Here is a 115,343-nt window from a genome sequence, read left to right as displayed (position 1 = left end):
GGTGCCAAGAGATTGCTTGCCCAACCGCGCGACCTGCCGCTCGGTAACGTCGCCGAAATTCCGCTCGACACTGCACCGCAGTCTTACCGCCAACTCTTCCTGTCTTATATCGAGGAACTCGATCGGGCGTGCGCAATAGCCATAGCATGGTGGAACAATCTGGTCCGACGATCGATGGAGCGGGACGGGCTCGATGAAATGCAGGCCATGCGCTTCAACTACGAACAGAGGCCCGCAGGGCCGGCGTCGCGGCCGGAAGTCGTCTTTGTCGTCAGGGACTATTGGCTAAGGGTTGTCGCCCTCAACGAAACCAATCGGGGGCAAACTGGCGTCGCACCGCAGATCCTGCTCTTGAGCTGGCTACCCGGCAACGGCCATCTCTACGGTATACTTACCGCAATGCCCTACTGGCCGATCGGCCTCGACGAGAACGGCAACTGGTGCTGAGTGATGGCCTTCGCTGTCTGGCTTGAAAACCGTACGCCTTTTGCAGCCACGACGCACGTCCAGGTCAATGCCGAAGGCCAGGAGATATTGGTCGCCATATTCTCGGCGAGTTTCGACATGCCCGACCATGCACCTGAACTGCAAGTCTCGGAAAACCAGATGCCGGTCGCGCTATGGGACATTCCGTTTGGCGATCCAGCAAATTCCTCCAATCGCTACGAGGCCGACATCGCGCCATTTAAACCGCGAGCTGAAGTGTTGGTTAACGGCTCCGCGCGCGCGCCAAGCGATCGATCCGTGGCGGAGATGCAAGTCGGCGTCCGCGTCGGCAGCCTGCAGAAGGTACTTAACGTCGTCGGCGACCGCATCTACCACGCTGGCGGCTATAGCGCACCGGCCCCGTTCCGCGTCATGCCGATCGTCTATGAGCGTGCCTATGGCGGCACGCTGCCGGACGGACGGCTCAACCGGAGCAACCCGGTAGGTGTTGGTTACCATCACGCCCGCTCGGCCGATCCGACTGTGCGCACACAGGCGCCGAACATCACCTATCCGGGCGAGCCGTATTCCGGCCCATCGGACCGGCCGAAGCCGGCTGGGTTTGGCCCACTCGGGCGAGGCTGGCTGCCTCGTCTGCCGCTGGCCGGCACCTATGATCAAGCCTGGATCGAGACGCAATGGCCACTGCCGCCGAAGGATTTCGACCCGCGCTACAATCTCAGCGCTCCAGCCGACCAGCATCTGCCCCAGATCCGTGGCGGCGAGCCGGTCTCGATTGTCGGCATGACTCCGAATGGCCGCTGGGATTTCCGTCTACCGCGGGTCGTCGCACCGATTCGCCTTATCTATGATGATCGGACCGAGCAATGCAGTTTCAACGCCGACACCGCGATCATCGAACCTGACCTGCGACGCATCACGCTCAAGGCACGGCTGGCGTTGATCACAAGGCGCAATGCGCCCGCCCTCCGTGAGATCGTGTTCGGCCATCTGTCGCCCGGCTGGCTCAACGCACGGCGCAAGCGCAAGATCTATCTCAATCCACGCGGCGGCGATGGCACGTTGCGCGATCAGCCGGTGTGGCAACCATGAAGCGGCCGCTCTACGTAGCTAGTGCCGGCGCGGTCACGCCCGCGGGGTTGAACGCGAGACAAACGACCGCCGCCATTCGAGCAAGCCTTTCGGCCTTCGAGGAAATTACACTCGCTGGACCTTTCGGAGCGCCCCAAGTGGTCGCGCGCATACCCACGCATCGAAGCCTTCGCCGCAGCGAAGGGGAATGGCTGGTCAACATGGCTGCGCGCGCTATCAACGAGGCGCTTGGTACGGACGATCCGGCGATGATCGCGGCAACCGCGCTGCTGGTCACAACACCGGAGAGTTTCCGCAACCATCCCGGTTTTGAAAAAATTCCGGTCAACGATTTCCTTGCTGCGGCCATCGAGAGGACCGGGCGTAAGTTCCATCCCGCCTCGCGTGCCATAGACGGCGGGGCTGCCGCGAGCCTTGGCCTGATTGAACAGGCGGCGAACCTGATGGAGGACCATGGCGTCGCGCAAGTACTACTTGGTGGAGTCGACAGCCTCGTCAACGACGCCGACCTTGCCCGGCTCGGTCGGGCGGGCCGGCTCAGAGGCGCCAACGCGCAGGGCTTGGTGCCAGGCGAAGCAGCGGTTTTCGTACGCCTGACGCTTGAGCCCGGACGTGAACCTATAGTGGCCGCCATCCATGGTGTCGGCCTGTCCCGGGAAACGGACAGCGTCCTTTCGGAGCGCTACAGTCAGGGATGCGCCATGCTCGGCGCGCTGCGCGACGCGGTAAACGGCTCCGGGCCTTCCGAACCGGACATCGACTTCGTCATCAGCAACGGCAATGGCGAACGCTACCAGGGGTTGGAGATGCTGATCACCCGGCCACGCTTCTACCGCACCCGTCGCGAGTTGATGGCGACCGCCTATCCGGCAATGACAGTGGGCGATATTGGCGCCGCCAGCGGCGCGCTAACGCTCATGCTGGCCGCTGACAGTTTCCGCAACGACTACGCGCCCGGCGCTGTAGCCATGTGCGAGGTTGCCTCGGAAAGCGGCCTGCGTGCTGCCGCTGTTATGGTGCGGACGGGTGGAGGTAGGTAGATTTACATCCAGGCGGGATAGCAGCGCGTCCTGCGCCAGTCGGCCAGCGTCGCGTCCGGCTCTGCAAGCGTCGCGCGCAAGGCGTCGAGCCGCAGACGCCGCATCGAGCGGAAGGTTCCGTAGCCGCGCCCGCCGCGGCCTTCGTCCCACCAGGCGGCGACCTTGTCGGCGATCGGCAGCGGCTCGTCTCCAGTGAAGTCCGGCCCGAGCAGCGCCGGATCGAGGGTAAACAGCGCCAGATCGTTGAAATCGACCTCGAACAAGTCGCGCAATGCCAGTCCAGCGGCTTCGGCGAGTTCCGGCTCTCGCATCCGCTCGATCAGCCAGGGCATCGCCGCGTGATCGCCTAACAGGCCAATGGCCCTGGTGGCCACAATGCGCAGCGCAGGCTGGTCAAGCCGCGATTGCAGCCATTGCTTGCCAGCCCTGCCGGGGGTGGTGAGCAGGCGCAGTTCAATTGCGTGTGCAGCTAGATCCTGTTGGTTCGCCACGATCTGGTCGAGAGCCGGATGAGCCGAACGCGCCTCACCCAACAGGCAGGCGGCGAACGCGGCTGTTAGGCGCTCACGCGCAAGATCGGCGTCGAGTGCCGCGATCACCGGCGTCAACTGGTCGCGACGCTTGAAAGTTCCGGCCAGGCGAAGGGCACGCCGCCTGACCTCTGGATCGGCATCGACAAGCAGGTTGGCGAGCCTTGCGCCGGGATCGATACCATGATGCTGAAGCGCAGCAAGGCCCAGGCTACGCCGGAGCGGATCGCGCCCGGCCAGCCACTCCGCGACGAAGGGCTTTAGCAAATCACGCGGCGTCCGCGCCACGGCACCGGACAGGCTGCCGACAGCGAATGCACCGGTTTCCTTACTCGCCGAAAGCGCGATCTCGATGGCCTCGCTTTCGCCCGAGCGCAGCGCGGTGACGCCCAGGACAAAAATCTCGCCCAGTTCGGCGAAGTCGGTAAACTGCGCCCGCGCCGCTTGCCAGCCGCTTTCGCCCGCCGCCGCCAGACCTTCGATGTTGGCCTCCAGGCGCTGGTCGATGCGACCGATGTCGGTCTCGTCGAGGAATGGCCTGTCTATCTCGCGTCGGCGGCGCGACCAGAGGAATGCTGCGTCGCCCGCATGTTGCGCGACGAGCGGTGCAATGGAGGCGATCCGCTGCATTGGTACCTCAGTTGAGATGCACGGCTCCGCCGCGAATACGGTTGGTGCCGCTCGCCTGGCTGGTCAACTGAGTGCCGCGAACGGTGACTCGACCATCCTTTTCCAAAATGATCGACGCAGACCCGCAACGTAGCTCTATGCGCTCTTCGCCAGTGATGACAACACGGCTGCCGTCCCGAACAATATTCAGTTCCTGCTTCTTATTGGCAGGATCGACGATCCGCCCGACCACCAACGGGCGCATCGGATCGCCCCCCTCGAAAAGCAATGCCAGTTCCGAGCCAATCGACGATGTGTCCAGTTCGGTCAGACTGCGGGCTGCAATCGCCGTCTCGCTTGGGTTGCCGACGAAGACCACCAGTGGCGCTCCGCCTTCGAAACCGATAAGCAGGCCGATCACGACGCCCTCGATACGCTCCAGCACTTCCATGATGATGCCCTCAATTGTTGTTGATCGTGCTGCCCTTGACGATCACGTCGCCGTCGGCCTTGACGGTGATCTTGCCGCTGCCCTTGATTGTAATATCCTTCCCGTCAGCGACAATGGTGCCGTCTTTTTTCATCGTGATCGACGCAGAGCCGCATTTGAGCGTGATCGAGTCGCCCGCTTCGATCATCAGGTTCTTGCCAACCTTGATTGAACTGTCTTGGGCAATGTCAATGCCGCTACTCTTCCCGACCTTGAGAGCATGTGCCCCGCCGACATCGGTCCCGTCATCCGCCCCGATCTTGGCTGTTCGTGCCTTGCCTATCTGGGACAACTGTGCCCCTCCGACGGTGAAACTCTGATCGGCGCCAACATTTATGGTTTGCGCCGCACCGATGTCCCAGCTGTCCGCGGCGCCAATGCTGTGGCTTTGATTGATGCCTACACTTACCGACCGCGTCGCCCCAATCGTATTGGTCTGAGACGCACCTACAGTCCTCGCTTCGGCCGCCCCCACCGTATCCACGCGCGCGACACCCACCGTGACTGTCTGGTTGAGCCCCACCGTCTGCGAATGGTTCGCGTCGATGTTTTCCGTGGAATTGGCGACGACATGGATCGTCTCGTTGGCCATCACCGTCAGCTTGCGGTTCGCGCCCACCGTCTCGGTGTCGTTCGACCCGATATTCGTCGTCTGGTCCACACCGATCTTGACCGTCTTGTTGTTGCCGACGTCCTCGTCGAGGTTGTGGCCGACGGAGTGCTTGGCGTCATGGTCGATGCGGTCGGACTGGTCGTGCTGGACCGTCTTGTTGCGGTCGTGCTTGATCAGCAGATGGTGGTCTTTCTGCGCCTGGAAATTGACCAGCTCGGAGCCGGCCTTGTCCTCGAACATCAGCTCGTTGTAACCGCCGCCGCCCTTCGAGGAATTCGACTTCCAGCCCGACTGCGTGGCGTTGCCCGGCAGCCCGTAGGGCGGCATCTGCGAGGCGTTGTAGACGCGGCCGGTGATGATCGGCAGGTCCGGATCGCCCTCGATGAAGTCGACGATGACCTCCTGGCCGATGCGCGGGATCTGGATGAAACCCCAGTTGCTGCCGGCCCAGGTCTGCGAGACTCGCACGAAGCAGGATGAGTTCTGGTCCTTCTTGCCGAGCCGGTCCCAGTGGAACTGCACCTTCACCCGCGCATATTTGTCGGTGAATATCTCCTCGCCCGAGGGGCCGACGACGGTCGCGGTCTGCGGGCCGCGCATGATCGGCCGCGGCGTGATGCGCGGCGGACGATAGGGCAATTTGGTGGGTGCCACGCCGAGCACCACCTTGAAATTCTCGTTGTGGGCCTCGTTCTGGGTCCGGTAGCCAGGATCGAACAGCCGGTATTCGGCGCTGACCACAAGATAGTCCTGGTTCTGATCGTCGCGCGGAAAGCTCTCCAGCGTGAACTTGCAGCCGGAAAACAGGCCGCGAACCGTGCCAACCGCCGTGCTGTGCTGGTGCACGGCCTGAAGCTCCTCGCGGCGGATACCGGCGATCTTGTCGCCGCGCCCGACATCGAGATGAGCGCCTGGCTGGCGATAGTTCTCGCCAGAGGCTTCCTTATGGGCGAAAGGCTGGGCGGATTTCGCCATCAGATCGGCGCCGGGCTTCTCGAAATCATAGTCGGTGTGGGCATAGGCGCCTGGCCGAACGGCGCTGCCAGGTATCCATTCGGTGATGTATTCGACATCGCGCCGCGAGGCCTGGCCCTCGAAGTTATAGAGCACCTTCTCGTAACCAGGCGCCGGCTTCAGCTTGCTCATCGCGTCGCAGAGGATGAGCGTGTGCTTGCCCTCGTCATGCTCGAAGAAATAGAAAATGCCTTCGTGCTCGAGCAGCCGCTGCACGAAATCGAGATCGCTCTCGTCATACTGCACGCAATATTCGCGCTGGGGATAGGAGCCTTGCAGCCGCTTCTCGAATTTGGCGATGCCATATTTCGAAAAGATCTTCTCGACGATCTCCACCGCCGTCATGTTCTGGAAGATGCGACAATCCGTGGTGTTGCCGAGGAACCAGAGCCACGGCCTGACGGTCGCCTCGTAGAAGGCCAGCCGGTCCTCGATGCGCGTCAGCTTGAAATCCGACACGAGGCCACTGAACCAGCGCTTCGGGTCGGATTCGCCCTCGACCGAAACGACCCCGCCCAGGATCTTCAACGGATCGATGTCGCGGTTCTTTGAAACGAAGCCGACCGTATAGGCGAAACAGCGGCTGATCTCATCGCGGCCGATGAGATGGGTGAAGGTCAGGTCGGCGCCAGCCGGCGTCTGTACAACCGTGGCACGTTCGTTCGGCATGGGTCGTGCCCCTCCTCGACGCGGCCGCCAGTGTGATGGTTTGAAACCCCCGCTCTATTAACTGCATCACGTTCGGGAGCGTTCGAGTTCACCGCACCGTACCGGTATCAGCCTAGCACATGTTTGGGGGAGGCCAAATAACAGCCATTGCAAAAGCGCGCCCATGCGCCGGTGTGAAACGCTCCTCTCCCGCTCGGCTTGCAAGCTGCTAGAATAGCAGAGCAATTTCGGAAGGACACTCAACGGTTTTCCGCCCGGAATTGCGCCCAATATAAGCATTTGTTGACCAAGTTCGGCGACGCTTCCGGATGTTCATCTCTCTCCAGATCAGCAATCTCGACAAGATGCCGGCCGGCACCGCCGCCAGCTTTGCCGCCCGCGACCGCAGCTTCGAGATCGGCCGCGAGAATTGCGACTGGACGCTGTCCGATCCGGACAAGTTCATCTCGGGCCGGCATTGCGAGGTCCGCTACCAGGCAGGCTCCTTCTGGCTTTACGACCTCTCGCGCAACGGCACTTTCATCAACGGTTCGAGCCAGCGCATGGCCGGGCCGCATCGGCTGGCCCAGGGCGACCGGCTGCTGATCGGCCGCTACGTCGTCGGCGTTTCGATCAAAGACGAGAGAGCCGCGACCGGACATCCGCAGACCAGGACCGGGTCGACCCAGCGCGAGCTGCCGCCCTCCACTGGTCGCCCGCTGGATCCCGGCCATGAACCGTTCTTCAATCCGGCGGAACAGCGGCCGGCCGGGCCGGCGCCCGTCTCGACATCCTCGGCGCTGCAGCCAGGCCCAGCAGTGCCAGCCAACCGGCCCGCGGAGGCGGATGCGATATTGCGGGAGATCGCCAGGGCGGCCGGCATGCCGCCGGACTTGCTGCTATCGCGCGACCCGCACGACGTCGCTGCCGAGATCGGCGCGGTGCTGAGGACAACGGTCGAGCAACTGTCGCTGCTGCTCAAGGCGCGCGCGGCGGCAAAGGTGCTCGCCAAGAGCGCGAACCGCACGATGATCGGCGCCGAGGGCAACAACCCGCTGAAATTCGTGCCGGGCACCGATGACATATTGGAGATCATGTTCGCCAGGCGCAGGGCCGGCTATCTCGATGCCAGGCACAGCATCGAGGACGCGTTCCGCGACCTGAAGGCCCACGAAATCGCCACCTACGCCGCCATGCAGACCGCGCTGTCGCGGCTGCTCGACGACCTTTCGCCGGAGGCGATCGCCAAGAAAATTCCGCCGGCTTCCTTCTCGTCCAGGAAGAGCCAGGCCTGGGATGCGCTCGTCGCGACATGGCGGACGATGGAAGACAAGCATGAGAACGGCATGCTGGATGTCTTCCTCGCCTATTTCGCCGAAGCCTACGCCAGGGCCGACAAGCAGAAATAGGCGCACAGGCACGGACTGCGCCTGCCGTATGTGACGGGTCTCATAGAAGAAGCCGCCTCTTCCAGCATCTTGCTTCCGGATTTCAATGGGCGGCCCCGTTTCAATTGGGTATCCGGGCGACTAGAATGCACAGGGACGCCAGCCCGGCGGGCAAGGCGGCGAGGCTTGGGGCGTGTGCAGCAATGTCATGTTTCGGCGAGATGAGCCTTTCCATGCGGCCCGCCGCCGAGGCTCAGCCTGAAACGCGTTTCCCGGGCCGAAAACACGCCCGTTGCAGCGAGAAGGCGGCGCGCCGCCGATGAGCTCGAAGGACGATCCCTCCAGACCGGCGGACAAGACCGTCATCCGCGCACCGCGACCGAAGCAGAAGCCGCTCGCCGCGCCCGAGAGGTCCGGTCCGGAAGGCGTTCGGCCAGCCCCGCCTTCCCGCGAAGCGACGGTGTTCGACCCCGGCGGGGGGCGGCAGATGCCCACCGGCTGGTCATCCGGAACCGTGCTCTTCCAAGGGCCAACTCCGGGAGCCGCCGCGAATGCGGCGCCGGGTGTGCAGCAGGATGCCCTGCTCGATGCCGCCTCCGGCGTGAAATACGCTGCAGCCAATCCGATCCTTGCCGCCTCCGCGCCGCTGCTGATGCTTCTCGGCCAATTGCGGCTGATCCCGGTCGACCGGCAAGCCGCACCCTTGGCAGAGCATATCGCCGACGCGATCGAGACCTTCGACCTTGCAATGGCGAAGTCGGGCGTAGCCGGGGAAGACGCGCGGATCGCCAAATTCGCCCTTTGCGAAACCGCCGACGACCTTGTCGGCAATCTGCCATGGCCGAGCAAGGACAGTTGGCTTCAGCACAGCCTGGTGGCGCGATTCTTTCACACCCGACCTACCGGCGCCGGTTTCTACGAAGCCCTGAACAACATCCTCGCCGCGCCGGAAGCGCATTACGACCTGCTCGAACTGATGCATGCCTGCCTGTCGCTGGGCTTCGAGGGCCAGTATCGCGGGCTGGCCAGGGAACGAAACACGCTCGAACGCGTACGGCGCGACGTCTACGACACGCTGCGCTATTTCAAGCCGCGCGCCGCCGACGACATATCGCCGCGCTGGCAGGGCATGGCGGCGGCGTTGCCGAAGCCGAGGGCGCGGCTGCCGCTCTGGGCGGTCGCGGCCGCCGCGGCGACGTTGGTGACGGCAGCCTTCTTCGGGCTGCGGGTGCTGATCACCGATGAAGGCGACGCAACCGCAGGCGAGCTGCTGGCGCTCAATCCATCGACGCCCGTCACCATCGAACGCGCCAGCGTGGCGACGCCCACTGAGCCGGTGCAAGCCACCCCGATGCCTCCGCCAGCGGTTCCGGACACTCCCCAGATCGACCGTATCCGCGCCGCACTTGCCAAGGAGATCGCCGGCGGCGGACTGAGCGTCGGCGAGAAGGGCGCGTTCATCGTCGTCGAGATCAACAACCAGCTCTTGTTCGCGCCTGGCCAGGCGGAGCCGAAGCCGCAGTTCCAGCCGATAGCGACCGACCTCGCCGCGGCGCTCGATACCGAATCCGGGCCGATCCGGATCGTCGGCCACACCGACAATGCGAAGCCGAAGAAATCGAGCCAGTTCAAGTCGAATTTCGACCTCTCGGTCGCTCGCGCCAAGGCCGTCCAAGCAATGATGGCCAAGCAATTGAAGGACCCGTCGCGGCTCAGCGCCGACGGCAAGGGCGAGGACGAGCCGATCGCCGACAATGGTACTGCGGACGGCCGCGCCAAGAACCGCCGCGTCGACGTGATGGTCCCGAAACAGGAGAGCTTGCAGATCGGCGCGGCGGAGAACGGCGGCTGATGCGCTGGATGCTGCGGATCTTCAGCCTGGCCGCGCTTGCCGGTTTCTCGGCGGCGGTCTGGTACGCCGGGCCGCTGATCCGCTTCGCCGATACACGCCCGCTCGGGCCTGTGTGGCTCAGGGCCACGATCATCGGCGTCAGCGTCGTTGTGCTTGCGTTGTTCTACGGAATCCGCTTCTGGCGGCAGCGCAAGGCGCAAAAGGCGCTCGAAGCGGCCATCGCGCGCGGCGATGAGCGCAACGACGATTCACAGGTGCTCGAGGCGCGGATGAGCGAGGCGATCGCGACGCTGAAGCGGACGAGCGGCAAGCGCAATTTCCTCTACGACATTCCCTGGTACATCATCATCGGCCCGCCCGGCGCCGGCAAGACGACGGCGCTGGTCAATTCCGGGCTGAAATTCCCGCTTGCCGGCTCCGGCGATGCGCAGCCGGTGGCCGGCGTCGGCGGCACACGGTCTTGCGACTGGTGGTTCACCGACGAGGCGGTGCTGATCGATACAGCCGGGCGCTATACGACGCAGGAATCGGACCGCGAGCGCGACAAGGCAAGCTGGCTGGCGTTCCTGGGACTGCTGAAGAAACACCGCACGAGGCAGCCGATCAACGGGGTGGTCCTCGCCATCAGCCTGTCCGATCTCATCGGCTTCGACGACCGGCAGCTCGACGCGCATGTCACCGAGATCAGGAGCCGCCTGCGCGAGCTGCACGAGACGCTGAAGGTCCAGTTCCCGGTCTATCTGCTGTTCACCAAGGCGGACCTCGTCGCGGGTTTCATGGATTATTTCGGCGATTTCGACGAGGCGCGCCGGCGCAAGGTTTGGGGCGCGACGTTCCAAACCGCCGACCGCACCAGGAACATGGCTGGCGAAGCGCCGGCGGAATTCGACGGGCTGGCGAGGCGGCTCGCCGAGGAGGTCGCCGACCGCCTGCAGGAAGAGACCGACCCGGTGGCGCGGATCGCGCTGTTCAGTTTTCCGGCGCAGTTCGGCGCGCTGAAGAACCGGATAATGCAGTTTGTCGGCAGCCTGTTCGACACTTCGCGCAGCCAGGTCAATGTCAGCCTGCGCGGGTTCTATTTCTCGTCGGGCACGCAGGAAGGAACGCCCTTCGACCAGGTGCTGGGCGCGATCGGCCGCAGCTTCGGCAGCGCTTCCCAGGCCCACCTTTCCGGCGCCGGCAAGAGCTTCTTCCTGCATGATCTGCTGACCAATGTGATCTTCCCGGAATCGGGCTGGGTGTCCTTCGACAGGGCCGCCGAACGCCGCATCCGGCTCGCCAGGTTCGGCGGCCTGGCCGCGATCGCGCTGGCGGCATTGGCGGCGCTCGGCGTGCTGGGGCTCAGCTTCTTCGCCAACAGAGAGCTGATCGCCTCCACGAGGCAAGCCATGGCGCATTATCGCGATAGCGCCGATAGCCTGCTGAAGACCACGACGGTGACCGACGTCGACCTAGAAAACGTCATCGGTCCGCTCGACCAATTGCGCAACCTGCCGGCCGGCTTCGAAAACGGCGACCAGGGCAAGCCGATCGAGGAGACGTTCGGGCTCAGCCAGCGCGAGAGGCTGCTGTCGGCCTCCAAGACCGCCTACCGGCAGGCGCTGGAGCGAAGCTTCCGCTCGCGGCTGCTGGTGCAGGCCGAGCGGACGATCCAGGCCAGGATGGCCGATCCGATCGCGCTCTACGAGCCGCTCAAGATCTACCTGATGCTGGGCGGCAAGGCGCCCAAGGTCGACGACGAGCTGATCGTCTCTTGGATGAAGCAGGATTGGGAGGAGAACCGCTATCCCGGCGAGAACAACCGCGAAGGCCGCGAGCAGCTCGAAAAGCATCTGCGCGCCATGCTTGCGCTCGACGACGCCTACGATCCAACCTTCGCGCTCAACCAGCCGCTGGTCGAGGCCGCGCAGCGCTCGCTCGGCCGCATGAGCCTCGCCGACCGCGCCTCGGCGCAGATCAAGTCGGCTGTCTACGCGGCAAGGCTGCAGGATTTCTCCGTCGCCGCGAAAGCCGGTCCGGAAGCGCAGCTGTTGTTCGAGCGCATGGACGGCAGCGAGCTCGCCGACCTCCACGTTCCCGGCCTCTACACGCGCGCCGGGTTCAATCGCTTCTTCCTGCCGCAGCTGTCGCGCATCGCGCAGATGCTCGTCGACGACCAATGGGTGCTCGGCGGCGGCGGCGAACAGGGCGGCATCGACCAGGACCTGCCCAAGCTCGGCCCCGAGCTCATAGACCGCTACGGCAAGGAATTCGCCGCCGCCTGGAACCTCGTGCTCGACCAGCTGAAGCTCAAGGCGATGCTGAAAGACAAGCCGCAATACCTGGCACTTTCCGCCCTCGCCGCGCCGGACTCGCCCCTCGATCAGCTGTTCACGGCGATCGCCGATGAGACCGCGTTGACCAAGGACGCCGCCGCCGGAGGCGATACCGGGACGGCCGAGCAGGACCCCGCGAGCATGGCCAAGGGCCTCGCCCGCATCGGCCTGCAGATCGCGGGCGGCAAGTCGCAGAGCCGCGCCGGCGCAAGCTCGGCCGTCGCGCAGAATGCCGGCGCAAGCGTCGAGGCGCAGTTCCGCTCGTTCCAGTCGCTGGTCAGCGGCGCCGCCGGCCGCAGACCGCTCGATGCGCTGACGCAGAATTTCCACGACATCTTCCAGAGCCTGAAGCTCGCTGCCGATGTCCCCTCGCAGACCGAGCGCGTCAACGCCAACCTGCAGCTGCAGATCTCGACCTTGCGCGCCAATGTCTCGCGCCTGCCGAAGCCGTTGGCGCGCATGGTCAATGCGGCAGCGGACGAATTCGCGGGCAATGTCGCGGAGACCTCGATCGCCAATCTCAACCAGACCCTCGACCAGACGGTGACACGCCCCTGCGAGGAGGCGGTCAACGGCCGCTATCCCTTCGCCGGCGACAGCAGCGAGGACATCTCGATGGCGGATTTCGCCAAGCTGTTCGCGCCGGGCGGCCTGATGGACCGCTTCTTCGCGCAGAACCTTGCGCCGCTGATCGACATGACCGGCCAGGAGTGGACCTGGAAACAGGACACGCGTTCCAGCAAAGACCTTGCGAAATCGACCTTGAAGGCATTCCAGGCGGCCGCGGAAATCCGCGCCGCCTTCTTCCCGTCGGGCGGATCGACACCCTTGGTGTCGATCACCTTCACACCCACCTCGCTGAACAGCGAAGCCGACAGCGCGGTGCTCAATGTGGACGGGCAGACGGTGCAGAGCGCCCAGGCCGGCAACGCGCCGAGCATCGTGACATGGCCGAGCGGCGCCGCGTCCGGATCGGCGAGCCTCAGTCTCATCCCGGAAATGCCGGGCCGCGAGTCCGCGCTCAAATTCGAAGGACCGTGGGCGTTGAAGCGGCTTTTCGACAAGGCGACCATCACCGGCGACGGCGCCAACACCGAAGCGCGCTTCGTGATCGGCGGACGCGATGTCGCCTACACGATCCAGGCCGGCTCAGGAGCCAACCCCCTCATCCTGCCAGCCCTGTCAGGCTTCAGCTGTCCGAAGGCGTTTTGAGATGGCCGCATCGAGGCTTCATTTCGATACTCTAATGTACACGCTTGTGGCAGAGTGGCCCGGACATGCGGCCCTTGGCTGGTCACAGAGGACGCTTGCTGAGCGCTTGGTGGCAAATTGAGCACTGTCGCCCTTCCCATCGACAGCTTCGGCATGAGCCACAAGGGCTGCGTGCGCGATCATAATGAGGACAATTACCTCATCGAACCGCAGACCGGGCTATGGGTGGTGGCCGACGGGATGGGCGGGCACGAGGCCGGCGAAGTCGCCTCCGCCAGCATCGTCGATCACCTGGCGACGATCGGCATTGCGAGCTCGGCGCCGGATCTTCGCGCTCGCTTCGAGGATCGGCTCAGCCGCGCCAATGCGGAGATTCGCGACATATCGCGCTCGCGCGGCATCACCATCGGCTCCACTTTCGCGGCCCTGCTCGCCATGGACGGACGCTTCGCCTGCCTGTGGGCCGGCGACAGCCGCATCTACCTCGTGCGCAACGGCTCGATCTTCCAGGTCTCGAAGGATCACACCGAGGTACAGGAACTGCTCGACCGCGGCATGATCAGCGCCGAGGAGGCGCGCACCTGGCCGCGCCGCAATGTGATCACGCATGCGGTCGGCGTCAGCGACGAGCTCGAGATCGATTTCCAGCAGGGCGAACTGATGCCGGGCGACGTTTTCGTCCTCGGCACCGACGGGCTGACAGCACATGTCAGCGACGCCGAGATCGAGGCCGCGGCCAGGTCCGCCACACCGCGCGCGGCATGCCAGACCCTCCTGGATACGGTGCTGGCGCGCGGCGGTACCGACAATGTGACCATCGTACTCGTGAAGATCGGCGGCGGGCGCAACGGCGCGCCCCATCCGGATCGGTCCGCAGTGGAGGGCCCGACCAGATGAGCGACGACGACAAGACACGGATCTCGGCGAACGTCACTTATGCCGGCGTCGGCACGCAGCTCAGCGGCATCTACGAGCTCGACGAGCGGATTGCGTCCGGCGGCATGGGCGAAGTCTATCGCGGCCACAACATCCAGACCGGCGACCATGTGGCGATCAAGATCGTGCTTCCCGAATTCGCCCGCGACCAGACGATCCTGTCGCTCTTCCGCAAGGAAGCATCGATCCTCAACCATCTCTCGCATGACGCGGTGGTGCGCTACCACGTGTTTACGATCGATACGGGGATCGGCCGCCCCTACCTTGCGATGGAGTTCGTGGACGGCCAATCGCTGTTCGATATCATGCGGCGCGGACCCATGCCGGGGGAAGACGTGCGCCGGCTTTGCCATCGCCTCGCCTCGGGCTTGAGCGCCGTGCACCAGGCGGGCGCCGTGCACCGCGACCTCTCGCCGGACAACATCATCCTGCCCGGCGGCCGGGTCGAGCGCGCCAAGATCATCGATTTCGGCATCGCGCGGTCTGCTACCGTTGGTGGCGAGACGCTGATCGGCGGCAAATTCGCCGGCAAGTATAATTACGTCTCGCCGGAGCAGCTCGGCCTCTATGGTGGCGAGGTCAGCGAGCAATCGGATATCTACAGCCTCGGCCTGGTGCTCGCCGCGGCGTTGCGCGGCAAGCCGCTCGACATGAGCGGCTCGCAATACGAGGTCATTGAAAAGCGCCGGACGGTGCCTGACCTGTCGGATATCGATCCCGATTTCCGCGAGCTGATCGCAGCGATGCTGCAGCCGGATCCGCGCGACCGGCCGGCCAGCATGGCCGAGATCGCCAGGGCGACGCGCGGCGAGGATCTCGAGGCGACGTTGCCGCCGCCGGTGGCGTTCGGCGCACGCGAACGCTCGGGCCTGCCGCGCGCCGGCTGGACGGCGCCACCGGACCCCACGCCCCAGGCGCCGGCGCCTTCCGGCGCACCGCGTTTCGTCGAGCATGTGCGCCCTGCCTATCTGTCGGAGCAACGGCCCGCGCCGGCTGCCGCCCCGCCAAGCGCGACGGCACCGGCCGCGCCCAAAAAGTCTTCACGTATGCCCGCCATCGCCGGCGGCGCCGCGGCGATCGCCGTCCTGGCGGCAGCCGGCGTCTATTTCAGCGGCGTGCTGGCGCCCTCGCCGGTTGCTGAAACATCCAAGCCGCTGACACCGAAGCCGGTCGTCGAAGCAGCCAAACCAGTGGCCGAAGCGCAGCAACCGGAGGCGCCGAAACCTCAGCCTCAGGCGCCGGCCGCGACGCAGCCGGAAGCACCCAAACCTGACCGCGCGGCCACCATCGAGACAGTGAAGCCACCTGCTCAACCCCAGGCCAACGCACCTGCCGACAAGCCGGCTCCGACTGCAACTCTGCCGCAGAGTGAGACTAGCAACCAGGCGCATGTCTCCCCGGTCGAAACCAAAGCGGCGCAACCATCGACCGAGCCATCACCGACGCCTGCACCGGCTCGCGCGCCAACGGCCGCTGAAAGCCAGAAGCCGGCGCAGCCGGCAAGCGAGCCGGCGGTCAAGACGCCGGAACCGACCCAGACGGCCAAAAACCAGCCGGCGCCGGAGACAAATAAGCCGGCGGCCAAGCTCAGCGTGAAAGACCTCGTGGACAAGCTTGCCAAGCTGCCCAAGCCGGCGCCTTCCCCGCCCCCGGCTCCGCAAAGCCAGGCATCGACGCAGCCGACCCTTTCGCCGTCGGCGCCGAAGGCACAGACCCCGGCAGCCAGCCAGCCGGCAACGCCGACCGCGCCAACCCAGCCGACGCAACAGCCGGCGACAAAGCAGCCCGAGACCGACGTTGCCATCAATGTGCCTAAGCCGGCGCTCCCGTCAGCGGAAGATGACATGGCCAAGTGGAACGACCAGCGCGCTTGGGTGCGCGATTTTAGCGGCGGCAGCTGTTTCTACGCGAATGTGACGTCGGGACCCGGCGCCACCCCGACGATCGAAGGATATGCAACGGCAGTCCAGCCCTTCGAACGATTGCTCAACGATTTCCAGACGAGATTCCATATCGAGCCGGACATCAGCGTGCGCCTCATCACGCTCTCCCAGTGCGGGGTGCCCACTTTCCTTCGTTTTCTCGACCGGAGTTCGGCCGCGAAGCCGCAGCTTGTGCTCGACAAGACCTCGATACCGGATGGCGCGCCGGTCAGCGGCGCGCTCTATACGGGCGGCGGGCTGATCTCGAATGTCATGCTGATCGACCACAAGGGCGTCGCCTTCAACCTCGACGACCGCATGGTGGCGCAAACCGACAAGGTGACCTTCAATATCCCGATCGGCCTTGCCGCCGCCGACAAGGCGGCCGGCAAGGCGGTGCCGCAAATCATGCTGGTGATCACCGGACCCAAGGACATCCAGGCCGCGATGTTCTCGAGGCCGACGCCGGCCTCGGAGCTGTTGCCCAAGATCCTCGAGGAGATCGAGGCCGACGGGTCGCAGTTCTCCGCTACGGCCACCTATTTCCGGCTTGGCGGATAGCATGAACGCCGATGGACCTTCGCACCCTGCGTTCTTTGCACCAGCCCCCGCCACGCAAGCTGCGTAGCCGGCTCCAATTCCTTTTTCCGGGCCGCATGACGCTTGCCGCTTTGCTCGGCGCAGCGCTGCTCTCGATGCTTTTGCCCGGCAAGGCGCATGCCGAATTCACCGTCTGCAACCAGACGCTCGACGTCGTCAATCTCGCGGTTGGACAGAAGGTCGACAATGCCGACCAGACGGACGGCTGGTGGACGATCGGCGCCAACCAATGCGTCAACGTCATCCGAGAGGAGCTGACCAACCGCTACATCTATCTCTACGCGACGGACGTCTTCGGCCACGCGATCCTCAACGGGTCGACCGAGATGTGCATCGACCGGCGGCGCTTCTCGATCCGCGGCATCGAGGAGTGCTGGCAGCGCGGCCATATCGCGGCGCGCTTCGTCGAGGTCGACACCCTCGAGCAGGTGCGCTGGACCTATTTCCTGACCGGAAACAGCCCGTGACGCACTCGATCGACACGAGCTTCAGGCAGAAGAAACAAGCCCGCCTTGCCGAGCGCCGGCGCAAGCTCTGGCGCCGGGCTCTTGCCGGGTTTGCCACGCTTGCCATTGTTGCCGTCGCCACCGGCTTCTATCTGACCAAGGACTATTGGTCGTTCGGCGACGAGGACGAGGAGCTGCATCCCGTCGAGGGCATGGAAGACGTGCCGCCCGACGCTTCGGTCTATGTGCCGGCGATCATCGATCTCGCCGGCGATCCGATGTGGATCACGCTCGCGCCCGATGCCGACACGGCAACGAAGGGCAAGACCGTCGCGCGTCCGGCCGAGCTCGACAGTTCGGGGGCTTCGCCGCAGATTGAGATCCTCTCCGACGTGATGCTGAGCGCCAGCGAGAAGTTCATGACGACTATCCCGTCGACGCAGGAGGATTTCGCCTTTTTCCAGGCGCAGCGGCAGGCCGCTCCCAAACCTTCGGCAACGGTGCCCGACGACCAGCAACCGGCATCGCCCGCTCCGGCCGCGGCACCCGACGATCAACAGGGCAATCCGCAAGGCGATCTGGAGAACGACCTGCAGGCGGCGCCGGACGAGAGCGACGCCGGTTCGGCGCCCAAGGCGGACGCCGACGACCCCGAGGCCGGCTGGGGCGAGACCATCGACCAAGGGGAAGCGGCGCTTCCCGCTTTCAAGAAAACCGAGATCGAGAACAACACGACGGTTGCGACCGTCACCAGCGAATATCAGCGCTTCGAGGCGACCGAGGACACTTTCGTGAAGATCCTCAACGACCGCAGCCTGGACAGCGTGGCGCTGGACGCGCATTTCTCCGCCGACGACGCGAAGCTTGCGGGCGAAGCGCTGAAGACGGTGTTCAATCGCGACGGGCTGGAGGCCGGCTTCGTCGTCGCCATGCGCGGGTTCCGGCCGAACCGCGAGGCGACGACCATGTCGCTGATGCAGGTCTCCATCTACGCCAAGAACGTCTATGTCGGCACGCTGACGCGCAATGCGGCCGGCGCCTTCGTGTCGGGCGTCGACCCATGGGTCCGCGAGGACCTGTTCAACTATTCCGGCGCGTCCGACCAGGGCGGGCCTAAGCGCCAGTACCGCCTGCTCGACGCGATCTATTCGACCGCGGCGCGCAACAAGGTGCCGACCAGCGTGATCGGCGAGGCGATCATGTATCTGTCGCGCGGGCAAGACCTCGACGCCTTCGCCAGCGAGGACCAGCGCCTGGTGCTGATCTATTCGCAGACGCCGCGCGGCCAAGGCGAGATTTCCGGGCGGGTGCTCTATGTCGGCGTCCAGGGCGCGGACAAGAGCCTCGACTGTTTCGTCTTCCAGCAGAGCGACGGCCAGTATGCCTGCGTGACCGGCGACGATCAGGTCCGCTCGCTGACCGTCACCAACGGCATGGTCACGCCGGTTGCCGGTGTGATGACCTCGACCTTCGGCCCGCGCAAGCATCCGATCCTCGGCACGGTCCGGATCCACAAGGGCGTCGACTGGGCGGCTCCGGTCGGCACGCCGGTGATGGCCGCCTTCGATGGCGAGATCTCTTTCCAGGGCGACGGCGGCAGCTATGGCAATCTGGTGAAGATCACGCATGCCAATGGCCGCGAGACGCGTTACGCGCATATGCAGAAATTCGCCATCGCCAGCGGCGTCGGCACCAAGGTGAAGGCCGGCGACGTCATCGGCTATATCGGCACAACCGGGCTTTCGACCGGCCCGCATCTGCATTTCGAGCTCTACCAGAACGGCGAGGCGATCGACCCGCTGGGGACTGTCACCACGGTGGCCACCGCCGTTGCCGTCAGTTCCGGCGGTTCCGGCGACGCCGCCGTCGAAACGCTGACGGACCGGATCGTGCATGTCGAAAGCGGCGGCAGCGCCCGCGCCAAGAACCCGCTTTCCTCGGCGACCGGCGCCGGCCAGTTCATCTCCAAGACCTGGATCCGGATGATGAACACCTATCGGCCCGACCTTGCCCGGTCGCTGTCGACGGCCGACTTGCTCGCGCTTCGCTACGACGCGACATTGTCGCGCGAAATGGTGCGCAACCTGGCGCGCGAGGGCGAGGCCTATCTGCGCGCGCGCGGACACCAGATCACCGCCGGCCGTCTCTATCTTTGCCATTTCCTTGGCATGGAGGGCGCGGCCCAGGTTCTGGCGGCGCCGGGCTCGACGCAACTGAGCGCCGTGCTCGGATCGGCCGTCATCCAGGCCAACCCGTTCCTCACCGGCAAGACCGCGAGCTACGTCGTGGACTGGGCCGAGCGGAAGATGGGGCAGAAAGTGACGCGCGTGGCGACCGACCAGGGCCAGCCGACCACGACCACGACCGAAGTGCGGCAGACGTCGCCGGAATTCGAGAAATACAAGCAGGCGATCACCGCCTTGATCGGTTCTATTCAGGATACGCTCGAGCCGGGCTAGAGCAATTCCAGGAAAAGTGTGAGCGGTTTTCCGTCCGAAATTGCGTAAAAACAAAGAGATAGAGCGGTTCGCCGTTTCCGTGAAACGGTGAACCGCTCTAGGCCCGCAGGAAGCGCTTCACCTGCCACTTCGCGATGATCTGGCCGGCGACAGCGCCGGCGGCCTATTCCGTCCTGATGCGCATCTCCACGCGGCGGTTGACCGGATCGTACGGATTGGCGACGCGCGGATGCGACTTGCCGAGGCCGATCGCCTCGAGCCGCGCCGATTCAACGCCGTTCGCTTCGAGGAAGGCCGCTACCGATTGCGCCCTTCGCTGCGACAGGTCCTGGTTGTAGCGATCCGTGCCGGTCGCATCGGTGTGGCCTTCGACGACGAAGCTGAACGTGCTCAGCCGGTTGTCCTTAAGCGCCTTGGCGAACTCGTCCAGCTCCGCGCGGGCGGTCTGGTCGAGCTGGGCCGAATCCAGGGCGAAGTTGATCATCATGTCGAGGCCGGCCTTCTGGGGCGGCGCCTCGTTCTTCTCGGCCTTGCTCTTGCATTCTTCCTCGGTGCCGACACAGATGCCGCGGGACGCGCCAAGATTGCCCTGGCCTGCGAAGAATTTTACGATGTCTTCCGATTTCTGAAGCGGATCGGCGTAAATGTGCGTTGAAAAAAGCACGGCCGCCAATACCAAGGCTGAGCTGCCCCACCGCATGACCGTCACTCCTGTTTGACCTGTTTCGAGCGGATTTTCGCTGGGGCGGACTATATCAAATCCTGAAACGATTGTCTGTGAACAAGCGCACGTTGCCGATGGCCGGCGCCTGATAAGGTTGAGGCTTGACCGGCGCTTGGCCGCGGGTTTCAGTGCTATTTGTGCCGATGCTCGGGGTGTGGCAGCGATGGCCAATGAACTCGGATACAGAACGGCAAGGGATCTGTTTCTTGCCTGTCCCGCGATCGCCCGGGACATGAAGTCGCCGGCCGTCGCCCAACCCCCGCTGGAATTCTGCCGCACGCTGCTCGCCGGCCGCGTGCCGGAGGAGGCCGTCACCTTCTGCGCCTACCTGCTGCCCGAGCGCGCCGCGGTCTGGTGGGGGCATGAATGCCTGAGCCATCTCGCCGAGCTCCTTGCCGAAAGGGATCTCGAATTGCTGGCCCTTGTCAGCGACTGGGTGGGTGAGCCCGGCAATCCTCGCCATCGGGCGGCGCTGGGCAGCGCTGTCGATCCGTCGCCGGCAACGCCGGCTGCCTGGATCGCGTTGTCGGCGGCGTGGCGCGACCCGGCCTTCGATATGCTGTCGACCGGCTTTCCCGCAGCCCACGCCGTCAACGCCGGGATCCTGGCGGGGCTGGCGCGCGTCTCGACCGCCGACCGCTTCGCCGTGCTTTCGGCCTTCGTCGAAATGGGCATCCAGATGGTGGAGATGGAGGCGCAGCGGCAATCGGTCGACGCGTATTAGAGGACCTTTCCCGAAAACCGGTTCGGGGCTTACGCCTGACAATCATTGGCAGCCGCCTTGCGCCCACCTTGCGAGCGCCACCTTGAAGCGGGTGCCGAGCGGATGCTGCAGGCGAAGGACGGAGACGTCGTTGGCGGCGAAATTCTTGGCCTGCTCGCAAAGGCGGGTCTCGTTCCACTGGTGACAGCCATCGCAGTGCTTGCCTTGCCAGACCGACTTGTCGAGGCCTTCAACCGGGCTGAAAAGCGGCTCCCCCTTGATCAACTGGGCTATGCTCTTGCCGTCGATCGCAGCGTCGCCGAACTTGACCGGGCGATCGAAAAAGATCGGCCCGTCCGTCGCCAGTTTCGGGATCTTCTCGCGCAGCGCATTGAGGGCAAGCTGATCGTCGGTTTGGCCCGATGCCGCGCCGGTGTTGCGCGTTTCGGAACCGGCTTCGGCCTGCGGCGCGCTCGCCTCGCCGACGATCAGCGGCGCGTTGAGATCGACCTTGTGCAGCACGACCTCGGTGGTCAGCGAGACGTTGATCCAGGGGCGCTGCTTGCCGGCGGTCGCCTTGAAGACGTCGCTGGTCACCCTGTTCATGGCTTCGGTGACGGACACGTTGGCTTCGCCGATATGCTGGAGCAGCGCGGTGGTGAAGGGCGAGTGGTCGCCAGATCCGTCATAGGCAAGCTGGTTCGGGCTGGCGGCGAAAGCCACCAGCGTGCCGGCGCCGCCATTCTCGATCGGGATCTCCGCAAGACCGCTGCTTGCGCCTTTTATGCCCGCGCTCTTCGCCAGCACGTCGGCAAGCGGGTTGTCCCGGCATGCGTCCAGGAAAACGAGCCTTATGCTGGTCTCGCGCGACATCTGGCGCAGGACGAAGTCGACCGAGACGGCCTCGAAGTCGAGCGAGGTCTCGTCCTCGAGCGCGGCGTCGACCGGAAGCAGATAATTCTTGCCCGCGACCTGCAGGCCATGGCCGGCATAGAAGAAAAGCGCGATGTCGGCGCCGCGCACCTCTCTTGCAAACTGCGCGACCGTGGCCTGCGTCTGCTGCTTGGTGAGGTCGAAGCCGGAAACCACCTCGAAGCCGAGGTCCTTGAGCCGATCGGCCATGGCCTGGCCATCCCGCGCCGGATTGGCGAGGGGTGCGGCGTGCTGATATTGCGAGTTGCCGAGCACCAGCGCGACACGCCGCTCGGCGCTGGCGGCTCCCATCGACAAGAGCAAGGCAAACGCCACGAGCGCGGCAGCGCGAAACATGCCACCGCAAAAGGCGATCGGAGCGGAACTCACCGCCACCTCAGTTGGCGAGCTTGCTGGCGGAGAATTCGATCCGCCGGTTGAGCGCCTTGTTCTTGGGCGTGTCGTTGGCGGCGACCGGCTTGTCCTCGCCATAACCGGCGGAGCTGATCTGGCTGCGCGGAACACCGTCGGCGACCAGCGCGTCGGCGACCGCTTGGGCGCGCCGTTCGGAAAGCGCCTTGTTCGCCTCGGGCGATCCGTCGGAATCGGTGTAGCCCGAGACCTCGACCTTGAGGGTCGGGCATTTGCCCACGACGCCCTCGACCTCCGCCAGCAGCGGACGACTCTTCGCGTCGAGCCTTGCGCTTGCCTGGCGGAAATAGATGGCGCCAGTGCGCGAGAGCACGGCAAAGCGGTTAAGGCACTCCTCGTCGCTGAAATTGGCCTTCGCCGCGTCGGTTGCGACGGGACCGACCTCGGCGGTCGAGGCCGAAACGGTCTGCACGGCGGCCGGCTTGGCGCCGTCGGCGGTGAAGACGAAATCGAAGGACACCGACGCGGTCGGCACGATGTTGGTCACATTGGCGGCCTGCTGCAATTTGTCGATGTTGGGCAACAGGCCGAAATCCTCGACATGGACCGCGACGGGCGCCTCCGAGGCGACGGAAACCTGGGTGTCGCTGATCATGGTGACGACCACATTCGCCTCGAGATCCTTGTCGACGCCATGCAGGCTGAGGCGGAACGGCAAGGTCGTCTTCACCCGGCGCTTGGTCGGCAGATCAGCGAACGCCGCCGGGTCCACCTTCGCCGTCACCTCGGCCGTCGGATAGGTGAATGTCTCGAAGAACAGGAAGCGCATGCGCACGTTGCGCAAGTCGACGCCCGTGTCGACGGAATTGAGGTCGAAGCTGATTTTGGCGTCGCCAGCTGAGCTCAGCGTGCCGGTGATGTTCCTGATCTTGTTGGTCTCGACGATCGTGTTCTTTTTGACCGACTGGTAGGTGAGCACGGAGGCGGACGGATCGAGCGTCCAGTTCGGTGCGGCGCTTGCCGTTTGCGATCCGAAGACCAACAAGCCCAGCAGCGCGGCAGGGATAACGCCAAAAGCCACGGCTTTGGCGCGCAGCTTCTGCCAGAATGCAACGACTTCGAACATGGAACGCCCCCGCCAGGACAACCCGATCTCGATACCGGCACGAAAAAGGGAGAATAGAGCACTTGCCCGCAGTTGGCGAGCGGTTACGACGGAGCTGCGGAAAAGAGGCTCCAGTCACAACACGTCGAAAACGCGTCGCGTATCGATGGGGATATCACCACCCACCGCCGCCACCGCCGCCGCTGCCGCCCAGAGGCGCAATCACGGGTGCTGTTTCGGTCTTGACCGGTACGACCAGTTTCTTGGCAGTCACTTTCTTGCGCTTGACCACCTTCGGCGCCGTCGTCGTGCGAACGTGCTTGATGCGATGTTTCGTTGTCGGCGCGGGCTCGAGCCTGGGCGCCACCGTCGTGCACCCAGCGACCGCAAAGGATAGGAATGTTGCGATGACCACTTGCTTCAATGCCCTGCCCACCACTGCCTCCTTGTTGATCAGAACAGGTCCCGGCGCGGGTTGGCTTGCTCCCACACCGCCCTGGCCGTCTTGACCAGTTGGTCGTCGACCGAGCCGCCCGCCGGGATTTTAGATTTTAGCTCCGAACGCAGCTGCTTGAGGGCAGCGGCCTTCGGCTTCGCGCCGAACTGCGCCAAGGTCGTCCGCGCGCTCGGCAACTCGTTGCGCAGATCAAGTCCCGCCGCGAACGCCAGATAGCGGACGGCGACCGTCTGATCGGATTTGTCGCCCTTCTGCATTTCGATGGCGGCGCGATCATAGGCCGCCGAATAGTCGCCGCGGTCTGTCGCCAGCTCGAACAGCCTCTGCGCCTCGGCGAGGTTCTTGTCGACGCCGTCACCATCCCGGTACATGCGCGCGAGACTGCCGGGCGCATAGGGCTGGCCGAGGTCCATCGCCTTCTGGAAAAGCGCCTGGGCCTGCTTGGTGTCCTTCTCGACGCCTCGCCCGCTGAGATAATTGCGGCCGAGAATGTTCATCGAATACATGTCCTGGCGCTCGACGCCCGCCTTCAGGAAGGCAACGGCGCGAGCCGAGTCAGCGGGCACGCCATTGCGGCCTTCGGTGAAGATCGCGGCGAGATCGTTCATGGCATAGGTGTGGCCCAGGGCTGCCGCCTTGAGCAGCAAGTCCAGGCCCTTGCCGGTGTCGCGCTGGACGCCAAGACCATTGAACAGCGCGCGTCCCCAAGCAGTCATTCCATAGGGATCGCCCTTGTCGGACGCCTTGGCATAGAAGCTATTCGCCTTCGCCGGGTCGACGGCCGTTCCTATGCCGGACGAGGCGATATAGCCCAGCTCGAACACAGCGCGGACATGCCCCTTGTCGGCGGCATCCTGGATGGCTTTCTTCGCCTCATCGACCTTGCCGGCGGCGAGCAGCGCGCGCCCGAGTTCGTAGTGGAAGCGCGCGACATCGGGATAGGCCTTCACGGCCGCCCGACAGGCCTCCACCGCGCCGGCGCCGATCTCATTCGGCAACAGGCCGGGCACGACGCCCTGCAAATCCAAAGGCTCGCCTGCCTTCTGGTCGCACGGATCGACACTGGGCGACAGCTTCATCGTCGCCGGCTTTGACGGTGTGTTGTCGGCCGTGATTTCGACGCCGACTATCAATGGCTGGACCGTGCCTATCTGCGGCTCGTAGCGCAGTTTATCGACTTCATCGGCCATCAGGCTCGACTGCGGCGACAGAGTCCGATCCGGCAGGGACAGCGTCCCGGTTGCCGGATAACTCGCGAGCTTCACGCTGACCGCCGGATCCTTGGTCGGCAAATCCAGCTTCAGCGGAACCGGACCGACACCGACCGGAACGTTCACGTCGCGGTTCTCGATCGCTTCGGCGGCGCCGGCGATGTGGATGCCGCGCTCCACCACCTGCTGCTTCTGCTCGGACTCCAGCGAGGCCACGAGCTGCTTGCCGGCGGCGCCGTCGCCATTCTTGATCCGGAACACCAGTATGCCTTGCGATCCGCCGCCCCATTCGTCATGCGTGGCATAGGCCAGCATGTCGACCTGGTCCTCGGCGGCGGCGCCCTTCGGCACGTCCATCTGGAGCCGCGGCAGGTCCTTGCCCTCGATCGGCTCGCCTGTCGCGACCGGCTTGCCGTCCAGGATCAGGCGCCCCATCGCCGGCGGCCTTTCGATGCTGATGGTGACGGCGCCGCCGTCGACATCCACCGGCACCGGCAGGTCGAGCGCGACCGGTCCGACGCCCGACGGCACGGTCTTTTCCAGCACCGGCGGCAAAGCCGGCCGGCTGGCGCGGCGCATCAGCACCACCTCGTCGATCAGCGAGGAGTTCTCCCACGGAACCTGCGCCCCCTTTGTGGCCTCGACCACATCGCGGCGCACGGCCGCCATCACCGAACGTATCTCCTGGTTCGGCGCCAGCGCGCGGCGGGAGAAGGCGGATGAGAAGGGGCTGAGATCGCCGGAGCCGTCATAGGCGACGGCACCCGGCTCGGTGGCGAAGGCGATCAGCGTGTTCAGCGAACTCTTCACCTGCGCAAGGCCGGTGCCGCCGGCCGCGATCAACTGGTCGCGCAGCCAATAGTCCTTGCGCGGGAACGGATTGTTGCGGCAGGCGTCGAGGATGATCACCTGGATCTTCGATTTGGCGCGCAATTGCTGCAGGACGTCGTCGAGCTTGACCGCCTGGACCTCGATGTCGGCCGCACCTTTGAGCGACGCATCGACCGGGATCAGAAAATTCTCGCCACCGATCTGAAAGCCGTGGCCGGAATAGTAGACGACCGCCAGATCGGCGCCGTCCGCCGCCGCCAGATAATTGCGGAATTCCTTCTCGAACTGGAGCTTGGTGAGGTCCTTGGCGACGAACACGTCGAATCCTGCAAGCCGAAACGTATTCGACACATCCTCGGCATCCTTGTCGGGATTCTTGAGGGCCGGAATTTCGCGATATTCGGAATTGCCGATGACAAGCGCAACTCTTCGATCGGCTTGCGCCTGCATCGTCGTGAGGCCCACAACGACCAAGGCTGCAATCAGCGCGCAGCGTCGCAGCATGGCAAAATCCCTAACCGCTATGACCTGTCGGCCACAAGAATTCAGCTTGCGACGCGGAGGTCTGTTAAAGAGTTCACAATCCGACCGGGCGGGATGGAACCCTTGCACTAACGACAGGATGCATGCGTATCGTCCAATCCGCGTAAGTTTACCGCAGTGGCTTCGGCACCGCAACGACGGAACGGATTCGAACAACGAACCGGATCGCGATCATTGGCGCGCTCCCAGCCCGGCCATTGCCTCCGCGCCGCACTGCGCGTTTATTAAAAGCGCCGAAAGCAGCCGTCGAGAACCAGATGCTGATAGAGACGAAGCTCCAGCCGCCTCATTTGCGCGACGCCCTTGTTCAAAGACCGCGGCTGCTGCGCACCCTGGATGCCGCGACCGCGGGGAAGCTGACGGTGGTGACCTCGCCCGCCGGCTTCGGCAAATCGACCCTGCTCTCGCAATGGGCGGCCGGCATATCCGGCGGCATCGCCCAGGTCGCCTGGCTGTCGATCGACCGGCTGGACAACGATCTCGCCCGCTTCCTCAAATACCTCGCCGCCGCCTTCCATCGCGTCGACCCCGACATTGCCGGCAACGCGGAATCGCTGATCGACTCCAGCCCGGTGACTCCGGTCGATTCCATCCTTACCGCCATCATCAACCAATTGTCGCGCCGCGCCGCGCCGATCTACCTCGTCCTCGACGACGCGCATCTGATCGTCTCCGGCGAGATCGCCGCCTGCATCAACATGCTGGTCGCCTATGCCCCGCCCGCCTTGCGCATCGTGCTCGCAACCCGTGGCGAGCTGCCGCTCGAGCTCGCCCATATGAAGATGAAGGGGCACGTCGTCAGCCTCGGCGACAGCGACCTGCGCTTTTCGCTCGAGGAGACCGAGGACTATCTTGCCAATGTCTGCGGCCTCGACCTCGCGGTCTCGGCCATGGTGGCGCTTCACCACAAGACCGAAGGCTGGCCGGCCGGCCTGCAGCTTGCCGCGCTGGCGTTGGCGCATGAGGGATCGAGAGAAGCTTTCATCGCCGAATTTTCCGGCAGCCAGCGCGACGTGGCGATGTTCCTGACCCACGACGTGCTCGCCCGGCAGGCGCCAGAGATCCAGGATTTCCTGCTCAGGACCTCGATCCTCGACCGCTTCTGCCTGGGCCTCGTCGAGGCGGTCTGTCCGGGACGGGACTGCGCCGCGGCGCTGGCGACCATCGAGCACTCGAACCTTTTCCTCATCGCGCTCGATTCCACGGGACAATGGTTCCGCTATCACCACCTGTTCTCGGAGTTCCTGCGCAACAGGCTGGATGGCTGGGCGCCGGAGACATTCAGGGACCTGCATCGCTCAGCCGCCGCCTGGCTGGCGGCCCGAGGCTATATCTCCGACGCGGTCGACCACGCGCTCGCCAGCGGCGACGCCGACCATGCGGCGCGCCTGGTCGAGGAATGCGCCATGCCGCTGACCATGCAGGGCCACATCCCCAAGCTGACGGAGTGGCTGAACCAGCTTCCGGCGGACCTCATCGCCGCCCGCCCCCGCCTGCTCCTTGCCCGCGTCTGGGCGCAGTTCCACATGAGCCGGCCACGCCAGGCGGTCCGCATCCTCAAGCAGGCCAAGACCCTGATCGGGCAGCTTGCCGAGCGCGGCGAGATCGACCGCGCGACCACCCGCTCGCTCAAGGCCGAGCTGCAGACGCTGACGGCTGGCGTCATCAGCGCCACCGACCGTTCCCGCACCGCGACCCGCGTCGCCTCGCGCTGGCTGGCGGATTTTCCCGAAGACGAGCCCTTCGCGCGCGGCACGCTCGCCAATATCTGCGCCTTCAGCCACTATTCGCTTGGCGAGTTGGACGCCGCGCGCCTGCGCAGCCTCGCGGCGCGCGACCATCACGCCGCCGCCAATTCCGTCTTCGGGATCGTCTACTGCGACCTCTTGCTGGGGCTGGTCGAGATTTCCGCCGGCAACCTCGCCGAGGCGCACCAATTGCTCGACCGCGCCTGCCGACTCGCCCGCGAGCGCCTGGGATCCGGCTCCTACACGGAAGCGATGACGGCGATCTTCCATGTCGAGCTCGCCTATGAGTGGAACGACCTGCAGGGCGCCGAGCGCATCCTGCACCAGCATCGGCAGATCATCGAGGAATGCGGACTGGTCGTGCACGAGATGGCCTGCAAGCTGCACCTGGCGCGGCTCTCGGCCGCGCATGGGCGGCACGACGAGGCCATCGTCTTCCTCGAACGCGCCGAACGGCTGGGCATCGAGAAGCGCTACCGCCGGCTGACGGCCGCGGCGCTGAACGAGCGGGTGCGGCTGCTGTTGTCGCGCGGCGACGTCCGCGCCGCCCGGCTGGCGCTGCGCTCGCGCGGCATCGAGCCTTCGGCCGAAAGCCGGCCGGCCCCGATCCATCCGCTCGACGAATATGCCCATATCGGCGCCGCGCGCGTGCTGATCGCCGAAGGCCACCCGGCGAAGGCCATCGCCGTGCTCGACCGTATCGCCGAACGCATGCGCCGCGACGGCCGCCTGCGCGGCTTCATGCAGGTGCGGGCGCTTGTCGCCATCGCCGCGCACAGCGCGGGCGAAACGCTGCTGGCCCTGGCGGCAGCGGTCGACGTCGTCACTTTGGCGCTGCCGCAGAACGCATTGCGCTCCCTCATCGATGAGGGCCTTCCGATGCGCGAGGTGCTCGAATTCGCCCGCTCACGAATTCCGGCCTGGTCGCGCAATTCGAGCACCGCCACCTTTGTCGACACGCTTTTGCGCGAGCTGGGCAAGACCGCGCCCGAACGGACGCGCCCGATAGCAATCGTCGGAAAGAAGCAGATGCTGAGCAGCAAGGAAACCGATGTCGCCGCCCTGCTTCTGCGCGCCTATACCAACCGCCAGTTGGCCGAGACGCTGTCCATGGCGCCCGACACGGTGAAGTGGCACCTGAAGAACATCTTCGGCAAGCTCGGCGTCTCCAGCCGCACGGAGGCGGTCCTCAAGCTGAAGGAAATCGGGCTCGACGCCGCCACCGAACGGCAATTGGCGGGCTAGAGCAATCTTCAGCCTGGAATTGCGCCGCGACAAGAACCACCCGAATGGGTGGACTCAAAAAACCACCCGTTACCCGAAGGTGTCGGGACAGCGCTAATGTAGCGGGTCATCATCCGGCCGAGATATGCTGGGTGGAGCCGCATGGCGACTGGTTTCGTTTTCCACGAACTTTATCTTTGGCACAACACCTGGAACTGGAACCAGGTCTTCCCGCCGAGCCTAACGGTCCAGCCCGGCACACATGCCGAAAATCCCGAGACCAAGCGTCGCCTGCGCAACCTCCTGGAAGTGAGCGGCATCCTCGACCATCTGGTCACCATCAAGCCGAGGCGCGCCACCGTCGAGGAGCTGTCGCGGGTCCATACGCCGGCGCATATCGCCAAGATCAGGGAGATAAGCGACCGCGGCTATGGCGACGCCAGCGCGCTGACGCCGCTCGGCGCCGGCAGCTATGAGATCGCGCTCCTGGCCGCCGGCGGCGCCATCAAGGCGATGGAGGCCGTCATCACCGGCGAGGTCGACAACGCCTATGCGCTGATCCGCCCGCCAGGTCATCACGCCACCGCCGATGTCGGCATGGGCTTCTGCCTGTTCTCGAACGCCGCCATCGCCATCCGCCATGCGCAGCAGTTGCACGGGCTGACGCGGATCGCGACCGTCGACTGGGACGTGCATCACGGCAATGGCACGCAGTCGATCTTCTACGACGATCCGAGCGTGCTTTCGATCTCGCTGCATCAGGACAATCTGTTCCCGGCCAATTCCGGCGCGATCGCCGAGAACGGCGAGGGCAAGGGCAAGGGTTTCAACATCAACGTCCCGCTGCCGCCTGGGTCCGGTCCGGGCGCTTACGCCGCTGCGTTCGAGCGCGTGGTGATCCCGGCGCTGACGCGTTTCAAGCCGGAGCTGATCGTCGTGCCCTCGGGCTTCGACGCTTCCGGCGTCGATCCGATGGGGCGCATGCTGATGAATTCCAGCGGCTATCGCAGGCTGGCGCGCATGCTGCTCGACGCGGCGCGCGCGCTGTGCGGCGGGCGCCTGGTGATGACGCATGAGGGCGGCTACTCCGAAATGTACGTGCCTTATTGCGGCCTCGCCGTGATCGAGGAGCTTTGCGGACACCGCACGGGCGTCGAGGACCCGTGGGACCAGCTGATGGGACAATGGGGTGGAATGTCGGCTCAGCCGCATCAGACGGCCATCATCGACCAGGCAGCCGAACTGGTCAAAAACATAAACTGACAAGAACTTACAAGGGGAATCGAGATGAAGCGCAGTTCGAAACTAACCACGCCGAATGTGATTGCCGGCTCCCGCCGCAACTTCCTGATCAAGGGCGGGCTTGCAACCGCCGCGACGCTGACAGGCATGCCGGCCATGCTCCTTGCGATGAACAACGAGGCGCGCGCCGAAGGCGATCCGATCCCGGTCGGCCAGTGCGGGCCGACCACCGACTTCGCCGCGCCCGACGGCATCGAGTTCAAGAACGGCCTGACGCTTGCCTGCGAGGAGATCAACGCGCTGGGCGGCATCCTCGGCCGGCCGCTGGAGCCGTCCTTCGAGGACACCGCGCAGATGGGCGACGCCACCAATGTGCAGGCGGCGCAGCGCCTCGTCGACCGGCATGGCGTGCATGCGATCCTCAACGGCTACAACATCGGATCCGGCGCCGCGATCCAGGAAGTCGCCGCCGACAACGGCATCATCTATGTCCACTACGACACCACGATCGGCCACAACAATCTGGTGAAGTCCAACCCGGACCGCTACTGGGGTTCCTTCCAGGGCGACCCGGCCGAATACTGGTATGGCCCCGGTTTCCTGAAGTTCCTGCAGGGGCTGGAGGAGAACGGCGAGTGGAAGCGCAAGAACAACAAGATGGCGGTGATCCTGTCGGCCGGCGTCTATGCCTCCAACATCGCCAACGCCGTCAAGGAACAGGCCAAGAGCTACGGCTGGGACATCAGCCTGTTCGAGACCGTCAGCGTGCCGGCCTCCGAATGGGGCCCGACGCTGGCCAAGATCCGCCAGGATCCCCCGGCGGTGATCTGCATCACCCACTTCCTGCCCGCCGATCTCGGGCAGTTCGCGCTGCAATTCGCCTCGAACCCGACGCCGAGCCTGGTTTATATGCAATACGGCCCGTCGATTCCGGCCTTCCGCGACATCGCCAAGCAGGCGGCCAACGGCATCATCTATGCGACCGTCGTCGGCGCGCTGCAGGACGAGATCGGCACCGCCTTCGAGAAGCGCTACAAGGAAAAGTTCGGCCCCAACGCCGGTCACAATTCCGGCGCGCAGCCCTATGACGGCGCTTATGTCTGGGCGACCGCGGCGGCCCTTGCCGGCGGCACGGGCGAACCCGGCAACAACGACCAGAACCGCAAGGTTGCAGCCCGAATGAGCTCGATGATATGGCGCGGCGTGACCGGCACGACCCGCTTCATGCCGCTCGAGAATGCCGCCTACACCTATCCGACCCAGGTCAACGATTCATCACTCGGCATGCCGCATCAGTTCCTGCAGATCCAGGACTACACCAAGGGCCCCGGCCTGATCGCACCGGCGCCATACGGCACGACCAAGTTCATGATGCCGCCATGGATCAAGGCCTAGCCGGATGACGGGAGACGCCGCCGCGACGCCCTTGCTGTCGTGCAGGCATGTCGGCAAGTCCTTCGGCGCGCTCGCGGCGGTCCGCGATCTGTCCTTCGATGTCGGGGCTGGAGAGATCCTCGGCATCGGCGGACCGAACGGCGCCGGCAAGACGACGCTGTTCGAGGTGATCTCGGGCCTGAACCCGGCCACCAAAGGCGCGATCGTGCTCGACGGCCAGGACATCACCAAGCATGCGCCCGAGCAGATCTGTCATGCCGGCGTTGCCCGCACGTTCCAGCTCAACGCGGGCTTCGACAGCATGACCGCGCGCGAGAACGTGCTGGTCGGCGCCTATTTCGGCCGCAACAATCGGGCCGTGCCGACGCTGCGCGCCGGCCGCGCGGCGCATGAGGCCGCCGATGCCGCGCTTGAAATGCTCGGCATCGCCGACCGCGCCGACAAGGTCACCGGCAAGCTGCCGGTGCTCGACCGCAAGCTCCTGATGATGGCGAGCGCCATGGCGACGAAGCCGAAACTGCTGCTCATGGACGAGCCGGTCGGCGGCCTCACGGCGCGCGAGGTCGACCGTGTGATGGATGCCGTGCGCGCCATCAAGGCGGCGGGCGTCACCATCATCCTCATCGAGCATGTGATGCGCTTCCTGGTGCGCCTCTCCGACCGCATCATGATCATGCATCACGGCGAAAAGATCTTCGAAGGCCTGCCGACGAAGCTTCTCGACGACCGCACCGTAGTCGATGTCTATCTCGGCCAGGGCGCCTCCGAGCGGCTACGCTCCTTCATGGAGAGCACGCATGGCTGAAGCGGCGCTCGAGATCGTCGACGCCAGCGCCGGCTATTCCGGCCGCATCGTGCTCGACGCCATCAAACTGTCGGCAAGGAAGGGCGAGCTCACCGCCATTGTCGGCCCCAACGGCCATGGCAAGAGCACCCTGCTCAAGGCGATTTCCGGACTTGTCCCGGTGACGTCGGGCGAGATCCGCCTCGACGGCTCGCGTATCGACCGCCTGCGCCCCGACCAGATCGTCGAACGCGGCGTCATCCAGGTTCCGCAGGGCGACCTGCTCTTTCCGGCAATGACCGTGCACGAGAACCTTCTGATGGGCGCCTATGCCAACAGCGACGGACTGGCCGAACGGATCGACTTCGTCTTTGCGCTGCTGCCCAAGCTGAAGGAGCGCCGCAACCAGACCGCCGGCACGCTTTCCGGCGGGGAGCGCCGCATGTGCGGCATCGGCCGTGGCCTGATGGCGGGCGGCGAGGTGCTGATGCTGGACGAGCCGTCGCTCGGACTGGCCCCGATCGTCATCGAGCAGATCTACGAGGTCATCTTCAACCTGAGACGCGAGGGCCGCACCATTCTTCTGGTCGAGGAGAATGCCGAGCGGATCGCAGAGCATGCCGACATGATCCACCTGCTCGACAATGGCCGCATCGCCTGGTCGGGCCTGGGCGCCGAACTGATGGCGCGCCCGGAAATCGTCGAAACCTATCTCGGAGTGTGAGCGATGGACGTCCTGATCCAGATCGTCGCTTCCGGCCTGACGCTCGGCGCCATGTACGCGGTCGCGACCATCGGCCTGTCGCTCGTCTACGGCTCGCTCAACATGCTCAACATGGCGCATGGCGCCATCCTGACTCTTGGCGGCTATATCTGTTACGCGGCAATCGTCCATGCCGGCCTCAATCCGGCGCTCGCGCTTCTCGCCGCCGCCTTCGTCTGCGCGCTGGTCGGACTGCTGATCTATTTCAGCGCGGCCCTGCCGTTGCTCAGGGCCGAGAATTTCGAGACCAACATCTTCATCGCCACGATCGGCATCGGCAGCGTCATCGAGAATTTGATGCTGAAGGGTTTTGGACCCTATCCGATCCCGCAGCCGCTGGCGGTCGAAGGCCAGGTCGTCATCGGCAATGTGCACATACCGCTGCAGAACGTCTTCATCCTTGGCGTCGCCATCGTTTTGATGGTGGCGGTCGCCATCCTCCTGCAGCGCACCAGCGCCGGCCGCGCCATCCGCGCCACGTCGATGAACCGCGAGGCGGCTCAGTTGATGGGCGTCAGGGTCGGCCGGGTCTACGCGCAGGTGCTGGCGCTCTCCGGCGCGCTCGCCGCCGTTTCCGGCATCATGATCAGCTCGATCGCCACGCTGACGCCGGTGATGGGCGGCGACCCGATGCTGAAGGCCTTCATCGTCTGCGTGGTCGCGGGGCTCGGCAATGTCTACGGCGCCGTGATCGCGGCAATCGCGCTTGGGCTGCTCGAGGCTGCCACGCAATATGTGCTCGGCGTGCGCTGGAGCTTCGCCACCTTGCTGCTTCTCGTCATCCTCGTGCTCATCTGGCGGCCTTACGGCCTGTTCGGCAAACAACAGGTGGTGCGCCTATGACATCCATCCGCCGCGATATCCTGATCGGTCTCGTCTGCCTGGCTCTCGCCATCGCGCTGCCGATCGTCATGCCCGGGCGCTACGTCATCACCCAGTCGACGCTGTTCTTCATCTGGGCGATCGTTGTGGTGCAGTGGAACCTCGTGCTCGGCATAGGCGGCATCTTCTCGCTGGCGCAGATGGCGCTGTTCGCCAGCGGCGCCTACGCAACCGCGATGCTGGGCTTCTACTGGAAGGTGCCCATGCTTGCCGCGATCCCGATGGCCGGCGTGATCACCGTCGCGGTCGGCATGCTGATCGGCCTCGCCTGCCTGCGGCTGCGCGGCCCCTATGTGGCGCTGCTGACGCTGGCGATCGCGCAGGTCATGTATGTGCTCATCGTCAACGACACAGACTGCTTCACCACCGTCGGCGGCTGCATGCCGCTGTTCGGCGGCGTGCGCGGCATCGGCCAGTTCGGCGATATCGGCCTGCGCGCGCTGTTCCCGTCGAAATGGTACATCGCCCACTACTATGTCGGGCTGGCGCTGCTGGCTGTCGCGGTGACGATCTCGATCGTCGTCATCCGGGGGCCGCTCGGCCTTGCCTTCCGGGCGCTGCGCGACAATCCCGGCTACGCCATGTCGCGCGGCATCAGCCGTTTCAAATACCAGCTCTGGATCTTCGCGGTCTCCGCTTTCTTCACCGGCATAGCAGGCGGCTTCTACGCCATCCATTTCCGCGTCGTCGGCCCGACGGTGTTTTCCTTCTCGACCCTGCTGTTCCTGATCGCGATGATCGTCATCGGCGGCCTCGGCTCGATATGGGGGCCGCTGCTCGGCGCCGCCGTGCTGATGCTGGCCGACGAAGGCATGCGGGAATTGTCCGACTACCGCAACATAGGTCTTGGGCTGCTGCTGGCGGTCTTCGTCATAGCGTGGCCGAACGGGCTGAACGGCTGGCTGCAGAGGAGCCGGACCAGCCGCGGTTGAGCAGCCGTCTCAACCAGCGCTGCTTTCTGCCTAAAAGCGCCTTCAGCCGTCCCCGAGAGCGTCCCAATCGCAAACGATCCCGGCAACGCTTCCTGATCCGGGGCGCCGGTCAGCTGGCGGAGTTGACGGCCATCGCTTGTCAAGGCGGCCCCCGCGCATCTGACAGGATCGGCGGCCTGCCCAGCTCGCCTTTTTTAGCAGTTCCGTGAGGAAACCCGCTGGACACCCTCCCTGAGGTTGGCCTCGGCCGTTGCAAAAGTGGCCCTCGCTTGTACACTCGCCGGCAGGAAGCGCCGTGTGGATAGGTGGATATCTCACCGGTGGGTACCGGAATGTTTGAAGGGCACAACCCTTATCTGGTCGCGCTCTCGGTGGTGATCGCGATCCTGGGAGGATATACAGGTTTCGGGTTGGCAGCCCGTGTGCGCGGCGCGCCCGGCGCGAGCCGCCGGTTTCTGTTGGCCGGCGCCGCCTTCTTCCTGGCAGTCGGCATCTGGACCATGCACTTCATCGGGGTGTTGGCGGCGCCGCTGCCCGCGGGCACCACCTATCTCGTTCTGCCGACCATCGTTTCGTTCCTGATCTGCGCTCTCGTGGTCGGCGTTTCACTGTTCTTCGTGTCCATCGGCGAGCCCTCCGGCAGCCGCGTCATCGCCTCGGCGCTGCTGCTCGGTACCGGCATCGTCTCGATGCACTATGTCGGCATTCACGGACTTGCCGGTCCGTTCCACATCCATCACGACCAAATGATGATGCTGGTTTCGGTGCTGATCGCCGTCGGCACCGCCTATGGCGGACTGCGGATACTTCTTGCCCGGCAAGGCGGCATGCGGCTCGCGCTCAGCGCGGTCGCCTTCGGCTTTGCCGTGTCGGGCATGCACTACACCGCCATGTATGGCATGCACATGATGCCTTCGGCTGGCGAGGGCATGGATGGTCTCACCGCCTCGCCGCAGATCCTGGCGTTGATCGTCTCGCTCCTTTCATTCCTTGTCGTCGCCGGGTTCCTGCTCTTCCTGGTGCCGGAATCGCAGCAGCGCTCCACCGCGACCTCACCCGGATGGCTGGGGGAGTCTGGCGCCGTGGATGCCACGCGGGAACTGCCTGGCGGCGACGATCCGCTGGGCTCGCGGGCAAAGCGGCCGCTGCCGCTGCATGGCCTGGGGCAACCGCCGCTGCCACTGGCAACGCGCCTGCCCGTCGAAGGTGTCGACGGTACGCATTTCGTCGAGGATGACGAGATACGCAGCATTCGCGCCGACGCCCATTACACGCTCCTCCATGACGGGACCCGCGAGCGCATGAGCCCGTGGTCGATCTCGGAAGCGGAATCCCAACTCGACCCGTCGCGCTTCATGCGCGTCCACCGAAGCCACATCATCTCGGTCGCTCATGTCGTGCTGATGCGCAAGGAAGGTGACGGCGCCGTCGTCGAGCTCGACGGCGCGGCGCCGCACCTGGTGCCGGTAAGCCGCGCCCGCGTCGCCGAGTTGAGGGCGAGGCTCGGCCTTCTCAAGCGGCACGCGCGGGGAGCGGCTCTGCCGAAGGAAGGTCAGTCGGCCTGACGCATTTCGTGCGGCAAAAGCCGCCTTTCGTGTGAAATCCGACCTTTCGTGACCCATTCGTCCGGCCTGCCTTGAAGCCGGCAACGCCTCGCATCAGCCTCCCCTCAAAACAGTCCGGGTCCGATCACAGAGAGCGGAGCAACGCGGACCAAGAGGAGGAAACATGATCCCGGGACCATTCGACTATCATCGGCCCGACTCCGTCGCGGATGCCATCAAGCTGCTCGCCGAACTGGGCGACGAAGCGCGGCCGCTGGCCGGTGGCCACAGCCTCATTCCGATGATGAAGCTGAGGCTCGCCACGCCCGACCACCTCGTTGATCTCGCCGGCATCGGCGCCCTGAAAGGGATCGTTCGCGACGGCGACCGCATCGTCATCGGCGCCATGATCACCCAGCATGAACTGCTGGCGTCCGAGACGATCGCCTCCGCTGTGCCGATCCTGCGCGAGACAGCCCTGCTGATCGCCGACCCCCAGGTGCGCTACCGCGGCACCATCGGCGGCAACGTCGCCAACGGCGATCCCGGCAACGATATGCCGGCCCTGATGCTGACGCTCGGCGCCGAGTACACGCTGGAGGGGCCAAGTGGCAGCCGCACGGTCGCCGCGAGCGAGTTCTACCAGGGCGCATATTTCACCGCCATCGAGCCGGGCGAGATCCTCACCTCTGTCTCGATCCCGGTGCTGCCGGCCGGCCACGGCTACGCTTACGAGAAGCTGAAACGCAAGATTGGCGACTATGCGACAGCAGCCGCCGCCGTGGTGCTGACCATGGCGGGCGGCAAGGTGGCGACCTGCTCGATCGGCCTCACCAATCTTGCCGAGACGGCGCTGCTGGCCGACGACGCGGCGGCAGCCGTGATCGGCACGACGCTCGACGATGCGTCGCTGAAGAAGGCGGCCGAAGCGGCCAGGGCGATCATGAGCCCGGCCGGCGACGGGCGCGGGCCGCCGGAATACCGCAAACATGTCGGCGGCATCATGGTCGAGCGGGCGCTGAAGCGCGCCGCCGCCGTCGCTCGCTAGGGAGGAACATCGATGGCCCAGGCCAAGAAGACCCAGGTCAGCATGACGGTGAACGGCCAGCCGGTGGAAGGGCTGGTCGAGCCGCGCACGCTGCTCATCCATTTCATCCGCGAGAACCTGCAGCTCACCGGTCCGCATATCGGCTGCGAGACGACGCATTGCGGCGCTTGCACGATCGACATGAACGGCATGTCGGTGAAGAGCTGCACCGTCTTTGCGGTGCAGGCGGAAGGCGCCGAGATCACCACGATCGAAGGCATCGCCAACCCGGACGGCACGCTGTCGGCGCTGCAGGAAGGTTTCCGCATGATGCACGGGCTGCAATGCGGCTTCTGCACGCCGGGCATGATCACCCGCGCGCATCGCCTGCTGCAGGAGAACCCGAACCCGACCGAGGACGAGATCCGCTTCGGAATCGCCGGCAATCTCTGCCGCTGCACCGGCTACCAGAACATCGTCAGGGCGATCCAATACGCCGCCGCCAAGTTGAACGGCACCGAATTCAAGGAGGCCGCAGAATGAACGACATGTCTCTCACGCGCGAGGAGCGCGAGGCGAAACTGGAAGGCATGGGCTGCAAGAGGAAGCGCGTCGAGGATATCCGCTTCACCCAGGGCAAGGGCAATTATGTCGACGACGTCAAATTGCCCGGCATGCTGCATGGCGACTTCGTGCGTTCGCCGCACGCGCATGCAAGGGTGAAGTCGATCAATTCGGAAAAGGCGCTGAAGGTGCCGGGCGTGCTCGCCGTCATCACCGCCGAGACGCTGAAGACAGTGAACCTTGCCTGGATGCCGACGCTCGCCGGCGACGTCCAGATGGTGCTGGCCGACGGCAAGGTGCTGTTCCAGAACCAGGAGGTGGCTTTCGTGGTCGCCACCGACCGCTATGCCGCCGATGACGGCGTCGCCGCCGTCGAGGTCGAATACGAGCCGCTGCCGGTGCTCGTCGATCCCTTCAAGGCGCTCGATCCGGATGCGCCTTTGCTGCGCGAGGACATCAAGGACAAGAAGGACGGCGCGCATGGGCCGCGCAAGCATCACAACCACATCTTCGAATGGACGGTCGGCGACCGGGAACTGACCGATGCCGCCTTCAACAAGGCGGATGTGACGATCAAGGAGATGATCTCCTACCACCGCACGCATCCGTCGCCGCTGGAGACCTGCCAGTGCGTCTGCTCCTTCGACAAGGTGAAGAGCGAGCTGACGATCTGGGGCACGTTCCAAGCGCCGCACGTCATCCGCACGGTCGTGTCGCTCATCGCCAAGCTGCCCGAGCAGAAGATCCACGTGATCGCCCCCGATATCGGCGGCGGTTTCGGCAACAAGGTCGGCGCCTATCCCGGCTATATCTGCGCCGCAGTCGCCTCGATCGTCACCGGCAAGCCGGTGAAGTGGGTCGAAGACCGCATCGAGAACCTGACCGCGACCTCGTTCGCGCGCGACTACCATATGACGACCGAGATCGCGGCGACCAAAGAGGGCAAGGTCACCGGCTTGCGCGTCCATGTGCTTGCCGACCACGGCGCCTTCGATGCCTGCGCCGATCCTTCGAAATGGCCGGCCGGCTTCTTCAACATCGTCACCGGATCCTATGACTTTCCCGTCGCTTATCTCGCGGTCGACGGCATCTACACCAACAAGGCGCCGGGCGGCGTCGCCTATCGCTGCTCGTTCCGGGTGACGGAGGCCGCCTACTGCATCGAGCGGGCGATGGACATACTGGCGCAGAAGCTCGACATGGATCCGGCGGAACTCAGGCTGAAGAACTTCGTCAAGCCGGAGCAGTTCCCCTACCACTCGGCGCTCGGCTGGGAGTACGATTCCGGCGACTATCACACCGCCATGCGCAAAGCGATGGAGAGCGTGAAATATGCCGAGCTGCGCCAGGAGCAGGCGGCAAAGCGCGAAGCCTTCAAGCGCGGCGAGACGCGCGAGATCATGGGCATCGGCGTGTCCTTCTTCACCGAGATCGTCGGCGCCGGTCCGTCGAAGAATTGCGACATCCTCGGCATCGCCATGTTCGATTCCTGCGAGATCCGCCTGCACCCGACCGGGGCCGGCATCGCCCGCATGGGCACGAAATCGCAGGGCCAGGGCCACGAGACGACATGGGCGCAGATCATCGCCACCGAGATCGGCATTCCCGCCGACAACATCATGGTCGAGGAAGGCAATACCGACACCGCCCCTTACGGGCTAGGCACATACGGCTCGCGCTCGACGCCTGTGGCGGGTGCCGCCATCGCCATGGCCGCGCGCAAGATCAAGGCGAAGGCGCAGATGATTGCCGCCTACAAGCTCGAGGTCCATGAGGACGATCTCGAATGGGACATAGACGGCTTCCGCGTGAAGGGGCTGCCGGAGAAGTTCCTCGGCATGAAGGACATCAGCTGGATCGCCTACAATTCGCCGCCGCCCGGCATGGAGCCGGGGCTGGAAGCGGTGAGCTATTACGATCCGCCCAACATGACCTATCCGTTCGGCGCCTATATCTGCGTCATGGACATCGACGTCGACACCGGCGTCTACAAGGTCCGCCGCTTCTACGCGCTTGACGATTGCGGCACGCGCATCAACCCTATGATCATCGAGGGCCAGGTGCATGGCGGGCTGACCGAGGCCTTCGCCATAGCGATGGGCCAGGAGATCCATTACGACGAGACCGGCAACGTCACCACCGGCTCGTTCATGGATTTCTTCGTCCCAACCGCGGTCGAGACACCGAAATGGGAGACCGACTACACGGTGACGCCGTCGCCGCATCATCCGATCGGCGCCAAGGGCGTCGGCGAAAGCCCGAATGTCGGCGGCGTGCCCTGCTTCTCCAATGCCGTCAACGACGCCTTCTCCTTCCTCGGCTCCACGCACATCCAGATGCCGCACGACTACTGGCGCAACTGGAAGGCCGCGAGGGAGCTTGGGGCGGTGGGCTAGGCGAAAAGGATGGTGGAGGAACGTCCGCCGATGGCCACCCTCTCCCGCGATGCCGTCGCCGGTCGCCTGGCGGAAGCCGGCTACATCGCCGACGCCGAGCTGGCGACGGCGATCGCCATCATGCAATTGCTGCAGCGGCCGCTGCTGCTCGAAGGCGAGGCCGGCGTCGGCAAGACGGAAGTGGCGAAGGCGCTGGCCGCGGTGCACGGAACCGAGCTCATCCGCCTGCAGTGCTATGAGGGCCTGGACCAGTCGACGGCGCTCTATGAGTGGAACTACCAGCGGCAGCTGCTGGCCATCGAGGCGCACAAGGGCTCGAGCGATCCGGACCGCATCGAGGATGCGGTGTTCTCCGGGCGCTATCTCCTGGAACGTCCCCTGCTGGCGGCGATCCGTCGCCGGACGCCGCCGGTGCTGCTGATCGACGAAATCGATCGCGCCGACGAGGAATTCGAAGCCTTCCTGCTCGAGCTGCTCTCCGACTGGCAGGTGTCGATCCCCGAGCTCGGCACCATCAAGGCCGAGGCCATCCCGCATGTGGTGCTGACATCGAACGGCACGCGCGAGCTTTCCGACGCGCTGCGCCGCCGCTGCCTTTACCACTATCTCGACTATCCGGACGCCGAACGCGAAGCGCGCATCGTCATGGCGCGCATCCCGCGCGCCGGGGCGACGCTGTCGCTGCAGATCGCGCGCATGGTCGAGGCGATCCGCAAGGAGGATCTGCGCAAGGTGCCGGGCGTCGCCGAGACGCTCGATTGGGCGGCGGCGCTCGTCGGCCTCGAGGTCGACAATCTGCACGACCGGCCGGAGACCGTGCATGAGACGCTGATGTGCCTGCTCAAGACCCGAGAAGATTCCGCGCGCATGGCACGCGCGGTGACCGACCGGCTGCTGGGGAAGGTGGCATGAGCTGCTGCGGCACGCCTCCCACACTGGAAGAGCTGGACGATGTCTCGCGCCTGGTTTCGGCAAAGCTTGCCGCCTTCCTGAAGACCTTGCGGGAAGCCTCCTTCCCTGTCAGCCTGCAGGAAGGCCAGGACGCCGCAAGATTGCTGGCAGCCGGCTACGGTAAAAGGGCCAGCCTGCTTCGTTCCGCTTTCAAGAACCTGTTTTCGGCGCGCAAGGCGGACTGGGAGAAGTTCGACGGTATCTTCGATGCATTCTGGCTGCGCAGGGGCGTGCGTGCGCGCGCGGCCGCGGCGGGCACGCCCGCCAACGCCAACAGGTCCCCGATCAAATCGCTTCAGGAGGCGTCCGAGCGCAAGGGAGGGGACGGAACGTTCGATCAAGTCCCTTCGAGCGACCAGCCGGAAGAAAGGGAACGCTTGGGCGAGGGTCGCGCCGAAGGCGCCACACGGGCCGAGACGCTGGCGAGCACCGATTTCCGCAAGCTGTCCGACCCTGCCGACATCGCCGAGGCCCACGCGGTCGCCGCGCGGCTGGCACGGGCGATGCGTGCCCGGCTCACCCGGCGCGATCGCGCCCGACGGCGAGGCTACAGGCTCGACCTCAGGCGCACCATCCATCGCAACATCAGCCATGGCGGCGCGCCGGTCAGCCTGGTGAGGCGCCAGCGTAAGGAGAAGCCGCTCAGGCTGGTCGTCCTGCTCGACGCGTCCGGCTCCATGAGCATGTATACGGGCACGTTCCTGCGCTTCATCCACGGCGTGCTGGATGAGTTCCGCGAGGCCGAGGCGTTCCTCTTCCATACCCGTCTCGCCCATGTCTCCGACGCGATGAAGGAGAAGGACGTGGCGCGGGCGCTCGACCGGCTTTCGCTGCTGGCGCAGGGCGCCGGGGGCGGCACGCGGATCGGCGAAAGCCTGGCCACCTTCAACCGCTCGCACGCAGCGCGCGTCATCCATTCGCGCACCTGCGTCATGATCGTCTCGGACGGCTACGAGACCGGCGACGCCAGAACGCTGGGGCGCGAGATGGCCGGGCTTGCCCGCCGCTGCCGCCGCATCGTCTGGCTCAATCCGATGATGGGCTGGGAAGGCTATGCGCCGGAGGCCGCGGGCATCAGAGCGGCGCTGCCGCATGTCGATCTCATGGCGCCCGCGCATACGCTGAAAAGCCTTGCGGCGCTCGAACCCTATTTAGCCAAACTGTGACGGAGGCGAAGATGACCGCCCATGTCGATGTGCTGGATCTGATGTCGCGGCTCAAGGCGGCGGAAGAGCCGTTTGTCCTCGCAACCGTCGTGCGCACCGTGTCGGTCACGGCGGCCAAGGCCGGCGCCAAGGCAATCATCCGGCCGGACGGTCGTATCGAGGCGGGATGGATCGGCGGCGGCTGCGCGCGCGGCGCGACGCTGAAGGCCGCGCGCGAGGCACTCGCCGACGGCCAGTCGCGCCTGGTCTCGATCCAGCCGGAAAACCTCCTGGAAGAACTCGGCGTCAAGCCGGGCGAGGACCGCGACGGCATCAACTTCGCCCGGAACATGTGCCCGTCACGCGGCACGATGGATATCTTCGTCGAGCCCGTCCTGCCGAAGCCGGGGCTTGTGGTGTTGGGCTCCAGCCCGGTGGCGCAGGCGCTGGTCGAACAGGCGCGGCCGCTCGGCTACCACGTCACTTTGGCGGCGCCGCTGGCGCATTTCGACGCCATGCCGGAGGCGGATGAGCTGGTGGACGGCTTTGCGCCCGACACCTCTCATCAGGCGCGGCGCTTCGTGATCGTCTCGACCCAGGGCAAGGGCGACGAGGCGGCGCTGAAGGCGGCCCTGGCGATCGACGCGGAGTATCACCGATTTGTCGGCAGCCGCCGCAAGATGGCGTCGCTCCGCGAGAAGCTTACGGCGCAAGGCATCGCGGCCGAGGCGATCGACCGCGTCAAGGCGCCGGCCGGGCTCGATATCGGCGCCATCACGCCCGAAGAGATCGCGCTGTCGATCCTCGCCGAAATCACCGTCGAGCGCCGCCGCGGCCAGCGCATTCCGGATATCAGCTTGGCAAAGTAGGAGGATACGACGCAATGGACATGAACGGACAGGAACGGATCGCAGCGCCGATCGGCGCCGTGTGGGCGGCGCTGAACGATCCGCAGGTGCTGAAGAACTGCATTCCCGGCTGCGAAGCGCTGGAGAAGCAATCCGACACCGAGATGACGGCGAAGGTCGTGCTGAGGATCGGCCCGATCAAGGCGAGCTTCGAGGGCCAGGTCACGCTGGCAAATCTCAATCCGCCGCATTCCTACAGCATCCAGGGCGAGGGAAAAGGCGGTATCGCCGGCTTCGCCAAAGGCGGCGCGGACGTATCGCTTGTGGAAGACGGACCGGCCGCGACCGTTCTTTCCTACACGGTGAAGGCCGATGTCGGCGGCAAGATCGCGCAGCTGGGCGGGCGTCTGATCGATTCGACCGCGCGCAAGCTCGCCGGCCAGTTCTTTGCCAATCTCGGCACCTGCCTCAACGATCAATCCGTTGGCGCTTGAGATCGTGCGACCAAGACTGGAGCAGCGATTTTGCCGGCTGTGATGCGGCATGGGGCTACCACCCGCACCGGTGTCGGATGTCGTATGTTAGTTTACTGGCACGAAAGGTGGTTCTGCGATACGGTTTGAAAAGGGGGCGATTGCAGACGGCTTTTTGACCAAGTGACTCTGGGAGGAGCAATGGTCGAAATCATATCGAAGCGCGACGGCTCGCGACGCGAGGACGCCGCCATGAGGCGTTTGATCGAGCAGAACCGCGCAACCATCACGCGGCTCGCCGACCATATTAGCGGCGGAAGCTATTCGGCGGGCAAGGCGGCAAAGCCCAAGCCGGAAGCAAAGGGCCTCATCATCCATTCCGTCGGCAGCGCAAGGTCCGCCATCGAAGCGAGCACCAGGATCCGCATCAGCCTCAACGGGCGGGTGATCATGGTGGACGAGAATTCGGGCCGGCAGCTGCATCATATCGGCGATCTCAAGCGCAGGGACGGTAACGATGTCTTTGTGCTTGCGACCAAAGCCAACCATTATTTCTCGCCGGTCGACGAGGACATCGCGGCCGCGCTGGCCGACCTCGACGGCGGCCGGCTCGAAGCGGATTATGGCGAAGAACAGCTCGCCGCGGACATCGGCAACAGGCTTGGCATGAACTGAGGTGGGCGAGAGCGTGCGATGGTTAAATGAAGCGTAGCACCGGCCAGACGAAAGCCTGCCCATGACGCATTCCGCCCGTGATCCGATGCGTCCCAACGCCCTTGTCGCGCCAGGCTATGACGAGCGCGCGACCATGCGAGCCTGGGAGACCCTGCTTGCTGGCGGCAGCGAGCCAGCCGGCAGCCGCTTTCCGGTTCGCTCCCTGATCCACGATTCCTGGAGCCGCTGCGCCACAAGCGGAATCAATGCGCAGCAGAGCGAAGCGCCGCTGGAGAACGGCAAGGACCACATCGAGCTGCTCTCGCGCTCCAACGGCGAGTTGCTTGCCGCGGCGCGGCGGTCCTTCTTCACCATCGGCCGCCTTCTCGAGGGGACCGGCGCCATGCTGGTGCTGGCGGACGGCGACGGCGTGCTGATCGATGCCATCGGCGACAAGCGCACGATCCATGACGGCATGGACATCCATCTCGCCGTCGGCGGGAAGTGGACCGAGGACGTCGTCGGCACCAACGGGATCGGCACGGCACTTTGGGCGGGCGAGCCGGTCTTCGTGCATGCGGCGGAACATTTCTGCGCCGGCATCAAGTCGTGGACATGCGCCGGCGCGCCCATTCGCGATCCGATCGATGGAAACATCATCGGCGTCGTCGATCTTTCGGGCCATCCCGACATCTTCCGGCCGCATAATACCGTGCTCGTCGCGGCCGCCGCGCGCGAGATCGAGAAGGCGCTCGCCGAGCAGCAGATCGAGGACCGCGCGCGCCTGCTCGAGGCCTTCATCAGCTCGGCGCCCAACTACCGCCGGCGCGACGGCTTGATGATCGTCGACCGCCGTGGCAGGCCGATCTACTGCAACAACCTTCCCGAGGAAGCCGCGCGCGAATTGCTGGCGGAGCCGGCCGCGCAGAATCCGAACGCCAGGTTCCTGGTCAAGCTGCCTGATCTCGGCTCGGGCGCCGAACTGGGCGAGGCGCTGCCGGCATCGCTGCGGTCCTGCCACATCAGCGCGCTCGAGTTCGATGACGGCCTGCGCGGCGCGGCCCTGGTCTTCCCGGCGCAGGGATCGACCACAATCGTTTCGGACGGTCGCAGAACGCAGCTCAAGCAACTCGAAGCGGCGTCGGCGCTGATCATCGGCGAGAGCGAGCCCCTGCTTGCCGCCGTTGACATCGCCTGCAGGGTCGCCGAATCGAAGGAGGTCACCTCGGTCCTGCTCGAGGGCGAGACAGGCGTCGGCAAGGAATTGTTCGCAAGGCTCATCCATATCGGCAGCCGCGCCTCGCAGAACAGCCCGTTCATCGCCGTGAACTGCGGCGCGATAACCAAGGAGCTGTTCGGCTCCGAATTGTTCGGCCACGTGTCGGGCGCCTTCACTGGCGCGAGCCGCGACGGAAAGCCCGGCGTCTTCGAGCTCGCCAATGGCGGTGTGCTCAGCCTCGACGAGATCGGCGAAATGCCGCTCGAGATCCAGCCGTTCCTGCTCAGGGTGCTGGAAGAGCGCGTGGTCCATCGCATCGGCGACAGCCGCGCCCGGCCCGTCGACGTGCGCCTGGTCGCCTCGACCAATCGCGATCTGAAGCGCGAGGTGGACGCCGGGCGGTTCCGCCGCGATCTCTACTATCGCATCTCGACCGTTTCCATCCGCGTGCCGCCCCTGCGGGACCGCGGCAGCGACGTGCTTTTGCTTGCCGAGCACTTCAACCACAAGATCTCGGCTCGGATGGGATCGGCCCCGCTTGAATTCTCCACGGCGGTCATGGATGCGTTCCTGGCCTACCAGTGGCCGGGAAACGTGCGCGAGTTGAAGAACCTGGTGGAGAGGCTGCACGTGCTGTCTCGCGGCGCCATCGTCGGCCTCGGCGATCTGCCGGAGGAAATGCTGGGAGCAGGAACGGCAAAGGCGGGGGCCGAAATTCAATTGGCAGCGGCGGCAACGACCGGCGCGACCGGCACATTGCCTTGCGCCATCGGCGACGCGCCAATACGCAGCATCGAGGATGCCGAGCGCCAGGTCATCAGGGACGCGCTAGCGGCGGAGGGCGGCAATTTGAGCCGGGCTGCGCTGCGTCTCGGCGTGTCGCGCCCGACGCTCTATCGCAAGCTCGACCAGTTCGGCATCCGGCGCGGTTTCATCTGAATTCCCCCCAACCTGAAAGGTCAAAGGCCCCATGGCGCGAAACCATGGGGCCTTTTGTCCTTGCTGCCCGAAGCCCGGGGTCAGGCCGGCTGTGCGGCGCCTTCCAAGCCGATCGCCCGGTTGCGCTGCAGCAGACCGGCCGCGGCGGCTCCGAGGCAAGGCGCCAGGATATAGAGCCACAATTGGGAGAGAGCGGCGCTGCCCGCGAACAGCGCCGGACCGAGCGCGCGGGCCGGATTGACGGACGACCCCGAAACCGCGATCCCCGCAAGATGGATCGCCACCAGCGTCAGCCCGATCGCCAGGCCGGCGAGCGCGCCGGCGCCGCCAGGCGCGGTGCTGTTGAGGATGACGGTCACGAACAGGAAGGTCGCCACCAGCTCGAACACGAAGGCCGACGTCGCCGAATAGGTCGACCAGCCGTTCTGCGCAAAGCCGCTCGCCGCGACGTCATAGCCGCCGGCCTTGCCCGCCGCGATCAGGTAGAGCACGCCTGCCGAGACGATCGCGCCGGCGCATTGGGCGATGACGTAACCGACAAAGTCGCCCGAGCCGAGCCGGCCCGAGACGAGGAAGCCGAGGCTGACAGCCGGGTTGAGATGGGCGCCGGAGACCGGACCGACGGCATAGGCCATCGCCACGACCGAGAGGCCGAAGGCAAAGGCGACGCCGACGAGGCCCACCTCCTGGCGCATGAAGAGAACGGTCGCGCAGCCGAAAAAGACCAGCGCGAAGGTGCCGATGAATTCGCAGATGTATTTGTTCATGCCTGTCTCCGACGATTTGATCGCAAGAAACCGGGCCATCAGGCTCCGGGCGATCGCTTTGAAGGGGTGGACGGCCGTGGCGCGACGCACCGCGGCCGGTTGGTTCCGGATCACTGACGCCCGAGCTTCTCCGCGCCGCCGCCGAGCGCGGGCCCTTCGGTGGGGTCCTCGTCCTCGGCAAGATCGCCGACCAGCGTTTCGGTGGTGAGGATGAGCTTGGCGACCGACGCGGCATTGCTGAGAGCCGCGCAGGTGACGCGAACGGGGTCGATGATCCCGGCCTCGTACATGTTCTGGAATTCGCCCCTGTCGGCGTTATAGCCGTAGCCGCCATTGACGCTCGATATCTTGGCGACCACCGCATCGGCGTCGGCGCCGGCATTGGTGACGATGCGCCATAGCGGACGCGAGAGCACCGACCTGACCAGCCGCACGCCTTCGGCGACGTCGCCGTCGACCTTGGCCAGCACCTCGTCGAGCACCGGGGCTATCTGCGCGAGCGCCACGCCGCCGCCCGCGACGACGCCCTCCTCCCAGGCTGCGCGGACCGCCGAGAGCGAATCCTCGATGAGCTGGATGGTGCGCTTCTGTTCGACCGGCGTGACGCCGCCGGCATAGAGGACCGCCGTGCCGCCGGACAGTTTGGCCAGCCTTTCGCGCAGCTTGTCCTGCTCGACATTCGGCGGCGCGACCTCGTACTGGCGCTGCACCTGGGCGCGGCGGGCGGCGATTGCCTGCGGGTGGCCACCGCCACGGATGACACTCGTGTGAGTGGCGCTGGTGCGGACGCGCTCGGCAGAGCCGAGTTCTTCTTCCTGGATGTCCTCGAGCCGCCCGCCAAGATCGCGCGCGATCACGCGACCGCCGGTGAGGATGGCAAGGTCCTCCATCATGGCCTTGCGCCAATGGCCATATTCTGGCGGATGCACCACGAGATACTTGCCGGGTCCATTCTTGCCGAGCAGCGTGACCACGACATCCGGCGACATCTCCTCGGCGACGATCAGCAGCGGCCTGTTCTGCTTTTCGGCGATTGCCCTGGCCGCGTCGAGCGACTTCGGCTCCTTGATCTTGAGATCGGTCATCAGGATCAGCGGCCGCTCGAGCACCACCTCCATCTTGTCCTGGTCGGTGACCATGTGGTGCGAAAGGTAGCCTCGGTCGAAGGACATGCCCTCGACCACGTCCAGCGTGGTATCCCTCGTCACGCTGAAGTCGGTGGTGATGACACCGTCGGCGCCAACGCGCTCATAGGCTTCCGCGACCAGGCTGCCGAGCCTCGGATCCGTCGCGGCGATGTTGGCGACGGCGGCCAGATTGCCGTTTGATCGGGCCGGTTTCGCCGACGCCTTCAGCGCCTGGACGACCTTCGCCACCGCAAGGTCGATGCCCCTGACCAGATCGACGGATTTGGCGCCGCGCTCATTGGCTTCGACGCCGTTCTGGACGAGAGCGTTGGCGAGCACGATCGCGGTCGTGGTGCCGTCGCCGGCGACCTCGTTGGTCTGCATCGAGACTTCGCGCACGACCTGCGCCCCCATGTTCTCGAACCGGTCATGCAGCTCAATGGAAGCTGCGATCGAGACGCCGTCGCGGGTGACGATGGGCGTGCCGATCGGGCGATCGATCATGGCGTTCATGCCGCGGGGCCCGAGCGTCGGCTCGACGGCGGCGGCAAGCTGGTGGACCCCCCTGGCGAGCGCGCGGCGGGCATGTGAATTGTGGATCAATAATTTGGGCATGGCTCCTCCTTCGCCGTGGAACGGCGCTTGTTGCGGCCTCGTTTCGGAGGCTGTTCTTCAGCTATGTGCCGGACGGCTCGCGCAGTCCCGGGGCGCCACGCGGTCCAGGATGAAGTCGACCAGCGTCGGTTCGCCGTCCACCACCTCCAGTTCCTTGTAGCGCGTGGTCTTCAGTCCACGGCACAGCGCGCCGTTGAACTCCATGTTGATGCGCACGCTTCTGAGCTCGGCGAGATAGGCGCCAAGCGCCTCCGGCGGGATTGGCGATCCCTCCCAGGTGATGAAGACGGGCTCCGTCGGACGCCGGCCGGGCCACCGCAGCAGCAGAGCCTCGCGGTATCGCGGCTTCTGCTTGATGGCTTCCTCGCCTTCGAGCCTAGCGGTGTCATAGGCAAGCAGGTCCATGCCGAGGATCTCGCGATCGGTCAGGCCCTGCTTGCGCAGTCCGAGAAGCATAGCCTCCTGGCGCCTCAGATAGGCCTTTCGGGCAAAGGTCTCGCGCAGGCCGGCGATGTCTTCGTCGCCGGCCAGCTCGCCGAAGATCTGGCCGAATGTCTTGCCGGCCTCGACACCGCGGTTGACCTCCTCGGCGAACATGTGGTCGTGCAGCCGGATCCGGTAGGCGGGCGACCAGGACAGCGCGTCGAGCGCCTGTCGCATCCCGTCCAGCATCAGGAAGGCGAAGTTCGGCGAGCACCAATAGGTCGGCAGGCGGAAATCGATCGCCACGGACCCGTCGGCCAGCACCTCGGCCCGCTCGACGAAGCCCATCTCGGTCACCGGCTCGTCGAGTTCGGGATCGTTGACGCCTTCCAGGCTCCGCCAGAGCTCGCTCTGGCGGTCGCCTCGCAGGTCGGCCTGCGCGCTCATCGCCGTCACTCCGCCGCGATCCGCAGCGGCGATTTCGCGAGCGCCGCCTTCTTGGCCGCCACGTCGATGTTGTAGAGCCGTGCCGCGTTGAGGCCGAGGATCTTCTCCTTGATCTCGTCGGTCAGCTGGACGCCCCGCTCGGCCGCGATGTCGTCGGGGATCTGGTAAGCCCAGAGCTTCTCGACGAGCCAGCGTGGGGTCCAGATGCCATAATCCGATCCGAACAGGAGCTTGTCCGGGCCAAGCCAGTAGAGCAGTTCGGCGATCACCTCGCCGAAATAGCGCGGCCGGTTGTTGATGAACGGCAAAGCCACCGCCAATCCGCCGTAAACATTGGTTTCCTGCACGGCGACCCAGCAGAAATCATCGAGCCTGGGCAGGCCGCAATGCTCGATGATCCAGTTGAGGCCCTGGAAATCGGTGGCGGCATGGTCGACGTCATGGACGTCGAAGGAATCCTTGGCCAGCGGAATGATCGTCGGTCCCTTATGGACGTGGATGTTCCGGATGCCGAGCTTCTCGCAGAGCTCGAAACACCGGTAGGCGTCCGGATCGTTCAGCCGCCAGCCCTTGGAGGCTCCGTTCCATTCGGCCGTGTACATCTTCACGCCCTGAATGTCGTAGGTCTCCTTCATGTAGTGGATGTATTCGATCGCCTTCTCGCCGTCGCGGGGATCGAACGAGCCGTTGACGATGAAGCGCTCGGGATAGCGTTTCGCGACTTCCGCGTTGCGCTCTATCGTGTTGAAGCCGTTCTTGTAGAAATCCTTCAGATAGGTCGACTGGATGATCGCCACGTCATCCGGGCCGTTGATGAAAAGGTCGCTGTAAAGATCGTCGGCGCTGTATTTCTCGAACTTCTCCTTCGGCCAGTATTCCTCTTTCGGGCTGAGGAACGTGTGGTAGCCGTAGAAGCAGTCGATGAACTGCTTGCCGTGGATGTTGCGCTGGTTCTCGGGGCTGCCGTCCCAGAAATGGGTATGGCCGTCGACCACGAAGATTTCCTTGCCTTCCGGTGTGATGAACATGTTTCTTGCTCCGCAAGTCGGATTGGTTGGTTGGCGCGCCGCGGAAGCGCGGCGCGCCCGTCTCGTGACGTGCTCAGATGAACTCGAAGACCTCGTCCATATTGCCGAAGAGGATCACCGTGTTGTCGTCGACGCGGACCATGCGGCCGTAATGGGTCGACGTGTTCACCTCGAAGATCTCGGCGGTCATCTCGCGGCCGAGATATTCGCTGATCTCGTCCATCTTGAAGATCAGCTTGCCGTGGCCGTCGATGCGGATCAGCGCCGGCTGATAGGTGATGGTGACGCCGGGCTTCTTGCTCATGAACTCGGCGATGGCGCGCGCCTCGACGGAGTCGTTCATGGTGACGCCGCACTGGTCCGAGATCGTCTGCTCGAAGGTGATGTCCTTCATCGACTTGAAGATGTTGTCGTGCGAGGCATCGCGGGCTGCTGTTGACATGTTCCTTGTCTCCTGTTTGCGGTTAGCCGTTGAGGCCGAGTTCGCCGAGGATCCCGGCGATGCGCTCCTGGGACTGAGCCCGCACATCATCGAAGGAGATCGGCTTGGAGTGCGGCGCCGACCAGATCGGCTGCAGGCCCTGCGCGGCCTTGTCGGCAAGCGCGCGGTGCTTTTTCAGCCAGCCCTTGAAGAGCTTCTGGTTCGCGGCCGCGTGCTTCTCGTCATGCGCGAGCAGGTAGATGAGGTCGATCGTGTTGGCGAGGTTGCGCTCGTAGTCGGCCTCGGCGGCCGAGATCACCGCCGGCGTGATGAAGTCGTGGTTGGCGGCGGCGACCTGCATCAGGAAGCCCGACCGGAACAGTTCGCCCACCAGCGGCTCGAAGACGATGTTGATGGCGAAGTACTGCTCGAGATAGTCGGCGGTCCCCATGATCGTCTCGATCGCCTCACGGGTGCCCTGCCAGATGCCGTCCTCGAGCCAGGCCTGCTTGCCGAGCTCGTCGTTCCAGCCGGGAATGTCCATGCCGATCTCGGCGAGGTAGAGGGTGATGTCCTGCGCCAGCCGGAGCTTGTAGGAAGAATTGGTCAGCGTGGCGTTGTTGATCATCTGGGTGTAGCCGTAGCGCTGCGCCTGCATCAGCGAGGTGCCGAGGCCGAACTCGGCGTGCTTCCAGGCGCCGAGATGCGTCTGCAGGATCTTCGCCCACACCTTGTCGAAGGATTTCGGAGCGCCGGACTTGCGGCCGTTGGCGATGACGCTCTGCACCATCGTCTCGATCCTCGACTGGCGCTGGTAGTGGGTGCGCTCCCACTCCTGATCCGGAGCTCGGAAGGCATGCCAGTTCGAGCTCTGGGCTGCGGTGTTGTCCTTGACATAGGCGCCCTTGCCGTTGGCGAAGGAAATGATCCAGTTCTGGATCAGGTAGCGCTCCGGATCAGGCTGGACGTCGACGGTGACGTCCTCGTAATGCGTCGCCCTTTGACCTCTCGGGTCGAAGTAGCGGTACTTGCGGCTATCGGAGTCGGCGAAGATCGCGGCGCCCGCGGCTCCCGACCCTACTGAACTCGATATGGCTGGCATTTCTCTCTCCCTTGTTGCAGTTGCTGATGAAGCCGCCGCGGCGGTCTCAATGTCCCGGCGTGCCGGCGCCGGAAGACGTGGTGGTGAAGCGATCGAAGAAGATGCGCTCCACCTCGAAGCCGTTCATGAACAGGACGGGCTGCAGCGCATCGATCATGGGCGGCGGGCCGCAGGCATAGACGTCGCCCTGCCCGTCGATGGCGAGCTCCTTGAGCTTGGCGTCGACGCGCTCGTGCACGAAACCGCGCTCGCCCTGCCATGAGGCGTCGCCGTTGACGTGCGACAGCACCGGAATGAATCTGAGCTCGGGGTGCCGTTTTACGAGCTCGGCGATGCGATCGAGGTGGAACAGGTCGTCCTGCGTGCGCGCGCCGTAGAAGAAATAGACCGGCCGCTTCTCGCCGCTGGCCAGATGGTCGTTGAGGATCGACCACACCGGCGACATGCCGGAGCCGGCGCCTACGAGGATGATGGGACCTTGGCGATCCTCGCGCCGGAAGCAGGTTCCGTAAGGTCCGACGACGGTGACCTCGGCTCCGGCCTGGATCCCTCCGGAATCGAGCTCTCCGGAGAACTTTCCTTCGGGGTATTTCTTGATGATGAAGGAGAGCTTTTGGGCTTCGTCCGGCGTATTTGCCATGGAGAACGAGCGCGTAATCGTCTCCCCTTTTTGCGTGGTGACCGTGATGTCGACATATTGTCCGGCCCAGAACTTGATCGGGGAGTTGAGCTCGATTTGGATGCCGCGGATGTCGTGCGTCAGCTTCTCGACATTGGCGATGCGGCCCTTGAAGGTCTTGACCGCGATCGACTTCGAAAGCACCTCCTCGTCGTAGTTGAGGAGCTCAACCTCCATGTCGGAATAGGCGATCGACCGGCATAGAAGGATGTGGCCGGTTTCCTTTTCCGTGTCGTTGAGCGCGAAGGTCGAATATTTCAGCATGTCGACCTCGCCTTCGCGCAGCACGCATTTGCAGGCCGAGCACTGGCCTTCCTTGCAGCCATGCGGCAGCGCGATTCCCTGACGGAATGCCGCGTTCAGCACCGTCTCGCCGTTCTCGACCTCGAACTCGACCCCGACCGGCTCAAGACGCACTGTGTGAGCGCCGCTCATCGTTTCTCCTCCCAAAGCTCCGCCGTTGCCCGTCGGGTGGGACGGGATCGGCCATGTCTGTCGGGGAGGGAGGCCCGGAAGGCCTCCCTCCTCGTAATTGCGGGTTTAGTTGCAGGCGTTGATGGTGAAGCCGGCGCGGTATTCGGCGAGATGCTTCTCGCGGTCCGCGGGGCTCATCTCGCGCAGCAGCGTCAGCGGCGACTGCAGCGTGTGGCCGCGCACGTCGTCGAGCGTCCACATCTCCTTGTCGTCGAAGCGCAGATGCGGCTGCGGCACCAGCGTCTTGCCGTCGGACCGGACGAAGTTAAGGTCCTTGATGGCATCGGCCAGATCCCAGCCATGATAGAGCGTCTCCCACTCGCGCTTGCCGCTGAAGCGGCCCATCGCGGGCGTCGGACGGCCCTGGTACTCGTCGGCGAACGCCTCGACGGCGGTCCAGCGATCGAGCTCGTGGGCGAAGGTGTAGAGCTTGCCGTCGATCTCGTCGGTGACGATGTCCTCGCGGATGAGGCAGGGTACCAGGCACGACCAGCAGCGATGCGGGTAGACATAGCCGACGGCCTCATTGAACAGCAGCACCTTCTCGCCCTTGTGGCTGAGCTTGTCGTACCACTTCCAGAACTCGCCGAACTGGGCATACCAGCCAGGGTACTTCTGTTCGAACCATTCGAAGTCTGCGTCGCGCTGCGCCTCGATGCGCCAGAAATTGACCGGCCAGCCGACGGCGAAGAACTGCGCCACCTTGTGCACGTAGAACTTCTCGGTAAGGCGCTTCCAGGCGGTCTGGACGTCGTCGTGATGGATCTTGATGCCGTACTTCTCGAGCGGCAGCATGTAGGTGCGGTAGTAGTCCTCGAAGATCCACCGGTGCCACATCTCCGCGTAGGACTCCTTGTTCTTGTCGCGGTTGGTGGTGCCGTATTCGATGAAGGTGCCGATGGCGGCATCGACGATCGCGTGGTTCTGCCAGAAGGCGTAGCGCAGGTCGCGCTCGAGCAGCAGATGATTTTCCGGCTCCTTCAGCGCGGCCATCAGCAGCGAGTGGCCGTTGCCGATGTGGCGGCTTTCATCCGACTGCACCGACAGGAACACGGTCGGCAGCGCGTAATCGCCGTTGCGGGCGGCTTCCGACGGCATGGCGACGAAAAGCGTGTTGGTGAAGGCGGTCTCGGCGACCACCGTCAGGTACATGCAGGCGGCGGTCATCGTGTCGCCGGTGATGAAGCCCTCACCGAACTGGCGGCCGATCGTCGTGGCGTAGCACTTGCCGAAGGCTTCCTCGGTGATGTCGAACCCGGCCGGGTCGATGTAGTTCTCCATGTACCATTTCTTGAGGTTCATCTGGATGGTCGAGTGGCGGAACTCGTCGACCATCTGCATGGTGAAGCCGGTGCGCAGATCCTCGCCGGGGGCGAGCCGGGCCACCATCGCCATCGAGCGTGCCGCCGAGATTTCCGGGAACGGGATGATCGCCAGGAACAGCTTCATCCACTCCACCCAGCGCGGCTCGACATTGCGGAACATGTCGCCGCGCAGCGCGGCATCGAGAGCGCCGTAGACGCGATTGTCCTTCTCTTCCTGCATCGGGAAATAGGAGCGTAGCACCTGCTTCATCGGGTCGCGCGGCGCCTTGGTGATCTTGTAGTCCGTCGGGAAGGTCATCGCCTCCTGGACGTAGGTCGGGTTCCAACCGAGGTCGGAAATCTTCTTGGTCGCCTCGCCCACGGAGATGCCGCGTTGCGAGGTTATCTTGTTGAGCGTCAAAGACGTCATAGCCATAAGCCTCCACCAGATTTGAGTCCCGGACCTCATGACCCGGGCAGTCGCGGCACACACCGCCGCCAGTTGCAGACCGAACGGCAGGCGTCAGGGCGCAGTCGGGCGCCCGGCCAACCGTTCAAGTGGATCACGGCAAAGGTGTGCGACGAGAACTCCGGGATGCCCTGGCGCCAGGCGCCGTTGCTGCCGCGTGCGCGGTTTCCGGTCTCCTCCTCCGCTCCTTCGTTCTTGTGGCACCGCGCCTCAGACGCGATGGGCTTCTTATGCAAACCTATGAAGCAAGGGGCGTGCCAGTTTGAGTTAACGCCCAAATCATGGACCAGTCGTTGGCAAATCAACTTGTGTACCAGCCTCAGATGTCGCCGCGGGCAGCCTGCTGCCATACAACTGTAAAGAATCGTTACATTCGAAATTTACATTTGTAATATTTCAGAATTATTCGTATATGCAAAATATTATTTCGCAAATGCAGCATAATCATTTGTCGACAACTTACAAAGCCGACCCTATCCTTAAATACACATGCAGGCGAAGCGCAGCCAACGGAATGACAATGCCTGGGAAAGACGACCGCCCCCTGCCGGGGCGCCAAGAGCAAGACGACGTCACGTCCGACCTGGTCCGCCTGATGCCGCGCGACCTGGTGTTCACCATGCGCTTCCTCGGCGAGAGCCAGAATCTTTTGCAGCGGCATTTCCAGGGCTTCATGGAAGCGGAGATGGCGGCGGCCGGCATCACTGAGGAAACGCATCCCATGATCCATGCCTTCATCGAACGGCATGCGCTGCTGATGCGCGATTTCGTCTTCTCGGGCGTCGCGCTCACCCGCCAGTTCCGGATCGAAGAGGTCGAGCGCCTGATCGGCGACAGCACCTCGCTGCTGCGCGTCGACATATGGGATCAGCTCAGGGGCCACATCGCCATGGCCGAGCGGCAGTTCCGGAGCCAGGTTCCCGGCCTGCCGCAGGTCTTGTCTGGGTGGGCGGCGCCGGCGGAGCGGCCGCCGGACGATCATTGAGGATGCCGTCAATGCCGCGAAGCAGAGCCGCCCCACGCTCCCAGGATCGCCGACGGGTCTTCCCGCAACGCCTTGTGTGCATCGGCCATGAGCGCCACCAGCACCTCTTTCGGCAAGCCGTTCAGGGCGGCTTGCGCGGCGCGAACCGCCGTCGCATCCGGATTCCGCGCGGCTTCGGCGATCGCCAGGCAGCAAGGATGCTGTTGGCCCAACCGCTTCTCCGCCGCCGCGTGCAGCGCCTGGAAGAAGGTCCTGCCGGTGGTCTCGAACATCTCAGGTTTTCTCCGATGCCCGGCCCGCAGCAAGGAGGATCGCGATGACAGACGCCTCGCCTGTGCGCGTGGAATTGCTGGAGAGGCGCCTGTCGCTCGTGGTGGCCCTGTCGGGGCTGAACGCCGAGTCTCTGAAATGGACCCAACTCCTCGGCGCGATCGAAATGGACATCCAGCGGATCGAACTCGAGCTCGACCGAAATGGCGCCTCCGAGCAACTGGTGCGGGACTTGCATGGCGCGGAAACGAGCGCCGCCTCGATACGCACCGCGCTGTCGGACTGCGAGGAGCGCATCGCCGCCGCCGAGCGGCAGGTGGACGAGGTCGACCGCCTGCTGGCCGCGGTCTGATAGGAATGAAGGGAACCTGAAGCGTGAACCAGCAAAATATACGCAATCTGACATTGTTCGACCTGCTCGCCAGAAGCTGGGCGCTGCCGTCGGCCGTCGAGACCCTGCAGTTCAGTGCCGACAGTTCCGTTGCGGCCTTCGCCTGCGCGGACGGGACGATCGCCCTTGCTTCGCTCTCCGACCCGGAACCGCCGGAGTCGCGCATCAGGGTAAGCGGCGATCTCGGCCAGACGACCATCCGGCCCCGTGAGAAGCCACCGGCGCCGCTCATCGTCACGGATCATCTTCGCGACGGCGCGCCCTTGATTGCAGCGTCCGCCCAATCGGGTTTCCTCGCAGGAGCGTCGGACGGCAGGGTCGTGCGCGTGACCGCGACCGGGGAGATCGACGATACGGACATCCGGCTGGACGGCGCGATCGTGGCCCTCGACCACGCCCGCGGGCAAGGCGTGACGGCGGTCAGCGACGGCGCGGACGTCCTTCTTGCAATGGCTTCGGGCGGCATCATCCGCTCGCTGGCGCGACATGGCGGCGAAGTCGCGGCGCTCGGCTTTTCTCCTTCCGGGCGGCAGCTTGCCGTGTGCCGTGGCAATGAGATTTCGATCTGGACGCTGATGGGGGAACCCACTTTGATCCGAACGATCGGTTTCCCGCAGGCGCCGGCAGCGGTGCGGTGGAGCGCCGACAGCGAATGGATCGCCTGCCCGCTGGCCTCCGGCGGATTCGGTGTCGCCCGCCTGGTGGACGGGAAGGCAGGCACCGTCAGCGATTTCCCCGCCATGGTGCGCGCCGTGTCTTGGAGCGAACGCGCCGACGCGCTGATTGCCTCCGGCGCTTTCCGCATCGCGGCCTGGTCGATGAAGCTTCCGCCGCTTGAGGGCGAGACCGGGGGCGCGCTCGTCACCGGACGTCCCGGCCTGGTGGTGGTCGAGGCGGTGGCCGGCCATCCGACCCGGCCGCTCGCGGCCGCCGGCTTCGCCAATGGCCAGATCGTCGTCGCCCGGATCGGCGAGCGCGACGAGCTTTTGGTCAAGCCGTCCGGCGGAGCTGTCACCACGCTGGCCTGGTCCGCCGATGGTCGCCATCTGGCGGCGGGCACGACGGACGGAGGCGCCAGCCTCATCACTTTCCCCGCTCAGATGTTCAAGTGACGGGGGGCAACGAACAGGAGGAAACGATGCAGACACAACAGACACAGTTGACCCCGGAAGAACTGAGCAAGGACGATTTCTTCCAGCAGCTTGCCAAGCTGTCGGAAGAGATGGTGGCCAGGCACGGCAAGGACTTTTCGATGGGCGCGCTGGTGCTCGCGGCCCGCTGGATCGCGGAAAACCGCATCGGCGGCGAAGCGCGCGCTGGGAAGCCATCGTGACGGCGCCATGCCGCGGCGGCGCCGCGGCTGGCAGACCAGCAAAGGCGTCACGCCGGCGGATGCCGGCGGATTGCCATCTCGGCGCGCTCGCCCTGGTAGATGAGGCAGACCGTGCGCAGGAGCGACGCGAAGTTCGCGACCTCGCCATGCAGATCCACGGCCTCGTCGTAAAGCGAGGCGACGAGGCGCGATACCGACATGCCTTCGCCGGCAGCAATGGCATCCAGTATTTCCCAGAACGCGGTCTCCAGCCTGATGCTGGTCGACTGTCCCGAGATGCGCAGGGACCGGCTGGTCTGCGTGAAGCGACGCGGATCCTGCCTGGCCAGGAGCTTGCACATGTCTCCTCCCGGTTTCCTTCGGGGAGCGGCGCCGATCCGGGCGCAGGTCGCCCAGGCCTTGCTTGCGCGGCTCCAGCTTTCATTGATGCCAATGGACGGCATGACGGACTCCTGATGCGCGGAAGCGACGCGAGGCGGCCATGCGCTGCCCCGCGACAGGGTTCGGCGTTCTGGACCCGGCCGCGAGGCCATCGCGCGGCCGGTCCCGGGTTTGTTTTCCCCTCGTCAGGGAATCAGCACCGCGCGGCCGTGGATCTTGCCGTGGTGGAGATCATGCAGCGCCCTGTTGGCGTCGGTGAGCCGGTATTCGACCGTCGTCAGGTCGACCAGGCCGCGATCGGCCAGCGCCATGAGCTCGACGAGCTCGGCCCAGGTACCGACCAGATTGCCGATGATGTTCTTCTCGGTGATGACCATGTCGACGGTCGGAACCTTGATGTCCTCGCCATAGCCAACGACATAGTAGCTGCCCATCGGCCGGGTCATCGCCAGGCCCTTGGCCGTGGTGCCCTTCTCGCCGACGAAGTCGATAACCGCCTCGGCGCCCTGGCCATCCGTCAGTGCCAGCACGGCCTCCACTTCGTTGCCGTCCGCCTTGACCAGCTTGTCGGCGCCGATGCGTCCGGCGAGCGTCAGCGAGTCGTCCGATTTGTCGACGACGATCACGTCCGCCGCGCACATCGCCTTGAGGCACTGGATGCCGATATGTCCCAGGCCGCCCGCGCCGATCACCACGCAGCTTTCGCCGGGCAGCAAATGCCGGCTCGCCTTCTTGGCGGCGCGGTAAGCCGTCAGGCCCGCATCCGCGTAGGGCGCGACATCCTTCGGCGCCAGCGTCTTCGGCAGCGCCACGATGTTGCGCTCGGAGGTGCAAAGATATTCGGCGTAGCCGCCATTGCAGTCGAGTCCCGGAAATTTGCCAGGGCCATGCATGTCGAAGCCGCGGCGGCACGCCAGGCAGGTGCCGCCGGAGATCTTCGGATGGACGATGACCGGATCCCCGACCTTGATGCCTTCCACTTCCTTGCCGATTGCCTCGACCCAGCCGGCGTTCTCGTGGCCCATGATCAGCGGCAGCAGGGCGTCTCCGGTCGGATCCATATGCGGGCGCCATACACCCTCGATGATGTGCAGGTCCGTCCGGCAAACGCCGGCGCCGCCGATGCGCACGATCACATCCGTGGACCTGGTGATCTTCGGGTCAGGGACCTCCTGCTGGGAGACCCATTCGCTCCCGGTCAGGCTGTCGTCATATCTGGTGAGAACCTGGGCTTTCATTGTTGTCTCCTCCGCGGGACCGAGCATTGCGCCGGCCTTCGACCAGGAGATCAGCAACCCGCATGCCAGATAACAAATGCCAATAAAATCAATGGCTTGGGAACCATGCCCGGACGCAAGGCCGTTCATCGGCTGAACAGTTCCGGGCGCAAGCTGTTCAGTTTCCAGCCAAGCTCAAGTCGATGTCGCGGCGCTTCATGCGCACGCGGCGCAGTGGAGGGACGATGATGTTGCACCCGTCTGGAATTGATCGCGCGCGTCAGGCCCTGGAACGCGGAGACAGGCTGCCGGGCGGAACGCTGCCGGCGGCGATCGCCGAGAGCTGGCAGCGCTGCCGTGATCTGGGGCTCGATCCCCGCTCGATCCCGAACGGCGAGGTGACGGCCTTTGCCGAGGTGACGCGGAAGCGCGAAAAGGTCGCGGCCCTGCGCCGGCTGGCTCTGGCGGAGATGAAGCTGCTGCATTCTCAGATCGCCGGGTCGAATTTCATCATCGCGCTCGGCGATGCCGAAGGCATGGTGCTGGACACGATCAGCGACCAGCACTTTGCCGACAGCACCGCCGGCCGGTCCGTCATCCCCGGCAGCATATGGAGCGAGGCTCGCTACGGCACCAACGCGCTTGGACTGGCGGCGGCCGGCAAGGAGGCCGTCGCCGTCTACGGGCGCGAGCATTATTTCGCCTGCCACGGCCATCTGAGCTGCATGGCCGCGCCCATCCTCGATTCGAACGGCCGTATCCTCGGCCTTCTCGACGCATCGTGCTCCAACGAGGCCCGCCAGCAGCACACGCACGCTTTGGTGCGCATGGCCGCCGCCCAGATCGAAAACGGCCTGATCTTCCAGGAACGCGCGGAATGCTTCATCCTGGCCTTTCACCCGCGCGCCGAATATCTGGACACGCTTTCGGCCGGCCTTATCGCCGTCTCGCGCGACGGCGAGGTGATCTCGCTCAACAGGCCCGGCACCTCGCTGCTTGCGGGTCTTCCCGCGGCCGCGGGCAGCCATTTCGACCACTTGTTCGAGGCAAGCTTCGGAGCCACGATCAGCGGCCTGCTCAATGGCGGCGTCACCACCATCCGCGACCGGGCGGGCAGCGGCGTGTTCATGGTATGCCGCCAGATAGCGCCGGGAGGACGCGTATCACCGGCGCGGCGGTCCGGCGTCGCGCCGGCGGCCCACGTTGACCATGCGCCCGATTTCGTTTGCGAGGATCGCAGCTTGAAACGGGCCGTGGCCGAGATCGGCCGGGCCGCCGCGCTGCGTATGCCGATCCACATCACCGGCGAGACGGGAACGGGCAAGGAGTTGATGGCGCGCCATGTCCACACCGTCAGCGGCAGGAAAGGCGAATTCGTTGCCGTGAATTGCGGCGCGGTGCCGGAGCAGCTCTTCATAGCCGAGATCTTCGGACATGAGCGCGGCGCATACACCAACGCCCGCAGCGAGGGATCGCCCGGCCTCGCGCGCATCGCCGACCGGGGCACGCTGTTCCTCGACGAGGTCGCCGACATCCCCCTGCCCGCCCAGACCGCGCTGCTGCGCTTCCTTGATTCCATGGAAATCCGCGCGGTCGGCGGACAGCACACACACAGGGTGGATGTGCAGATCGTCTCCGCCACCAACCGAGATCTTTCCGAAATGGTCGCCGAGCGCAGCTTCCGCGCCGACCTTCTGTATCGGCTCAACGCCTTCACGTTGCATCTGCCGCCCCTGGGAGCACGTTCCGATTTCGCGCTGATCGTGCGGCACCTGATGCGCAAGCTGGCGCCGGACGCGGCCATCACCGACGCCGCGATCACGGCGCTTTCGCTGCGGAAATGGCCAGGCAACATCCGCGAGCTCCAGGCCGCGCTACAGCGTGCGCTGGTCCGGGGGGTGGATTTCGTCGACGAGGGATCTTTCGACGATTGCTCGCCGCCGGACGAAACGGACAGTTGCGTAGCCTGCCGCGGAAACTCGCTCGATGAGAACAGGTGCCGCGAAATTCGCCGGACCTATCGCAATGCATCCGAAAATATCTCGGAAACGGCCCGCCGGCTCGGCCTTTCGCGAACGACTGTGTACAAGCATCTCGGCCTGTGAGAAGCGGCCCTGGCCGGATTGAGCGGTCGCGTCCACTGGCCTTGCCTGTCAGTGGGAACGTGGCATTCCGAGCACATGCTCGGAGGCGTGGCCGGCCGGTTGAAGATCCTCGACGTTGCTGAACTGACCGGCCTCGGGAAGCGTCCGCTGCTGAAAGTTACGACCGGGTCAAGGGCGGTGCGATCAAAGGCTGACCGCGCCGGGCAGTTTCCTGGGTCAGGCGTCGCCCCACATCGCATCCGGCACCACCACCAGCTTGCCGACGAAGTCCTTGCCCATGAAGTCGGTCTGGGCGCGGTGGAAGTCCGACAGCTTGTAGACGCCGCCGACCAGCGGCTTGATCTTCTTTTCCTCGATGTAGCGGACGATGCGGCGGAAGTCGGCGCGCGTGCCCTGGCTGGAGCCGTTGAGCTGGAGCTGCTTCAGATACATGGTGCGCAGATCGAGCTGCACGACAGGCCCGGCGATGGCGCCGGCCGTGGCGTAGCGGCCCTCGGGCCGCAGGATGCGTAAGAGGTCGTTGAAGATGGTCCCACCCACGAGGTCGGCTACCACGTCGATGGGCTGGCCGCCGGTCGCTTCGTTGACGGCGGCGGGCAGGTCGGCCACGCCGCGCGTGATCACCTTCTCGGCGCCGATGTCGAGCACGGCCTGCTCCTTGCCCTTGCCGACGACGGCATAGGGGATGGCGCCGCGCGCCCGTGCCAGTTGCACGATACCGGAGCCGACGCCGCCCGAGGCGCCAGTGACCAGGACGCGTTCGCCGGACTTCAGCGCCGCGCGTTCCAGCATCTGCTCGCCGGTGAGATAGGCGCAGCAGAAGGTGGCGAGCTCGACATCGCTCAGGTCGATGTCGACTAGATGCGCGTTCTCAGTCGGCAGCGCCTGGTATTCGGCGTAACCGCCGTCGCGGCCATGGCCCATATAGTCGATGTCGGCCAGAGAATCGTCGTCGCGGTTGTAGATCGAGAAGTCGACCATGACGCGCTCGCCGATGCGGCTGGCAGGCACGCCGTCGCCGACGGCGACGATGGTGCCAACCGTGTCGGTGCCCTGGATGCGCGGGAAGGTGAGCGTGTTGCCCTGCCGGCGCCAGGTCGATACCGCGGCCGCGTCTTCCTCCGTGCCATAGGCGCCCTGACGCACCCAGACATCGGTGTTGTTCATGCCGCAGGCGCTGACCTTGACCAGCACTTCGCCGGCGGCGGGTGCTGGCACTTTCACATCGGTGCGGTAGACGAGCTTCTCCAGGCCGCCATGGCCGGTAAGCTGCACGGCGGCCATCGTAGCCGGGATAGTTCTGGTCATGGAATTCATGTCACTTCTCAGATGCTGGCAAAAACGCTGGTCACCGCGTCGGCGGTCTTGGCGACGATGGTGTCGGCCTCCTCGCGCGTCAGGCAGAGCGGCGGCGCAAAGCCGAGAATGTCGCCCTGCGGCATGGCGCGGCCGATGACGCCGCTGGCGGCAAGTGCCGTCGCGATCTGCGGCCCGACCTTCAGCGCCGGATCGAAGAAGACGCGGTCGTCGCGGTCCTTGACGAACTCGACCGCGGCCAGCATGCCGTCGCCGCGGACCTCGCCGACATGTTTGTGGCCGCCGACGGCCTTGGCGAGCTGGGCGCGGAAATAGGCGCCGGTCTCGCCGGCATTCCTCACCAGGTCCATCTCGTCGATCAGTTCGAGATTGGCCACGCCCGCGGCAACGCAGATCGGATGCGCCGAATAGGTCCAGCCATGGCCAAGCGAGCCAAGCTTGTCCGAGCCCTTGACCAGCACCTGCCAGACCTTGTCGGAGACGATGACGCCGGAAAGCGGCGCATAGGCCGAGGTAAGGCCCTTGGCGATGGTGATCAGGTCCGGCTTGATGCCGTAATGATCGGAGCCGAACATGGTGCCGAGACGACCGAAGCCGGTCACCACCTCGTCGGCGATGAGCAGAACATCGTATTTGTTCAACACGGCCTGGATCTTCTGCCAGTAGCCGGCCGGCGGCGGTACGATGCCGCCGGTGCCGAGGATCGGCTCGCCGATGAAGGCGGCCACCGTGTCCGGGCCTTCGGCAAGGATCATTTCTTCCAGCTTGTCCGCGCAATGTTGCGAGAACTGCTCCTCGCTCATCGAGCGATCGGCGCGGCGGAAATAGTACGGCGCCTCGGTATGCAGGATCGGCGCGCGCGGCAGGTCGAACGCGTTGTGGAACAGCTCGAGCCCGGTCAGCGACCCGGTCATCACGCCGGAGCCGTGATAGCCGCGCCAGCGCGAGATGATCTTCTTCTTTTCCGGCCGTCCCAGGACGTTGTTGTAGTACCAGATCAGCTTGATGTTGGTCTCGTTGGCGTCGGAGCCGGAGAGGCCGAAATAGACTCGCGACATGCCTTTCGGCGCGCGATCGATGATCATCTTGGCGAGCGTGATCGAGGCCTCCGTGCCGTGGCCGACATAGGCGTGATAGTAGGCGAGGTTCTTCGCCTGTTCGGCAATCGCATCGGCGATCTTCTGGCGGCCATAGCCGACATTGACGCAATAGAGGCCGGCGAAGGCGTCGATGCTCTTCCTGCCGGTGTTGTCCCAGACCGTGACGCCCTCGCCGCCGGCCATGATGCGCGCCGGGCTTTCTCCGCGTGCGTGCGTGCCCATATGCGTCGAGGGATGGAAGAAGTGATCGCGATCCCAGGCGGAGAGTTCGTTGGACTGTTCGAGCATTTTTTGACTCCTGACGAGAATGAGGGCCTGGGCAGCTTAGGCTACATCGAGGCAGAGGTATTTGAGGTCGGTGAAAGCTTCGAGACCGTGGCGCGAGCCCTCGCGGCCGATGCCGGATTGCTTGATGCCGCCGAAGGGGATCGGCGCGCCGGTGATCTTGACCCGGTTGATCGCGACCATGCCGTATTCAAGGGCGCGGCCCATGCGCGCCTGCCGGGCGCCATTCTCGGTGACGACATAGGCGACGAGGCCGTATTCGATGGCGTTGGCGCGGGCGACGACTTCCGCCTCATCGTCGAACGGCGTCACAGCGGCGACGGGCCCAAACGTCTCCTCGCGCATGATCAAAGCTTCGTCCGGCACATCGACGAGCAGGGTCGGCTGGTAAAACAGCGGGCCGGCGGCGTGACGCTTGCCGCCGGTCAGGCAGCGCGCGCCATGGGCGAGTGCATCGGCCACCTGCTCCTCCACCTTCTTGACCGCGCGCTCATGCATCAGCGGCCCGACCTCGGCGTCACTGGAAAGTCCGTTGCCGACACGGATCTGCTCGATGCGGCGCGCGAAGGCGGCGCAGAAACGCTCATAGATCGGCCGCTGCACATAGATGCGGTTGGCGGCCAGACAGTCCTGGCCCGAGGTGGCGAATTTGGCGTCGAGCGCGATCGTGACGGCCTTGTCGATGTCGGCGTCGTCAAACACGATCAGCGGCGCATGGCCGCCGAGCTCCATGACAAGGCGCTTCATCGTCGCGGCACTTTGCGCGGCGATCAGCCGGCCGACTTCGGTCGAGCCGGTGAAGCTCATGGCGCGGACCCTGGCGTCGGCGCACATCGCGCCGACGATGGTGCGCGCATCGCCGGTGATAACGTTGAAGACGCCGGCCGGCAGCCCGGCGCGCTCGCCGAGCTCGGCCAACGCCAAAGCCGACAGCGGCGTTTCGGAAGACGGATGCGCCACCACCGTGCAGCCGGCGCCTAAGGCGGCCGCAGCCTTGCGGGTGAGCATGGCTGACGGAAAGTTCCAGGGCGTAACGACGCCGACCACGCCGAGCGGCTCGCGGCGCACCGACATCTCGGCATTGGGCAGATGGCTGGTGACGCTTTCGGCATTGAGGCGCTTCGCTTCCTCGGCATACCACTCGACGAATGAGGCGGCGTAGTCGATCTCGCCCAGAGATTCCTTCAGCGGCTTGCCCTGCTCGAGCGTCATCAGCAGCGCCAGATCGTCCTTGGCGGCGACGATCAGATCGAACCATTTTCTTAAGATTTTCGAGCGTTCCTGCGGCAGCAGCGCCCGCCAGGCGGGAAACGCACGGGACGCGGCATTGACCGCCTTCGTCGTCTGGGCGGCATCGAGCGCGGCCACGAAGGCGACGGTAGCGCCGGTCGCCGGATCGGTGACCTCGAAACTTGCCGCCGCTTCGCTCGCCGTCCAGTGGCCGTCGACATAAGCGAGCGCGCGCAGCAGCCGGCGATCGGCAAGGCGGTCGAGCGCTTCATGGTGGTTGGTGCGGGCAAAATGCGCGGACATCGATATCTCCATTCGATGCCACAGCATCAGCTGTGCAGGGCGAAGAATGAGGCTGTTTCGATGCCTGTCAGCAGAGAGATTCTCTCTATTGGCGCGCGGACGTAGCCAATCTCTCTAGCTGACCGGCCGACGGATGGGCCATCAAAGCCGGCGGATAGCGCCGCATGGCGAAAATTGGCCGAGGCTCCTCAGCCTCGTCATCCTTGGGCGAAGCAGGAGCGCAGCTCCGTAGCGGAGACCCAAGGATGACGACGGAGTTCATTGCTCCGGCAGCAGATCGGCCACCGGCAGTACCGTCTCGTCCTTGACCGTCTTGGTGACGATGTAGGTGAAGTAACGGTCGATGCCGATCTCGCGTTCGAGCAGGCTGTCGACCAGCCGCTGATACGCATCGATGTCGCGCGCCATGACCTTCAGCACGTAGTCGACGCCGCCGCCGACCGACCAGCAGGCGACGATCTGCGGCACATCGCGCACCACCCGCTCGAACCGGTCGAAGTCAGCCTGGCGGTGATTGGCCAGGGTCACCTCCATCAGCACGGTCGCGACGGGCGCGATGGTGCGCATGGCGATCGCGGCATGATAGCCGGAGACGATGCCGGCCTTTTCCAGCTTGCGCAGCCGCATCCAGCACGGCGTCGGCGACAGGCCGACCTTCTCGGCCAGCGCCAGCTTGGTGATGCGCCCGTCGCGCTGGATGGCGTCGAGAATCCTGAGGTCGATCGGGTCGAGTTTCGCTGCCGCCATGCGGTATCCGCCTTTCGCTGCGGACACCATGACGATGCATTATTTCGATTGTCAATTGCACTGATTTCGATCTCTAATAAGTCATGACATTGTGGCAGCCAGATCCTGCTCTCATCCGCCGGCCGGCCTATCTCTCGCTGGCCGACCAGTTCGCCCGCGCCATCCATGACGGGCGGCTGGCCAATGGCACGCGGCTGCCGACGCACCGCCGGCTGGCGGACGAGCTGAAGCTTTCAGTGCAGACCGTCAGCCGTGCCTATGAGGAATTGATCCGGCGCGGCCTGATCTCCGGTGAGGTCGGCCGCGGCAGTTTCGTGCAGACGCAGCGCCGCGAGCCGGAGCCGCCCTACATTCCTGAGCGGCTGGGCGAGGTCATCGACCTCTCGATCCTGAAGCCGGTCTGCGAGCCGATGCATCTGGAGAAATTGAAGCAGGCGCTGGGGTGGCTCGCCGAGAACCTGCCGTCGAGCTCGGCGCTGTCGTTCCGGCCGAACATGGTTTTTCCGCGCCACCGCGCGGTCGCGGTCGAGTGGCTGAAGCTGTGCGGGCTGGAAGCATCGCCGCAGAACATCAACCTCACCAACGGCGCCACTGCCGGCATGACGGTGGCGCTGATGAGCGTCGCGCCGCCGGGCTCGACGGTCGCCACCGAGGCGATCGGCCACCACACGCTGGTGCCGTTGGCCCGCTATCTCGGCTTCAATCTCGAAGGCCTGCCGATCGACGACAACGGGCTGATCCCAGAGGCGCTCGACGAGGCCTGCCGCCTCTCCGACATCCGCGCCGTCTTTGTGCAGCCGTCGGTAATCAACCCCACGGCGACCCTGATGGACGCCGCTCGCCGCGAGCAGATCGCTGCCGTTGCCCGCAAGCACGACATCGCCATCATCGAGAACGACGTGCTCGGGCCGCTGGTCGAAGGCCGGCCTGCTGCCGTTGCCGCCTACGCGCCGGAGCGCACGCTCTACGTCACCTCCTTCACCAAGATCACCGTGCCCGGTCTTCGCATCGGCTACCTGGCGGTGCCGGACCGCTATGTGGCCGCCGTCGCCAACCGCCACCTCGTCTCGAACTGGATGGCGACGCCGATGGTGGCGGAGATCGCCACGCGCTGGGTGAATGACGGCACGGCGATGGAACTGGTCAACTGGCAACGCCAGGCGTTGAGGCGGCGCCAGGAGATCGCCGCCGAAATGCTGGCCGGCGTCGACTACCGCGTCCATCGCGACGGGCTGCATCTGTGGCTCGAACTGCCGGGCGACCGCGCGGAAGAAAGTTTTGTTTCGCAGGCGCGGCTGCGCGGCGTGGCAATCGCGCCGGGCACCTCGTTCCGCATCGCCGACACGCCATGGCGCCCCGCGGTGCGCATCTCGCTCGGATCGACCACCGAGGGGGAACTGCGGGCGGGCTTGAGCGTTGTCGCCAAGCTGCTGCTCGGCGATCCGGAGCATCTCCTGCTCGCAATCTGATGCACAAGCTGAGCGCAAATTGCCCTGAAATTGTGCCGCGCCGGAAATATTGTCATGATATTATTTTCCTAATTGACATGATTTGACGCGTTTCGCATCGTTAAGGGCATAGGCTTCTCCAGAACGGGGAAATGGATTGCCCGCGCCCATCATCAAGGTTGATGCGATTTCCAAGAGCTTCGGCACCTTCAAGGTGCTGGACGGTTTGTCGATGCAGGTGATGCCGGGCGAGAAGTTGGCGCTGATCGGCCCGTCCGGCTCAGGCAAGACGACGATCCTGCGCATTCTGATGACGCTGGAGAAGATCGACGGCGGCCACATCCAGGTCGACGGCGAGCAGCTCTACCACATGGAGCGCAACGGCCAGCTGCTGGCGGCCGACGAGCGGCACCTGGCCAGGATGCGCCAGAAGATCGGCATGGTCTTCCAGCTCTTCAATCTCTTTCCGCACAAATGCGTCATGGACAACGTCACCCTGGCGCCGATGCTGACCAAGGGCGTCGCGCGCGCCGCCGCCGAAAAGCGGGCGATCGAACTGCTTGACATGGTGGGCCTCGCCGACAAGGCGAAAGCGATGCCCGCGCAGCTTTCCGGCGGCCAGAAGCAGCGCGTGGCGATTGCGCGCGCCCTGGCGCTGTCGCCCAAGATCATGCTGTTCGACGAGGTCACCTCGGCGCTCGATCCGGAGCTGGTCGAGGAGGTGCTCAACGTCATGCGCAAGCTCGCGGCCGAGACCGACATGACGATGCTTCTGGTCACCCATGAGATGGGCTTCGCCCACGACTTTGCCGACCGCGTGCTGTTCTTCGACCGCGGCAGGATCGTCGAGGAAGGCAAGCCTGATGAGATTTTCCGCCATCCCAAACAGGAAAGAACGCAGAGCTTCCTGAAGAAGATCATCGCGGCCGGACATCGCGTCTGACCGCTATGCAGAGGCGACGTAGTCGTCCTCAACGGGCGGCGCAAGCCGTCCACGGGCGGCCGAAGGCCGTCGCGAACCGAGCAAACCAATAACAGAAACAAGGAGTTGGGAACGATGAAGAAACTTGGCATTCTGGCTGGCGTCGCCGGCCTCGCAGTGAGCACGATGCTGCTCGCCTCCGGCGCGCGTTCGGCCGACGATGCAAAGCTGGAGCAGCTCAAGCAGCAGGGCTTTGCCCGCGTCGCCATCGCCAACGAGCCGCCCTATACGGCGGTGGCCGCCGACGGCAAGGTTTCGGGCGCGGCGCCGGACGTGGCGCGCGAGATCTTCAAGCGCCTCGGCGTCAACGACATCGTCGCTTCCATTTCCGAATATGGCGCCATGATCCCCGGCCTGCAGGCCGGCCGCTTCGACGTCGTCACCGCCGGCCTGTTCATGAAGCCGGAGCGTTGCGCGGCGGTCGCCTATTCCGAACCGGTGCTGTGCGATGCCGAGGCGATGCTGGTGAAGAAAGGCAATCCGAAGGGCTTCAAGAGCTATGAGGACATCGCTAAGGAGAGCTCCGCCACCGTCGGCGCGCCGGGCGGCGGCACCGAGGAGAAGCTGGCGCTGAATGCCGGCGTGCCGCGCGATCGGGTTATCGTCGTGCCGGACGGCCAGAGCGGCCTGAAGATGGTGCAGGACGGCCGCATCGACGCTTATTCGCTGCCGGTTCTGTCGATCAACGACCTGATGAAGAAGGCCAATGATCCGAACCTGGAAGTGATCGCACCGGTGCAGGGCGCTCCGGTTTATTGCGACGGCGCCGCCTTCAAGAAGGGCGACGAGGCGCTGCGCGACGCTTATGACGTCGAACTCGCCAAGATGAAGAAGTCCGGCGAGTTCGCCAAGATCATCGAGCCCTACGGCTTCTCGGCCAAGGCGGCGATGTCGACGACGCGCGAGAAGCTCTGCGCGGCGAAGTAAGCGCGGCTTCTTCCTTCTCACCGTTCTACGGGGAGAAGCTGTCACGAAGTGACGGATGAGGGGCAGCGCCGAGTTCTGACAGGCTGGCTCTGCCCCTCATCTGCCTACCGACATCTTCTCCCCGTTGGGCGGGGACAAGAGGCTTGTCGCGGCTGCCTCGCGCAACCGCAAACGATAGGAAATTTTACACCCCGATGACCCAGTGGTCCGGCTATCTCGGCCTGATATTGCAGGGAGCGCTTGTCACCATCGAGCTGACGCTGATGGGGTCGGTGCTGGCGCTGATCATGGCCTTCCTCGCCGGCATGGGACGGGTGTCGCGCTTCTTCATCGTGCGGGCGATCGCCACGGTCTATATCGAATTCTTCCGTGGCACCTCGATCTTCGTGCAGCTGTTCTGGGCCTATTTCGTGCTGCCTTTCGCCGGCCTGTCGCTGACGCCGCTGCAGGCCGGCGTGCTGGCGCTGGGCTTGAATGTCGGCGCCTATGCGGCGGAAGTTGTGCGCGGCGCCATCCTGTCGGTCGGGCGCGAGCAATATGAGGCCTGCACGGCGCTCAATCTCGGCCGCTGGCAAGGCATGCGCCACGTCATCCTGCCGCAGGCGCTGCTCGTCATGCTGCCGACCTTTGGCAACAACGCCATCGAGCTGCTCAAGGCGACGTCGGTCGTGTCGCTGATCTCGCTCGCTGATCTCACCTTCCAGGCGCAGGTGGTGCGCTCGCAGACCGGCAGCACGCTGATGCCGTTCCTGTCGGTCCTCATTATCTATTTCGCGCTGGCGCTGATGATCTCGTGGGGCGTGCGGACGCTGGAACGCCGCATGGCGCGCGGCCTCGACGGAGTGCGTGTCTGATGGATTGGGATTGGAACTTCGTCTGGGAGATCATGCCGACCCTGATCCAGGGCGTGAAGATCACCATCCTGGCAACCATTCTGGGCTCGATCCTGGCGGCGATCGTAGGGCTCGGGATTGCGCTGGCGCGGCGCTCGGAGAATCGGCTCGTCGCGCGCAGCATCGGCTGGTTCGCCGAGTTCATCCGCGGCACACCGCTTCTGGTGCAGCTCTATTTCATCTTCTACGTGCTGCCCGATATCGGCATCCTGCTGCCGCCGCTGGTGGCCGGCGTCATCGGGCTTGGCCTGCACTACGGCACCTATACGGCCGAGGTCTACCGCGCCGGCATTGACAACGTCCCGCGCGGGCAGTGGGAGGCGGCCAAGGCCTGCAACCTCAATGGACGCCACACCTGGACGCACATCATCCTGCCGCAGGCGATCCCGCCGATGATCCCGGCTTTGGCAAACTATTTCATCGCCATGTTCAAGGAGACGCCGCTGCTTTCGGCGATCACCGTGCTCGAGCTGATGAACCAGGCCAAGAGCGTGGCCAACACCTACTACCGCTATATCGAGCCGATGACGCTGGTCGGCGCCTTCTTCCTCGTCATCAGCCTCTGCTCTGTCGTGCTGTTGCGCTGGCTGGAGCATCGCTACGGCAGGATCGAAAGATGAAAGTCATGAAAGCACTGCCCGAAATCCGCCTCGAAGCGGCACGCGCGGCGCTTGACGCGCGCCCGCTGGAAAAGCGCGTCGGGCTGATCGCTCTGGCCACCGACCACACCAGCGAGGTCGACTTCCGCCGCATGGTGGCGAACGAGCGCATTGGCGTCTATGTCGCGCGCATCCCCTACGCCAATCCGACGACGCCGGAGAATCTGCGCAAGATGCAGCCTTCGCTTTCGGCGGGCGCGGCGCTGATCTTGCCGGATGAGGCCCTTGATGCGATCTGCTATTCCTGCACCTCGGCCTCCGTGGTGATCGGTGACGCCGAGATTGAGCAGGCGATCCGGGCGGCCAAGCCCGGCGTGCCGGTGGTCACCCCGCCGATGGCCGGCATGCGCGGCCTGAGCGCTTTTGGGGTGAAGCGCATCAGCATTCTCACACCCTATACGGTCGAAACCAGCCGGCCGATGGCCGCCTATTTCGCGGCGCACGGCTTCGACATCCAGAGCTTCACTTGCCTCGGCTTCGAGGACGACCGCGAGATGGCACGCATCAAGCCGGCGTCGCTCATTGAGATGGCGCGCAAGGTCACGCATCCGCAGGCCGACGCGCTGTTCGTCTCCTGCACCGCGCTGCGCGCCGCGCTTGCGGTTCCGGGCATGGAAGAGGCGATCGGGCGTCCGGTCGTCACCAGCAACCAGGCCAGCGCATGGAACTGCCTGCGGCTCTGCGGCGACGGGACGCCACGACCGGAGTTCGGCCGCTTGTGGACGAAACCGCTGGCCGCGTGATCGAAATGCCAGTTACGCTTCAGCATATTCGCGCCGCGCGCGAACGCATTGCCGGCAAGGTCGAGCGGACACCCTGTGTGCCGTCGCAAAGCCTGTCGGAGCGCGCGGGCCATCCTGTTCATCTCAAGCTGGAGCACCACCAGGCCACCGGCGCGTTCAAGCTGCGCGGCGCCTCCAACGCCATCGCCAGTTTGAGCCCGGAAGAAAAATCGCGCGGGGTCGTTGCAGCCTCGACCGGCAATCACGGCCGCGCACTGGCGCATGCGGCCAAGCTCGACGGCATGCGCGCGGTGATCTGCATGTCGAGCCTGGTGCCGGAGAACAAGCTCGACGCCATCCGCCGCCTCGGCGCGGAAGTGCGCATCGTCGGCAACAGCCAGGACGACGCCCAGCAGGAAGTCGACAGGCTGGCGGCGGAGGAAGGACTGGTCATGCTGCCGCCTTTCGACCATCCCGACATCGTCGCCGGGCAAGGCACGATTGGGCTGGAAATCATGGAGCAGGTTCCGGACGCAGCAAGCGTGCTGGTCCCGCTCTCAGGCGGCGGGCTGGCGGCCGGCGTGGCGGCGGCCGTCAAAGGTGTGAGCCCGGGCACCAAAGTCATCGGCATCTCTATGGCGCGAGGCGCCGCGATGAAATCCAGCCTCGATGCCGGCCGACCCCTGCAGGTCGAGGAACTGTCGACCTTGGCGGACTCGCTCGGCGGCGGCATCGGCCTCGACAACCGGCTGACCTTCGCCATGTGCCGCGACCTGCTGGACGATGTGGTCCTGCTTGCCGAGGACGAGATCGCCGCCGGCATCCGCCATGCCTATGAGCAGGAACGCGAGATCGTCGAAGGCGCCGGCGCCGTCGGCATCGGCGCGCTGCTTGCCGGGAAAGTCAAGACGAGCGGCCCGATCGTCCTGATCCTCTCCGGCAAGAACATCGATATGAGCCTGCACCGCCGCATCGTCTGCGGGGAATCCTCCGGAAGGGAGTGCGCCGCATGAGCAGGATGACAATTCTCACCGAAAGTGATCTGCGCAAGATCGTGACGCTCGACCTGGACGCTGTCGCCTGCGTCGAGAACGCCTTTCGGGCCCTGGCCACGCTGCCGGTGGCGATGCCGCCAATCTTGAGGCTCGACATTCCCGAGCATCGCGGCGAGGTCGATGTGAAGTCCGCCTATGTGCCGGGCATAGACGGCTTCGCCGTCAAGATAAGCTCCGGCTTCTTCGACAATCCGAAGCTCGGCCTGCCGAGCGGCGGCGGCATGATGGTGCTGCTCTCGGCCAAGACCGGCGTGGTCGAGGCGCTGCTGCTCGACAATGGCTATCTGACCGATGTGCGAACCGCCGCTGCCGGCGCGGTCGCGGCCAGGCATCTGTCGCGCGAAGACTCCAAGACAGCGGCGATCTTCGGCGCCGGTTTGCAGGCGGGGCTACAGTTGGAAGCGCTGCGCCTGGTGCGGCCGATCGAGGAAGCGCGCATCTGGGCGCGCGACGCCGCCAAGGCCGAGGCAATCGCCGCGCGCCTGCGCGAGAAATTGGGCATCATCGTGCGGGCCGAGCCGGATGCGGCGAACGCGGCGGCCGGCGCCGACATCATCGTCACCACCACGCCGTCGACCGAACCGCTGATCAAGCCCGGTTTCGTCTCGGCCGGCCAGCACATCACCGCGATGGGCTCCGATGCCGAGCACAAGAACGAGATCGCGCCGGCGATCCTGCGCATGGCCGATCTCTATGTCGCTGACAGCGCCAAGCAGACACGGCGCCTGGGCGAGCTTCACCACGCGCTCGATGCGGGCGTGATGGCCGCCGACGCCGAGGTCACCGAACTCGGTGAGATCATTGCCGGCAGCAAGCCCGGCCGGCGCTCGGGAAGCGACATCACTATCGCCGACCTTACCGGCACCGGCGTGCAGGACACCGCGATCGCCACTTTGGCTCGCGACCGTGCGCATGCGGCCAATGCCGGACTCAATTTCGAAAGCTGATGCTGGCCGCAAGGCCCAACAAACGAGGACCAACAAAATGCAGCCAAACCTGAAATTCTCGCGGAGCGAATTTGCCGATCGCCTCGCCAAGACGCGCAAAGCCATGGAGGCAAAAGGGGTCGATCTTCTGATCGTCAGCGACCCATCCAACATGGCGTGGCTGACGGGGTATGACGGCTGGTCCTTCTATGTGCATCAGGCGGTCATCGTGCCGCCTACGGGCGAGCCGGTCTGGTACGGCCGCGGCCAGGACGCCAACGGCGCCAAGCGTACCGCCTATCTCGCGCATGACAACATCATCGGCTACGCCGACCACTATGTGCAGTCGACCGAGCGCCACCCGATGGACTATCTCGCCAGGGTGCTTGCCGAGCGCGGCTGGGACAAGCTCACCATCGGCGTCGAGATGGACAATTACTGGTTCTCGGCCGCTGCCTTCGCAGCACTTCAGAAGCATTTGCCCAATGCCCGCTTCGTCGACGCCACCGCGCTGGTGAACTGGCAGCGCGCGGTGAAAAGCCCGACCGAGATCGAATATATGCGCAACGCCGCCCGCATCGTCGAGGCGATGCACGAGCGCATCGTCGACAGAATAGAAGTCGGCATGCGCAAATGCGATCTGGTCGCCGAGATCTACGATGCCGGCACGCGCGGCGTCGCGGGCATAGGCGGCGACTATCCGGCGATCGTGCCGCTGCTGCCTTCGGGGGCGGATGCCTCGGCGCCGCATCTCACCTGGGACGACAAGCCGATGAAGGTGAACGAAGGCACGTTCTTCGAGATCGCCGGCTGCTACAACCGCTATCATTGCCCGCTGTCGCGCACCGTGTTCCTCGGCAAGCCGACGCAGGCCTTTCTCGACGCCGAGAAGGCGACGCTGGAAGGCATGGAGGCCGGCCTCGCTGCGGCGAAGCCCGGCAACACCTGCGAGGACATCGCCAACGCCTTTTTCGCGGTGCTGAAGAAATACGGCATCGTCAAGGACAACCGCACCGGCTATCCGATCGGCATTTCCTATCCGCCGGACTGGGGCGAGCGCACGATGAGCCTGCGCCCCGGCGACCGCACCGAGCTCAAGCCCGGGATGACCTTCCATTTCATGACCGGGCTGTGGCTGGAGACGATGGGCCTGGAGATCACCGAGTCGATCCTGATCACCGAGACCGGCGTCGAGTGCCTGGCCAATGTGCCGCGCAAGCTCTTCGTGAAGGACTGAGCGATGCCCGCTTTGCGTCCATCGCCGATCGCGCCGACCGTCGACTTCGAGCGCGACGGCGTCCAGCACGGTTTTTTGCGCCTGCCCTACAGCCGCGACGATTCCGCCTGGGGGTCGGTGATGATCCCGGTCTGTGTCGTAAGCAACGGCAAGGGGTCGACGGCGCTGCTGACCGGCGGCAATCACGGCGACGAGTATGAGGGGCCATTGGCGCTCTACGAGCTCGCCCGCACGCTCGATCCGAAAAGTGTCTCCGGCACGGTCATCATCGTGCCGGCGATGAACTATCCGGCGTTCCGCGCCGGCACGCGCACCTCGCCGATCGACAAGGGCAACATGAACCGCTCCTTCCCCGGCCGCCCTGACGGCACGGTGACGGAGAAGATCGCCGACTATTTCCAGCGTGAATTGCTGCCGCGCGCGGACCTCGTCTTCGACTTCCACTCCGGCGGCAAAACGCTGGACTTCGTGCCGTTCTGCGCGGCGCACACGCTGGCGGACAAAGAGCAGGAGAAAAAGGCCTTCGCCGCGGTCGAGGCATTCTCGGCGCCGTTCTCGATGCGGATGACCGAGATCGACGCGGTCGGCATGTACGACACGGCGGCCGAGGAGATGGGCAAGGTCTTCGCCACCACCGAGCTCGGCGGCGGTGGGACATCGCGGGCCGAAACCGTGCGCATCGCCCGGCGCGGCATCCTCAACGTGCTGCGCCACGCCGGCATCGTAAATGGTGCGGTCGAGAAGACACGAACTCAGTGGCTGGGCATGCCGTCGGGCGATTGCTTCGCCTTCGCCGAGGAAGACGGCATGATCGAGACTATGGTCGATCTCGGCGAACCGGTGGAGGACGGCCAGGTGGTTGCGCGCATCCATCCGGTCGGCCGCACCGGCCAAGCGCCGCTGGAGATCAGGGCCAGGATGTCGGGACTGCTGGCCGCGCGTCACTTCCCCGGACTGGTCAAGGCGGGCGATTGCGTCTCGGTGATGGCCGTGGCCGTTCAGGAATAGTCTCGCCGCCCGCCTACTGCACCACGCGCTTCTCGAGCTTGCGGGCAAGGGTACGCCGGTGCAGGCCGAGCCGGCGCGCGGTCTCGGAGATGTTGAAGCCGGTCTCGACCAGGGTCTCGTGGATAAGCTCCCATTCGAGGTTCTTGATCGAGGTGGGGCGGCTGGTGAGCGGCACCGAAACGTCGCCCTCGGCGCGGCCGAAGGCGGCTTCGATGTCGTCGGTGTTGGCAGGCTTGGCCAGATAATGGCACGCGCCGAGCTTGATGGCCTCGACCGCCGTGGCGATGCTGGCAAATCCGGTCAGCACGACGATGCGCATCGACGGGTCGCGGGCGCTGAGCAACTTGACGCATTCGAGCCCCGATCCCGCTCCGAGCTTGAGATCGACGACGGCGTAGGCCGGAACGGCTTTTTCAAGCGCGGCCAGCAGCGCGTCGCGGTCGTGGCAGACCACGACGTGGTAGTCGCGCTTCTCAAACGAGCGTTTGAGCGTGCGCGCGAACGTCGCGTCGTCCTCGACGACGAACAGGGATCGATCAGGCTTCACGATCGCCTCCATCGGTCAGCGCCGCCAATGGCAGCGAAAGGGTAACGCAGGCGCCCTCGCCCGTGTTGCGCGCCGAAACGTCGCCGCCGAGCTTGCCCACGACATTGAACACCAGGAAGAGACCCAAGCCGCCGCCCGGACGCCCCTTGCTCGACATATAGGGCTGGCCGAGCCCGGCCAGAATATCCTTGTCGAAACCCGGTCCGCGATCCTTGACGGTGAACACCAGCTTCTCATCCTGCCGCTCAGCGGCGATGCCGACCCAATCGTGCGATGCTTCCAGCGCATTGTCGAGCACGTTGAAGATCACTTGCCGCAGCGCCGTGTCGGACACGATCGGCTCGTCCGGCTCGAAACCGTTGCTGAAGTCCAGCTTGGAAGGCTGGCGGCTGACACGCCACTCCTGGACGAGGTCGTCGAGGAACTGGCGGATCGTGGTGCGGATCGTGCCCTCGCCCCGTGCCTGGCCGGAGGACATGAGGATGCCGGTGACGATGCTTTTGCAGCGCTCGATCTGCGCCTGCATCTCGGCAACGTCCTCGGAAAGCTCGCGGTTGCGCTTGACGCTCTGCATCTGGCGCCAGTCGGACAGGATGACCGATATGGTCGAGAGCGGCGTGCCCAGTTCATGCGCGGCGCCAGAAGCCAGCAGACCCATGCGCACGATGTGGTCCTCCTCGGCCGAACGCTGGCGCAGGTCGGCGAGGTAGGCATCGCGTTCGCGCAGGTTGCGGTTGATGCGCGTCATGAAGATCACGATCAGCCCGGCCGCCAGCACGAAGCAGATGAACATGCCGCGCAGATGCAGCGCCAGAAGATCGCTGCCGCCGTGATGCGGGAGAGCGATCGGCTGGAAAACGAAGATGAGGAAGACGAAACAGGCCGAGGCAGCCACGACCAGGATCCAGGTCGACCATGGAGCCAGCAGCGCGGCGCCGAGCGTGATCTGCAGCAGATAGAGCGATACGAACGGGTTCGAGGCGCCGCCGCTCAGGTAAAGCTGCGTGGTCAGCGCCGCCATGTCGAAGATCAGCGCGACGAAGAGCTGCGCGTTGCTGATGCGGCGATTGCCGCGCAGGGCGAGCAGGCTGAAGATGTTCAACCCGACGAGGAACAGCACCACGCCGGCCATCTCGGTGAGCGGCAGCGGGATGGCGAACCAGTATTGCGTCACCAGAATGGTCAGCACCTGCCCGGCCACCGCCAGCCAGCGCAACTGGATGAGGAGCAGCAGGTTCTTCCTGTTCGTCACATCGGCGTTCGAGACGGCGCCCTGGCCGGCAAGAGGAGCCGCTGGGAGCGGCTTCCGGTTATGAAGCCGCGCGATCGAGATGTTCATCTTGCCGCGTCCCGCTTCCGACGCCCGGCAAAAATCGGCCTAGCCAGGGCGATCGCCAGCATCGCCGCCAGGGCAAACCAGGTCAAAGCATAGACGAGATGACTGTTGCGGAAGGTGACGACGGTTAGGCCGCCGCGCGGCCAGCCATCCGCGCCGGACCTCCCGGCATCGATGAAATAGGGCGCGACATCGGTCAGGCCGCGCGCCTTGGCGATTGCCGCGACGTCGCGCGAGTACCAGCGATTGGCCGCCGGATCGTTGCTGCGCAGGAAACCGCCGCCGGGCTCGCTGATACGCAGCAGTCCGTCGACCGTCGCAGGCGACCTCGGGCCGCCGCTCTCTTGTTGAAATTCGGCCTTGCTCTCCTGCGGAACGAAGCCGCGGTTGACGAGGACCGTGAACCCGCGATCGTCGCGCATCGGCGTCAGCACCCAATAGCCACCGCCGAGTTCGGTCACCGCCTGCACCAGCGTGCTGGCGCCGCCAGAAAAACTGCCGGTGAGGCGTACATGGCGATATTCATAGCCGCCCGCGTCGACATCAGCCCATGCCGCGGGTCCTGGAGCATCGACGACCGGAGCATGGATGCGCTGGTCGACGCGGGCGATCAGGTCGAGCTTCCAGACCCGTCTTTCCAGCTGCCATATGCCGAGCCCGACAAAGACCAGGACGCCGAGAAATCCGAGCAGCAGGAGGAACCATCGCGACGCCATGCCAACACCCTGCGGCGATGCGACGAAGGAGCCGGCGCGGCCGGCGATGTCGTCCGCCCTTATCCTCCCGGCGCCCGATACATGGCTCATGGCATCTGCTGCATCTCGTGGAGACCGGGCATCATGTTGGCGTTGAGGTGGTACATCACCCAGAGCGAGCCACTCAGCACGATGACGACGAGGATCACCGTGAAGATCAGCGCCAGCATCGACCATCCGCCTTCCGAGGCGGGGTTCATATGCAGGAAGAAGATCATGTGCACCACGATCTGCACCGCCGCGAAGGCCATGACGATGATGGCCGTCGCCTGCTTGTTGTCGATGGCGCCGGTCATGACCATCCAGAACGGGATGGCGGTCAGGATCACCGACAGGAAGAAACCGACCAGGTAGCCCTTCAGCGACCCGTGCGCGACGCCGCCATGCGCGTGGTCGTGACCGGCATGATCATGAGCGCTCATCTCAACGTCCCCATCAGATAGACGAAGGTGAAGACGCCGATCCAGACGACGTCGAGGAAATGCCAGAACATCGAGAGGCACATCAACCGGCGGCGATTGGCTTCGATGAGGCCATGTCTCGCGACCTGCACCATCAGCGTCACCATCCAGACGATGCCGAAGGTGACGTGCAGGCCGTGCGTGCCGACCAGCGTGAAGAAGGACGACAGGAAGGCGCTGCGCTGCGGCGTGGCACCCTCATGGATCATATGCGCGAATTCGTAGAGCTCGATGGACAGGAAGGCGAGGCCGAACAGCATGGTCACCGCGAGCCAGCCTTGTGTCGCGCCGACGCGGCCCTTGTCCATGGTCAGCATGGCAAAGCCATAGGTGATCGAGGAGAGCAGCAGCATGGTGGTGTTGACGGCCACCAGGCCGAGGTCGAACAGGTCCTTCGGCGCCGGACCCGCCGCGTAATTGCCGCCGAGCACGCCAAAGGCCGCGAACAGCATGGCGAAGATCAGGCAGTCGCTCATCAGATAGAGCCAGAAGCCGAGCATAGTGCTGCCGCCTTCGGCGTGCGCATGCTCCTCTTCCAAGTGGAAGACCGGTTCGGCGCCGGCCGTGATCGCCGTCGATGCCATGCTCAAGCCCTAGCCCCCTCAGCGGCGAGGAGCGCCGTCCTCGCCTCCTCCGTTTGGGCGACCTCGGCCGCCGGGATGTCGAAGTCGCGGTGATAGTTGAAGGTGTGGCCGATCGCCGTTGCGATCAGGCAGACGAAGCTCAGCGCCGCCAGCCACCACATGTACCAGATCAGCCCGAAGCCGAGGGCGACGCTGAAGACCGCCAGGATGACGCCGGTGCCGGTGTTCTTCGGCATGTGGATCGGCTTGAAGCCAGAGAGCGGGCGCCGGTAGCCGGCCTTCTTCATGTCCCACCAGGCGTCGTTGTCGCGAATGATGGGGGTGAAGGCGAAGTTGTAGGCCGGCGGCGGCGAGGAGGTCGACCATTCGAGCGTGCGGCCGTCCCAGGGGTCGCCGGTGACGTCGACCAGCTCGGCGCGCTTGCGGATGGAGACGAAGATCTGGACCAGGAAGGCGGCGATGCCGGCGGCGATCAGCACCGCGCCGAAGGCGGCGATGACGAACCAGATCTGCAGCGAGGGGTCGTCGAACACCCGCATGCGGCGCGTCACGCCCATCAGACCGAGGATATAGAGCGGCATGAAGGCGAACCAGAAGCCGAGCACCCAGCACCAGAACGAGACCTTGCCCCAGAACGGATCGAGCCTGAAGCCGAAGGCCTTCGGCCACCAGTAAGCGATGCCGGCGAACAGGCCGAACAGCACGCCGCCGATGATGACGTTGTGGAAATGCGCGATCAGGAACAGGCTGTTGTGCAGCACGAAGTCGGCCGGCGGCACGGCAAGCAGCACGCCTGTCATGCCGCCGACAACGAAGGTGAGCATGAAGGCCACCGTCCACATCATCGGCAGCTCGAAGCGGATGCGGCCGCGATACATGGTGAACAGCCAGTTGAACATCTTCGCCCCGGTCGGGATGGAGATGATCATCGTGGTGATGCCGAAGAAGGAATTGACGCTGGCGCCGGAGCCCATGGTGAAGAAGTGGTGCAGCCAGACCAGATAGGACAGGATGGTGATGACGACCGTGGCGTAAACCATCGAGGTGTAGCCGAACAGGCGCTTGCCGGAGAAGGTCGAAGTGACCTCGGAGAAGACGCCGAATAGCGGCAGGATGAGGATGTAGACCTCCGGGTGACCCCATATCCAGATGAGGTTCACATACATCATCGGGTTGCCGCCGAAGTCGTTGGTGAAGAAGTTGGTGCCGACATAGCGGTCGAGCGCCAACAGCGTCAGCACCGCCGTCAGCACCGGGAAGGACGCCACGATCAGCACGTTGGTGCAGAGCGAGGTCCAGGTGAAGACGGGCATGCGCATCATGGTCATGCCGGGCGCGCGCATCTTGATGATGGTGCAGATCAGATTGATGCCCGACAAGGTCGTGCCGACGCCGGCGACCTGCAGCGCCCAGATATAATAATCGACGCCGACATCTGGACTGTAGTTGATGCCAGACAGCGGCGGATAGGCCAGCCAGCCGGTGCGGGCGAACTCGCCGACGAACAGCGAGGCCATGACCAGGATGGCGCCGCCCACCGTCATCCAGAAGCTGAAATTGTTGAGGAAGGGGAAGGAAACGTCGCGCGCGCCGATCTGCAGCGGCACGACGAAGTTCATCAGTCCGGTGACGAAGGGCATCGCCACGAAGAAGATCATGATCACGCCATGGGCGGTGAAGATCTGGTCGTAGTGATGGGCGTTGAGATAGCCTTCCGAACCGTTGAAGGCGATGGCCTGCTGCAGGCGCATCATGATGGCGTCGGAGAAGCCGCGAAGCAGCATGACGAGGCCGAGCACCATATACATGATGCCGATCTTCTTGTGGTCGACGCTGGTGAACCACTCGCGCCACAGATAACCCCAAAGCTTGAAATAGGTGACGGCGCCGAGGAGCGCCAAACCGCCGAGCGCCACCACCACGAAGGTGGCAACGACGATCGGCTCGTGCAGCGGCAGCGACTCCAAAGTGAGGCGGCCGAAGATGAATTTGGTCAGCGACTCAGGCATCCGCCATCCCTCACAATTCGAAGCGCAGCAGGCCGAGCGAAGGCCTCTCGGCGTCAGCGCGGCGGGTCCCCGCACCGGGCGCGAGCAGGCCGACGCCGCGCAGCGGAGACAGGTCCCTGAGCGGCCAATCCCTGTCATCGTCGTTACGGGCCGCGCGCGAGGCGGCGGCAGCCTCCTCCGCCGTGCAGATGCTGGCGACATAGGACGGATCGGTGCCGAACACCGCGCCGCGGCGGGCGACCTTGTCGTATTGCAGCGGCAGGGTATTGCGGACGCCGGCGAGCCCCAGGCCGCCCTTGGCGTCGATCGACATCATCTCGTTCATGCACATCTTGCCGGGCTCGACACACAGATTGAGGATGGCGCCGAAGAGGTCGGGATCGATGGAGGCATAGTGCCGGACCGGCTCGTGCTCGCTCGGGCGTTCGAGCTCGAGATAGCTCTCGCGGGTGAGCGCGGCCTGCGCGCTCTTGGTCTGATTTACCCAGTCGGCGAAGGCCTGGTCGGACAGACCGTGGAAAGCAAAGCGCATGCCGGAGAAGCCGGCGCCGCTGTAATTGGCCGAGAAGCCGGTATAGGTGCCCGGACGGTTGACGACGGCGTGCAGCTTCGTCTCCATGGCAGGCATGGCGTAGATCTGCCCGGCAAGGGCCGGAATGTAGAAGGAGTTCATCACCGTGGACGAGGTGATGCGGAAGTCTATCGGCTGGTTGACCGGCGCCGCCAGCTCGTTGACGGAGGCGATGCCATAATCCGGATAGATGAAGAGCCACTTCCAATCGAGCGCGACGACCTCGACCCTGAGCGGCTTGTGGTTCTGCGTCACCGGCTGTCCCGGCTCGATCCGGTCAATGCGCCGGTAGGGGTCAAGCAGATGCGTGCCGAGCCAGGTGAGCGCGCCCAGACAGATGATGACGAGAAGGGGCGCCGCCCAGATCACCAGCTCCAGCTTGGTCGAATGGTCCCAGTCAGGCGTATAGGTCGCCGTGGTGCTGGATTGCCGGTAGCGCCAGGCAAAGAACACGGTCAGCACCATGACCGGCACGATGATCAGCAGCATCAAAAGGGTCGAAACGACGAGCAGGTCGCGCTGCTGCGCCGCCACGTCGCCCGCGGGCGCCAGCACCACCAGATCGCAGCCGCTCAGCAGAACGGCCAGGGGGAAGAGAAGCAAGGCTCCGGATCGTTTCATCAAATGCTGCTCTCGATAGTCCGGCGCAACAGGCCTATCATGTTGCAATGCGGTATCGACCAACGGCTACCGCTGACAGGCCCGAGACGACATTGGACAATTTGTCCAATGCCCAGTCAGGGCGGCTTTGGCGAAAGTGTGCAACGCACAATGGGATGACAATCGTGTCCCGCATCCAACTCGGTGGCGACGGAATAGATGGCTGAAACTTCGACTGCCGAAACTGACAGCAGGCTGATCGGCTCGCATCACGGCCAGGTCAGCGCAGGCGATATCGCTGTCGGCGTGATCATCGGCAGGACGTCGGAATTCTTCGATTTCTTCGTCTATGCGATCGCTTCCGTGATCGTGTTCCCCAAGCTTGTCTTTCCGACGCATGATCCGCTGGTCGGTACGCTTTACTCTTTCGCCATCTTCGCGCTGGCCTTCATCGCGCGTCCGTTCGGCACGGTGCTGTTCATGGCGATCGACCGTGCCTATGGCCGCGGCGCCAAGCTGACAATCGCGCTTTTCCTGCTCGGCACCTCGACCGTCGCGATGGCGTTCCTGCCGTCCTATGAAGATGTCGGCGCGGTCGCCGCCTGGCTGCTGGCGCTAACCCGGTTCCTGCAGGGCCTGGCGCTCGGCGGCACCTGGGACGGCCTGCCGTCGCTGCTGGCGCTGAACGCGCCGCAGAACCGGCGCGGCATCTATGCGATGATCCCGCAACTCGGCGCGCCGATCGGGCTTATCGTGGCGAGCTCGCTGTTTGCCTTCTTCGTCGCCAACCTCTCGGCTGACGATTTCTTCAGCTGGGGTTGGCGCTATCCGTTCTTCGTCGCTTTCGCCATCAATGTCGTGGCGCTGTTTGCCAGGCTGCGCATCGTCGTCACGCCCGAATTCTCGAAGCTCTACGAGAGCGGCGACCTGCAGCCGACACGCATCAGGGACATGATCAGCACGGAAGGCCGCAACGTCGTTGTCGGCGCTTTCGCACCGCTGGCGAGCTTCGCTCTGTTCCATATGGTGACGGTGTTCCCGCTGTCCTGGGTGTTCCTGTTCACCAATGAAGGGCCGGAGCGCTTTCTGGTGATCGAGGCGGTGAGCGCGCTGTTCGGCATCGCCGCGATCGTCGCCTCGGGGCCGCTGGCCGACCGCGTCGGGCGTCGCGCCCTGCTCGGCGGCGGCGCCGTCGCCATCGCCGCATTCAGCGGCTTTGCCCCGCAGCTCCTCAACGGCGGCACCGTCGGCGAGACCGTGTTCATGGTGCTGGGCTTCATCCTGCTGGGCTTGAGCTTCGGACAATCCTCGGGCGTCGTCGCGTCGAGCTTCTCGCGCCAGCACCGCTATACCGGCTCGGCGGTGACGTCGGACCTCGCCTGGATGTTCGGCGCCGGCTTCGCGCCGCTTGCAGCGCTGCTGCTGGCCGGCACGTTCGGCCTCGTCGCCGCCGGCGCCTATCTGCTTTCAGGCGCGGCCTGCACACTGCTCGCGCTTTGGATCGACAGGCAGGCCTCGACGACCGGCCGTTAGTACCCGGCCGCTAAAGCGCGTCGCGATCTTTCAGATTCGCTCCATGCGCTTTAGGTTTTTGATTTTACGCATGTCTTTATCTCGAAACTGGTTCCCACCTTCGGGAGACATGCTTTAGCACATTGTCGCAGGCGGCCAATCAGACCTGGTAGAAGTCCCGATACCATTCGACGAAGCGCGGAACGCCGACCTCGATCGAGATTGTGGGCTTGAAGCCGGTCGCCTCCTCGAGCGAGGTGACGTCGGCATAGGTCGCCAGCACGTCGCCCGGCTGGAGCGGCATCAGGTTGCGGATTGCCTTGCGCCCGAGCGCGTCTTCCAGCACGTCGATCAGCCGGCTCAGTTGGACAGGTGAACTGTCGCCGATATTGTGGATCCTATACGGCGCATTGCTTGTAGCCGGGTCCGGGGCCGCGCTTGTCCAACCGGGGTCGGGCGTCGCGGGGTGCTCCATGACGCGGATTACGCCCTCGACGATGTCGTCGATGTAAGTGAAGTCCCGCTGCATGTTGCCATGGTTGAAAACGTCGATCGGCTGGCCGGCGAGGATGGCCTTGGTGAAGATGAACAAGGCCATGTCGGGCCGGCCCCACGGACCGTAGACGGTGAAGAAGCGCAAGCCTGTGGTCGGCAGCCCGAACAGATGGCTGTAGGTGTGGGCCATCAGCTCGTTCGCCTTCTTGCTGGCGGCATAGAGGCTCAAGGGATGATCGGCGGAATCATGCACCGAGAACGGCATGCGCGTGCTGCCGCCATAGATCGAGCTCGACGATGCATAGACGAGATGACGGACCGAGGCCTGACGGCACCCTTCCAGGATGTTGAGGAAGCCGTTGAGGTTGCTTCGCGCATAGACATGCGGATTGATCAGCGAATAGCGGACCCCCGCCTGCGCGGCGAGATTGACGACGATCTCCGGCGCGACCGAGGCAAAGATCGCCGAGATGCGGTCGTGGTCGGCGAGATCGACATGCTCGAAACGAAAGTTCGCGAACCCATTCAGCCGCTCGAGCCGGGCCTGTTTCAGCGCAATGTCGTAATACTCGTTCATGGAATCGAGGCCGACAACCTGCCGGCCTTCGGCAAGCAGCCTGTGGCAGAGGTGAAAACCTATGAAGCCGGCTGCGCCGGTGATCAGGATCGGCTTGCTCGACGTCAATGCGTGCCCCCAACGTTGTGGCCAGACCATTCACCGACCTGTCGCTCGCCGACGGCTCGCAGTCACGTTCAGGTGGCCGAGAAACTTCCTTGTATGGCAGGCTATCGGCGAATTCAACGATACGTCGTCCTGCGCCGCCGCGACATGGGCCTCGTAGTTGGTCCCTATCCGGTCGATAATGGCCTACATTAAGACAATCCGCGCCCCGCAAGTCCGAATGCCACCGATATCCCGAAGCGCAAGTTCGATCTCAAAGTGGACATTTATGTACGGGCTAGCCATGGGACCGAGTGGACTTTCATGGAATTTCTTTGCTCTCATTGACCAAATTGAGGATTTTGATTTCTTGGTGATCTTCCTTCCCTGGGGCAAACTGCTACCGGGCTTTCAGGAGGAGAAATGAGAGCACGCGCGGCGACGGTCGGAGACCTGGAGGATGTTTTCCGCGGCCTGTCCAAGCGGATGTCGGACGAATATGTGGCGGCCGGCAAGGACAGCAAAAGCGCCTATGACAATCTGATGATGAATCTGAAGGAAGGCCGAGCGCACGCGCTCGTGCAGGACGACAGGACAGTGGCGATCATCGCCTGGCATGAGCATGCGGACGCCGCCGATACGCTGTTCGCCGCGCGGGAGGATTTCTTCAACGCCGCGACGGTCCGGTTCTGCAAGCGGCACATCCGCCATATCCAGGCGCTTGCCGGCAACCTTCCGATACATTCGCGCAGTTGGCTGCAGCGGCCCGACGTCGCGAGGTGGTTCCGCGTGATCGGCTATATCGACCGGGGACGGAAGAACGGCGCCACCTTGTTCGAGCTGCCGCCCTCTCGCAACGGCTGAAGGCGGTTCACGAACCGAACCATCGCGATCGCCGGCTTGAGCCGAACTTCTCCTTGTCGGCGCGCAGCGCCACCGAAGGCTCGTAGTAGTTGCCAGTCGGCGCGGGGCCAGAGAAGAAATCGACCTCGACCTTGCCGATGCGGCCGCCACCGAATTCGATGTAGCAGGTGCCGAAGCCGTCGTAGAGCGTGCCGCTTCCGCTTTGGCGCAATTTTGCGACCAGCGCGGTGGCCACCGCCCGTGCCGCGCCTTCGGCGAACACGCCCGCCTTGGGCGTCCCGGTGTTGGCGCCGTCGCCGACCGCGTAGACATTCTCATACTTGGTTTCGAGCGTGCGCGGGTTGACCGGGATCCAGCCGTTCTCCGCCATGCGGCTTTCCAGCACCACCGGCGGCACGCGATGTTTGGGGACGCCGAGGAAAAGGTCGAACGGCATTTCGGCGCCATCGTCGAGAACCGCCACGTTGCGGGCATTGTCGACGGAGGCGACTCGCCGGCTCGGGATGAACTTGATGCCGCGCTCGGCGAAGGCCGCCAGCAGTGCGCGCGAGGTGTCGGGCGAAGGCGGTACCGGGCTGCCGAGCGGCAGCACCAGCGATATCTCGCAGGCCTCGCGCGCACCCTGCCGCGTCAGGTAGTCGTGCAACATCAGCACGCATTCGCTTGGCGCCGGCGGGCATTTGTAGGGCGCACCGCAGACACCGACCATCGCCCTGCCCTTTTTGAAGGTGGGCAACACATCGCGCAGCCGCTCCGCACCGGCAACCGAATAGAACTCGTTGGTTCCCGACAGCCCGGGCGTGGCGTCGAAATCATATTCGGCGCCAAGCGCCACGATCAGGTAGTCGGCATCGAAGACGCCGTCATCGGTGGTGACTCGCCGCCTTTCCGGATCGATCGCGGTGATGGTGCGCTTCAGCAGGCGTACGCCCGGCTTGGCGTAGCGGCTGTATGGCAAGCGCACCGCCTCCGGCGCCTTCAGGCCGAACATCACGTCGAGCTTCGAAAAGCCGAATATGAAAGCGTCGCTCTTGTCGATTAGCGTGACGTCGATGCCGTCGCCCATCGCCTCGGACAGCAGCGTCGTCAGTTCCAGGCCGCCGAAACCTGCTCCCAAAACGACGATGCGTGGTTTCCCTGCAGTGCTCATCCCGGTTCCCCATAGCCATGCCGTGGCGCCGGATTGAACTCGTTCATTGCCTTTCAGTGGCAGCGAGGGCGCTCTCTCAGACGCCCTCGCCATCGGCATCCGCCGCCCTTAGGCGGTCGTCTGCCCTGTCAGGTCAGCACAGGCTGAGGGACGATGCGGATGTAGGGCTTCGGTTCCTTCCAGCCCTGCGGATAAAGCTGCTTGGCCTCATCATTCGACACCGAGCCCGCGATGATGACGTCGTCGCCGGGCTTCCAGTTGACCGGCGTCGCCAGGCGATGCTTCGCCGTCAGCTGCAGGGAATCCACCACGCGCAGCACCTCGTCGAAGTTGCGACCCGTCGTCATCGGGTAGGATATGACCAGCTTGATCTTCTTGTCCGGGCCGATGACGTACACATTGCGCACCGTCTGATTGTCGGCGGCGGTGCGGCCGTCGGCGCTGTTGCCGGCCGAGGCGGGCAACATGTCGTAGAGCTGCGAGACGGCCAGCGTCGGGTCGCCGATCATCGGGAAGTTCGGCGCCATGCCCTGCGTCTCGGCAATGTCTTTCGCCCAGCCGGCATGCTTGTCGACCGGGTCGACGGACAGGCCGATGACCTTGACGCCGCGTTTGTCGAATTCGGGCTTGAGACGGGCCATATAGCCGAGCTCGGTCGTGCAGACCGGCGTGTAGTCCTTGGGATGCGAGAAAAGGATGCCCCAATCCTTGCCCAGCCATTCATGGAAGGAGATCGGACCTTCTGTGGTGTCGGCCGTGAAATCAGGGGCGATGTCTGCGATACGGAGTGACATTGTTGTGTTCCTTTCCGGTTGGAATTCGATTGCGGGGCTAAATTAGGAAATCTATGTTCCGCCAGCGTTCCCCGACGACGACCCGCCCGGTGACGGCTTCGGCGGCGACGCTCGTTCTTTCGGACGGTGCTGCATGCGCGTTTCGATCCACCTGCTCGGCGGGTTCGCCGTCAGCGTCGATGACCGGGTGGTCCCGGCGGCGGAGTGGCGTCGCGACTGCGCCGCGGCGCTGGTCAAGCTGCTTGCCTTACGGCCTGGGCATCGCGCCCACCGCGAGCAGATCATGGAGACCTTCTGGCCAGACACGGACCCCGACGCCGCCGGCGCCAGCCTGCGCAAGGCCGTCCATTTCGCGCGCCGCGCGCTGGGCAGCCACGACCTGATCGACGTGAGCAACGATATTGTGGCGCTCGCCGCGGATGTCGAACTGGCGATCGACACCGAGAGCTTCGAAATCGCCACGAAGGCTGCCCTGCGAGGTGGCGACAGCAAGGCCTTCGCGCATGCCGCCGACCTCTACGGGGGCAGGCTCCTGCCCGACGATCTGTTCATCGAATGGCTGGACGCTCCTCGCGCGCAGCTGCAGCAGCGCTACAGCGACCTGTTGCGCGCCGGCGGTCTCTGGCAGCGGCTGATCGCGCTCGACCCGGCCGACGAGCAGGCGCAATGCGCGCTGATGCAGGCAGCACTCGATGCCGGCAACCGCGTGGAAGCGATCCGCCAATTCAACCAGCTTCGCGACAATCTGCATGCCGAGCTCGGCGTCGGGCCGAGTGCCGCGACCATCGCGCTTTACGAGAAGGCGCTGGCGCTTTCGGGACCGGAGACGGTCAACCCTTCGGAACGCATCCGCACCTCGCTGGCCTGGGGCCTGGTGCACCTGCAAAGCGGCGAGTTCGACAAGGCAAGCGAGATCGCCCGGCAGACACGCGATCTGGCGCTGGGCGCCGATCTGCCGCGCGAGGTCGGCGAGGCGAGCGCGCTGCTGGGCATCGCATCGATGATGCAGGCCCAGTGGCCGCAGCTGTTCCGGTCCGAATTCATCGAATGGGTCCGCGCCAAGCCGGCCTTTGTGCAACATGTCTTCGATGGGCATCTCTGCCTCTCCGAGTTTTGTCTGTGCAGCGCCAAAGGTCATGCCGAAGTCGCGGGACTGGCACAGGAACTGCTCGCCGTCGCCGAGGAAGCGGAATCGAACGCTGGACGCGGCCTCGCCTGCCTGCTTCTGGGTGAGGCTTCGCTCTTTTCAGGCGAGCTCGACAGGGCCGAGCAGTTCCTCACCGAAGCAGAGCGGCTGTTGCTCGCGGCGGATGCGGTCGCCGGCCGCGTGTTGGCCATCGAGCGGCTGGCCGAGATCGCCCTGGAGCGGGGCCAGAAATGGCGCGCCAGCCGCCTGATCCAGCGCGGCCTCGCCGATGCCGAACGTTCATGGCTCTCGCCACATCTCATCATGCGCATGCAGGCCCTGGCCGTGCGGGCGGCATCGACGCCGAAGATGGTGGCGGAAGAGATCCTCGCCGGCGACAGGTTGTTGACGCCCGGCGCCTGCCAGCCCTGCTCGATGGCGCTGCGCACCGCTTCGGCGATCGCGCTTGCCGAAGCTGGCGAGTTGGAACAGGTCGACCGTCGCCTGAACGACGCCGAGCGTATCGCCGGCATGTGGCAAGGCGGCCCTTGGGCGGCAGCCCTTTGGGAGGCGCGCGGCGTGCAGCGGCGGGCACAGGACAAGGAAGTGCGCGCGCTCGCCGCCTTCGAAGAGGCTGCCAGCCGCTACGAAGAGCTTGGCCGGCCGCGCGACCAGGCCCGATGCCTGGCGCGGATGGGAAATCACGGCTGAGCTTGCGCTTGAGGCCAATCGGCGGGATGGTATGGAAGGCAGCCGGGGGCGCTGGCACGCCGGATATGCATGGCTGCTGGAAATCGAGATGGTGCGCGCTTGCCTGGCCTTTGTCGCCCTTATAGCCCTGATAGGGCCGACAGAAGCGGGCGAGCGGCTGTCCCATCTTTTCGACCGCTCCGACCTGGCAACGACCTACTCCGGTGAATCCGACCTGCTGACCGCCTATACGACCGGCATGGCGCGCTATCGTCTGTTGCTCGCCGGCGTCACCGGCACAGCCAATCTCGCCGCACCGCTCGAACCCCTCCAGCTGCGGCCAGAATTCCAGCAACGGACATGGCGTTCGGCGGACGGCAGCCTGCTGCAGGGCTTTGTCGGCAAAGGCGGCTTCCGGCTGACCACGGGAAACTGCGTCGCCCGCATCTGCACGGCCAGCGAATGCAGCGAAGCCGGCTGGCCGCTCTATGCCTGCAGCGACGGGCGGAAGCGCAAGATGTCGGTCAAGAGCTTCGTGACGGCAACATTCGACGGCGTCCCCTACCGGCGGCTGAGCGCGCCGAAGGAGTGACATTGGCGACGCGAGCCGGATAGCTTGCGCTGATCTCGCCAGGCGTGGCATCGGTTGCAGCGCTTTGAGACGTCCGAAGACAAAGATAGTGGCACGCCGACCCGACCGACGATCTGCAACCCCAAAGGTCAGCCTCGCCCGAGCGCTGTCCAAACTCGGCTTCTGCTCGCGCACGCAGGCCGAGCGCCTCGTCGCGGAGGGGCGTGTGCAGGTAAACGGCAAGACGGTGCGCGATGCCTTGCTACGCTTCGATCCCGACCGCGACCGCATCACCGTCGACGGCGAGCGCGTCGTTACCGAGCGCAAGGTCTATCTGATGCTCAACAAGCCGCGCGGGCTGGTCACCACCCGCGACGACCCGGAAGGCCGCGGCACCGTCTATGACTGCCTGGAGGGGCTCGACCTGCCGTTCGTGTCGCCGGTCGGCCGGCTCGACAAGGCGAGCGAAGGCCTGCTTTTGATGACCAACGACACGCGCTGGGCGAACGGCCTGCTCGACCCCGCCTCGCATGTCGCCAAGACCTATCATGTGCAGATCGCGGCCGTGCCCGACGAGGAAATGCTGGATCGCTTTCGCCAGGGCGCCGTCGCCGATGGCGAGTTGCTCACGGCAAGCTCGATTACGCTGCTGCGCAGCGGCGGCCGCACGGCCTGGCTGGAGGTCGTGCTCGACGAAGGCCGCAACCGGCAGATCCGCAGGCTGCTTGGCGCTTTCGATATCGAGGTGCTGAGGCTGGTGCGCGTCGCGATCGGCGGTCTTCAGCTCGGCGAGCTTGCCAAGGGTCAGGCGCGGCATTTGACGAGCGAGGAGGTGGCGATACTTGCTGCCCCCGAACTTCGTCATCCACGGGCAGAGCGAGAGCGAAGCGGACGCATAGACCCGAAGATCCATTCCGTGACCTCGCGCGAGGGTTAACACGGTGCAAGACGGGGGTCGTTCTGAATCGCCGTAACGCGGATAGGTAACGGAATGGATTCTAGGGTCTGCGCCGCGTCGCTTCGCTCCTTGCTCCGCCCTAGAATGACGAGGCTGAGGGGTTTCGCCCAATCTCCAGGGCACCTGGGCTGCTATTGAGCTGCCGCTACTTCTGGTTCCACCGCCGGATGACCGGCTCGGTCAGGTCGTGCTCATAGCCGACGACGCTGAGGCTGGCGGTGTCGAGCACGAAATGCTCGCCGCCCTCCGGCGGCAGGCCTACCCAGCGCGCCGCGAAGACACGCAGGAAATGCGAGCTGGAGAAGACGAGCACGTTGCCGGCAATCGCGCGCAGCCCGGCGATGATCGCGTCGGCGCGGGCGCCGACATCGGCCGCAGTCTCGCCGTTCGGGCAGCCGTCGCGGAACAATTGCCAGCCGGGGCGCTTCGACAGGATTTCCTTGGTCGTCACGCCTTCATAGGCACCATAGTCCCATTCCTGCAGGTCCGGTTTCTTGACCGCGCGCTCGCCGAAGCCGGCGAGCCGGCAGGTGTCGAAGGCGCGCTGCGAGGGGCTCGACCAGACCGCCTGGAAGGCCAGGCCCTTGAGCCGGTCGGCGACGCCACGCGCGGCGTCCTCGCCTTTGGCGGTCAACGGGATGTCGGTGCGGCCGGTGTGCCTGCCCGAGGCGCTCCATTCGGTCTCGCCATGGCGGACCACGTAAATTTCGGGAAAAGCACTGCTCATCGACCGCCCTCTCGGCTGAATGTTTCGCCGAGAAATCCGGCTCGCGCAGCCTATGCGGCGGCCGACAAAAAGAACAGGCCGCGGCGATTGCCGCGACCTGCATAGGCTTAGGAGGATGCCTGAAGTTGCCTGTCACTCCGCGGGCAGCAGCCCGCCCGACAGCGCGAGGTCGGCCTCCTCCGGCAACTGGCCGGCCATGGCGGCGGCGAATTGCTTCTGGTCGAGCTCGCCTTCCCAGCGCGCCACGACGATGGTCGCCACCGCATTGCCGACGAAGTTGGTGAGCGCGCGGCATTCCGACATGAAGCGGTCGACGCCGAGGATCAGCGCCATGCCGGCAACCGGCACCGAAGGCACGACCGAAAGCGTGGCGGCCAGCGTGATGAAGCCGGCGCCGGTGATGCCGGCGGCGCCCTTCGAGCTCAGCATGGCGACGAGCAGGAGCAGGATCTGGTCGCCGAAGGTGAGCGGCGTGTCGGTCGCCTGGGCGATGAACAGGGCTGCAAGCGTCATGTAGATGTTGGTGCCGTCGAGATTGAAGGAATAGCCGGTCGGGATGACCAGGCCGACCACCGAGCGGTTGCAGCCGGCGCGCTCCATCTTGGCCATCAGGCCGGGCAGCGCCGCTTCCGACGACGAGGTGCCGAGCACCAGCAGCAGTTCTTCCTTGATGTAGCGGATCAGCGCCAGGATGGAGAAGCCGTTGTACCATGCCACGGCGCCCAGAACGACGAGCACGAAGAGCAGCGACGTCAGGTAAAAGGTGCCGATCAGGAAAGCGAGATTGGCGATCGTGCCGATGCCGTATTTGCCGACGGTGAAGGCCATGGCGCCGAAAGCGCCGATGGGAGCTGCCTTCATCAGGATGGCGACGAGGCGGAAGATCGGCGAGGTCAGCGCCTGCAGGAAATCGACCACGGGGCGGCCACGCTCACCGACCAGCGCCAGCGCTATGCCGAACAGCACCGAGAAGAACAGCACCTGCAGGATGTCGCCCTGCGCGAAAGCGCCGGTGATGGTGTCGGGGATGATGTTCATCAGGAAGCCGACGATGGTCGTGTCATGCGCCTTCTCTGTGAAGGTCGAGACCTTCGAGGCATCGAGTGTCGCCGGATTGATGTGCATGCCGGCCCCGGGCTGGATGACGTTCGACACGACGAGGCCGACGATCAGCGCCAATGTCGAGAAGACCAGGAAATAGATCATCGCCTTGCCGGCGACGCGGCCAACCTTGTGCAGGTCGGAGACGCCCGCGATGCCGGTCGCGACGGTGAGGAAGATCACCGGCGCGATGACCATCTTGACCAGCTTGATGAAGGCGTCCCCGAGCGGTTTCAGCGACGCGCCCAGATCGGGATAGAAATGTCCAAGCAGGATGCCGGCGGCGATCGCCACCAGGACCTGCGCATAGAGATGCCGGTAAAAGGGAACCTTGCCGCGCGGTTCGGCGGCAGCGATTGCTGTCTGCATGATATCCTCCGTTCGGCCCCCGATCGAGACGCTCGACCTCCCAGGGGGCTGTTGACCTCCGCAGCCTCGCGGCTGCTGTGGAGGCATTTGCAACACGCGTGCCAGATCGCATCCGCAGTCCCTGAACACTGATTTCGTTGGCTTTTCCGAAAAGGAGATACGTGTCTTCGACAGCTCTCGTGCGGTTATCCGCATAGGTCGAATTGTGCTTTGTGCGAAAACATGCACAAATGCGGCATGCTGCAACGCCCTGCCGCTGCTCTCGCCCTAACGCCCGAACTGCTTGCCGGGCGGGCGCGGCGCGCCTGGCTGCTATTTACGGCGGTGGCGCTGGCGATCATCGCGGCAGCGCTCTACGGCGCCGGCCTCTATGGCCGCTCGACCGAGATCGAGGCTTTGGCTACGCAGGGACGCACGGACGCCAACCTCAAGGTGGCGCTGTTGCGGGCGGTGCTGGAAAATCCGCGCGCGCTGCCGCTGCTCCTGTCAGAGGACCAGCAGGTGCATGACGCGCTGAGCGAGCGCAGCCCTGCCGCGATCGACGTGCTCAACCGCAAGCTCGAAGGGCTGGTTTCAGGCACCAAGGCCTCGGTGCTCTACGTCACCGGCACGGACGGTCTCGCGATCGCCTCCAGCAACTGGCGCGAACCGGAAAGCTTCGTCGGCAGCGACTACAGTTTCCGCGCCTATTTCTCAGGCGCGATGCAGACCGGCACCGCCGAATATTTCGCGCTCGGCAACGTTAGCAAACGTCCCGGGCTTTACATCTCGCGGCGCGTCGACGGCGGCTCGGGGCCCCTCGGCGTGGTCGTGGTCAAGATGGAGTTCGACCAGCTCGAAGCCGACTGGCACGAGGCGAGCCGACCGGCCTATGTCAGTGATGCGCATGGCGTGGTGCTGATCACGAGCGTGCCGTCGTGGCGCTTCCTGACGACGGAGCCGCTCAGCCGGCCGATGCTCGCCGAGATCCGCGCCAGCCAGCAATTCGGCGATGCGCCGCTGGTGCCTTTGCCGATCACGAGGCCGGAGGCGCTCTCCGGCGACGTCGCGCTGGTTCATGCCCTCACGCCTGGAAGCAGCGAAGCCGAGTATCTGCGGCTTTCAACCGCGGTGCCGTCGACGCCGTGGCGGCTCGACTATCTCGTTCCAGCCGAAGCACCGATCGCGGCGGCACAGCGCGAGATGCGGCTGTTGGCGCTGGGCGTCCTTGTGCCTCTCATCGCCTTTGCCGCCTATCTGTTGTGGCGCCGGCAATCCGGCCAGATGCGGATTGCCGCGGAACAGGCGGCGCGCGCCGAGCTGGAGCGCCGGGTCGTCGAGCGCACGCAGGATCTCAGTCTGGCGCGCGACCGGCTGCAGGCCGAGATCGCCGATCATCGCAGCACCGAGGCCAAGCTGCAGGTGATGCAGCAGGAGCTGGTGCAGGCCAACCGGCTTGCCACGCTTGGCCAGGTCGCCGCCGGCGTCGCGCATGAAATCAACCAGCCGGTGGCGACGATCCGCGCCTATGCCGACAATGCGCGCGTCTTCCTGGAGCGCAAGCAGAGCGCCTCAGCCGAAGAGAACCTCGGCGCGATCGCTGCGCTCACCGAGCGCATCGGCTCGATCACCGAGGAGCTGAAGGCCTTCGCCCGCAAGGGCCGCACCGCCGCCGAACCGGTGGAGCTGCGCGGCGTGATCGAGGGCGCCGTGGTGCTGCTCAGGAGCCGCTTCGCCGGCCGGCTGGATGCGCTGGCGATCACGCTGCCGCCGCCGGCGCTCAATGTAATGGGGAACCGGCTGCGGCTGGAACAGGTGCTGATCAACCTTTTCCAGAACGCGCTGGAGGCGCTCGAAGGCCGCGACGGCGCGCGGGTCGAAGTGTCCGCCGCCGAAACCGCAGAAGACGTGGTGCTGACCGTGTCCGACAACGGCCCGGGCATCCCGCCCGCGATCCTGAAGTCGCTGTTCACGCCCTTCAACACCTCGAAGGAAAAGGGCCTGGGCCTCGGCCTCGTCATCTCCAAGGACATCGTCGCCGACTATGGCGGCCGCATCGAGGTTTCGAGCAGCGACCAGGGCACACGCTTCACGATCCACCTGTCGAAAGCCGGCGCAGCATGACCACGAACGATCCCGCACCGGTGATCCTGATCGATGACGACGACGACCTGCTCAAGGCGACAAGGCAGACGCTGGAGCTTGCCGGCTTTGCGGTGTCGGCCTATTCGGTGGCAAGCGAGGCGTTGGCGGCGCTCGACAGGAATTTCGCCGGCGTGGTGGTGTCGGACATCCGCATGCCGGAGATCGACGGGCTGCAGCTTTTCGACCGCGTCTTGCCTCTCGACCCTGATATCCCCGTCATCCTGGTCACGGGGCACGGCGATATCGCGATGGCCGTCAAGGCGATCAAGGACGGCGCCTACGACTTCATCACCAAGCCTTTTGCCGCCGACCGGCTGGTGCAGAGCGTTGCCCGCGCGGCCGAAAAACGCCGGCTGGTGATGGAAAACCGCGCGTTGCGCGAAGCGGCCGAGCAGGCGCAGGAGGGCTTGCCGCTGATCGGCCAGACGCCGGCGATGGAGCGGCTGCGCCGCACGCTGAGGCAGATCGCCGACACCGATGTCGACGTGCTGGTGACCGGCGAGACCGGCTCGGGCAAGGAGGTGGTGGCGAACCTGCTGCATCGCTGGAGCCGCCGCGCCAAGGGCAATTTCGTCGCGCTCAATTGCGGCACGCTGCCGGAGACGGTCATCGAAAGCGAGCTCTTCGGACACGAAGCCGGCGCCTTCACCGGCGCGCAGAAGAAGCGCGTCGGCCGCATCGAGCATTCGAGCGGCGGCACGCTGTTCCTCGACGAGATCGAAAGCATGCCGGCTGCGACACAGGTGCAGATGCTGCGCGTGCTCGAAATGCGCGAGGTGACGCCGCTCGGCACCAATGAGGTGCGGCCGGTCGACCTGCGCGTCGTCGCGGCGGCCAAGGTCGACCTCGGCGATGCCAGCCAGCGCGGCGCTTTCCGCGAGGACCTTTATTACCGGCTCAATGTGGTGACGCTCTCCATTCCGCCGCTGCGCGAACGGCGGGACGACGTGCCGCTGCTGTTCGGCTATTTCGCCGAGCGCGCCGCATCCCGTTTCCGGCGCGCAGTGCCGGCGACGTCGGCGGCGGTCCAGCGCCATCTCAGGGAGCATGACTGGCCGGGCAATGTACGCGAACTCGCCCATTTCGCCGAACGCTTCGTGCTCGGACTTGAGGACGTCGCCGAAACGCCTTCCCCGGCGGCAATGGGGAACGACGCCGCGATGCCGTTGCCGGAACGGCTCGATCGCTACGAGGCCGAGATCATCCGCGAGACACTTGGTCGCAATGACGGCGACGTCCGCCGCACGATCGAGGCGCTCGGCATTCCGCGCAAGACCTTCTACGACAAGCTGCAGCGGCACGGCATCGTGCGCAGCGATTTTTCCAGATAGATCAAGCCTGTGGAACCCGATCCAACCCCTGGCCGTTGAGCTTATCCGGCAAACCGTGGCACGTTGGCATCAGCCGGCCAGCGAACGCATCGCGGCGATGGCGTTGCCGGGTTGCGCTCGGCAAGCGTTGATGGTTTGTTGCCGCCCAGCGGAGAACGAATGATGCGCGAATCCCTCGGTCAAGACGAATACGGCTCGACCAGCCCCTTCGACCCGGACGACCTGCCCAATCTCAATGCGATTGGGCCGGTCATGGGGGGCGGCAATGATTTCGAGAAATACGCTGTCGCCGTCATCATCGTCTTCGGCGCGCTGATCATCGGCGGGCTGATGGCCGCCTCGATGTCCTTCGGTCACCGCAACGGCTTCCTGTTCGCGCTCGGCGGCGCCACGGCGGCCTGGATTTCCGGCAATGCGCTATTGCTCGACCGGCCTCGCATCTACGCGCTGTTCGTCGCCATCGCCGCCGTCATGCTGATTGCCTCGACCATCACGTTGGTGGTTTAATAGCCCAGGGCCTCGCCGGCAGCCGCGCGGCTGTCCATGGCGCCGTTGTAGCGTGCGCCGCCGCCCTTCTCGATCTCCGCCAGGCTCTTGCCGCCGACCAGAATGCCGGCGGCCCGGCCCCAGGTCTCGTCGCTCAGGTCGAGATGGTAGCCCATGCCGGCAAGCAGCTTCTCCGTGTCCGGCGACAGCCCGAAAGGCTCGACATAGACCGTGTCCGGCAGCCACTGATGATGGATGCGCGGCGCGTCGATCGCTTCCTGGATGTCCATGCCGAAGTCGATGACGTTGACGATAGCCTCCAGCGTGATGGTGATGATGCGCGAGCCGCCCGGGCTGCCGATGACCATGAAGGGCTTGCCGTCCCTGGTGAGGATTGTTGGGCTCATCGAGGATAGAGGCGTCTTCTTCGGCTGGATGGCGTTGGCCTCGCCCTGGACCAGCCCGTAGAGGTTCGGCACCCCCGGCTTCTGGGTAAAATCGTCCATCTCGTTGTTGAGCAGGATGCCGGTGCCGTCGGCGACCACACCGGCGCCGTAGGGGCCGTTCAGCGTGTAGGTGACCGCAACCGCGTTGCCGTCCCTGTCGATGATCGAATAGTGAGTGGTCTCCTTCGACTCGCCAAAACCCTTCGGCATCAGCTCCTTCGAGATTCCGGCGCGAAACGGGTCGATCTTTTCGCGGATTTCCTTGGCGTAGCCCTTGTCGAGCAGTTTCGAGACCGGATTGTCGATGAAATCCGGGTCGCCGAGCGCGGAGTTGCGGTCGACATAGGCATGGCGCATGGCCTCGACCATGACATGGACGGTCTCTGCGGACCCGGAGCCGAGATAAGAAAGCGGGTAGCCTTCCAGCACATTGAGAATTTCGCAGATGATGACGCCGCCCGAGCTCGGCGGCGGCGAGGAGATGATCTCGTAGCCGCGGTAGGAACAGGTCACCGGCTTCAGCTCTCGCACCGCATATTGCTCGAAATCGCCCTTGGCGAGGATGCCGCCCTTGACGCCGCTCGCCTTGACGATGGCGTCCGCAATGGCGCCCTTGTAGAAGGCGTCCGGCCCCTTTTGCGAGATCGCCGACAATGAAGCGGCCAGGTCCGGCTGAACGAGCGTCTCGCCGATGCCATAAGGCTTGCGGTCCTCTTTCAGGAAGATGGCGGCCGCCGCCGGGTCCTTCCCCAGCCGTGCGGCACTGTTGGCGAAGGAAGCCGCGTCGCCCTGGTTGAGCACGAAGCCGCCCTTGGCATAGGCGATTGCCGGCGCCATCAGATCCTGTCTTGAGAGCGTGCCGTATTTCTCGCGCGCCATCTCGAAACCGGCGACGGAACCGGGCACGCCGACGGCGAGATAGCCGTCAAGACTGGCGCCCTTGATCGGCTTGCCGTCCTTGTCGAGATACATGGTCCTGGTGGCGGCGAGCGGCGCGCGCTCGCGGAAATCGAGGAAGGTCGTGCGGCCGTCCTTGAGGCGGATGGTCATGAAACCGCCGCCGCCGATATTGCCGGCTTCGGGATAGACGACGGCCAGCGCATAGCCAACCGCGACAGCGGCATCGACGGCGTTGCCGCCTTTCTTCAGCACGTCGACGCCGACTTCGGTGGCGAGATGCTGCTCTGTGACGACCATGCCGTGCTCGCCCTTGGCCGGAGCGGGCGACGCGGCGAAAGCGGTGATCGGTGGCGTGAGGGTGAGTGCAAGCGAAAGGGTGACGCCCAGCAGCGTCCGACGGTTCAAGGGCATGGCGGTGCTCCTGGCGTTGGGGCGCCTAGGAAAGACCCTGCCAGCGGACCTGTCCATCGCCAATGGCGCTGGCCCGGATCAAATCGGATATCTGCCTGTCAGACGATGCCGCCACCGCCACTTGCGACCACCGGCCGCTCAGCCGCTACCTTCGCCCGGTAACCGGCTTCGCGGTAGGCGGCGACCGGATCGATAGCGCCACCGGTCCTCAGCCGCGCCATGGCGAGGATCGGCTCGACATCCGTCCGGTAGGCGGTTTTCAGCGTCTGCGTCGCCATCAGCGCATCATTGGCGTCCTGAAAACCTTCCAGCGCCTTGCGGTCGACCAGCAGCGCCTGCGCATATGCGCGCTGGACCTCGACCGCCGACAGCATCAGGCTCTCGATCGGATCGGTGACGTTGTGGCTCTGGTCGAGCATATGCGCCGGGTTGAAGCCCTTGGCGCCCGAGAGCTCGGCATCGACCAGCTCGTTGAAGACCAGGAACAGCCGATAGGGATCGATCGAGCCGGCATCGAGGTCGTCGTCGCCATATTTGGAATCGTTGAAGTGGAAGCCGCCCAGCTTGCCGAACTGGATCAGCCGCGACACGATCATCTCGATGTTGACGTTGGGCGCGTGGTGGCCGAGGTCGACCAGGCAGAAGGCCTTGTCGCCGAGTTCCCTGGCGATGATGTAGTTGGTGCCCCAGTCCTGCACGACCGTCGAATAGAAGGCCGGCTCATACATCTTGTGCTCGGTGAACAGGCGCCAGTCGTCCGGCAGGCCGGCATAGATGTCGCGCATGGCGTCGAGATAGCGCTCGAAGACTTTTGCGAAGTTGACCTGGCCGGGGAAGTTGGAGCCGTCGCCGATCCACACCGTCAGCGCCTTGGAGCCCAGCGTCTTGCCGATCTCGATGCATTCGAGATTGTGCTCGACCGCCTGCAGGCGCGTGGCGGCATCGGCATGCGAGAGCGAGCCGAATTTGTAGGAAAGCTTCTGGTCCCTGGCGTCGGAGAAGGTGTTGGAGTTCATGGCGTCGAAGCCGAGGCCGAAGCGCGAGGCCGCCTGTTTCAGCCGGTTCGGATCGGCCTTGTCCCACGGGATGTGCAGCGAGACCGTCGGCGTCGCCCGCGTCAGCTGGGCAATGACGGCGCAGTCCTCGATCTTGTCGAAGATGTCACGCGGCTCGCCGGGACCGGGAAAGCGGGCAAAGCGCGTGCCGCCGGTGCCGACGCCCCAGGACGGGATCGCCACGGCGAATTTCTCGACCTTGTCGCGGATCGCGTCGATGGCGATGCCGCGGCGGTCGAGACGTTCGCCGAGCGAGGCGTAGTCGCGCTCGAGGTCGGGCCGGCGGGCGGCGTTGCGGCTGGCGACGAGATCGGCGGAAATGATTGTTTCGGACACTGCAATTCCTCCCAAGAATGCGTTCGGCCGGCGCTGCCCCTCATCCGCCTGCCGGCACCTTCTCCCCGTAGAACGGGGAGAAGGAAGCTTATCGCGTAAAACTTTGCGCGTTGCCGGCGTCGACGTTGACGATGTTGCCGGTCGACTTGGCCGACATGTCGGAGGCGAAGAAATAGATCGCCTCGGCGATGTCCTCCGGGAAAACCGAGCGCTTCAGCATCGAGCGCGCGCGGTAATGCTCCTCGAGGTCGTCGGTCGACATCTTGTAGGCGGCGGCGCGCTGTTCCTTCCACTCGCCGGTCCAGATCTTGGAGCCGCGCAGCACCGCGTCCGGATTGACGACGTTGACCCTGATCTGCGCCTCCGCTCCTTCGAGCGCCAGGCAGCGGGCAAGATGGATCTCGGCGGCCTTGGCGGTGCAATAGGCGGACGCGTTCGGCGAGGCGGCGAGGCCGTTCTTGGAGGCGACGAAGACGACGTTGCCGCCGATCTTCTGGGCGCGGAACAGGCGGAAAGCCTCGCGTGAGACGAGGAAATAGCCGGTGGACAGGATGTCCATGTTCTTGTTCCACAGCGCCAGTGTCGTCTCCTCGATCGGCGCGGAGGAGGCCAGGCCGGCATTGGAAACCAGGATGTCGATACCGCCGAACTCGACCGCCGTTTCGGCGAAGCCCGAAAGCACCTGGTCCTCCGAGGTGACATCGATCCGCACCGGACGGACAAAGTCTTTTCCGAAGGCCTTCGACAGCTCGTCATTGGCGCTGGCCAAAGCCGCCTCGTCGATATCGGCGAGCACGACGCAGGCGCCTTCGCGCAGCAGTCGGTTGGCGGTGGCGCGGCCGATGCCGCCGGCACCGCCGGTGACCAGCGCGATCTGGCCGGCCAGCGCCTTCGGCTTCGGCAGGCGCTGCAGCTTGGCTTCCTCGAGCTGCCAGTACTCGATGTCGAAAGCTTCCTGCGCCGGCAGGCCGACATAGGACGAAACCGTCGAAGCGCCGCGCATGACGTTGATGGCGTTGACATAGAATTCGCCGGAAATGCGGGCCGTCGCCTTGTCGCCGGCGAAGGTGAACATGCCGACCCCAGGCATCAGATAGACCACGGCATTGGGATCGCGGATGGCGGGCGAGTCCGGATGCTTGCAGGCGTCATAGTAGGCCTGGTAGCCGACGCGGTATTCAGCAATGTCGTCGGCGAGCCGCGCGATGACGGCGTCGATATCGGGCTTTGCCGGATCGAACTCGATCACCAGCGGCCGGATTTTTGTGCGCAGGAAATGGTCCGGGCACGAGGTGCCAAGCGCCGCCAGCGGTCGCAAATCCTTCGAGTTGACGAATTCGAGCACCGCAGGCTGATCGTCGAAATGGCCGAGCTTATGGCTCTTTTCGGAGATCAGGCCGCGGATCCTCGGCATCAGCTTGGCGGCAACGGCGCGGCGCGCCGTCGCATCGAGCGCCTTGACCGCCTCGCCGCCGAAGATGGCCACGCCTTCCGACCGGCGCTCGAACCATTCGATTGCCTGGTTGATCACCGAGATCGTGGTCTCGTAGCATTCCTTGGGGGTGTCGCCCCAGGTGAACAGGCCGTGGCTTTCGAGCACGACGCCCTTGGCTTCGGGGTTGTCGAGGCAGAATTTCTCCAGCCACAGGCCAAGCTCGAAGCCCGGCCGCTTCCAGGGCAGCCAGCCGATGGCGTCGCCGAAGATCTCCTTGGTGATAGCCTTGGAATCCTTGGCCGCGGCGACCGCGATGATGGCGTCGGGATGCATATGGTCGACGCAAGCCTTCGGCACGTAAGCGTGCAGCGGCGTGTCAATCGAGGCCGCGCGCGGATTGAGGTTGAAGGTGCAGTGGGGCAGATAGCCCACCATCTCATCCTCATGCTCGACGCCGCGGTAGAGCCCCTTGATGGCGCGCAGCTTGTCCATGTAGAGGGTCGCGAATCCGTCGAGCTTGATCGAGGCGCTGTCGCCGCCCGAGCCCTTCACCCACAGGACTTCCACTTCCTCGCCGGTCAGCGGGTCCTTCTGCCAGACCTTGGACGAGGTGTTGCCGCCGCCGTAATTGGTGACGCGCTTGTCGGAGCCGAGCGTGTTCGAGCGATAGACCAGGAGCTCGGGACCGCTCATCCCTTCGGCCTTTGCATCGTCCCACAGATTGGCGAGGCGCGAGCCGGAGCGCTTGTCGAGCATGGATATCCTCCCTTGGAGCGCGAACGCCGTGCCCCTCATTTCTTGTTCGGGAATGTCTACGCTAGCGACCTGCTTGTCAATCATAAACGATCAATATCGATCATATTGCACTGCACAATGAAAATATATGATCGGAAATGATTGACACTGCGCGTTTTCTAAGGCCTGATGCTTAGGCAGGGAGGAACCATGCACGAAAAAGAGCGCCACAGGATCATTCTGTCCGCCGTCCAGGAAAAGCCTGTTGTGACGGTGCAGGAGATGGTCGAGCTGACGGATTCCTCCGAAGCTACGATCCGGCGCGACATCGCGGCGCTCCATGTGCAAAAGCGCCTGCGCCGGGTGCGCGGCGGCGCCGAGGCGATCTCGCCGCCGCAATTCATCGGCCTTGCCGGCCGGCCCTTCTCGGTCAACGAAACGCTGAACGCCGCGCAGAAGCGGGCGATCGCGCGGGAGGCGGTGAACCTTTGCGCCGATGGCGAGCCGATCATCATCAATGGCGGCACCACGACCTTCCAGATGGTGCATTTCCTGACCGGACGCCGCATGCCGATCTTCACCAACTCGTTCCCGATCGCCGAGCACCTGCTCAAGCATTCGAAGAACACGGTGATGCTGTCGGGCGGCACGATCTATCGCGAGCAGAACATCATCCTGTCGCCTTTCGACAATGACGTAACGCGCAACTTCTATGCGCGGCGCATGTTCATGGGGGCGCAAGGCCTGGGACCGCTCGGGCTGATGGAGGGGGATCCGCTGCTGATCCAGGCCGAGCAGAAGCTGATCGACCAGGCCGACGAGTTGGTGGTGCTGGTTGATTCCTCGAAATTCCGCATGCGCTCCAGCCTGATCCTGTGCGGGCTGTCGCGCATCGCGACCGTGATCACCGACGACGGCATCGAGGACCGCGAGGCCAAGATGCTGGAAACGGCGGGGGTGGCGCTGGTCGTCGCCCGCAAGCAGTCAAGCGATAGGGAAGAATCTTCACTGCAGGCCTGAGGAACTCGCGCCCGCAGCGGCGATGGAATGCAACGCTCAAGGGAGGATATTCGATGAGCTTTTTGAAGAAACTGCTGGTTACAGCGGCCTTTTCCGCCGCCATGTTCGTGAATGCCGCCTATGCCGAGAACGTCAAGATCGCGCTGGTCGTGAAGTCGCTCGGCAACGGCTTCTTCGACGCCGCCAACAAGGGCGCCGAGGAAGCGGCCAAGGAACTGGGCGATGTCGACGTCATCTACACCGGCCCGACCAAGGCCACCGCCGAAGCGCAGATCGAGGTGATCAACTCGCTGATCGCGCAGAAGGTCAACGCCATCGCCGTTTCGGCCAATGACGCCGACGCGCTGGTGCCGGTGCTGAAGAAGGCGATGGATCGCGGCATCACCGTGATCTCGTGGGACTCGGGCGTCGCCAAGGAAGGCCGCCAGCTCCACCTCAACCCGTCCGACACCGGCCTGATCGGCGAGACCATCATCAAGCTCGCCGCCGACTACCTGCCGGAAGGCGGCGACGTCGCCATCCTCTCGGCCTCCTCGACCGCCACCAACCAGAATGCCTGGATCGAAGCGGCGAAGAAGGTGCTGCCGGAGAAATTCCCGAAGATCAAGCTGGTCGCCACCGTCTATGGCGATGACGATTCGGCCAAGAGCACCGACGAGGCCAAGGGCCTGTTGAAGTCCTATCCGAACCTCAAGGCGATCATCGCGCCGACCACGGTCGGCGTCGTCGCCGCAGCGCAGGTCGTCACCGACGAGAACCTGATCGGCAAGGTGAATGTCACGGGTCTTGCCCTGCCTTCCGAGTTCAAGAAGTTCATCGACAACGGCGCTTCGCAGGCTGTTGCTCTGTGGAACCCGATCGATCTCGGCTACTCGGCGATCTACCTCGCGCATGACCTGGCGGTGAAGAAGGAAGAGGCCAAGCCCGGCGCCACGCTGTCGATCGGCCGCGTCGGCAAGGTGACGCTCGACGACACCAACTCGGCCGCGATGGCTCCGCCCTTCCAGTTCGACAAGACCAACATCGAGAAGTTCTCGAAGATCTATTGATCTCGGACTGACGGCGCTGCCCCTCATCCGGCCGCTTCGCGGCCACCTTCTCCCCGATGCGGAGAAGAGCCTGGAGCCAAGCTCGCAAACCTCCTCTCCCCTCGGGGAGAGGTCGACCGAGCGAAGCGAAGGTCGGGTGAGGGGGAGTCAATGCGGAACATGGACGGGCTTGATACGACTATGGATACGACGGCCCATCACGGCACGATACAGAAGCGCCCCCCGGCCTCAGTTCCCCGTCTGACGCTCACGGGCATCTCGAAGAGTTTCCCAGGCGTGCGCGCCCTGCACAATGTCAGCCTGTCGCTCTACCCCGGGCAAGTGACGGCGCTGATCGGCGAGAACGGCGCCGGCAAGTCGACGCTGGTCAAGATCATGACCGGCATCTATCAGCCCGATTCGGGCGAGATCGGCATCGACGGCCAGGCCACGACGCTGCCCAGCGCGCATGCCGCCTTCGGCCACGGCATCACCGCCATCCACCAGGAAACGGTGCTGTTCGACGATCTGTCGGTCGCCGAAAACATCTTCCTCGGCCACGCGCCGCGCACCCGCTTCGGCACCATCGACTGGCGCACCATGCGCAACAATGCCCGCGAGGTGCTGGAGACGATGCGCGCCGGCCATATCGATGCCGATGCGCGGCTGAAGGATCTCGGCATCGCCAACAAGCATCTGGTTGCCGTCGCCCGCGCGATGTCGATCGATGCGCGCATCGTCATCATGGACGAGCCGACCGCGGCGCTCTCGATGAAGGAGATCGAGGAGCTTTTCCTGCTGATCGAATTCCTGAAGAGCGAAGGCAAGGCAGTGCTCTTCATCAGCCACAAGTTCGACGAAATCTACCGCATAGCCGACCGCTACACCGTCTTCCGCGATGGCGAGATGGTGGGCGAAGGCCTGCTGAAGGACACCGGCCAGAACGAGATCGTGCGCATGATGGTCGGCCGCAACGTCGACCACATCTTTCCGCAGCGCGAGCCGAAGATCGGCGCGCCGGTGCTGTCGGTTTCGGGCCTGTCGCATCCGACCGAATTCGACGACATCGGCTTCGAATTGCGCAAGGGCGAGATCCTCGGCTTCTACGGGCTGGTCGGCGCCGGGCGCAGCGAGGTGATGCAGGCGATCGCCGGGATCACCCGCACCAGCCGAGGCGAGATTTCACTGGATGGCCAGACGATCGCGCCGAAATCGGCCGCGGACTCCATCGAGGCCGGCATCGTCTATGTGCCGGAGGAACGCGGCAAGCAGGGCGTGGTGATCGGCCTGCCGATTTTCCAGAACGTTTCGCTGCCTTCGCTCAAACGCACCTCGAAATCCGGCGTGCTGAGGCTCGCGGAAGAATTCACGCTCGCCCGCTCCTACACCGAGCGGCTCGACCTGCGCGCCTCATCGCTCAGCCAGGATGTCGGCACGCTGTCCGGCGGCAACCAGCAGAAGGTGGTCATCGCCAAATGGCTGGCGACGACGCCGAAGGTCATCATCCTCGACGAGCCGACCAAAGGCATCGACATCGGCTCCAAGGCGGCCGTGCACGGCTTCATGGCCGAGCTGGTCGCGCAAGGGTTGTCGGTGATCATGGTGTCGTCGGAACTGCCGGAAATTCTCGGCATGTCCGACCGCGTCGTGGTCATGCGCGAAGGCCGCATCGCCGCGACCTATGACAACAAGGGTCTCGACGCCGAGACGCTGGTTCGAACGGCAGCGGGGATCGTGGCATGAAGAATTTCCTCAAATATCGCGAGATCTGGCTGCTGGCCGGCATCGTCGTGCTGATCGGCCTGATCTCGACGCGCTTCCCCGGCTTCGCCGACCCGGCCAATCTGCGCCAGGTGTTCAACGACACGTCGATCCTGATGATCCTGGCGCTCGGACAGATGGTGGTCATCCTGACGCGCTCGATCGACCTCTCGATGGCGTCCAACCTGTGCTTCACCGGCATGGTGGTGGCGATGCTGAACGCCGCGCATCCGGCGATCCCGATCCCGGCGCTGATCGTCATCGCGTTGCTCGTCGGGCTGGTGCTCGGCGCGATCAACGGTTTCCTGGTGTGGCGGCTGAACATCCCGTCGATCGTGGTGACGCTGGGCACGCTCACCATCTACCGCGGCGCCACCTTCGTCGTCTCCGGCGGCGCCTGGGTCAATGCCGACCAGATGAGCCCGGACTTCATCAATTTCCAGCGCGCCGCCTTGCTCGGCCTGCCGGTGCTGTCCTGGATCGCCATCATCGTGATCGCGCTGTTCTTCCTGGTGATGACGCGCACGCAAATCGGCCGCTCGATCTACGCCATCGGCGTCAACCCGACCGCATCGGTCTATGCCGGCATCGATGTCGGCCGCACGAAATTCATCGTCTTCTGCATCTCCGGCATGATCGGCGGGCTCGCCGGATACTTATGGATCTCGCGCTATGTGATCGCCTCGGTCGAGGTCGCCAACGGCTATGAGCTCAACATCATCGCCGCCTGCGTCATCGGCGGCATCTCGATCGCCGGTGGCATCGGCTCGGTCGGCGGGGCGGTGCTGGGGGCGCTGTTCCTCGGCATCATCTCCAACGCGCTGCCGGTCATCAACATCTCGCCTTTCTGGCAGATGGCGATCTCGGGCAGCGCCATCATCCTCGCCGTGGTGCTCAATGCGCGCGGCGAGCGCCGACAGGGCCGCATCATCCTGAGAAAGGCGGAAGCGGCATGACCGACAGCCCTGCCCCGCGCCATATCCCCGACCGGCTCGACAAGCCGCTGTCCTCGGCGATCTTCTCCTGGGAGGCGCTGCTGGTCGTCATCGCGGTCGCCATCTTCGCGGTGAACAGTTTTGCGTCACCCTATTTCCTCGATCCGTGGTCGCTGTCGGACCTGACCTTCAACTTCACGGAAAAAGGGCTGATCGCGCTTGCCATGGCGCTGCTGATCATCTCCGGCGAGATCGACCTCTCCGTCGCCGCGATCGTGGCTTTAGCCTCGACCATGATGGGCATGGCCGTGCAAGCCGGCGCCAGCACTCCGATGCTGGTGGCGATCGGGATTGCCGTCGGGCTCGCCTGCGGCGCTTTCAACGGGCTGCTCGTCACCCGTCTCGGCCTGCCCTCCATCGTCGTCACCATCGGCACGATGAGCCTGTTTCGCGGCATCGCCTTCATCATCCTCGGCGACCAGGCCTATAAAGGCTATCCGGAGAGTTTTGCGTTCTTCGGCCAGGGCTATGTCTGGTGGGTCTTCTCGTTCGAGCTGGCGCTGTTCCTCTTCGCGGCCATGGTTTACTGGTTCGTGCTGCACCGCACGAGCTTCGGCCGCCGGGTCTTTGCCACCGGCAACAATCCAGTCGCCTGCCAGTTCTCCGGGGTGCGCGTCGACCGTATAAAATTCATCCTGTTCTGCCTGACCGGGCTGATGTCGGGCATCGCCTCGGTGCTGATCACCTCGCGGCTCGGCTCGACAAGGCCGTCCATCGCGCAGGGCTATGAGCTTGAGGCGATCACCATGGTGGTGCTTGGGGGTGTGTCGATCCTCGGCGGCGCCGGCAGCATTCTGGGCGTCGTGCTTGCCGCCTTTATCATGGGGCTGGTGACGTTTGGGCTCGGCCTGCTCAACGTGCCGGGCATCGTCATGTCGATCTTCATCGGCCTGTTGCTGATCATCGTCATTGCGCTGCCGATCATCTGGCGGCGGCTGCGCGAAGGACGCTTCGCCTGATGGAGAAATACGCCTTCAAGATGAAGCTCAATCACGGCATGAAGGCCGAGTACAAGCGCCGCCACGACGAGATCTGGCCCGAGCTGGTGGCGCTGCTGAGAGAGGCCGGCGTTTCCGACTATTCGATCCATCTCGACGAGGAGACCAATATCCTGTTCGGCGTGCTGTGGTGCCGCGACGACCACAGTATGGCCGACCTGCCGAAGCACCCGGTGATGCAGCGATGGTGGGCGCATATGGCCGACGTGATGGAGACCAAACCCGACAACGAGCCGGTGGCGGTGCCGCTGGAAACAATGTTCCAAATGGCATGATCGTCGCCGTCATCGATATCGGCAAGACCAACGCCAAGGTGGCGCTGGTCGATCGCGCGACGCTGAGCGAGATCGCGCTGCGCCGAATGACCAACGCACCGGTGCGGGGCGCGCCCTACCCGCATCACGATGTCGAGGCGCTGTGGACGTTCATCCTCGACAGCCTCGCCGATCTCAACCGCGAACGGCGCATCGATGCGATCTCGATCACCACGCATGGCGCGACTGGCGCGCTGGTCGACGCCGCCGGCGAACTAGTGCTGCCGGTGCTCGACTATGAATTCGACGGCCCCGAGCAGCTTGCGGCCGACTACGACGCGGTGCGCCCGCCCTTCGCCGAGACCGGCACGCCGCGCTTGCCCATCGGCCTCAATCTCGGCGCGCAGTTCTTCTGGCAGCAGAAGCGCTTCCCGGCGGAATTCGCCAGGGCCGCCGTGATGCTGATGTATCCGCAATACTGGGCGCTGCGGCTGACCGGCGTCGTCGCCAATGAGGTGACGTCACTCGGCTGCCACACCGACCTGTGGAATCCTTGGACATCCGACTATTCATCGCTGGTCGACAGGATCGGCTGGCGCCGGTTGATGGCGCCGGCGCGGCCGGCCAAGGACCGACTTGGCCCGATCCTGCCAGCGATTGCGCAACGGACAGGGCTGGGCCCACAGACGCCGGTTTTCTGCGGACTGCACGATTCCAACGCCTCGCTGCTGCCGCATCTGCTGTCCGACGCGCCGCCCTTCTCCGTCGTCTCGACCGGTACATGGGTTGTGTCGATGGCGGTTGGCGGCCGGAAGGTCGAGCTCGATGCGGCGCGCGACACGCTGGTCAACGTCAACGCGCTCGGCGATCCCGTGCCATCGGCGCGCTTCATGGGCGGACGCGAATTTTCGCTGCTGACCAAGGACCAGCCGCAGGAATGGAGCGATGACGATGTCGCCGCCGTTCTGGCGCGCCAGGTCTTGCTGCTGCCTTCCATTCAACAGGGCTCCGGACCCTTTCCGCATCGCGCCGCGCAATGGCATAACGCCGACGATCTGAGCTCCGGCCAGCGCTTCGCCGTCATCTCATTCTATCTGGCGCTGATGACCGCGACCTGCCTGGAACTGATCGGCGGCGACGGACCGACGACCGTCGAGGGACCTTTCGCGCGCAACCCGCTTTTCATCCGCATGCTGGCAGCAGCGACAGGGCGGCCGGTCGTTGCCTCGGAGACCACGACCGGGACCAGCATCGGCGCCGCGCTGCTGGCGTCGGATGGCATTGAGACAGGAAGCAAAAGCGAACAAACGGAACCACCGGCGGACCGGGTCTGGGGCGACTATGTAAAGGCGTGGTGGCTAGCCGTACGGACGTAGCCCTTTTTCTGAGAGGCCGGCGCTGCCCCTCATTGCCCTGCCGGGCATTTCTCCCCGTAGAGTGACGGGGTGAAAGGGCTGTTGTCGCGGCCTTCGCCAATTTTCGACGGCACAGAATGGGCGCCGGCGGCGCGGCCAGCCCCTTCGCCCCGTTTACGGGGAGAAGGTGCCCGGAGGGCGGATGAGGGCGGTGCCAACGTCGGCGACTAGATAGAGGTTTCAGCGTGCCGTCCCGTACAGCAATCCTTTGGGATCGATCTGCGGCTTTCTGCCGGCGACGACATCCGACAGGAACTGCCCGGAGCCGCAGGCCATGGTCCAGCCGACATGGCCGTGGCCGGTGTCGAGATAGAGGTTGCGGTATTTCGCCTGACCAATCACGGGAACCGAGTTCGGCATCATCGGCCGCAGGCCGGCCCAGAGCACGGCCTTCTTCTCGTCGAAGGCTCCCGGGAAAAGATCCTTGCCAGTTTCCAGGATGGTCCTGAAATCACCCGGCTTGAAGCTGCGATCAAAGCCGGTGAACTCGGCTGTAGAAGACATGCGCAGGCGATTGCCGAGCCTGGAATAACCGATCAGCCGGTCCTCGTCGGCGCCACCCATGGTCGGCCCCTTGCTCTCATCCTCCAAGGGAATCGTCGCTGTGTAGCCCTTCACCGGATAGACCGGCAGGTCGATGCCGTAGCGCCGGCCGAGCAGGCCGCTTTCCGGGCCCAGGGAGATGACGACCGCGTCGCCGGTTACCGGGCCGGCCGAGGTGATGACCGCGCGCACCCGATCGCCCTCGATGTCGAGGCCCTGGATTGTCGTGCCGAACAGGAATTTGACGCCGAGCTTCTCGGCGGCATAGGCGGCGAGCCTGTCGGTGAATTGCTTGGAATCGCCGGTCTGGTCGATCGGCGAATAGATGCCGCCGGCAATCTTTTCCTTCACGCCGGCAAGCCCTGGCTCCAGCTCGGCCAGGCGCTCGCGGCCGACGATCTCGATCGGCAGGCCGTGCTCGGCCAGATAGCGGTAGTTGTCGGTGCCGGTGTCCAGGCTCTTCTGCGACCGGAAGAAATAGAGAATGCCCTTCTTGCGCTCGTCGTAGTGGATGCCGGTCTCCTCCGACAGTTGATTGATGCACTGGCGGGAATGCAGCGCGAGCCTGAGCTTGATGTCGGTATTGGCGCGCAGCCGCTTCACCGTGCATTCGCGCAGGAAGCGCAGGCTCCAGGCATAGAAATACGGGTCGAGGCGCAGCCTGACCTTGATGCCGAGGTCGTGGTTCCACAGCGCGCGCAGGAAGGTCTTCAGCGCGGCGGGCGAAGCCCAGGCAGTGGCGTCGCCAGGCGACACCAGGCCGGCATTCGACTGGCTGGTGCCGCGCGCCGCCGCCTCGTGGCGCTCGATCACCGTCACCTCGTGGCCGTCCTTTGCCAGATAATAGGCAGCCGCCGTGCCAACCACGCCGGCGCCAAGAACCAGGATCTTCATGCCGTCCCCTCAAGCATTATCGCGGCGGCACGCGCCAGCGCACCGCTGCATGAGGCTCAATACCGCTTCTGCAAGCGCCGGACGAGTCCTTGGCCCAACAGATCAGCTTCTCACGGAATTCTTGCCCGTCAGGATGCGCTCCCATGCCAACGCGTCGTTGACGATCAGGTCGAGATCGTCGCGTTGCGGCGTCCAGCCGAGCTCCTTGCGGGCAAGCTCGGAATTGGCAACCACGGCGGCGGCGTCGCCCGGCCGGCGATCGCCCATGCGGACATCGAAATCATGGCCGAAGGCGCGGCGCACGCTGTCGATCACCTCGAGCACCGAATAGCCGTGGCTGTAACCGCAATTGGCGACGAGGCTTGTGCCGCCGGCGCGCAGCCGCTGCAGCGCCAGCCGGTGCGCGGCGGCGAGATCGCTGACATGGATGTAGTCGCGCATGCAGGTGCCGTCCGGCGTCGGGTAGTCGGTGCCGAAGACCTGCATGAAGGGGCGTTTGCCGAGCGCGGTCTCGCAGGCGACCTTGATGAGATGCGTGGCGCCGGGCGTCGACTGCCCGGTGCGGCCCTTGGGGTCGGCGCCGGCGACGTTGAAATAGCGCAGCGCCGTGTAGCGGATGTCGTGCGCCAGCGCCGCGTCGCGCAGCATCCATTCGCTCATCAGCTTGGAGAGGCCGTAGGGCGATTCCGGCGCGAGGCGGGCATCCTCGCGCACCGGCTCCAGCCCGGCGCCGCCATAGACGGCGGCGGTGGAAGAGAAGATGAAATGCGGCACGCCCTCGCGCACGGCTGTCTCGATCAACGTGCGGGTCTTGCAGGTGTTGTTCTCGTAATAGCCGAGCGGATCGGCGACCGATTCCGGCACCACGATCGAGCCGGCGAAGTGGATGATGGCGTCGACCTCGTTTTCGCGGATGATCCGGCCGACCAGGTCACGGTCGGCGACATCGCCGACAACGAGCTTTGCTTCCGGGGCCACCGCCCATTCGAAGCCGGTGGAAAGCCGGTCGAGCACCACGACGCTCTCGCCGGCATCCAGCAGCTCCCAGACCATATGGCTGCCGATATAACCGGCACCACCCGTCACCAAAACCGTCATCATCTACCTCGCTGATCAAGATTTATCGGAAACTGTCTCAACAGCCCCCGTGCTGGAAACCCCGCCGCAAGCCCGCTAAAGCCTATGTCGCTCGCCCAAACCGCTGCGCACTTTGGGCGACATGCACTACCCTCCCAATGTTAAACCCGTAACAGTTTCTCCCGTCCGAGGCATCGTACTGAAACAAAGCTCGTTCACACCCCGGGAATAGGCCACGATCCGGCATCGTTAGGAACAGGGCAAAGGCGTGGCATTTTGACCGGTTGGGTCCGGTGGACGCGGCATGGGGCAGTGACTATGATCCGCCGCAAAATTGGGAAGTCGACATGAATTACCAGCGGTTTTTCGAGGATGCGATCGACCAGCTCCACGCGGAGCGGCGCTACCGCGTCTTCGCCGACCTCGAGCGCATGGTGGGCAAGTTCCCGCGCGCCATCTGGCGTTCCAACGGCCGCGCCCAGGAAATCACCGTCTGGTGCTCCAACGACTATCTCGGCATGGGCCAGAACGAGGATGTGATTGCCGCCTTCCAGGCCGCTGCCGGCAAGATGGGCTCGGGCGCCGGCGGCACCCGCAACATCTCCGGCACCTCCAACCCGCTGGTCGAGCTCGAGCAGGA

General features: G+C 64.8%; 98 protein-coding genes and 1 pseudogene (1 of these 99 running past the window's edge). 59 read left to right on the top strand and 40 right to left on the bottom strand.

Annotated elements, in window-relative coordinates; all coding sequences use genetic code 11:
* The 3 genes from DPM35_RS30770 to DPM35_RS30760 all read left to right on the top strand — a co-directional run.
* Positions 1-447, top strand: the 3' portion of a protein-coding gene (locus tag DPM35_RS30770) for a hypothetical protein (protein ID WP_112131241.1). Its footprint begins 42 nt before the window's first position; the window shows 447 of its 489 coding nt (coding positions 43-489); its start codon lies beyond the left edge, outside the window; it ends in the stop codon at positions 445-447.
* Between the two features lie 3 nt (positions 448-450).
* Positions 451-1,539, top strand: coding sequence for a DUF2169 family type VI secretion system accessory protein (locus DPM35_RS30765; protein WP_112131240.1), 1,089 nt, complete (start codon positions 451-453; stop codon positions 1,537-1,539).
* Between the two features lie 137 nt (positions 1,540-1,676).
* Positions 1,677-2,579, top strand: a complete 903-nt coding sequence (locus DPM35_RS30760; protein WP_146768014.1) for a hypothetical protein — start codon at positions 1,677-1,679, stop codon at positions 2,577-2,579.
* A gap of 2 nt (positions 2,580-2,581) precedes the next feature.
* Here the strand turns inward: DPM35_RS30760 and DPM35_RS30755 are convergent, their stop codons facing one another.
* The 3 genes from DPM35_RS30755 to DPM35_RS30745 are packed head-to-tail and all read right to left on the bottom strand — an operon-like array spanning position 2,582 to position 6,504.
* Positions 2,582-3,739, bottom strand: coding sequence for a hypothetical protein (locus DPM35_RS30755; RefSeq protein ID WP_112131238.1), 1,158 nt, complete (start codon positions 3,737-3,739; stop codon positions 2,582-2,584).
* A gap of 7 nt (positions 3,740-3,746) precedes the next feature.
* A complete protein-coding gene (locus DPM35_RS30750; protein WP_112131237.1) occupies positions 3,747-4,172 on the bottom strand; it encodes a DUF6484 domain-containing protein in 426 nt (141 codons plus the stop codon).
* Positions 4,173-4,179: 7 nt separating this feature from the next.
* Positions 4,180-6,504, bottom strand: a complete 2,325-nt coding sequence (locus DPM35_RS30745) for a type VI secretion system Vgr family protein (protein WP_112131236.1) — start codon at positions 6,502-6,504, stop codon at positions 4,180-4,182.
* A 308-nt stretch (positions 6,505-6,812) separates the two neighbouring features.
* Between DPM35_RS30745 and tagH the strand changes: the two genes are divergently transcribed.
* From tagH to DPM35_RS30710, 7 genes are all read left to right on the top strand, one after another.
* Positions 6,813-7,892 (top strand): type VI secretion system-associated FHA domain protein TagH, encoded by a 1,080-nt coding sequence (gene tagH, locus DPM35_RS30740; RefSeq protein WP_112131235.1) that lies wholly within the window; start codon positions 6,813-6,815, stop codon positions 7,890-7,892.
* Positions 7,893-8,190: 298 nt separating this feature from the next.
* Positions 8,191-9,723 carry a type VI secretion system protein TssL, long form gene (gene tssL, locus DPM35_RS30735; protein ID WP_112131283.1) on the top strand — a complete coding sequence of 511 codons (1,533 nt, stop codon included), beginning with the start codon at positions 8,191-8,193 and terminating at the stop codon, positions 9,721-9,723.
* A complete protein-coding gene (tssM, locus tag DPM35_RS30730; RefSeq protein ID WP_181592237.1) occupies positions 9,723-13,250 on the top strand; it encodes a type VI secretion system membrane subunit TssM in 3,528 nt (1,175 codons plus the stop codon). The genes tssL and tssM overlap by 1 nt, the downstream gene beginning before the upstream one ends.
* 117 nt (positions 13,251-13,367) lie before the next feature.
* Positions 13,368-14,147, top strand: a complete 780-nt coding sequence (locus DPM35_RS30725) for a PP2C family protein-serine/threonine phosphatase (RefSeq protein WP_112131233.1) — start codon at positions 13,368-13,370, stop codon at positions 14,145-14,147.
* The gene (locus DPM35_RS30720; RefSeq protein WP_112131232.1) at positions 14,144-16,669 is read left to right on the top strand and encodes a serine/threonine-protein kinase; all 2,526 of its coding nucleotides are present in this window, start codon (positions 14,144-14,146) and stop codon (positions 16,667-16,669) included. The genes DPM35_RS30725 and DPM35_RS30720 overlap by 4 nt, the downstream gene beginning before the upstream one ends.
* 11 nt (positions 16,670-16,680) lie before the next feature.
* Positions 16,681-17,175, top strand: coding sequence for a DUF1036 domain-containing protein (locus tag DPM35_RS30715; protein ID WP_181592236.1), 495 nt, complete (start codon positions 16,681-16,683; stop codon positions 17,173-17,175).
* A complete protein-coding gene (locus DPM35_RS30710; protein ID WP_112131231.1) occupies positions 17,172-19,613 on the top strand; it encodes a M23 family metallopeptidase in 2,442 nt (813 codons plus the stop codon). The genes DPM35_RS30715 and DPM35_RS30710 overlap by 4 nt, the downstream gene beginning before the upstream one ends.
* Positions 19,614-19,776: 163 nt before the next feature.
* On the opposite strand, the gene DPM35_RS30705 is transcribed toward DPM35_RS30710, so the two are convergent.
* Positions 19,777-20,313 (bottom strand): OmpA family protein, encoded by a 537-nt coding sequence (locus DPM35_RS30705; RefSeq protein WP_181592241.1) that lies wholly within the window; start codon positions 20,311-20,313, stop codon positions 19,777-19,779.
* A 256-nt stretch (positions 20,314-20,569) separates the two neighbouring features.
* Between DPM35_RS30705 and DPM35_RS30700 the strand changes: the two genes are divergently transcribed.
* Positions 20,570-21,061: a DUF6931 family protein gene (locus DPM35_RS30700; RefSeq protein WP_245431724.1), complete on the top strand. Its 492-nt coding sequence runs from the start codon at positions 20,570-20,572 to the stop codon at positions 21,059-21,061.
* A gap of 42 nt (positions 21,062-21,103) precedes the next feature.
* Here the strand turns inward: DPM35_RS30700 and DPM35_RS30695 are convergent, their stop codons facing one another.
* From DPM35_RS30695 to DPM35_RS30680, 4 genes are all read right to left on the bottom strand, one after another.
* A complete protein-coding gene (locus DPM35_RS30695; protein ID WP_112131280.1) occupies positions 21,104-22,309 on the bottom strand; it encodes a caspase family protein in 1,206 nt (401 codons plus the stop codon).
* 40 nt (positions 22,310-22,349) lie between these two features.
* Complete coding sequence (locus DPM35_RS30690; protein ID WP_112131229.1) at positions 22,350-23,450, bottom strand: OmpA family protein; 1,101 nt, start codon at positions 23,448-23,450, stop codon at positions 22,350-22,352.
* Between the two features lie 154 nt (positions 23,451-23,604).
* Positions 23,605-23,865 (bottom strand): hypothetical protein, encoded by a 261-nt coding sequence (locus DPM35_RS30685; protein WP_245431723.1) that lies wholly within the window; start codon positions 23,863-23,865, stop codon positions 23,605-23,607.
* A 17-nt stretch (positions 23,866-23,882) separates the two neighbouring features.
* Positions 23,883-26,432, bottom strand: a complete 2,550-nt coding sequence (locus tag DPM35_RS30680; RefSeq protein ID WP_112131227.1) for a caspase family protein — start codon at positions 26,430-26,432, stop codon at positions 23,883-23,885.
* Between the two features lie 296 nt (positions 26,433-26,728).
* Between DPM35_RS30680 and DPM35_RS30675 the strand changes: the two genes are divergently transcribed.
* From DPM35_RS30675 to DPM35_RS30595, 17 genes are all read left to right on the top strand, one after another.
* Positions 26,729-29,464, top strand: coding sequence for a winged helix-turn-helix domain-containing protein (locus DPM35_RS30675; RefSeq protein WP_112131226.1), 2,736 nt, complete (start codon positions 26,729-26,731; stop codon positions 29,462-29,464).
* 141 nt (positions 29,465-29,605) lie between these two features.
* Entirely contained in the window at positions 29,606-30,706 is a 1,101-nt protein-coding gene (locus DPM35_RS30670) for a class II histone deacetylase (protein ID WP_112131225.1), read from the top strand.
* A 24-nt stretch (positions 30,707-30,730) separates the two neighbouring features.
* Positions 30,731-32,080: an ABC transporter substrate-binding protein gene (locus DPM35_RS30665; RefSeq protein ID WP_245431722.1), complete on the top strand. Its 1,350-nt coding sequence runs from the start codon at positions 30,731-30,733 to the stop codon at positions 32,078-32,080.
* A gap of 4 nt (positions 32,081-32,084) precedes the next feature.
* A complete protein-coding gene (locus tag DPM35_RS30660) occupies positions 32,085-32,885 on the top strand; it encodes an ABC transporter ATP-binding protein (protein ID WP_112131224.1) in 801 nt (266 codons plus the stop codon).
* Positions 32,878-33,588 (top strand): ABC transporter ATP-binding protein, encoded by a 711-nt coding sequence (locus DPM35_RS30655; protein WP_112131223.1) that lies wholly within the window; start codon positions 32,878-32,880, stop codon positions 33,586-33,588. The genes DPM35_RS30660 and DPM35_RS30655 overlap by 8 nt, the downstream gene beginning before the upstream one ends.
* A gap of 3 nt (positions 33,589-33,591) precedes the next feature.
* A complete protein-coding gene (locus DPM35_RS30650) occupies positions 33,592-34,470 on the top strand; it encodes a branched-chain amino acid ABC transporter permease (protein WP_112131222.1) in 879 nt (292 codons plus the stop codon).
* Complete coding sequence (locus DPM35_RS30645; protein WP_112131221.1) at positions 34,467-35,441, top strand: branched-chain amino acid ABC transporter permease; 975 nt, start codon at positions 34,467-34,469, stop codon at positions 35,439-35,441. Before DPM35_RS30650 ends, DPM35_RS30645 begins: the two co-directional genes overlap by 4 nt.
* Before the next feature lie 332 nt (positions 35,442-35,773).
* On the top strand, positions 35,774-37,006 hold the full coding sequence (locus tag DPM35_RS30640; protein ID WP_112131220.1) for an MHYT domain-containing protein: 1,233 nt from the start codon (positions 35,774-35,776) through the stop codon (positions 37,004-37,006).
* Positions 37,007-37,169: 163 nt separating this feature from the next.
* A complete protein-coding gene (locus DPM35_RS30635) occupies positions 37,170-38,033 on the top strand; it encodes an FAD binding domain-containing protein (RefSeq protein ID WP_112131219.1) in 864 nt (287 codons plus the stop codon).
* A 12-nt stretch (positions 38,034-38,045) separates the two neighbouring features.
* A complete protein-coding gene (locus tag DPM35_RS30630) occupies positions 38,046-38,555 on the top strand; it encodes a (2Fe-2S)-binding protein (protein WP_112131218.1) in 510 nt (169 codons plus the stop codon).
* Positions 38,552-40,972: an aerobic carbon-monoxide dehydrogenase large subunit gene (locus tag DPM35_RS30625; RefSeq protein ID WP_112131217.1), complete on the top strand. Its 2,421-nt coding sequence runs from the start codon at positions 38,552-38,554 to the stop codon at positions 40,970-40,972. Before DPM35_RS30630 ends, DPM35_RS30625 begins: the two co-directional genes overlap by 4 nt.
* A gap of 30 nt (positions 40,973-41,002) precedes the next feature.
* On the top strand, positions 41,003-41,884 hold the full coding sequence (locus DPM35_RS30620) for an AAA family ATPase (protein ID WP_112131278.1): 882 nt from the start codon (positions 41,003-41,005) through the stop codon (positions 41,882-41,884).
* Positions 41,881-43,089, top strand: coding sequence for a vWA domain-containing protein (locus DPM35_RS30615; RefSeq protein ID WP_112131216.1), 1,209 nt, complete (start codon positions 41,881-41,883; stop codon positions 43,087-43,089). Before DPM35_RS30620 ends, DPM35_RS30615 begins: the two co-directional genes overlap by 4 nt.
* 11 nt (positions 43,090-43,100) lie before the next feature.
* Entirely contained in the window at positions 43,101-43,937 is an 837-nt protein-coding gene (locus DPM35_RS30610) for an XdhC family protein (protein WP_112131277.1), read from the top strand.
* 14 nt (positions 43,938-43,951) lie between these two features.
* Positions 43,952-44,410 (top strand): SRPBCC family protein, encoded by a 459-nt coding sequence (locus DPM35_RS30605; protein WP_112131215.1) that lies wholly within the window; start codon positions 43,952-43,954, stop codon positions 44,408-44,410.
* Between the two features lie 180 nt (positions 44,411-44,590).
* Complete coding sequence (locus DPM35_RS30600) at positions 44,591-45,064, top strand: hypothetical protein (RefSeq protein WP_112131214.1); 474 nt, start codon at positions 44,591-44,593, stop codon at positions 45,062-45,064.
* Positions 45,065-45,125: 61 nt separating this feature from the next.
* Positions 45,126-47,201, top strand: a complete 2,076-nt coding sequence (locus DPM35_RS30595) for a sigma-54-dependent Fis family transcriptional regulator (RefSeq protein ID WP_198419739.1) — start codon at positions 45,126-45,128, stop codon at positions 47,199-47,201.
* Positions 47,202-47,281: 80 nt separating this feature from the next.
* Here DPM35_RS30595 and DPM35_RS30590 read toward each other — a convergent pair whose 3' ends face one another.
* The 8 genes from DPM35_RS30590 to DPM35_RS30555 all read right to left on the bottom strand — a co-directional run bounded on the left by DPM35_RS30590 (position 47,282) and on the right by DPM35_RS30555 (position 56,024).
* Positions 47,282-47,968 carry an aquaporin gene (locus tag DPM35_RS30590; RefSeq protein WP_112131275.1) on the bottom strand — a complete coding sequence of 229 codons (687 nt, stop codon included), beginning with the start codon at positions 47,966-47,968 and terminating at the stop codon, positions 47,282-47,284.
* 110 nt (positions 47,969-48,078) lie between these two features.
* The gene (gene groEL, locus DPM35_RS30585; protein ID WP_112131213.1) at positions 48,079-49,710 is read right to left on the bottom strand and encodes a molecular chaperone GroEL; all 1,632 of its coding nucleotides are present in this window, start codon (positions 49,708-49,710) and stop codon (positions 48,079-48,081) included.
* A 57-nt stretch (positions 49,711-49,767) separates the two neighbouring features.
* Positions 49,768-50,580, bottom strand: coding sequence for an iron-sulfur cluster assembly protein (locus DPM35_RS30580; RefSeq protein ID WP_112131212.1), 813 nt, complete (start codon positions 50,578-50,580; stop codon positions 49,768-49,770).
* 5 nt (positions 50,581-50,585) lie between these two features.
* Complete coding sequence (locus tag DPM35_RS30575) at positions 50,586-51,608, bottom strand: amidohydrolase family protein (RefSeq protein WP_112131211.1); 1,023 nt, start codon at positions 51,606-51,608, stop codon at positions 50,586-50,588.
* A 73-nt stretch (positions 51,609-51,681) separates the two neighbouring features.
* A complete protein-coding gene (locus tag DPM35_RS30570; RefSeq protein ID WP_071101918.1) occupies positions 51,682-52,050 on the bottom strand; it encodes an MmoB/DmpM family protein in 369 nt (122 codons plus the stop codon).
* 22 nt (positions 52,051-52,072) lie between these two features.
* The gene (locus DPM35_RS30565) at positions 52,073-53,131 is read right to left on the bottom strand and encodes an aromatic/alkene monooxygenase hydroxylase subunit beta (RefSeq protein WP_112131210.1); all 1,059 of its coding nucleotides are present in this window, start codon (positions 53,129-53,131) and stop codon (positions 52,073-52,075) included.
* A gap of 46 nt (positions 53,132-53,177) precedes the next feature.
* Positions 53,178-54,245, bottom strand: coding sequence for an NADH:ubiquinone reductase (Na(+)-transporting) subunit F (locus DPM35_RS30560; protein ID WP_112131209.1), 1,068 nt, complete (start codon positions 54,243-54,245; stop codon positions 53,178-53,180).
* A gap of 105 nt (positions 54,246-54,350) precedes the next feature.
* Complete coding sequence (locus DPM35_RS30555) at positions 54,351-56,024, bottom strand: aromatic/alkene/methane monooxygenase hydroxylase/oxygenase subunit alpha (protein ID WP_198419738.1); 1,674 nt, start codon at positions 56,022-56,024, stop codon at positions 54,351-54,353.
* Positions 56,025-56,577: 553 nt separating this feature from the next.
* Here DPM35_RS30555 and DPM35_RS30550 point away from each other — a divergent pair.
* Entirely contained in the window at positions 56,578-57,042 is a 465-nt protein-coding gene (locus DPM35_RS30550) for a hypothetical protein (RefSeq protein WP_112131207.1), read from the top strand.
* Between the two features lie 8 nt (positions 57,043-57,050).
* Here DPM35_RS30550 and DPM35_RS30545 read toward each other — a convergent pair whose 3' ends face one another.
* Entirely contained in the window at positions 57,051-57,314 is a 264-nt protein-coding gene (locus DPM35_RS30545; protein WP_112131206.1) for a hypothetical protein, read from the bottom strand.
* Between the two features lie 44 nt (positions 57,315-57,358).
* Between DPM35_RS30545 and DPM35_RS30540 the strand changes: the two genes are divergently transcribed.
* Genes DPM35_RS30540 through DPM35_RS30530 form a run of 3 tightly spaced genes read left to right on the top strand, consistent with a single transcriptional unit; the run spans position 57,359 to position 59,036 of the window.
* A complete protein-coding gene (locus tag DPM35_RS30540) occupies positions 57,359-57,664 on the top strand; it encodes a hypothetical protein (RefSeq protein WP_112131205.1) in 306 nt (101 codons plus the stop codon).
* 23 nt (positions 57,665-57,687) lie between these two features.
* Complete coding sequence (locus DPM35_RS30535; protein ID WP_112131204.1) at positions 57,688-58,815, top strand: WD40 repeat domain-containing protein; 1,128 nt, start codon at positions 57,688-57,690, stop codon at positions 58,813-58,815.
* Positions 58,816-58,841: 26 nt separating this feature from the next.
* Positions 58,842-59,036: a hypothetical protein gene (locus DPM35_RS30530; RefSeq protein ID WP_112131274.1), complete on the top strand. Its 195-nt coding sequence runs from the start codon at positions 58,842-58,844 to the stop codon at positions 59,034-59,036.
* A gap of 47 nt (positions 59,037-59,083) precedes the next feature.
* Here DPM35_RS30530 and DPM35_RS30525 read toward each other — a convergent pair whose 3' ends face one another.
* Positions 59,084-59,377 carry a ribbon-helix-helix domain-containing protein gene (locus DPM35_RS30525; protein ID WP_112131203.1) on the bottom strand — a complete coding sequence of 98 codons (294 nt, stop codon included), beginning with the start codon at positions 59,375-59,377 and terminating at the stop codon, positions 59,084-59,086.
* Positions 59,378-59,602: 225 nt separating this feature from the next.
* The gene (locus DPM35_RS30520; protein WP_073989726.1) at positions 59,603-60,655 is read right to left on the bottom strand and encodes an NAD(P)-dependent alcohol dehydrogenase; all 1,053 of its coding nucleotides are present in this window, start codon (positions 60,653-60,655) and stop codon (positions 59,603-59,605) included.
* Positions 60,656-60,879: 224 nt separating this feature from the next.
* On the opposite strand from DPM35_RS30520, the gene DPM35_RS30515 reads away from it, so the two are divergent.
* The gene (locus DPM35_RS30515) at positions 60,880-62,739 is read left to right on the top strand and encodes a sigma-54-dependent Fis family transcriptional regulator (RefSeq protein ID WP_181592235.1); all 1,860 of its coding nucleotides are present in this window, start codon (positions 60,880-60,882) and stop codon (positions 62,737-62,739) included.
* Positions 62,740-62,955: 216 nt separating this feature from the next.
* Here DPM35_RS30515 and DPM35_RS30510 read toward each other — a convergent pair whose 3' ends face one another.
* The 4 genes from DPM35_RS30510 to DPM35_RS30495 form a co-directional block, all read right to left on the bottom strand.
* On the bottom strand, positions 62,956-64,056 hold the full coding sequence (locus DPM35_RS30510; RefSeq protein WP_112131201.1) for an alcohol dehydrogenase family protein: 1,101 nt from the start codon (positions 64,054-64,056) through the stop codon (positions 62,956-62,958).
* A gap of 8 nt (positions 64,057-64,064) precedes the next feature.
* On the bottom strand, positions 64,065-65,444 hold the full coding sequence (locus tag DPM35_RS30505) for an aspartate aminotransferase family protein (protein ID WP_112131200.1): 1,380 nt from the start codon (positions 65,442-65,444) through the stop codon (positions 64,065-64,067).
* Positions 65,445-65,480: 36 nt separating this feature from the next.
* Positions 65,481-66,974, bottom strand: a complete 1,494-nt coding sequence (locus DPM35_RS30500; RefSeq protein WP_112131273.1) for an NAD-dependent succinate-semialdehyde dehydrogenase — start codon at positions 66,972-66,974, stop codon at positions 65,481-65,483.
* Between the two features lie 258 nt (positions 66,975-67,232).
* The gene (locus tag DPM35_RS30495) at positions 67,233-67,721 is read right to left on the bottom strand and encodes an Lrp/AsnC family transcriptional regulator (RefSeq protein ID WP_112131272.1); all 489 of its coding nucleotides are present in this window, start codon (positions 67,719-67,721) and stop codon (positions 67,233-67,235) included.
* Positions 67,722-67,804: 83 nt separating this feature from the next.
* Between DPM35_RS30495 and ehuR the strand changes: the two genes are divergently transcribed.
* The 10 genes from ehuR to doeB all read left to right on the top strand — a co-directional run bounded on the left by ehuR (position 67,805) and on the right by doeB (position 77,578).
* Positions 67,805-69,190 (top strand): MocR-like ectoine utilization transcription factor EhuR, encoded by a 1,386-nt coding sequence (ehuR, locus tag DPM35_RS30490; RefSeq protein ID WP_112131199.1) that lies wholly within the window; start codon positions 67,805-67,807, stop codon positions 69,188-69,190.
* Between the two features lie 136 nt (positions 69,191-69,326).
* Complete coding sequence (gene ehuA, locus DPM35_RS30485; protein WP_112131198.1) at positions 69,327-70,112, top strand: ectoine/hydroxyectoine ABC transporter ATP-binding protein EhuA; 786 nt, start codon at positions 69,327-69,329, stop codon at positions 70,110-70,112.
* 114 nt (positions 70,113-70,226) lie between these two features.
* Positions 70,227-71,078 (top strand): ectoine/hydroxyectoine ABC transporter substrate-binding protein EhuB, encoded by an 852-nt coding sequence (ehuB, locus tag DPM35_RS30480; protein WP_112131197.1) that lies wholly within the window; start codon positions 70,227-70,229, stop codon positions 71,076-71,078.
* Positions 71,079-71,272: 194 nt separating this feature from the next.
* Positions 71,273-71,932 carry an ectoine/hydroxyectoine ABC transporter permease subunit EhuC gene (gene ehuC, locus DPM35_RS30475; RefSeq protein WP_112131196.1) on the top strand — a complete coding sequence of 220 codons (660 nt, stop codon included), beginning with the start codon at positions 71,273-71,275 and terminating at the stop codon, positions 71,930-71,932.
* Complete coding sequence (ehuD, locus tag DPM35_RS30470) at positions 71,932-72,591, top strand: ectoine/hydroxyectoine ABC transporter permease subunit EhuD (RefSeq protein WP_112131195.1); 660 nt, start codon at positions 71,932-71,934, stop codon at positions 72,589-72,591. Before ehuC ends, ehuD begins: the two co-directional genes overlap by 1 nt.
* A gap of 5 nt (positions 72,592-72,596) precedes the next feature.
* The gene (gene eutA / locus DPM35_RS30465) at positions 72,597-73,373 is read left to right on the top strand and encodes an ectoine utilization protein EutA (RefSeq protein ID WP_112131271.1); all 777 of its coding nucleotides are present in this window, start codon (positions 72,597-72,599) and stop codon (positions 73,371-73,373) included.
* A 5-nt stretch (positions 73,374-73,378) separates the two neighbouring features.
* The gene (gene eutB / locus DPM35_RS30460; RefSeq protein WP_181592234.1) at positions 73,379-74,365 is read left to right on the top strand and encodes a hydroxyectoine utilization dehydratase EutB; all 987 of its coding nucleotides are present in this window, start codon (positions 73,379-73,381) and stop codon (positions 74,363-74,365) included.
* Entirely contained in the window at positions 74,362-75,354 is a 993-nt protein-coding gene (locus DPM35_RS30455; protein ID WP_112131194.1) for a cyclodeaminase, read from the top strand. The genes eutB and DPM35_RS30455 overlap by 4 nt, the downstream gene beginning before the upstream one ends.
* Before the next feature lie 37 nt (positions 75,355-75,391).
* Positions 75,392-76,570, top strand: a complete 1,179-nt coding sequence (gene doeA, locus DPM35_RS30450; protein WP_112131193.1) for an ectoine hydrolase DoeA — start codon at positions 75,392-75,394, stop codon at positions 76,568-76,570.
* Positions 76,571-76,573: 3 nt separating this feature from the next.
* Positions 76,574-77,578 carry a N(2)-acetyl-L-2,4-diaminobutanoate deacetylase DoeB gene (gene doeB, locus DPM35_RS30445; protein WP_112131192.1) on the top strand — a complete coding sequence of 335 codons (1,005 nt, stop codon included), beginning with the start codon at positions 76,574-76,576 and terminating at the stop codon, positions 77,576-77,578.
* 13 nt (positions 77,579-77,591) lie between these two features.
* Here doeB and DPM35_RS30440 read toward each other — a convergent pair whose 3' ends face one another.
* Genes DPM35_RS30440 through cyoA form a run of 7 tightly spaced genes read right to left on the bottom strand, consistent with a single transcriptional unit; the run spans position 77,592 to position 84,462 of the window.
* Positions 77,592-78,125 carry a response regulator transcription factor gene (locus DPM35_RS30440; RefSeq protein WP_181592233.1) on the bottom strand — a complete coding sequence of 178 codons (534 nt, stop codon included), beginning with the start codon at positions 78,123-78,125 and terminating at the stop codon, positions 77,592-77,594.
* Complete coding sequence (locus tag DPM35_RS30435) at positions 78,115-79,464, bottom strand: ATP-binding protein (protein WP_112131190.1); 1,350 nt, start codon at positions 79,462-79,464, stop codon at positions 78,115-78,117. Before DPM35_RS30435 ends, DPM35_RS30440 begins: the two co-directional genes overlap by 11 nt.
* A complete protein-coding gene (locus DPM35_RS30430) occupies positions 79,461-80,267 on the bottom strand; it encodes an SURF1 family protein (RefSeq protein WP_112131189.1) in 807 nt (268 codons plus the stop codon). The genes DPM35_RS30435 and DPM35_RS30430 overlap by 4 nt, the downstream gene beginning before the upstream one ends.
* Positions 80,264-80,638: a cytochrome o ubiquinol oxidase subunit IV gene (gene cyoD / locus DPM35_RS30425; protein ID WP_112131188.1), complete on the bottom strand. Its 375-nt coding sequence runs from the start codon at positions 80,636-80,638 to the stop codon at positions 80,264-80,266. The genes DPM35_RS30430 and cyoD overlap by 4 nt, the downstream gene beginning before the upstream one ends.
* Positions 80,635-81,261 (bottom strand): cytochrome o ubiquinol oxidase subunit III, encoded by a 627-nt coding sequence (gene cyoC, locus DPM35_RS30420; protein WP_112131187.1) that lies wholly within the window; start codon positions 81,259-81,261, stop codon positions 80,635-80,637. Before cyoC ends, cyoD begins: the two co-directional genes overlap by 4 nt.
* A 2-nt stretch (positions 81,262-81,263) precedes the next feature.
* Positions 81,264-83,270 (bottom strand): cytochrome o ubiquinol oxidase subunit I, encoded by a 2,007-nt coding sequence (cyoB, locus tag DPM35_RS30415; protein WP_112131186.1) that lies wholly within the window; start codon positions 83,268-83,270, stop codon positions 81,264-81,266.
* A 10-nt stretch (positions 83,271-83,280) separates the two neighbouring features.
* Positions 83,281-84,462, bottom strand: a complete 1,182-nt coding sequence (cyoA, locus tag DPM35_RS30410; RefSeq protein ID WP_112131185.1) for a ubiquinol oxidase subunit II — start codon at positions 84,460-84,462, stop codon at positions 83,281-83,283.
* A 198-nt stretch (positions 84,463-84,660) separates the two neighbouring features.
* Here cyoA and DPM35_RS30405 point away from each other — a divergent pair, with 198 nt between their 5' ends.
* Positions 84,661-85,974: an MFS transporter gene (locus DPM35_RS30405; RefSeq protein WP_112131184.1), complete on the top strand. Its 1,314-nt coding sequence runs from the start codon at positions 84,661-84,663 to the stop codon at positions 85,972-85,974.
* 139 nt (positions 85,975-86,113) lie between these two features.
* On the opposite strand, the gene DPM35_RS30400 is transcribed toward DPM35_RS30405, so the two are convergent.
* On the bottom strand, positions 86,114-87,133 hold the full coding sequence (locus DPM35_RS30400; protein ID WP_245431721.1) for an NAD-dependent epimerase: 1,020 nt from the start codon (positions 87,131-87,133) through the stop codon (positions 86,114-86,116).
* 399 nt (positions 87,134-87,532) lie between these two features.
* Between DPM35_RS30400 and DPM35_RS30395 the strand changes: the two genes are divergently transcribed.
* Positions 87,533-87,973, top strand: a complete 441-nt coding sequence (locus DPM35_RS30395; RefSeq protein ID WP_112131182.1) for a hypothetical protein — start codon at positions 87,533-87,535, stop codon at positions 87,971-87,973.
* Between the two features lie 7 nt (positions 87,974-87,980).
* Here the strand turns inward: DPM35_RS30395 and DPM35_RS30390 are convergent, their stop codons facing one another.
* Together DPM35_RS30390 and DPM35_RS30385 are read right to left on the bottom strand one after the other, a co-directional pair.
* The gene (locus DPM35_RS30390; RefSeq protein WP_112131181.1) at positions 87,981-89,123 is read right to left on the bottom strand and encodes an NAD(P)/FAD-dependent oxidoreductase; all 1,143 of its coding nucleotides are present in this window, start codon (positions 89,121-89,123) and stop codon (positions 87,981-87,983) included.
* 128 nt (positions 89,124-89,251) lie between these two features.
* A complete protein-coding gene (locus DPM35_RS30385) occupies positions 89,252-89,917 on the bottom strand; it encodes a peroxiredoxin (protein WP_112131180.1) in 666 nt (221 codons plus the stop codon).
* 133 nt (positions 89,918-90,050) lie between these two features.
* On the opposite strand from DPM35_RS30385, the gene DPM35_RS30380 reads away from it, so the two are divergent.
* The 3 genes from DPM35_RS30380 to DPM35_RS30370 all read left to right on the top strand — a co-directional run bounded on the left by DPM35_RS30380 (position 90,051) and on the right by DPM35_RS30370 (position 93,241).
* Positions 90,051-91,754 (top strand): AfsR/SARP family transcriptional regulator, encoded by a 1,704-nt coding sequence (locus DPM35_RS30380; protein ID WP_112131179.1) that lies wholly within the window; start codon positions 90,051-90,053, stop codon positions 91,752-91,754.
* Positions 91,699-92,325 carry a hypothetical protein gene (locus DPM35_RS30375; protein WP_245431720.1) on the top strand — a complete coding sequence of 209 codons (627 nt, stop codon included), beginning with the start codon at positions 91,699-91,701 and terminating at the stop codon, positions 92,323-92,325. Before DPM35_RS30380 ends, DPM35_RS30375 begins: the two co-directional genes overlap by 56 nt.
* An 88-nt stretch (positions 92,326-92,413) precedes the next feature.
* Complete coding sequence (locus DPM35_RS30370) at positions 92,414-93,241, top strand: pseudouridine synthase (protein WP_245431719.1); 828 nt, start codon at positions 92,414-92,416, stop codon at positions 93,239-93,241.
* A gap of 166 nt (positions 93,242-93,407) precedes the next feature.
* Here DPM35_RS30370 and DPM35_RS30365 read toward each other — a convergent pair whose 3' ends face one another.
* Positions 93,408-93,989, bottom strand: a complete 582-nt coding sequence (locus DPM35_RS30365) for a histidine phosphatase family protein (protein WP_112131178.1) — start codon at positions 93,987-93,989, stop codon at positions 93,408-93,410.
* A 132-nt stretch (positions 93,990-94,121) separates the two neighbouring features.
* The gene (locus DPM35_RS30360; RefSeq protein ID WP_112131177.1) at positions 94,122-95,459 is read right to left on the bottom strand and encodes a dicarboxylate/amino acid:cation symporter; all 1,338 of its coding nucleotides are present in this window, start codon (positions 95,457-95,459) and stop codon (positions 94,122-94,124) included.
* 237 nt (positions 95,460-95,696) lie between these two features.
* On the opposite strand from DPM35_RS30360, the gene DPM35_RS30355 reads away from it, so the two are divergent.
* The 3 genes from DPM35_RS30355 to DPM35_RS30345 all read left to right on the top strand — a co-directional run bounded on the left by DPM35_RS30355 (position 95,697) and on the right by DPM35_RS30345 (position 99,421).
* On the top strand, positions 95,697-97,562 hold the full coding sequence (locus DPM35_RS30355) for a sensor histidine kinase (protein WP_112131267.1): 1,866 nt from the start codon (positions 95,697-95,699) through the stop codon (positions 97,560-97,562).
* Positions 97,559-98,914, top strand: coding sequence for a sigma-54-dependent transcriptional regulator (locus DPM35_RS30350; RefSeq protein ID WP_112131176.1), 1,356 nt, complete (start codon positions 97,559-97,561; stop codon positions 98,912-98,914). The genes DPM35_RS30355 and DPM35_RS30350 overlap by 4 nt, the downstream gene beginning before the upstream one ends.
* 159 nt (positions 98,915-99,073) lie before the next feature.
* Positions 99,074-99,421 carry a hypothetical protein gene (locus tag DPM35_RS30345; protein WP_245431718.1) on the top strand — a complete coding sequence of 116 codons (348 nt, stop codon included), beginning with the start codon at positions 99,074-99,076 and terminating at the stop codon, positions 99,419-99,421.
* Here the strand turns inward: DPM35_RS30345 and ggt are convergent.
* The 3 genes from ggt to DPM35_RS30330 all read right to left on the bottom strand — a co-directional run bounded on the left by ggt (position 99,418) and on the right by DPM35_RS30330 (position 104,739).
* Positions 99,418-101,157, bottom strand: a complete 1,740-nt coding sequence (gene ggt, locus DPM35_RS30340; RefSeq protein ID WP_112131175.1) for a gamma-glutamyltransferase — start codon at positions 101,155-101,157, stop codon at positions 99,418-99,420. The genes DPM35_RS30345 and ggt overlap by 4 nt on opposite strands.
* A gap of 98 nt (positions 101,158-101,255) precedes the next feature.
* The gene (gene rhaI / locus DPM35_RS30335) at positions 101,256-102,548 is read right to left on the bottom strand and encodes an L-rhamnose catabolism isomerase (protein WP_112131174.1); all 1,293 of its coding nucleotides are present in this window, start codon (positions 102,546-102,548) and stop codon (positions 101,256-101,258) included.
* An 88-nt stretch (positions 102,549-102,636) separates the two neighbouring features.
* Positions 102,637-104,739 (bottom strand): bifunctional rhamnulose-1-phosphate aldolase/short-chain dehydrogenase, encoded by a 2,103-nt coding sequence (locus DPM35_RS30330; RefSeq protein ID WP_112131173.1) that lies wholly within the window; start codon positions 104,737-104,739, stop codon positions 102,637-102,639.
* Positions 104,740-104,928: 189 nt separating this feature from the next.
* On the opposite strand from DPM35_RS30330, the gene DPM35_RS30325 reads away from it, so the two are divergent.
* The 7 genes from DPM35_RS30325 to DPM35_RS30295 all read left to right on the top strand — a co-directional run bounded on the left by DPM35_RS30325 (position 104,929) and on the right by DPM35_RS30295 (position 112,150).
* Positions 104,929-105,738: a DeoR/GlpR family DNA-binding transcription regulator gene (locus DPM35_RS30325; protein ID WP_112131172.1), complete on the top strand. Its 810-nt coding sequence runs from the start codon at positions 104,929-104,931 to the stop codon at positions 105,736-105,738.
* A 53-nt stretch (positions 105,739-105,791) separates the two neighbouring features.
* Positions 105,792-106,787: a rhamnose ABC transporter substrate-binding protein gene (rhaS, locus tag DPM35_RS30320; protein ID WP_042637283.1), complete on the top strand. Its 996-nt coding sequence runs from the start codon at positions 105,792-105,794 to the stop codon at positions 106,785-106,787.
* Positions 106,788-106,967: 180 nt separating this feature from the next.
* The gene (locus DPM35_RS30315; RefSeq protein WP_112131171.1) at positions 106,968-108,509 is read left to right on the top strand and encodes a sugar ABC transporter ATP-binding protein; all 1,542 of its coding nucleotides are present in this window, start codon (positions 106,968-106,970) and stop codon (positions 108,507-108,509) included.
* A complete protein-coding gene (locus tag DPM35_RS30310) occupies positions 108,506-109,483 on the top strand; it encodes an ABC transporter permease (RefSeq protein ID WP_112131170.1) in 978 nt (325 codons plus the stop codon). Before DPM35_RS30315 ends, DPM35_RS30310 begins: the two co-directional genes overlap by 4 nt.
* Positions 109,480-110,481 (top strand): ABC transporter permease, encoded by a 1,002-nt coding sequence (locus DPM35_RS30305; protein WP_112131169.1) that lies wholly within the window; start codon positions 109,480-109,482, stop codon positions 110,479-110,481. Before DPM35_RS30310 ends, DPM35_RS30305 begins: the two co-directional genes overlap by 4 nt.
* Positions 110,481-110,795 (top strand): L-rhamnose mutarotase, encoded by a 315-nt coding sequence (gene rhaM, locus DPM35_RS30300; RefSeq protein ID WP_181592231.1) that lies wholly within the window; start codon positions 110,481-110,483, stop codon positions 110,793-110,795. Before DPM35_RS30305 ends, rhaM begins: the two co-directional genes overlap by 1 nt.
* On the top strand, positions 110,792-112,150 hold the full coding sequence (locus tag DPM35_RS30295; protein ID WP_112131167.1) for an FGGY-family carbohydrate kinase: 1,359 nt from the start codon (positions 110,792-110,794) through the stop codon (positions 112,148-112,150). The genes rhaM and DPM35_RS30295 overlap by 4 nt, the downstream gene beginning before the upstream one ends.
* Before the next feature lie 219 nt (positions 112,151-112,369).
* Here the strand turns inward: DPM35_RS30295 and DPM35_RS30290 are convergent, their stop codons facing one another.
* Together DPM35_RS30290 and galE are read right to left on the bottom strand one after the other, a co-directional pair.
* On the bottom strand, positions 112,370-113,626 hold the full coding sequence (locus DPM35_RS30290) for a D-amino acid dehydrogenase (protein WP_112131166.1): 1,257 nt from the start codon (positions 113,624-113,626) through the stop codon (positions 112,370-112,372).
* A 102-nt stretch (positions 113,627-113,728) separates the two neighbouring features.
* On the bottom strand, positions 113,729-114,724 hold the full coding sequence (gene galE / locus DPM35_RS30285) for a UDP-glucose 4-epimerase GalE (RefSeq protein ID WP_112131265.1): 996 nt from the start codon (positions 114,722-114,724) through the stop codon (positions 113,729-113,731).
* Between the two features lie 326 nt (positions 114,725-115,050).
* Here galE and DPM35_RS30280 point away from each other — a divergent pair.
* Positions 115,051-115,343: pseudogene (locus tag DPM35_RS30280) on the top strand (5-aminolevulinate synthase); the annotation flags it as partial.

It is taken from the genome of Mesorhizobium atlanticum (assembly GCF_003289965.1).
GTDB lineage: Bacteria > Pseudomonadota > Alphaproteobacteria > Rhizobiales > Rhizobiaceae > Mesorhizobium > Mesorhizobium atlanticum.
This window is presented reverse-complemented; position numbering and strand designations above follow the sequence as displayed.

Bases quoted from the DNA above. Each gene is read 5' to 3' on its own strand.
- DPM35_RS30765 (WP_112131240.1), top strand. From the start codon at position 451: ATGGCCTTCGCTGTCTGGCTTGAAAACCGTACGCCTTTTGCAGCCACG.
- DPM35_RS30755 (WP_112131238.1), bottom strand. From the start codon at position 3,739: ATGCAGCGGATCGCCTCCATTGCACCGCTCGTCGCGCAACATGCGGGC.
- DPM35_RS30745 (WP_112131236.1), bottom strand. From the start codon at position 6,504: ATGCCGAACGAACGTGCCACGGTTGTACAGACGCCGGCTGGCGCCGAC.
- tagH (WP_112131235.1), top strand. From the start codon at position 6,813: ATGTTCATCTCTCTCCAGATCAGCAATCTCGACAAGATGCCGGCCGGC.
- tssL (WP_112131283.1), top strand. From the start codon at position 8,191: ATGAGCTCGAAGGACGATCCCTCCAGACCGGCGGACAAGACCGTCATC.
- tssM (WP_181592237.1), top strand. From the start codon at position 9,723: ATGCGCTGGATGCTGCGGATCTTCAGCCTGGCCGCGCTTGCCGGTTTC.
- DPM35_RS30720 (WP_112131232.1), top strand. From the start codon at position 14,144: ATGAGCGACGACGACAAGACACGGATCTCGGCGAACGTCACTTATGCC.
- DPM35_RS30715 (WP_181592236.1), top strand. From the start codon at position 16,681: ATGGACCTTCGCACCCTGCGTTCTTTGCACCAGCCCCCGCCACGCAAG.
- DPM35_RS30705 (WP_181592241.1), bottom strand. From the start codon at position 20,313: ATGCGGTGGGGCAGCTCAGCCTTGGTATTGGCGGCCGTGCTTTTTTCA.
- DPM35_RS30700 (WP_245431724.1), top strand. From the start codon at position 20,570: ATGAAGTCGCCGGCCGTCGCCCAACCCCCGCTGGAATTCTGCCGCACG.
- DPM35_RS30695 (WP_112131280.1), bottom strand. From the start codon at position 22,309: ATGTTTCGCGCTGCCGCGCTCGTGGCGTTTGCCTTGCTCTTGTCGATG.
- DPM35_RS30690 (WP_112131229.1), bottom strand. From the start codon at position 23,450: ATGTTCGAAGTCGTTGCATTCTGGCAGAAGCTGCGCGCCAAAGCCGTG.
- DPM35_RS30680 (WP_112131227.1), bottom strand. From the start codon at position 26,432: ATGCTGCGACGCTGCGCGCTGATTGCAGCCTTGGTCGTTGTGGGCCTC.
- DPM35_RS30675 (WP_112131226.1), top strand. From the start codon at position 26,729: ATGCTGATAGAGACGAAGCTCCAGCCGCCTCATTTGCGCGACGCCCTT.
- DPM35_RS30670 (WP_112131225.1), top strand. From the start codon at position 29,606: ATGGCGACTGGTTTCGTTTTCCACGAACTTTATCTTTGGCACAACACC.
- DPM35_RS30665 (WP_245431722.1), top strand. From the start codon at position 30,731: ATGAAGCGCAGTTCGAAACTAACCACGCCGAATGTGATTGCCGGCTCC.
- DPM35_RS30660 (WP_112131224.1), top strand. From the start codon at position 32,085: ATGACGGGAGACGCCGCCGCGACGCCCTTGCTGTCGTGCAGGCATGTC.
- DPM35_RS30655 (WP_112131223.1), top strand. From the start codon at position 32,878: ATGGCTGAAGCGGCGCTCGAGATCGTCGACGCCAGCGCCGGCTATTCC.
- DPM35_RS30650 (WP_112131222.1), top strand. From the start codon at position 33,592: ATGGACGTCCTGATCCAGATCGTCGCTTCCGGCCTGACGCTCGGCGCC.
- DPM35_RS30645 (WP_112131221.1), top strand. From the start codon at position 34,467: ATGACATCCATCCGCCGCGATATCCTGATCGGTCTCGTCTGCCTGGCT.
- DPM35_RS30640 (WP_112131220.1), top strand. From the start codon at position 35,774: ATGTTTGAAGGGCACAACCCTTATCTGGTCGCGCTCTCGGTGGTGATC.
- DPM35_RS30635 (WP_112131219.1), top strand. From the start codon at position 37,170: ATGATCCCGGGACCATTCGACTATCATCGGCCCGACTCCGTCGCGGAT.
- DPM35_RS30630 (WP_112131218.1), top strand. From the start codon at position 38,046: ATGGCCCAGGCCAAGAAGACCCAGGTCAGCATGACGGTGAACGGCCAG.
- DPM35_RS30625 (WP_112131217.1), top strand. From the start codon at position 38,552: ATGAACGACATGTCTCTCACGCGCGAGGAGCGCGAGGCGAAACTGGAA.
- DPM35_RS30620 (WP_112131278.1), top strand. From the start codon at position 41,003: ATGGCCACCCTCTCCCGCGATGCCGTCGCCGGTCGCCTGGCGGAAGCC.
- DPM35_RS30615 (WP_112131216.1), top strand. From the start codon at position 41,881: ATGAGCTGCTGCGGCACGCCTCCCACACTGGAAGAGCTGGACGATGTC.
- DPM35_RS30610 (WP_112131277.1), top strand. From the start codon at position 43,101: ATGACCGCCCATGTCGATGTGCTGGATCTGATGTCGCGGCTCAAGGCG.
- DPM35_RS30605 (WP_112131215.1), top strand. From the start codon at position 43,952: ATGGACATGAACGGACAGGAACGGATCGCAGCGCCGATCGGCGCCGTG.
- DPM35_RS30600 (WP_112131214.1), top strand. From the start codon at position 44,591: ATGGTCGAAATCATATCGAAGCGCGACGGCTCGCGACGCGAGGACGCC.
- DPM35_RS30595 (WP_198419739.1), top strand. From the start codon at position 45,126: ATGACGCATTCCGCCCGTGATCCGATGCGTCCCAACGCCCTTGTCGCG.
- DPM35_RS30590 (WP_112131275.1), bottom strand. From the start codon at position 47,968: ATGAACAAATACATCTGCGAATTCATCGGCACCTTCGCGCTGGTCTTT.
- groEL (WP_112131213.1), bottom strand. From the start codon at position 49,710: ATGCCCAAATTATTGATCCACAATTCACATGCCCGCCGCGCGCTCGCC.
- DPM35_RS30580 (WP_112131212.1), bottom strand. From the start codon at position 50,580: ATGAGCGCGCAGGCCGACCTGCGAGGCGACCGCCAGAGCGAGCTCTGG.
- DPM35_RS30575 (WP_112131211.1), bottom strand. From the start codon at position 51,608: ATGTTCATCACACCGGAAGGCAAGGAAATCTTCGTGGTCGACGGCCAT.
- DPM35_RS30570 (WP_071101918.1), bottom strand. From the start codon at position 52,050: ATGTCAACAGCAGCCCGCGATGCCTCGCACGACAACATCTTCAAGTCG.
- DPM35_RS30565 (WP_112131210.1), bottom strand. From the start codon at position 53,131: ATGCCAGCCATATCGAGTTCAGTAGGGTCGGGAGCCGCGGGCGCCGCG.
- DPM35_RS30560 (WP_112131209.1), bottom strand. From the start codon at position 54,245: ATGAGCGGCGCTCACACAGTGCGTCTTGAGCCGGTCGGGGTCGAGTTC.
- DPM35_RS30555 (WP_198419738.1), bottom strand. From the start codon at position 56,024: ATGGCTATGACGTCTTTGACGCTCAACAAGATAACCTCGCAACGCGGC.
- DPM35_RS30550 (WP_112131207.1), top strand. From the start codon at position 56,578: ATGCCTGGGAAAGACGACCGCCCCCTGCCGGGGCGCCAAGAGCAAGAC.
- DPM35_RS30545 (WP_112131206.1), bottom strand. From the start codon at position 57,314: ATGTTCGAGACCACCGGCAGGACCTTCTTCCAGGCGCTGCACGCGGCG.
- DPM35_RS30540 (WP_112131205.1), top strand. From the start codon at position 57,359: ATGACAGACGCCTCGCCTGTGCGCGTGGAATTGCTGGAGAGGCGCCTG.
- DPM35_RS30530 (WP_112131274.1), top strand. From the start codon at position 58,842: ATGCAGACACAACAGACACAGTTGACCCCGGAAGAACTGAGCAAGGAC.
- DPM35_RS30525 (WP_112131203.1), bottom strand. From the start codon at position 59,377: ATGTGCAAGCTCCTGGCCAGGCAGGATCCGCGTCGCTTCACGCAGACC.
- DPM35_RS30520 (WP_073989726.1), bottom strand. From the start codon at position 60,655: ATGAAAGCCCAGGTTCTCACCAGATATGACGACAGCCTGACCGGGAGC.
- DPM35_RS30515 (WP_181592235.1), top strand. From the start codon at position 60,880: ATGATGTTGCACCCGTCTGGAATTGATCGCGCGCGTCAGGCCCTGGAA.
- DPM35_RS30510 (WP_112131201.1), bottom strand. From the start codon at position 64,056: ATGAATTCCATGACCAGAACTATCCCGGCTACGATGGCCGCCGTGCAG.
- DPM35_RS30505 (WP_112131200.1), bottom strand. From the start codon at position 65,444: ATGCTCGAACAGTCCAACGAACTCTCCGCCTGGGATCGCGATCACTTC.
- DPM35_RS30500 (WP_112131273.1), bottom strand. From the start codon at position 66,974: ATGTCCGCGCATTTTGCCCGCACCAACCACCATGAAGCGCTCGACCGC.
- DPM35_RS30495 (WP_112131272.1), bottom strand. From the start codon at position 67,721: ATGGCGGCAGCGAAACTCGACCCGATCGACCTCAGGATTCTCGACGCC.
- ehuR (WP_112131199.1), top strand. From the start codon at position 67,805: ATGACATTGTGGCAGCCAGATCCTGCTCTCATCCGCCGGCCGGCCTAT.
- ehuB (WP_112131197.1), top strand. From the start codon at position 70,227: ATGAAGAAACTTGGCATTCTGGCTGGCGTCGCCGGCCTCGCAGTGAGC.
- ehuC (WP_112131196.1), top strand. From the start codon at position 71,273: ATGACCCAGTGGTCCGGCTATCTCGGCCTGATATTGCAGGGAGCGCTT.
- ehuD (WP_112131195.1), top strand. From the start codon at position 71,932: ATGGATTGGGATTGGAACTTCGTCTGGGAGATCATGCCGACCCTGATC.
- eutA (WP_112131271.1), top strand. From the start codon at position 72,597: ATGAAAGCACTGCCCGAAATCCGCCTCGAAGCGGCACGCGCGGCGCTT.
- eutB (WP_181592234.1), top strand. From the start codon at position 73,379: ATGCCAGTTACGCTTCAGCATATTCGCGCCGCGCGCGAACGCATTGCC.
- DPM35_RS30455 (WP_112131194.1), top strand. From the start codon at position 74,362: ATGAGCAGGATGACAATTCTCACCGAAAGTGATCTGCGCAAGATCGTG.
- doeA (WP_112131193.1), top strand. From the start codon at position 75,392: ATGCAGCCAAACCTGAAATTCTCGCGGAGCGAATTTGCCGATCGCCTC.
- doeB (WP_112131192.1), top strand. From the start codon at position 76,574: ATGCCCGCTTTGCGTCCATCGCCGATCGCGCCGACCGTCGACTTCGAG.
- DPM35_RS30435 (WP_112131190.1), bottom strand. From the start codon at position 79,464: ATGAACATCTCGATCGCGCGGCTTCATAACCGGAAGCCGCTCCCAGCG.
- DPM35_RS30430 (WP_112131189.1), bottom strand. From the start codon at position 80,267: ATGAGCCATGTATCGGGCGCCGGGAGGATAAGGGCGGACGACATCGCC.
- cyoD (WP_112131188.1), bottom strand. From the start codon at position 80,638: ATGAGCGCTCATGATCATGCCGGTCACGACCACGCGCATGGCGGCGTC.
- cyoC (WP_112131187.1), bottom strand. From the start codon at position 81,261: ATGGCATCGACGGCGATCACGGCCGGCGCCGAACCGGTCTTCCACTTG.
- cyoB (WP_112131186.1), bottom strand. From the start codon at position 83,270: ATGCCTGAGTCGCTGACCAAATTCATCTTCGGCCGCCTCACTTTGGAG.
- cyoA (WP_112131185.1), bottom strand. From the start codon at position 84,462: ATGAAACGATCCGGAGCCTTGCTTCTCTTCCCCCTGGCCGTTCTGCTG.
- DPM35_RS30405 (WP_112131184.1), top strand. From the start codon at position 84,661: ATGGCTGAAACTTCGACTGCCGAAACTGACAGCAGGCTGATCGGCTCG.
- DPM35_RS30395 (WP_112131182.1), top strand. From the start codon at position 87,533: ATGAGAGCACGCGCGGCGACGGTCGGAGACCTGGAGGATGTTTTCCGC.
- DPM35_RS30390 (WP_112131181.1), bottom strand. From the start codon at position 89,123: ATGAGCACTGCAGGGAAACCACGCATCGTCGTTTTGGGAGCAGGTTTC.
- DPM35_RS30385 (WP_112131180.1), bottom strand. From the start codon at position 89,917: ATGTCACTCCGTATCGCAGACATCGCCCCTGATTTCACGGCCGACACC.
- DPM35_RS30380 (WP_112131179.1), top strand. From the start codon at position 90,051: ATGCGCGTTTCGATCCACCTGCTCGGCGGGTTCGCCGTCAGCGTCGAT.
- DPM35_RS30365 (WP_112131178.1), bottom strand. From the start codon at position 93,989: ATGAGCAGTGCTTTTCCCGAAATTTACGTGGTCCGCCATGGCGAGACC.
- DPM35_RS30360 (WP_112131177.1), bottom strand. From the start codon at position 95,459: ATGCAGACAGCAATCGCTGCCGCCGAACCGCGCGGCAAGGTTCCCTTT.
- DPM35_RS30355 (WP_112131267.1), top strand. From the start codon at position 95,697: ATGCTGCAACGCCCTGCCGCTGCTCTCGCCCTAACGCCCGAACTGCTT.
- DPM35_RS30350 (WP_112131176.1), top strand. From the start codon at position 97,559: ATGACCACGAACGATCCCGCACCGGTGATCCTGATCGATGACGACGAC.
- DPM35_RS30345 (WP_245431718.1), top strand. From the start codon at position 99,074: ATGATGCGCGAATCCCTCGGTCAAGACGAATACGGCTCGACCAGCCCC.
- ggt (WP_112131175.1), bottom strand. From the start codon at position 101,157: ATGCCCTTGAACCGTCGGACGCTGCTGGGCGTCACCCTTTCGCTTGCA.
- DPM35_RS30330 (WP_112131173.1), bottom strand. From the start codon at position 104,739: ATGCTCGACAAGCGCTCCGGCTCGCGCCTCGCCAATCTGTGGGACGAT.
- DPM35_RS30325 (WP_112131172.1), top strand. From the start codon at position 104,929: ATGCACGAAAAAGAGCGCCACAGGATCATTCTGTCCGCCGTCCAGGAA.
- rhaS (WP_042637283.1), top strand. From the start codon at position 105,792: ATGAGCTTTTTGAAGAAACTGCTGGTTACAGCGGCCTTTTCCGCCGCC.
- DPM35_RS30315 (WP_112131171.1), top strand. From the start codon at position 106,968: ATGGATACGACGGCCCATCACGGCACGATACAGAAGCGCCCCCCGGCC.
- DPM35_RS30310 (WP_112131170.1), top strand. From the start codon at position 108,506: ATGAAGAATTTCCTCAAATATCGCGAGATCTGGCTGCTGGCCGGCATC.
- DPM35_RS30305 (WP_112131169.1), top strand. From the start codon at position 109,480: ATGACCGACAGCCCTGCCCCGCGCCATATCCCCGACCGGCTCGACAAG.
- rhaM (WP_181592231.1), top strand. From the start codon at position 110,481: ATGGAGAAATACGCCTTCAAGATGAAGCTCAATCACGGCATGAAGGCC.
- DPM35_RS30295 (WP_112131167.1), top strand. From the start codon at position 110,792: ATGATCGTCGCCGTCATCGATATCGGCAAGACCAACGCCAAGGTGGCG.
- DPM35_RS30290 (WP_112131166.1), bottom strand. From the start codon at position 113,626: ATGAAGATCCTGGTTCTTGGCGCCGGCGTGGTTGGCACGGCGGCTGCC.
- galE (WP_112131265.1), bottom strand. From the start codon at position 114,724: ATGACGGTTTTGGTGACGGGTGGTGCCGGTTATATCGGCAGCCATATG.